Genomic DNA, 115,016 nt, shown 5'->3' on the forward strand with positions numbered 1-115,016 from the left:
GCGTGGTCGGCGACCTGTTCAAGGTCGTCCCGCAGGCCGCCGAGGAGATCCGCAAGCGCAAGTGAGCGTCGCGTGAAAGAAGGCCGCCGCCCGGTGCACCGGGCGGCGGCCTTTCCTCGTAGGGAGCTGATCGGCGGGCCGGGGAGCTGAGCCGGCCCGCCGATCAGCCCGTCAGGGTGCCCCTCAGCAGGCTGTCGCCGGAGTGGGCGGGCTTGTTGTCGTACTGCTCCGCGCTGACGTCGACCACGGTGTAGGTACGCAGGTCGACGTTCGGGGGGATCGGCAGGAGCGCGTCCCCTGATCCGTTGCTCAGCGTACCCACGGAGAACATCTTCATCGTGTTCGGATCGATCAGCCAGACCTCGTAGTACCCCGGAACGCTCGGGAGATTCGCCACGTGCAGATGCAACCGGTTGTCACCGAGCACCCGGGCGTCGCCGGAGGCGTCCTTCGGCGTCGAGCCGAACGCGGCGAGCGGCGCGCTGGCCACCACCGACGGCTGCGGATCGGCCGGCTCGCCGCCGCCACCGCCGAGCACCGCGGCCGTACCGGCCACGCCGATCACCGCGGCGGCGGTGGCGGTGACCGCCGTGGTCGCCCACCCCGGCCAGCGCCGGCTCCGCCGCGGACGACGTGCCACGACGGGTACGGCGGCCGGCTCCACCGGGTCGGCCGGGCGCGGCAGGCGCCGATCGGTCAACGCCGGCAGCTCCTCGGCGGCCCGGATCTCGGCCACGATGCTCTGCCAGATGTGCTCCGGCGGGTCGGGCAGCTCGGCCAGGCCCTGGGTGCCGGCGCCGAGCCCGGCGACGTGCTGGAGCGACTCCATCTCGCCCCGGCAGTGGTCGCAGGTGTCCAGATGGGTGGCCTCGCCGTCAGCCGCCTCGCTCTCACCGAGCGCCAGAAAGACCAGCCGGTCGTGGTCCAGGTGCTGCACCGTCCACCTCCCATCTGCGTTTCAGGCTCTGCATGCCGCGTCTGATGTGACTCTTGACGGTGCCGAGCGGCACTCCGGTCACCGCCGCGATCTGCTGGTGTGTCAGGTCGTCGTAGAACGCCAGCTCCAGCATCCGGCGTTGTTCGTCGGGGAGCCGGGCCAGCTCGTCGGCGACCACCAGCCGGTCGACCACCGTGTCCGGGTCGGGGCCGGTGGAGACCGGTTCCGGCAGTTGCTTCACCGTCTCGACCACCCGGGTCTCCCGGGCCGAGGCCCGGATCCGGTCGACCACCTTGCGCCGCCCGATTCCGAGCAGCCAGCCGACCAGTGAGCCTTTCGCCGGGTCGAACGTCTCCCGGCCGAGCCAGGCGGCGACGAACGTCGCCTGGGTCACGTCCTCGGCGTCACTGCGATTCACGAGCGTCGTGGTGGCCAGGTGCAGCACCGCTCGCCCGTACCTGTCGTACGCCTCTCGCAGGGCCGCCTCGTCGCCGTCGCGGAACCGGGTGGCGAGGTCGTCCTCGCCCGGCGGTTCGGGGCCCTGTCTGGCCGCCGTCACCGGGCGGCTCGCCTTCCGTGGGGCATGCCCGACTGTAACTCCCACAGCCCTCGCCCCACTCTCCCGGTGTGTCGGTCACGACCCTCGTCACCTCTCCTTCGTCGCCGGAGGGTCCGGCGGATGCGCCCGGAGACGGGAAAAAGAAATCGGATCCGGGCGCATCCGGGGGAGACGGAGCCGGCGTAACCCGTTCTGCAAGCCAGGCCTGACGAATCAGCACCAACCACCAGGAGGCAGACAATGCAGTACGCGATGTTCCGTCGGGTCGCCGCGGGCGGCGCGGTGGCCGCCCTCACCTTCGCCGGCGTCGGCGCCGCCACCATGAGCCCGGCCTACGCCGCCTCGTCGAAGGTCTCCGTGGTCCACGGCATCCCGGACACCCCGGTCGACGTGTACGTCAACGGCGAGAAGACGCTGAACAACTTCAAGCCCGGCGACGTGGCCGGCCCGCTCACCCTGCCCGAGGGGGAGTACGACATCGCCCTGACCAAGCCCGGTGAGGCGGTCGACAAGGCGATCCTGAAGGTGGACGACGCGAAGGTGCCGGGCGGGGCGAACATCAGCCTCGCCGCCCACCTGAGCGCCGCCGGCGAGCCGCAGATCACCCCGTTCGTCAACGACGTGTCCAAGGTGGGCGCCGGCAAGGCCCGGCTGATCGTCCGGCACACCGCCGCCGCCCCGGCCGTCGACGTGCGGGCCGGCGGCAAGCCGGTCTTCGAGGGCCTGACCAACCCGAAGGAGGCGAAGGCGGACGTGGCAGCCGGCTCGGTCAAGGCGGACGTGGTGCTCGCCGGCACCGACACCGTCGCCATCGGCCCGGCCGACCTGAACCTGAAGGAGGGCACCGCCACCATCGTCTACGCGATCGGCTCGGCCGAGGCGAAGAACCTGAGTGTGGTCGCCCAGACCATCAACGGCCTGCACTCGGCGCCGGGCGGCGTGCCCAGCGGCACCGGCGGCCAGGCCGGCACCGGCGTGGACACCTGGTGGTACGTGCTGGCCGGGGCCGGCGTGCTGCTCCTGGTCGGCGGCGGGGCGCGGGTGGCGGCAACCGCCCGGGCCGGTCGCCGGTGACGGTGCGCAACCGCGGGGCGCTGGCGGCGATGGCCGCCGGCGCCGCCGCGCTCATCCTGGCGACAGTGGTGGCGTGCGGATCCGAGCCCGCCGAGGACGTCGGCGGCGACGAGGTGACGGCCCTGGCCAGCGCCACGCCCACGCCGACACCGGCGGCGACCGGCGGCGGTTCGGTCCCGGTGAACCCGGGGACGCTGCCGGCCGGCAGCGAGATCGTGCCGCCGGTGAAGCTGAGCATCCCGCCGATCCGGGTCACCGCCACCGTGAACCCGGTGGGCGTCAACGAGCGCACCGACGAGTTCGAGGTGCCGCCCAGCGTGGACCAGGTCGGCTGGTACCGCTACGGCCCCGGCCTGGAGGCCGGCGCCGGCTCGGTGGTGATCGCCGGGCACGTGGACAGCGCCGAGCAGGGCAAGGGGGCGTTCTTCCGGTTGCGTGAGCTGGGCCAGGGGGACGAGCTGACCGCCACCGGCTCGGACGGCCGCGAGCGCGCCTACCGGGTGGTGGCCCGGGAGGAGTACCGGAAGTCGAAGATCCCGCTGGAGCGGTACTTCGCCCGCGACGGGAAGCCCCGTCTCACGCTGATCACCTGCGGCGGGCCGTTCGACGCGAAGACCCGCAGCTACCGGGACAACATCGTGATCACAGCCGTTCCCGCGTGATCACGGGCGTTCCGCGTGAGCGGCCGGACCGCCCCGGGTGGGACGGGGCGGTCCGGCCCCCGGCGCCGGGTACGCAGGCCGTTAGGCTGAACCGTGATGGCATACCTTGATCACGCGGCGACGACCCCGATGCTGGACGAGGCACTCGAGGCGTACGTCGCCGTCGCCCGCGAGGTGGGCAACGCGTCGTCGTTGCACGCGGCGGGTCGCCGGGCCCGGCGACGGGTGGAGGAGTCCCGCGAGCGGGTGGCCGCCGCGCTCGGTGCCCGCCCCTCCGAGGTGATCTTCACAGGCGGCGGCACGGAGAGCGACAACCTCGCCGTGAAGGGCGTCTTCTGGGCCCGCCGCGACGCCCGGGCCGAGCGGGTCCGGGTCGTCTCCAGCGCGGTCGAGCACCACGCCGTCCTCGACGCGGTGGACTGGCTGGTCGAGCACGAGGGCGCGGAGGCCGGCTGGCTCCCGGTCGACGCGGCCGGGCGGCTCGACCCGGAGCGCCTGCGCGCCGAGCTGGCCGAGCACGGCGAGCGCGTCGCGGTGGTCACCGCCATGTGGGCGAACAACGAGGTGGGCAGCGTCCAGCCGGTGGCCGAGCTGGCCGCCGTCGCCGCCGAGCACGGGGTGCCGTTCCACACCGACGCCATCCAGGCGGTCGGGCAGGTACCTGTCGACTTCGCCGCCAGCGGCGTGTCGGCGCTCACCGTGACCGGGCACAAGCTCGGCGGCCCGACCGGCGTGGGCGCGCTGCTGCTGGCCCGCGACGTCCCGGCCACCCCGCTGCTGCACGGCGGCGGCCAGGAACGCGACGTACGCTCCGGGACGCTCGACACCGCGGGCATCGTCGCGTTCGCGGTCGCCGTCGAGGCCGCGGTGAAGGGCCAGCAGGAGTACGCGGCCCGCGTCGCCGCGCTCCGCGACGAGCTGGTCGAGCGGGTCCGGCAGGCCGTCCCCGAGGTGATCTTCAACGGTGACCCGGCCGACCGGCTCCCCGGCAACGCGCACTTCTCCTTCCCCGGCTGCGAGGGAGACGCGCTGCTGCTGCTCCTGGACGCCCAGGGCATCGCCTGCTCGACCGGATCGGCCTGCTCGGCCGGCGTGGCCCAGCCCTCGCACGTCCTGCTGGCGATGGGCGCCGACGACGACCGGGCCCGGTCCTCGCTGCGCTTCACGCTCGGCCACACGAGCACCGGCGCGGACGTGGACGCGCTGATCGCCGCGCTCCCGGCGGCGGTGGAGCGGGCCCGCCGCGCGGCCGCCCTCCGTACGCCCCGCTGACCCGGATACCCTCGGTGAGGACGAGGGGAGTGGGCCGGTGAGGGTTCTGGCGGCGATGTCGGGCGGGGTGGACTCCGCCGTCGCGGCGGCGCGGGCGGTGGAGGCCGGGCACGACGTGACGGGCGTACACCTGGCGCTGGCCCGTAACCCGCAGACGTACCGCACCGGCGCCCGGGGCTGCTGCACGCTGGAGGACTCCCGGGACGCCCGGCGCGCCGCCGACGTACTCGGCATCCCGTTCTACGTGTGGGACATGGCCGACCGGTTCCACGACGACGTGGTGGACGACTTCGTGGCCGAGTACGCCGCCGGGCGTACCCCGAATCCCTGCCTGCGCTGCAACGAGAAGATCAAGTTCGCGGCGGTGCTGGACCGGGCCGTGGCCCTGGGCTTCGACGCGGTGGTGACCGGCCACCACGCCCGGCTCGGCGCCGACGGCCTGCTGCGGCGCAGCGTGGACGCGGCCAAGGACCAGTCGTACGTGCTGGCGGTGCTGACCCGCGCGCAGCTCGACCGGTCGATCTTCCCGCTCGGTGACTCGACGAAGGCCGAGGTGCGCGCGGAGGCCGCCCGGCGCGGCCTCGCCGTGGCCGACAAGCCGGACTCGCACGACATCTGCTTCATCGCCGACGGCGACACCCGCGGCTTCCTGGCCGAGCGGCTCGGTGAGGCGCCGGGCCAGGTGGTGGACGCGCTCACCGGCGCGGTGGTGGGCAGCCACAGCGGCGCTTACCAGTACACCGTCGGGCAGCGGCGCGGCCTGCACCTGGATCGGCCGGCGCCGGACGGCCGGCCCCGCTACGTGCTGTCCATCACCCCGACCACGAACACGGTGACAGTCGGCCCGGCCGAGGCGCTGGAGGTCTCCGACGTCCGCGCGACCCGCCCGGTGTGGACCGGCGGGCCGCGCCCGGACGGGCCGGTCGAGTGCGAGGTGCAGCTGCGGGCGCACGGCGACGTGGTGCCGGCCGCCGTCGAGGTGGACGCCGACGGCCTGCGCGCGTCGCTGCGCCGCCCGGTCCGGGGTGTCGCCGCCGGCCAGGCGATCGTGGCCTACCGGCCGGACCCGGCCGGCGACGTGGTCCTCGGCTCCGCCACCATCACCGCCGCCTGACCTCGAACCGGCAGCGGATAGGCTGCGGCCGTGACTGAGCAGGCGTGGCCCTGGCCCACCGGTGCGGCGACCGGCATCGGGTCGCTGCCCGGCACCGACATCGCCGAGGCGCAGCGGATCGTGCTCGGCGAACTTCCCGCCCTGCCGCACCTGCCCGAGCTGCCCGCCCGCGGACCGGGCGCGGACCTGGTCGGCCGCACCGCCGGCCTGCTCGTCGAACTGCCCGTCGAGCTGTACGCGGCCCGCTGGCGGATCGCCCCGCGCCCCGGCCGTGACCTGCGCCGCGCCCGCGACCTGATGGAACGCGACCTCGACCAGCTCGCCGAGCAGGCCGAGGAGTACGCCGGACCGGTAAAGGTCCAGGCGGCCGGCCCGTTCACCCTCGCCGCCGCGCTGGAGCTGCCGATCGGCGGCCGGATGCTGCGCGACCCGGGCGCGGTACGCGACCTCGCCGGCTCGCTCGGCGAAGGGCTGCGCGGGCACGTCGAGGCGGTGACCCGGCGGCTGCCCCGCGCCTCGGTGCTGCTCCAGCTCGACGAGCCCTCCCTGCCGACCGTGCTGGCCGGGCGGGTGCCCACCGAGAGCGGCTTCGGCACCCACCGTCCGGTGGAGACCGAGGTGGCGCGGGCGCTGCTGCGCGACGTGATCGAGGCGGCCGGCGTACCGGCGCTCGTGCACTGCTGCGCGCCGGACGTACCGCTGGAGCTGATCCGCTCCGCCGGCGCGGTGGGCGTCGCGCTCGACCTGTCGCTGGTCACCGACCTCGACCCGCTCGGCGAGGCGATCGACGCCGGGCTCGGGCTGCTGGCCGGCGCCGCGCCGACGCTGCCGCCGCCGTCCGGCCGGGCGCCGACGTCGGCCCAGGTCGCCGACCGGGTGCGGCGGGTCTGGGACCAGCTCGGCTTCCCCCGCCGCCGGCTGGCCGAGCAGGTGGTGGTCACTCCCGCGTGCGGCCTGGCCGGCGCCACCCCGGGGTACGCCCGCGCGGTGCTCACCGCCTGCCGCGACGCGGGCCGGCGGCTCGCCGAGGACTGACGTTTTTCCGTCGTACCCGCCGGGCACGATGACCGGCATGATTGGACGACTGCGTTCCACGGTGATCGACTGTCCCGATCCGCGCGCGCTCGCCGCCTTCTACTCCGAGCTGCTCGGCCTGCCCGTGGTGGAGGAGAACTCCGACGGCGACGAGTGGGTGGTGCTCGGCGGCCCACCCGGGCATCAGCCGCGGGTGGCCTTGCAACGGGCGCCCGGCCTGCGCACCCCCGACTGGCCCGATCCGGCCCGGCCGCAGCAGTTCCACCTCGACGTGAGCGTCGACGACATCGAGGCGGCCGAAAAGGCGGTGCTGGCGCTCGGCGCACGGCGGCTGCCGGGTGAGGGGGAGGGCTTCCGGGTCTACGCCGACCCGGTCGGCCACCCGTTCTGCCTCTGCTGGGACTGATCTTCCGCGGCTTGCGTGGTGGAGGCATGATCGCCACCGTGACCGCCTCCACCGCCACCGGCCGCGCCGCCGGTTCGCTGTTCGGCCTGGCCTACGGCGACGCCCTGGGCAAGCCGACCGAGTTCCTCACCGTCACCGAGATCGTCCGGCGCTACGGTCCAGCCGGTCCGCGCGAGCTGACCGGCGACCCGGCCCTGGTCACCGACGACACCCAGATGGCGCTCGCCGTGGCGTGGGCGCTGCACGACGCGCCCGAGTACACGGCCGAGGCGGTGGAGCCGCTGCTGCGGCAGCGCTTCGTCGACTGGTCGATCAGCCCGGAGAACAACCGCGCCCCCGGCATGACCTGCCTGCGGGCCTGCGCCGAGCTGGCCCGGGGCGCCCGCTGGCAGCAGGCCACGGTCGCCGGCTCGAAGGGCTGCGGCGCGAACATGCGCGTCACCCCGGTCGGGCTGCTCGACGTCGACCTGGACACGATGGCCGGGCTGGCCCAGCTCCAGGCCGGCCTGACCCACGGCCACCCGACCGGGCTGGCGGCGAGCGAGCTGACCGCGTACGCGGTGCGGCTGCTGCGCGACGGCGCGGCGCTGCCGGAACTGCCCGGCCTGCTCACCGAGCGGGCCCGGGAGCAGCGCACCGTCTACCGGGACGACTGGCTCGGTGACCTGTGGCAGCGGCCCGGCGAGAGCAGCGCGGCCGAGTTCGTCGCCCGGGGCTGGGACGACTGCCTGTACGTGCTCGGCCGGCTGGAGGCGGCGCTGGCCCGCCCGGACGACGGCGGCGACCCGTGCCGGTTCACCGGCGAGGGGTGGATCGCCGAGGAGGCGCTCGCCACCGCGCTGCTCTGCGCGCTGCGCCACCGCGACGACCCGGTCGGCGCGCTGGCCCGTGGTGCCACCACGGCCGGTGACTCGGACTCCATCGCCGCGCTGGCCGGCGCGTTCGTCGGCGCCGCGTACGGCACGGCCGCCTGGCCCGCCGGGTGGGCCGGCCGGATCGAGTACGCGGGCCAGCTCACCGCGCTCGCCGCCGCGTTCGACCGGGAGGCGCCGCGCTGAGGTGCGGACGCCGCCGGGGTCAGCCGGTGAGGTGGCTCAGCCGGCGGACGCCACGCCACAGGTCCGGGTCGCAGGTGCCGGCCCGGTCGGCGAACGCGCTCAGCGACACCGGGATCGGCTCGCTCACGTCGAGGTAGCTGTCGTGGTCGGCGCCCGGATCCCAGTCCCGGGTCGGGATCGGCAGGTGGTCGTCCCGGTCCGACTTGTCCTGGCTGGTGATCTTCAGTACCTCGGCGTCCCGGCCGTCGACGCGCAGCACCAGGCAGGGGCGCACCTTCGAACCGGTCCCGTCGGCGTAGGGCACGTCGGCCCACCAGATCTCCCCGGGCCGGGGCTCGTTCCGGTCCGCCCGCCCGGCGCCACGCGGCCTCGGCGGCGTCGCGGTGCGGTCACCCCGCGGCCCGGTGCCGGTCCGGTCACGCCTCCTGTCCGCCCGGTCGCGCGTCCCGGCGCGGTCGGCCGCGCGGCGGCGCCACTCGTTCCACAGCCAGCCGGCCGCGACGCAGGCCACGATCACCAGCGCCCAGACCACCCCGTCGCGCATCCGCCGCCCGCCTCCCGACCGTTGTCGCCCACTACCGCCGACGCGATCGTCGCACGGCCGGGGCGGACCCGCCGGGTGGCGCGGCGGGCACCGGTCCGCCCTGCTCGGCGCGGGTGACCGGACGACTGTCACAGCCGACCGCTACGGTTCTCGGGTAGCACCGACACGGGAGGTCGACAGCGGTGTCCGAAGGCGGCGGCGTGTCCGAAGAAGCGGTTCCCCCAGCGGTCGACGCCGCCCAGGACGCGGCGGCGGGTGCCGAGCCGACCCCGGCGGCCCGGGAGCGGCACGCCACGCTCAGCCAGGAGCTGACCGAACACCAGTACCGCTACTACGTCCTCGACGCGCCGACCGTCACCGACGCCGAGTTCGACAAGCAACTGCGGGAGCTCGAGGCGCTGGAGGCCGAATACCCGGCGCTGCGCACCCCCGACTCGCCCACCCAGCGGGTCGGCGGCACCTTCTCCACCGACTTCACCCCGGTCGCGCACGCCGAACGGATGCTCTCGCTCGACAACGCCTTCGCCGACGAGGAACTGGCCGCCTGGTCCGAGCGGGTCGAGCGGGACGCCGGCGGCCCGGTGCCCTACCTGTGCGAGCTGAAGGTCGACGGGCTCGCCATCAACCTGACCTACGAGAAGGGCCGGCTGGTGCGCGCCGCCACCCGGGGCGACGGCCGCACCGGCGAGGACGTCACCGCCAACGTGCGCAGCATCAAGGGCGTGCCGGCCCGGCTGACCCCGGCCGACGACTTCCCGGACGTGCCCGACCTCCTGGAGGTGCGCGGCGAGATCTACTTCCCGGTGGCCGCGTTCGCCGACCTGAACGCGAGCCTGGTCGAGCAGGGCAAGGCGCCGTTCGCCAACCCGCGCAACGCCGCCGCCGGCAGCCTGCGGCAGAAGGACCCCCGCGTGACCGCCTCCCGCCCGCTGCGCCTGGTGGTGCACGGCATCGGTGCGCGCACCGGGTTCCGGCCGGCCGCGCAGTCCGAGTCGTACGCCGCGCTCAAGGCGTGGGGGCTGCCCACCAGCGACCGGTGGCGGGTGGTGGACGACCTGGCCGGCGTCGCGGAATACATCGCCTACTACGGCAAGCACCGGCACGACGTCGAGCACGAGATCGACGGCGTGGTGGTCAAGGTCGACCCGGTCTCCATCCAGGGCCGCCTCGGCTCGACCAGCCGCGCGCCCCGCTGGGCGATCGCCTTCAAATACCCGCCGGAGGAGGTGAACACCAAGCTGCTCGACATCGAGGTGGAGGTCGGGCGCACCGGCCGGGTCACCCCGCGCGCCGTGCTCGAACCGGTCCGGGTGGCCGGCTCCACCGTCGCCTACGCCACCCTGCACAACGCCCGCGAGGTCGAGCGCAAGGGCGTGCTCATCGGCGACACGGTGGTGCTGCGCAAGGCCGGCGACGTGATCCCCGAGGTGCTCGGCCCGGTGGTCGAGCTGCGCCCGGCCGACGCCCGCCCGTTCGTCATGCCGACCACCTGCCCGGCCTGCGGCACTCCGCTCGCGCCGGCCAAGGAGAGCGACGTCGACATCCGCTGCCCCAACGGGCGGGCCTGCCCCGGTCAGATCCGCGAGCGGGTCTTCTACCTGGCCAGCCGCAAGGTGCTCGACATCGAGGTGCTCGGCGAGAGGGGCGCGGCGGCGCTGCTGGACGCCCAGATCATCACCAACGAGGGCGACCTGTTCCAGCTCGACGCCGAGCAGTTGAGCCGGTCGCCGTTCTTCGTCAACAAGGACGGCAGCCTGGGCAGCAACGCCACCAAGTTGCTCGACAACCTCGCCGAGGCCAAGGAACGCGACCTGTGGCGCGTGCTGGTGGCACTGTCCATCCGGCACGTCGGCCCGACCGCCGCCCAGGCGCTCGCCCGGCACTTCCGTTCGGTCGCCGCGATCGAGGCCGCCGGTGAGGAGGAGCTGTCCTCGGTGGACGGCGTCGGCCCGACCATCGCGGCGAGCGTGAAGGAGTGGTTCGCCGTCGACTGGCACCGCGACGTGGTGCGCAAATGGGCCGAGGCGGGCGTACGGATGGCCGAGGAGGCCGCCGACGAGGGGCCGCGACCGCTCGACGGCGTCACGGTGGTGGTCACCGGCACGCTGAGCGGGTTCAGCCGCGACCAGGCGGCCGAGGCGATCCAGGTCCGGGGCGGCAAGGTGACCGGCTCGGTCTCCAAGAAGACCGGTTTCGTGGTGGTCGGCGACAACCCCGGCTCCAAGGCCGACAAGGCCGCCACCCTGAAACTGCCGATCCTCGACGAGGACGGCTTCCGGGTGCTGCTCGACTCCGGCCCGGAGGCGGCCCGCGAGGTGGCCCGGGTGGAGGACTGACGGGGCTGGTCACGGCGATCGTTCGCGGATACCAAGTTAATTACGACTCCGACCGATTCGTGACTGTCGTGTCGGGGAAATCGCCTCGGAGGGCGTTTCATTGGCGTACGACGCGTGACGGCGCGCGCCAGGACATTCCCCGGGAGGTGCGATGGAGACCGGCGACCCGCGTAACTCCGTCCCGCCCGGGCGGAGCGGGCCGTTCTTCGGCTTCGTCGCCGCGATCGGCGCGGTCGCCCTGCTGGTCTCGGCCGGGCCGCTCGTCGCGCTCACCGACCGGCTGACCGAACTGCCGGCCGCGTTCTGGACCATGGCGGTGCTCGCCGTCGCCTGCGACGCCCGCCCGTTCGTCCCGCCCGGCCGCCGGCAGACGTCTGCGGTGTTCCCGTCGACCTGCTTCACCTTCGCGATCCTGCTCGGCTGGGGCTTCGGCCCGGCCGTCGCGGTGCAGGCCGTCGCCGTGGCGGTCAGCGGCTGGCGACTCGGGTACGCCCCCTGGCGCACCGGCTTCAACGCCGCGCAGTACGCGTGCGCGCTCGCCGCCGCGTACGCGGTCACCCGGCTCGGTCCGGGCGAGCTGTTCGGCGGCGGCCGGCTGCACTGGACCGACGTGGCGGCGGTGGGCGGCGCGACGCTCGCCTGGTTCGTGGTCAACTACGGGCTGGTCAGCTCCGCGGTCCGGCTGCGTTTCGGCGACAGGTGGTGGCCGAGCGTCCGCAGCGGCCTGGCGTACGAGCTGCTGTCCACCGGTTCGCTGCTGCTGCTCGCGCCGGTGCTGGTGGCCGCCGCCCGGGCCAGCGCGGCGCTGATCCCGCTGGTGCTGGTGCCGCTGTTCGCCGTCTACCGGATGGCCCGGCTCTCCGAGGAACGGGAACAGCTCGCCGACGTGGACCCGCTCACCGGGCTGCCCAACCGCAAGGCGCTGCTGACCGAGGTGGCCGAGCAGGTGCACCTGCACGGCGAGCGGGCCGCTCGGGGTGCGCCGGACGCGCACCTGGCGCTGCTGCTGCTCGACCTCGACCGGTTCAAGCACGTCAACGACGCGCTCGGGCACGCGGTGGGGGACCGCCTGCTGGTCGAGGTGAGCGCCCGGCTGATGGGCGCCGTGGGCGCCGGTGACATGGTGGCGCGGCTCGGCGGCGACGAGTTCGCCATCGTCGTACCCCGGCTCGCCGACATCGACCAGGCCCGCGAGCGGGCCGACCGGGTGGTCGCCGCGCTCGCCGAACCGGTGCCGCTGGACGGGCTGCCGCTGGACGTGGGCGGCGCCATCGGCATCGCGCTCTACCCCGACCACGGCGAGGACTTCGCCACCCTGATGCGTCACGCCGACGTGGCCATGTACGACGCGAAGCACCGCAACGACACGGTGGCGGTGTACGCGCCGGAGTCCGACCACAACTCGGCCGAGCGCCTCAGTCTGCTGGCCGACCTGCGCCGGGTGCTGGAGTCCGGCCCGTCCGCGCAGGGCGGGGAGACGGTGGGCGTACGCGGGGGTGACGGCGCGGCCCTGACCCCGGCGCTGCCGGTGCGGGCCGACCGCACGGCCCGCAACCAGCGCCCGGCGCGCGACGGCGGCCGGGGACGGTCCGGCGACGGGCCGAACCGGTGGCTGCGGCGACGCCGCGACCGCGCGGAGGAGCGGCACGACGACGACCTGATCGAGCAGATCCTCACCGGCGCCGACCCGATCCGCCGCCGGGCCGCCCGGGCCGGCGCCGGCCCGGGCGCGGGTCCGCTCGTGGTCGGCGACGCGGAGTTCGCGCCGGAGACCGCCGACGCCGACGTCACCCAGGACGCGGAGGCGGCCGTGAGCACCGGCGCGCCGGGCGTCATCGGGCCGACCGCCGACGGGAGCATCGTGGCCGAGGCGGACGAGCCGGCCGGGCACCCGGGTGAGATCACCATGTACTACCAGCCGCAGATCGCCATCGCCACCGGCGAGGTGGTGGGTGTCGAGGCGCTGCTGCGCTGGCGGCACCCGCGCCGGGGCATGGTCGACCCGGGCGAGCTGATCCAGGTCGCCGAGCAGAGCGCGGTGATGCGGCTGCTCACCCGCCGCGTGGTCGACGACGTGGTGGAGCAGCTCGCCAAGTGGTCCGCGGCCGGGCTCACGCTGCGGGCCGCGCTCAACGTCAGCGTCCGGGACCTGCACACCGGCGAGATCGCCGACCAGATCGCCGACCGGCTGACCCGGTACGGCGTGCCGCCCGAGCGCCTCCAGGTGGAGATCACCGAGGGGGCGCTGATGGCCGACCCGCGACGGGTGCTCGCCAGCATCACCCAACTGCACCGCATCGGCGTCGGCATCGCGCTCGACGACTTCGGCACCGGCTACTCGTCGCTGCAACACCTGCGCCGGCTCCCGCTGTCCGAGGTGAAGGTGGACAGGTCGTTCGTCCTCGGGATGGCCGAGGACCCGGACGACGCGGCGATCGTCCGCTCGATGATCGAGCTGGCCGGCGCGCTCGGGCTGCGGGTGGTGGCCGAGGGCGTGGAGGACGAGCGCACCTGGCGGCTGCTGCACGCCGCCGGGTGCGACGTGGCGCAGGGCTGGTTCCACGCCCGGCCGATGCCGGCCGAGGACCTGGTGGCCTGGCTGTCCCGCTACCGTCCGGTGCGCCCGGCGGAGGCGGTGAGCCGCGGCGGTCCGGCGCCGGAGGGGGAGTCGAAGGCGTCGTCGTGACGGCGGGACAATAGACTCGCTCCGGTCACCGCGCGTCATCGAGCACGCCTGCACGCGCGGCCGGTCCGTCGCAGACGTCTCAGGACAGCCACGAAGGGGGCACTGATGGCCGCCATCTCCCGCGAGGAGGTCGCGCACCTCGCGCGACTGTCGCGGCTCGCCGTCACGGATGAGGAACTGGACACCTTCGCCGGCCAGCTGGATGTGATCCTCCAGTCGGTCGCGCAGGTCGGCGAGGTCGCCGCGGCGGACATCCCGCCGACGTCCCACTCCGTGCCGCTGACGAACGTGCTCCGCGAGGACGTGGTGCGGCCGGGCCTGACCCCGCAGGAGGCGCTGTCGGGCGCCCCCGACGCCGAGGAGCAGCGGTTCCGCGTCCCGCGGATCCTGGACGAGGATGTGGCCTCATGAGCGAGCGCAGCGAGCGAATCATCAGGCTCAGCGTGGTTGTCGGTCGTGACGGCACGGAGCGAAGCGGAGTGCCGGCATGACCGACCTGACGAAGCTGAGTGCTGTTGAGATCGCCGGGCTGGTGGCGAGCGGCGAGACCTCCGCGGTCGAAGTCACCCAGGCGCACCTGGACCGCATCGCCGCCGTCGACGACCGGGTGCACGCGTTCCTGCACGTCGACACCGAGGGGGCGCTGGCGGCCGCGCGTGCCGTGGACGAGCGCCGCGCCGCCGGTGACGAGCTGGGCCCGCTCGCCGGTGTGCCGGTCGCGGTGAAGGACGTGCTCACCACCAAGGGCGTGCCGACCACTGTCGGGTCGAAGATCCTGGAGGGCTGGCGCCCGCCGTACGACGCGACGATCGTCGAGCGGCTGCGCGACGCCGGCACGGTGATGCTCGGCAAGACGAACATGGACGAGTTCGCGATGGGCTCCTCCACCGAATACTCCGCGTACGGGCCGACCCGTAACCCGTGGGACACCGACCGGATCCCGGGCGGCTCCGGCGGTGGCAGCGCGGCGGCGCTGGCCGCGTACGAGGCGCCGCTGTCGATCGGCTCGGACACCGGCGGCTCGATCCGCCAGCCCGGCGCGGTCACCGGCACCGTCGGCGCGAAGCCCACCTACGGCGGCACCTCCCGCTACGGCCTGGTCGCGTTCTCGTCGTCGCTGGACACGCCCGGCCCGTGCGCGCGTACCGTGCTCGACGCCGCGTTGCTGCACCAGGTGATCGGCGGTCACGACCCACGCGACTCCACCTCGATCCCGGCCCCGGTGCCGGACGTGGTGGCCGCGGCGCGGCTCGGCGCCACCGGCGACCTGACCGGCGTGAAGCTCGGCGTGGTCACCGAGTTCACCGGCGAGGGCGCGGAGCCGGGCGTGATGGCCGCGTTCCGCGAGTCGGTCGAGGCGCTGGCGAAGCTGGGCGCCGAGATCGTCGAGATCTCCTGCCCGCACTTCAAGTACGCGCTGCCGGCGTACTACCTGATCGCGCCCAGCGAGTGCTCCTCCAACCTGGCCCGGTTCGACGGCGTCCGGTTCGGCCTGCGGGTCGGCGACGACGGCAACCGGTCGCTGGAGGAGGTCATGTCGCTGACCCGCGAGGCCGGCTTCGGCCCCGAGGTCAAGCGGCGCATCATGATCGGCACGTACGCGCTCTCGTCGGGCTACTACGACGCCTACTACGGCCAGGCACAGAAGGTCCGCACGCTCATCACGCGGGACTTCACCAGCGCGTTCGAGCAGGTCGACGCGCTGATCTCGCCGACCACGCCGTTCGTGGCGTTCCCGATCGGGTCGCGTACCGCCGACCCGTACCAGATGTACCTGGCCGACCTGTTCACCATCCCGACGAACCTGTACGGCGGCCCGGCCATCTCGGTGCCGTGCGGCCTGTCCGAGGGGCTGCCGGTCGGCTTCCAGATCATGGCGCCGACCATGGCCGACGATCGGATGTACCGGGTCGCCGCCGCGCTGGAGGGCGCCGTCGGCACGCTCACCCCGCCGGCGCTCTGAACCACGGGTACGGAGGCGGCCGGGCCGCCTCCGTACCGACACGGTGATCACCGATCAGTGGATTGCCCGGGGTCACTGGCACTGGTCGAATAGACTCCGAGTCTGCTGGTTCGACTGGACTGCGGCCCGCTGGCGGACGCGAGCGGTTCCGACCGAGAGCTGGATGTGCGATGGGGACACTTCGCCCGGTCATGGCCCTGACGATGGTCGTCGCGCTGCTGCTGGGCGCCGGGCAACCGGCCGCCGCGCAACCGGCCACCGCCGCCACCGAGGCCGTCACCATCACCTCGGGCAAGCCCCGGTCGGTCATGGTCATCGGGCAGGTCTACGCGATCCACACCGTCGAGGCGACTGGTGGCACGGCGCCGTACCGGTTGTCGGTGGCCTCGGGCAGTCTGCCGCCGGGGATGCTCGTGGTCGGTACGTCCCTCGGTGGCGCGCCGACGACGCCCGGCACGTACACGTTCACGCTGCGGATGACCGACCAGAACGACCTGTTCGGCGAGCAGACGGCGACCATCGAGGTACGCGAGCAGAAGGTCGTCATCACGTCGGGCAAGCCCCGGTCGCCCATGTACCTCGGCCGGGTGTACGCGATCCACACGGTCGAGGCGACGGGTGGCACCGCGCCGTACCGGTTGTCGGTGGCCTCGGGCGGTCTGCCGCCGGGGATGCTCGTGGTGGGGACGTCGCTCGGTGGTGCGCCGACCACGCCCGGCACGTACACGTTCACGCTGCGGATGACCGACAAGAACGACCGCTTCGACGAGCAGAACGTCACAGTCGTCGTCGCCGAGGCGGCGACCGCGTTCACCTCCGGCGAACCGCCCGCCGCCACCGTCGGTAAGCCGTACTCCTTCCGGTTCACCGCCGACGGCGACTCGGACATCGCGTTCGCCCTGGCCGCCGGGGCCCTGCCGGACGGTCTCACCCTCGACGAGGCGGGCAAGCTCAGCGGCACCCCGGGCAGCGCCGGCACGTTCACCTTCACCGTCGCGGCGAAGGGATACAGCACCAGCGCCACGAAGCAGGTGTCGCTGACCGTCGCCGCGCGGCCCCAGAGCACCCCGACGGCGTCCCCGACCGGCTCGACGCCCGACCCGGCCGACCCGACTGCGACGCCGACGCCGAGCGACCCGGCCGCCACGCCGTCGGAGAGCAGCAGCACCCCGGCGCCCCAGCCGACGCCCTCGCCGTCGAAGGTGAGCGGCGCGTGGCTGCCGATCACCGGGCCGGGTTCGCCGCTCGTCCTGCTGCTGTTGAGCGTCGTGGCCTTCTCCGTCGGCGGCATCCTGCTCGTGCTCGCGTACAACCGGCGGCGGACCTTCACCACACCCGAGTGACACCCGGCCCGGGCCCGGTCGTCGTGGCGGGCCTGGTGCGGTGATCTCGAAGCCCGGCAGCGGGGTGGCTCGGCCAGCCGATTAGGCTGGAACGGTTCTGTCCGGATCGCGCCTGGAGCTCAGATGACGACGACACTGCCCGCGTACGACGAGGTCGTCGCGCGCTTCGAACCGGTGATCGGCCTGGAGACCCACGTCGAGCTGGGCACGAACACCAAGATGTGGTGCGGCTGCCCGACCGATTTCGGCGGCGAGCCGAACACCCGGGTCTGCCCGGTCTGCCTCGGCCTGCCCGGATCGCTGCCGGTGGCGAACAAGGCCGCCATCGAGGCGACCATCCGGATCGGGCTGGCGCTGAACTGCTCGATCGCCGAGTGGTGCCGGTTCGCCCGGAAGAACTACTTCTACCCGGACATGCCGAAGAACTTCCAGATCAGCCAGTACGACGAGCCGCTGTGCTTCGACGGCTACCTGGACGTCGAGGTCAACGGCGAGCTGGTGCGCATCGGCATCGAGCGGGTGCACCTGGAGGAGGACACCGGCAAGACGCTGCACGTCGGCGGCGCCACCGGTCGCATCCACGGCGCCACCGAGTCGCTCGTCGACTACAACCGGGCCGGCATCCCGCTCGTCGAGATCGTCACCAAGCCCATCCCCGGCACCGGCGCGCTCGCGCCCGAGGTCGCCCGCGCGTACGTCACCGAGCTGCGTGACGTGATCCGCTCCCTCGGCGTCTCCGACGTGCGGATGGAGGAGGGCTCGCTGCGCTGCGACGTCAACACCTCCCTGAACCGGCCGGGCGAGGAGTGGGGCACCCGCACCGAGACCAAGAACGTCAACTCGCTGCGCTCGGTCGAGCGGGCGGTGCGCTCGGAGATGCTGCGTCAGGCGTCCGTGCTGGAGGCCGGTGGCCGGATCACCCAGGAGACCCGGCACTTCCACGAGGACACCGGCGACACCACGTCGGGCCGGTCCAAGGAGACCGCCACCGACTACCGGTACTTCCCGGAGCCGGACCTGGTGCCGCTCGCCCCGGACACCGCGTGGGTGGCCGAGCTGAAGGCCGCCCTGCCGGAGCTGCCGCGGCTGCGCCGCAAGCGGATCCAGCAGGAGTGGGGCCTGTCCGACCTCGACATGCAGTCGGTGGTCAACGCCGGCGCGGTCGAGCTGATCGAGGCGACGGTGGCCGCCGGTGCCACCCCTGCCGCCGCCCGCAAGTGGTGGCTGGGCGAGCTGTCCCGCCGCGCCAACGAGACCGGCGTGGAACTGGCCGACGTGGGTGCCACTCCGGCGCAGGTCGCCGAGCTGCAGGGCCTCGTCGACGCCGGCAAGCTCAACGACAAGCTGGCTCGTACCGTGCTCGAGGGCGTGGTGGCCGGTGAGGGCTCGCCGACCGAGATCATGACCAACCGCAACCTGGAGGTCGTCTCGGACACCGGCGCGCTCACCGCCGCAGTGGACGAGGCGATCGCCGCCAACCCGGACGTCGCCGACAAGATCCGCAGCGGCAAGGTCGCGGCGGCCGGCGCGCTGGTCGGCGCGGTCATGAAGACCACCCGCGGCCAGGCGGACGCGAAGACCGTCCGCGAGCTGATCCTGGCGCGCCTCGGCGCCTGACGTGTTGTAAGGAAGGGCCCCTTCTTAACGCCTGGTGCATGGGAAGGGGCCCTTCCTAACGCCTCGCCACCCCTCCCCGGACAGGGCGTCAACGGCGACGCCCGGATGGAGTCACCGTGAACCAGCACGACCTCGACGTCCTCGACGAGATCCAGCGCCGGGTGCTCTGGCTCGCCACCCGCATCGTCGACGCGGCCAACCACGACCGCGACACCGGTGACGGGGTGAAGGTCGGCGGCCACCAGGCGTCAAGCGCCTCCCTGGTCACCGCGATGACAGCGCTCTGGTTCCACCACCTCGACGCCGAGGACCGGGTGGCGGTGAAGCCGCACGCCTCGCCGGTGTTCCACGCGATCCAGTACCTGCTCGGCAACCTCGACAAGTCGTACCTGCCGAAGCTGCGGGCACGCGGCGGGCTCCAGTCGTACCCGTCGCGTACCAAGGACCCGGACGAGGTGGACTTCTCCACCGGCTCGGTCGGCCTGGGCGCTGCCGCGCCGCTGTTCGCCGCCGTAACCCGCCGCTACGTCGACGCGCACTTCGGCCCGCGCCCGCACTCCCGGTTCGTCGCCATCATCGGTGACGCCGAGCTGGACGAGGGCAACATCTGGGAGGCGGTCGCCGACCCGGCCACCACCGGACTCGGCAACGTGATGTGGCTCGTCGACTTCAACCGCCAGTCACTGGACCGGGTCGTCCCCGGCATCCGCATCAACCAGTGGCGCGGTCAGTTCGAGGCGGCCGGCTGGCACGTCGTGGAGGTCAAGTACGGCCGTAGGCTCGCCGAGGCGTACGCCCGGCCGGGTGGCGCGGCGCTGCGCGACTGGATCGACCGGATGCCCAACGAGCAGTACCAGTCGCTGTTCGGGCTGGCCGGGCCGGCGCTGCGCAAGCAGTTCCTGGACGGCGCGCCGGCCGAGGTGGCCGCGTTCGTCGCCGACATCGGCGACGACGAGCTGGGCCCGCTCGTCACCGACCTGGGCGGGCACGACGCGCAGGCGATGCTCGACGCGTACGCCCAGTGCGACGCGGTCACCGACCGGCCCAGCGTCGTGTTCGCGTACACGGTGAAGGGCTGGGGTCTGCCGATCGCCGGCAACCCGCGCAACCACTCGGCGCTGCTCACCACCGAGCAGATCGACGCGCTGCGCGCCGCGCACGGCCTGACCGTCGAGACCGAGTGGGACCGCCTCGACCCGGCGACCCCGGCCGGCATCCGGGCCGGCGAGCGCCGGGAGGCGCTGTCCCGCCGGCCGCGCGAGCGTGCGCTGGGCGTCACCGTTCCGGAGACCACGAGGGTACGCGCGAACAAGCCCGTCTCCACCCAGGAGGTCTTCGGCCGGGTGCTGGTCGACCTGGCACGCGATCCGCAGGTGGCGCCCTACCTGGTGACCACCGCGCCGGACGTGGCCACCTCGACGAACCTGGCCGGGTTCATCAACAAGACGGGCGTGTTCGCCCCGACCGAGCAGCGTTCCTGGACCGAGGACCGGATGCTGCGCTGGACCGAGAGCCCCGCCGGGCAGCACATCGAGCTGGGCATCTCGGAGATGAACCTGTTCCTGCTGCTGGGCCAGCTCGGCCTGTCGTGGGACCTGTCCGGCCAGCCGCTGCTGCCGGTGGGCACCGTCTACGACCCGTTCGTGCTGCGCGGTCTCGACGCGTTCCTCTACGGCACGTACTCCGGTTCCCGGTTCGTGGTGGCCGGCACCCCGTCCGGCATCACGCTGGCCCCGGAGGGCGGCGCGCACCAGTCCACCATCACCGCGTCGGTCGGCCTGGAGCTGCCCGGGGTGACGTTCCTGGAGCCCGCGTACGCCGGCAGCCTCGACTGGCTGCTCTGCGACGCGCTCGGGCAGATCGCCGGCGGCGCCGCTCCGGCCGCCACCGCCGCGCCGGCCGAGGACGGGGCGTACTACTTCCGGCTCAGCACCCGGCCGATCGACCAGGCGCCGTTCGAGGCGGCCCGGGCGCGGCTCGGGGACGCGGTGCTGCGGCGGCAGGTGGTGGCCGGCGCGTACCGGCTCGTCGACGCGCACCAGGCGTACCCCGATCTGGCTGACGCCCCGGTCGTGCAGCTCGCCGCCTCCGGCGCGGTGCTGCCGGAGGTCCTGGCGGCCGCCGCGGAGCTGGCGGAGGAGGGCGTCGCCGCGCACGTGGTCGACGTGACCAGCCTGGACCGGCTCTACCGTGCGTGGCAGCGGACGCTGCGCCAGGGCGTGCGGACCGCGACCGTGCCGAGCGTGCCCGGCGCGCTGCGGTCGGCGTTCGCCGACCGGGTGCCGGTGGTCACCGTGCACGACGCCGCGTCGCACGCGATGGCCTGGCTCGGCTCGGCGGTCGGCGCCCCGGCGGTGCCGCTCGGCGTGGACGAGTTCGGCCAGTCCGGCAGCGTCCGGGAGCTGTACGAGCTGCACGACCTGCTGCCCGGCAGCATCGTCAACGCCGCGCTGGCCGCGATCGCGCTGCGCTGAGGCGCGCGTCCGTTGCGCTGACCGCACTCCGCCACGGGGCCGGCCGGACAGCCCGGGCGGTGGCTGGTTTTCCCTCACGGAACGTGACGGCTGGATTGGCTGCGGAGAGTAACCGCCTCTGGCGGCCTCGGGATCCACCTCTCGGCCACTTTGCTCTGCAGCCACATCCGCATCGCCGCCCTGAGCTGGGGCGGAGTGGGGTGCCCACCGCTCTGCATCCACCCAGGCGGCGACTCTCGGTGCCTGCTGCGCCGATGGGTGCAGAGCAAAGTCGGCGGCGGGGCACTCCCGTGCCGGACGGGCTTCGTGACGCCGAGTAACCGGGTGTCAGTGCGGCAGAGCGCCCGACTGAATGACCGCGAGGGGAGGCGGCGAGAAAGCGGGGCGGTCAGCTCGTGGGGGTGGGGCTCAGTGTGGTCGTACCCGGTGACGGCGACTCCGACGGGCCGCGGGTCGGGGTCGGGGTGACCGGGACCTGGTCGCCCTTGGCCGGGTCGCGGATGACGTGCCGCTCCAGGTTGACCTGCGACTGTCCGGTGCCGCCCACGGTGATGTCGTCGTACGCCTGGAGCAGCTTCTGCTGGTCGAAGTAGAGCACCGTCATGGTGAGCGGGGTCGGCTTCTCGCCCTCCAGGCCGCGCAGCCCGGCACCGCCGGTGGAGCCCTGCACCATCAGCGTGGTCGGCTGCTTGCCCTCGACCTGCGGCAGTTTCGACACCTGCCGGGAGTGGGTGTGCCCGGAGAGCACCAGCGGGCAGGTGCCGGAGAGCGGGCCGGCCGAGGCGGGGTCGTGGATGAGCGCGATGTCGACCTTGCGCGGCGACTTCCCGATCGTGGCGGCGAGCTGTTCACCGGCGCCGATCACCTGGTCGGCGACGGCCGAGGTGAGGCCGCTGCCGGCCGGTGAGGTCTCCTTGTCCGGCGTGAAGCGGGGGTCGCCGATGCCGGCGATGGTCAGCCCGCCCACCGTCGTGACCGAGTTGTTCAGCACGATCGCGTTCGGCTGCTGCGCCACCGCGGCGGCGGTACGCGGCGAGTCGTGGTTGCCGCGGATGAACACGTACGGCTTCTTGAGCAGGCCGATCGACCCGACGAACGACGCCTCCGGCTCGCTGCCCCAGTCGGTCATGTCGCCGGTGTCGACCACCACGTCGATGCCGAACTGCTCGACCACGGTACGGATCAGCTGCCAGCCGGTCGGGTTGAGGTGGATGTCCGACACGTGCAGCACCCGGGTGGTGCCGGGCGACGGCTGCACCACGGGCAGCGCCGAGACCGTGGTGTAGAGCTTGCTGACGTTGCCGACCAGCCGTTGGAGCTGCTCGGCGTACTTGGTGTAGTCGTTGGCGATCCGCCGCGCGTCACCGACGATCGCCGGCGCGTTGACGAGCAGGCCCTCGTACCGCGGCTCCTCGATCGCCTGCGGGCGCAGCGTGCTCGCGGCCACCCCCAGGCTGCCGGCGGTCACGACCAGCGCCAGACCGCCGGCCCACGCGGTGCGCCGGACGTCCCGGAAGACGAGCGCGGCCAGCAGCAGCGTGGCCAGCACGGCCGAGGCGAGCGTACGCAGCCCGAGCCGCATCACGCCGTCGCGGACGTCCTGGACGGCCGACTGGCTGGCCCGGCTGATGCTGGCCGGGTCGTCGATGAGCGCCTCGGTGCGCCCCTGGTCCAGCGAGCCCACCTCGACGGTGAGGTACGCCGGGCCGTCGTGACTGTCCAGCAGCAGCGCCCCCAGCGGCGGGATGTCGACTGTGGTGCCGCCGGACAGCGACGGGCTGAGCTTCAGCTCGGCCCGGAACGGGCCGATGTCGGTGCCGACGTGGCCGCCCGCGTACGTGCCGATCACGATGCCGCCCAGCGTGACCGCGAGCAGAGCCAGCACGACACCCAGCCGGCGCAGCCGGTGGCCGGGCCGCCACGCCGTCAGGCGGCGGGCGCGCCCGCGCTCCGGAGACGTCTCGTCCCCGGTGCGGTGCTGTTCGTTCTCGTGGCCGTCCATGCTGAGATTCTGACCTGCCCCCTGCGCGATCTTGACAAACCCGGCCGGCCGGATCAGCTCCGGCCGGCACCACCGTCGGCGAAGACGAGCCGCAGGAGGCGGTCGTCCTCGGCGGTGGGCGTACCCCGCCCGTCCCGGTTCGACGTGCTCACCCACAGCGAGCCGTCGGGCGCCGCCGCGACGGCCCGTAGCCGACCGTACCGGCCGTTGAGCAGGTCGCGCGGCTGACCGAGGACGGTGCCGTTACCGGCCAGCTCCACCAGCCAGAGCCGCTGGCCGCGCAGGCAGGCGGCGACGAGCAGACGGTCCGCTGCCGCCAGGCCGGAGCAGGAGGCGTCACCGGTGGGCCACTGCGTGATCGGGTTCACGTAGCGCCTGTCGTCGCCGCGCCCCTCGACCCGGGGCCACCCGTAGTTGCCGCCCTTGTCGATCTGGTTGATCTCGTCCCAGGTGTTCTGGCCGAACTCCACCGCGTACATCTTCTTGTCCGGCGTCCAGGCGAAGCCCTGGACGTTGCGGTGACCGGTCGACCAGACCGGCGACCCGGCGGTGGGGTTGCCCGGCGCCGGTCTGCCGTCCGGCGTGATCCGCAGGATCTTGCCGCCGAGGCTCTTGGCGTCCTGGGCGTTCTCGGTGCGCCCGGCGTCGCCGGTGCTCGCGTAGAGGTGACCGTCCGGGCCGAAGCCCAGCCCGCCGCCGTTGTGCGTACCGGACTTCGGGATGCCGGTCAGGATCGGCTTCGGCGCCTGCCCGAGCTGCATCTTCGCGATCCGGTTGTCGTCCTCGGCCGTGTAGTAGACGAAGACCGTGCGGTCCTTGGCGTACGCGGGGGAGACCGCGATGCCGAGCAGGCCGCCCTCGCCGCCGGCGGCGACGTCCGGCACGGTCTGCACCGGCCGTACGGCCAGCCCGTCCGGGCCGGACTCCGGGCCGACCTGGAGGATCCGCCCCTTGTCCCGCTCGGTGACCAGCGCGCCGCCGTCGGGGAGGAACGCGATGCCCCACGGCACCTCCAGGCCCTTGGCCAGCACGGTGGCGACCACCTGCTGGCCGGCCCCGCCGGGGCTCGCGGTGCCGGACGGTGTGGGCAGGTTGGGCGGGGCGCCGGCCGGGTCCGGCTCGGGCTCGCCGAGGGCGCAGCCGGCGGTGCCCAGCAGCAGCGCCGCGCAGGACGCCGCCAGCGCCGTCCGGAGGCGGCGGACACGGGGGTACGCAAGACGCGGGCTCACCCGCCCCAGCCTAGCCGGGCGGACCGGCGAACCGGGCGCGTCGCGCGCACCCCTGTCCGCCTCCGGCCGTTCGGGGGAGGGCCGGTTCAGCCGGCCCGCAGCGCGAGCATGGCGACGTCGTCCTCGCGCCGGTGCGCGGCGGCGAGCAGCCGGTCGCAGAGCAGGTCCAGCGGTACGCCCGGTCCGCCGGCCCGGAGGTGGGCGAGCAACTCGGCCTGGCCCTCGTCGATCGGCTGGTCCCGGCGCTCGATCAGCCCGTCGGTGTGCAGCAGCAGCGTGTCGCCCGGTGCCAGGGTCAGCGTCCGGCCGGTACGCCGGGGCGGCCGGGCCAGCCCGAGCAGCGGTCCGCGGCCGTCCGCCACCGAGACCGTGCCGTCGGCGCGGACCAGCAGCGGCGGCGGATGCCCCGCGTTGCACCAGGAGACCGTCAGCCCGCCGGCGGCCGGACGGACCCGGGCCAGCACGGCGGTCGCCACGGTGGGCACCCGCAGCCCGCCCATGGCCCGGTCCAGGTGGGCCACCAGATCCTCCACCGGGTCGTTACGCCCGTACGCGTTGCCACGCACCAGGTTGCGCAACTGGCCCATGGTGGCCGCCGCCTCGATGTCGTGCCCGGCGACGTCGCCGATCGCGGCGATCAACTCGCCGTCGGGCTGGACGAACGCGTCGTACCAGTCGCCGCCCACCTCCACCCGGTCGGCGGCCGGCAGGTAGCGGGCGGCCAGCTCGATCCCCGGCACGGCCGGCAGGGTCGGCAGCATGCTGTGCTGGAGCACCTCGGCGACGTGGCGCTGCTCGCCGTAGAGGCGGCTGTTGCCGACCGCCTGTCCGGCGCGTACCCCGATGTCCTGCGCGGTGCGCAGGTCGCTCGGGTCGAAACCGCGCCGCCCCGGACGGTTGACCAGCGTGACCGCCCCGATCACCCGGTCCCCGGCGGCGGTGATCGGCACGGTCAGGTGGGAACCGATGCCGAGCCGCTCGGCGAGCGGCACCAGCTCCGGGCGTGTCGTGCCGCGCGCCAGGTCGTCCAGGCCGGCCACGGCCCGCACCACCGGCCGCCCGGTACGCAGCACCGACCGGATCTGCGACTCCGCGCTGAGGCCTGTGGTCAGCAACTCGGCGAAGCGGGCCAGGTCGGCCTCACGCTCGGCGTCCCGGTGCACGCCGGTGACGGTGCGCGGCCGGCCCGCCGGGTCGACGAGCGTGATCAGGCACCAGTCGGCGAGCAGCGGCACCATCGCGTGCCCGAGCCGGTCCACAGCGGTGGCCACGTCGAGCGTGCCGCCGAGCATCTCGCTCATCCCGGCCAGCATGGCGAGCCGGTCGTGTGCCTCCTCCGTGCGGCGGCGGGCCTGCTCGGCGCCCCGGACCGCGATGCGCAACCGCAGCTCCGAGGAGCACGCGGCGGCCAGGTCGGCGAGCGTCCGCAACTGCTCCTTCGTCCAGGCCCGGGGCTTGCTGTCGATCGCGCAGAGCGAGCCGAGCACCCGCCCCTCCAGGTCGGTCAGCGGCATGCCCGCGTACGCCACCACGCCCAGATCCTCGATCGCCAGGTTGAGGCGTACGCGCGGGTAGAGGCGGGCGTCGGGCAGCACCAGCGGCCTCTCGATGTCGACGACGTGCTGGCAGAACGAGTGGGTCAGCGGCGTCTCCCGGCGGGCCGCCCACGGCTCCGGCAGCCCGGTCGCGCCGGGGAAGAACTGACGGTCCGCGTCCACCAGGGAGACGAGCGCGACGGGTACGTCCAGCAGGTCGCCGACCAGCCGCGCGAACCTGTCGAACGACTCGTCGGGTACGGCGTCGAGCCGCGTCTCGTCGAGTGAGCGCAACCGGTCGGGATCGGCGAGCGCCGGAATCGGCACGGACACCCGTCCCCGGCCGTCCTCGCTCATCGCCACCGCCCTCAGCAAGCGGAACACCCGACCGGCATCCCGTTCTCGGTTATACCCCGCCGGACCGCCACTCCATTCCCGGCGCGGTGTTCGTCACGGGTCACGCCGCGCCGGCCGGTCCGGGGCCGATATCGTCGGCGGTCGTGAAGGTATGGATCCCGCACCCCGAAGGCCGCCGGCTGCTCGGCGAGCCGCCGCCCGGCGTCACCGTGGAGGTGCTGGACGACCCGCACCGGCTCCCGTCGTCCCCGGCCGGGGTGCGGTTCTGGGTGCCGCCGTTCCTGTCCGGCCCGGACGCCGGCGCGCTCCTCGCCGAGCTGCCCGACGTCGAGGTGGTGCAACTGCTCTCCGCCGGAGCGGACGCCTGGGTGGGACGGATGCCCGGCGGCGTGACCCTCTGCGACGCCCGGGGCGTGCACGACTCGCCCACCGCCGAGTGGGTGGTCGCCGCGATCCTCGCCTCGCTGCGCGGGTTCGCGCCGCTGGCGCGGGCGCAGGCGCGGCGCGAGTGGGCGTACGACGAGGTGGCGCCCACCGACGAGCTGGCCGGCAAGCGGGTGCTCATCGTCGGCGCCGGCTCGATCGGCACCGCGGTCCGCGACCGGCTCGTCCCGTTCGAGGTGAGCTTCACGCTCGTGGCCCGTACGCCGCGCCCCGACCAGGGCGTGCACGGGGTCGACGAGCTGCCCGCGCTGCTGCCGGAGGCGGACGTGGTGGTGCTCCTGGTGCCGCTGACCGAGCAGACCCGGGGCATGGTCGACGAACGTTTCCTCGCCGCGATGCCGGACGGCGCGCTGCTCGTCAACGCCGCCCGCGGGCCGGTGGCCCGTACCTCGGCGCTGGTGGCCGAGCTGACCTCGGGCCGTCTGCGCGCCGCGATGGACGTCACCGACCCGGAACCGCTGCCCGCCGACCATCCCCTGTGGGAACTGCCGAACGTGCTGCTCACCCCGCACGTCGCCGGCTCGGTACGCGGGCTGCTGCCCCGCGCGTACCGCCTGGTGGGCGAGCAGTTGCGCCGGTACGTGGCAGGCGAGGAGCTGACGAACCGGGTGGTCGACGGCTACTGATCGCCGGCTTACTGATCGCCGTCGGCGTCCGGTAGTTCCTGCCCGGTGACGGCGATCAGCCGGGACAGTTCGGTGGCGCGTACCGCCGGCAGCATCACCACCTCGCCGTCGTCGAGCCGGGCCATCGCCCGGCCGCGGGAATCACCGGCGAGTTCGGCGACCCGGTTCCACGGCACCCGGCGCTGCCCGACGAGCGCCCGCAGCCGCAGCTCCCGGGCGTCGGCGTCGGTGCCGGCCCGCCACGCCCAGACCGCGACGGCGAGCGGTACGAGCAGCACCCAGAGCAGCCACCAGCGGGCGGAGGCCAGGGGCAGCGCGCCGATGAAGGCGACGATCGCGGCGACCAGGATGGCCTGGTTGTGACGGAAACGGACGGTATCGGCGCGGCTCACCTCCCGATGATCCCACCCGGCCGGTCCCCGCCACCCCGCGGGCGTCCCCACCCCCCGGTCAAGCGACCCGCCCTCGGCCTGGCCGCTGGAGATCTTGGAGGCGTTGGGCCCCTCCGCGGGCCGTTTCCTTCCAAGATCTCGGGCGGAGGGGGCGACGCGCGACCCGACGCGTCGATCTCGAGGGTGATCCGATCCAAGAAGACCGTTGATGTGACGGATGTCACTGGCTGGGTGACGTCACCGGGCGCTTCCGGGATCGTTTCTAGGCGTGGCCGCAGCGGTCCCCGCCGATGCGTTCCCGTACCGCCCCGACCCCGCACGTCGTACCGCGTACCGCAACCGCACCGCCCCCGTGCCCCCTCACGAAGGCGACCGCCGTGCCCGTCCCCCCTCCCGCCGTTCCCCGTCGGCGATCAGTCCTGCCTGATGTCGCCGTGTCGCTCACCGGCACGGCCTCTGTCCTCGCCGGCGTCGCCGGTGCCCTGCCCGGCCCCGCTGCCGCCGCGCTCGCCGTCGCGGGAGGCTTCGCCCTCGCCTGCGTCCGGCTCGCCTGGCTGGCCGGAGCCGCCACACCGCCCGACCGTCCCGCACTGCCCGACCATCCGGCACCGACCGGCCATTCCGAATCGACCGACCGTCCCGCGCCGACCGGCCACCGCGCGCCGACAGGCCGGCCCGCGCCGGCAGACGGGGCTCGGGGCCTCGCTGTGCCGCACGGCGCGACGGCGCTCGGCCCGAGGACCGGGCGGCGGGCTCGCCGGGCGGCCCTGTCCCGCCGGGTCGCCGCCATCCTGGACGGTGCCGTCCTGGTCGCCGGGCTCACCGTCGCGGTGCTGCCGCTGAGCGACGCCGCGCACCGGCTGCCGATCGCGCTGGCCGGGCTGTGCCTCGCCGGGGCACTGCACGTGACGGCGCTGCTGCGCCTGCCCGGCCGATCCCGGCTGTCCGGCCCGGAGCTGGTGCGCCGTACCGTCGACGTGCTCGCGCTCGGCGTGAGCCTGGTCTTCGCGGGCTGGACGCTGCTGCCGGGCGGCCCGGTCCCGGCCGTCGCCGCAATGGTGGCGGCGGGCGGCGCGGTGGTGCTCGCCGTGCTCGCGGTGGCCGCCGTCGCCGAACGCCGGCGCCGGCCCGGTGCCGCGCGCTGCCACGCCGGTTCCGCGCTGACGCTCGGCGGGCTGACGCTACTGGTGGTGCTGCTGGTCTACGGTGCGCCGGACCGGGCGCTGCCGCTCGTCGCGGCGCCGCTGGTGGCGGGGGCGCTGCTCACCGCCGCCGGCGCCCGGCGTACCTCCGGGGGTGAACGACCGGGCCGGGACGTGGCGCCTGCCGCGTGGCCGCGCCTCACCGCGCCGGCCGGGATCGCCGCGCTGGCCGCCGGGATCCACCTGATGACGGCGGGGGAGTTCAGCACCGCCGCGATGGCCCTGGGTCTGGCCGTCGTTCCGCCGATCATGGCGGGTGAGCTGCTCGCCGCCGCCGACCAGCGTCGCCGCGTGCAACGGCTCGCGGCTCGCGAGGCGTGGTTGCGGCGCCGGCTCGGACCGGACGCCCGGGCGGCCGAGCCCGTGCCGCTGACGCGCGCCGAACTGGTCCGGGCGATGGCGGAACGCAGTGGCGGCGCGCTGCTCGTCGTCGACCTGCACGGTACGGGTGGCGCGGTGCCGGAGGGACCGATGCTGACCGAGGCCGCACGCCGGTTGCGAGCGGGCGCCGAGACGCAGGATCTGGTCGCCCGGCTCGGCGACACCGAGTACGCGGTGCTCACCGACCGCGGGCCGGTGCTCGCGTACGCGCTCGGTCTGCGGCTGCTCGCGGCGCTGGCCGAGCCGTACCCCCGGCCCGGAGGTCTCGCCCGGTTGAGGGTGAGCGTCGGGCTGGCCGAGACCAGCGGCGGCGATCCGGAGGACGTGCTGCGCCAGGCGGACCTGGCCCGCCGCCGGGCGGTGCAGCTCGGCCGGGACCGGGTCGAGTGGTACGACGCCTACCTGGAGGAGCAGCTGGTCCGCCGCCTGGATCTGGAGCGGGAGCTGCCCGGCGCGGTGGCGCGCGGTGAGCTGGACCTGGTCTACCAGCCGGTGGTGGCGCTCGCCGACCGGATGCCCGTGGGCACCGAGGCGTTGCTGCGCTGGCGCAGCCCGGCGCTGGGCACCGTGCTGCCGGCCGAGCTGCTGCCGGTGGCGGCCGACCTCGACCTGACCGGCGAGATCGGGCGGTGGGTGCTGGACCGGGCCTGCCGCCAGCTCGCCGCGTGGTCGGAGGGCGGCCGCGATCTGTGGATGGCGGTGAACGTGACGCCGCGCGAGCTGGCCGCACCGGACTTCGTGGCGCGTACCGCTACCGCGCTGGCCGCGTACGACGTGGTGCCGGAACGGCTGGTGGTGGAGGTGGCCGAGCCGGTGGTGGGCGCGGAGCCGTCCACAGTGGTGGCCCGGCTGGCCGGTCTGCGGTCGATCGGCGTGCGGATCGCGCTGGACGACTTCCGGGCCGAGCACGCCTCGCTCGCGCAGCTCCGCCGGCTGCCGATCGACCTGCTCAAGGTGGGCCCGCACCTGGTCGGCCCGGGCGGGGACGGGCAGCGTCCGCTGATCGACGTGGTGGCGAACCTGGCCGACCGGCTCGGCGTGGAGCTGGTGGTCGAGGAACTGGAGTCGGAGGCCCAGGTGGCGGGCGCGCGGCGGGCCGGCTGCCGGTACGGTCAGGGCTTCGCGCTGGCCCGGCCGGCGACCGCCGAACGGGTCGAGGCGTGGTTCGAGGAGTACCCGTCCACCGCGCGGTGAGCTGAACCGGTTCAGCGGTTCGTCGTACGCGGTGGGGCGGTGCTGCCGCGCGGCGTCAGATGCGCGGTCTCGTCCTGCACGACGGCGGCCGGCTCGCCCGCGATCACGGCCAGGAGCTGGCGGGCGGCGTGCGCGCCGTACGCCGGGATGTCCCGGCCCAGCGCGGTGAGCGGCGGGTGCACCAGCCGGCAGAGCGGCGAGTCGTCCCAGGCCACGATGGACAGGTCGCCCGGCACGGTGAGGCCCATCTCCTGGGCCACCGAGAGCCCGGCGATCGCCATCACGTCGTTGTCGTAGATCACCGCGGTGGGGCGGCCGGCGGAGCTGAGCAGCCGCCGGGTGGCCCGCGCGCCCTCCTCGCCGGTGTAGTCGGACCAGACGGTGGTCGCCTCGTCCAGCCCGAGCCGCCGGCACACGCCGGTGAACGCCTCGGTGCGGATCTCGGTGTGCAGCAGCGACTGCAGCCCGCCGACCCGGGCGATGCGCCGGTGGCCGAGCGCGACCAGATACTCCACGGTTTCGACGAGGGCCGCCGCGTCGTCGGCCCAGACGCTCGCCAGGCCCCCGGTGTGCCCGGGTCCGCCGATCACCACCGCCGGCAGTTGCAGTTCCTCCAGCGCCGGCACGCGCCGGTCGTCGGTGCGCAGGTCGCAGACGAGCACGCCGTCCACCCGGCGTTCGGCCCACCACCGCCGGTAGACGGCGATCTCGGCCTCCTGGTCGCTGACTACCTGGAGCGTGAGCGCGTACGAGCGGGCCGACAGTTCGGCCTCGACGCCGCTGATCAGCTCCATGAAGAACGGCTCGATGCCGAGTATCCGGGCGGGGCGGCACAGCGCCAGCCCGACCGCCTTGGCGGTGGCGCCGGACAACGCGCGGGCGGCGCTGCTCGGGCGGAACCCGATCTCGGCGGCGATGGCGAGGATCCGCTGCCGGGTCGCCTCGGAGACACCGGGCTGGCCGTTCAGGGCGTACGACACCGCGCCCTTGGAGACCCCGGCGCGCCGGGCGACGTCGGCGATGGTCGGCCGCTTCACCGAAGCGTTCCTCCACTGTGTCCGGCCCTCGCGGGCGCTTCCGGTCGCCGGATCACCGGCGTCTGGTGACGCTACTGCACGCGCTGCCGGGCCCGGGTGCCGCCGGCGGCGCCGGTGGACCGCATCCGGCGGCAGTCGCTTGTGCGGTTCAGCTTAGAGCGCGGACCCGCCGACGACCGCCCGGAGCGTGGTCGTGAGCGGCGGCGAGGTTACCGGACCGGCACCTCGGTAACCGACCGTTGACAGTCATGAATGAGGACCGTACGGTGGCGTCACTTATCCGGTTCAGTCAACGTCTCTCGATATTCGGGAGCGTTCCCATACGGCGCGGAGGATGAGATGAGACGGTCCTGGACGCACCTGGCGCGGGTGGCCGCCGTCGGTGCCGTCAGCCTGGTCATGATCGCCGCCTGCAGCGGCAGGAGCACCACCGGCGGCTCGGACTCGGCCGGTGGTCAGGTCACGCTGAAAATCAACTTCTGGGGCGACTTCGGGCTTCAGGATCTGAAGGCCAAGTACGAGGCCGAGCACCCGAACGTCAAGATCCAGCTCAACTCGGGCGAGTACAACGCCCAGCACGAGGACCTGCAGAAGAAGCTCGTCGCCGGCAACGGCGCGCCCGACATCGCGGCGATCGACGAGGGCTTCATGGTCCAGTTCCGCAGCCAGTCCGACAAGTTCGTCAACCTGCTCGACAAGGGTGCCGGCTCGTACGAGAGCAAGTACCTGCCCTGGAAGTGGAAGCAGTCGCTGTCGGCGGACGGCAAGACGCAGATCGGCCTCGGCACCGACGTCGGCGGCCTGGCCATGTGCTACCGCACCGACCTGTTCAAGGCCGCCGGCCTGCCCACCGAACGCGACCAGGTGTCAGCGCTCTGGCCCACCTGGGACAGGTTCATCGAGGTCGGCCAGCAGTACACCGCCAAGACGAAGAAGAAGTTCATCGACGCCGGCACCAACCTGTTCAACCCGATCCTCGGCCAGCAGCCGGTCGGGTTCTACGACGAGCAGGACCAGCTCCGGATGGAGCAGGGCCCGAAGGTCGCGTTCGACTACACGGTCAAGGCGGTCGGCGCCGGGCTGTCGGCCAACCTGGTCAGCTTCCAGGCCGACTGGGACAAGGGCTTCACCAGCGGTGCGTTCGCGGTGCTCGCCTGCCCGGCCTGGATGCTCGGCCACATCAAGGACACCGCACCGGGCACCGAGGGCAAGTGGGACATCGCCGCGGTACCGGGTGGCGGCGGCAACTGGGGTGGCTCCTTCCTGACGCTGCCCAAGCAGGGCAAGAACGTCGACGAGGCGTACAAGCTGCTGACCTGGCTGGTCGCGCCGGAGCAGCAGATCGAGATCTTCAAGAAGGTCGGCAACCTGCCGTCGCAGCCGGCGCTCTACAGCGACCCGGCGATCGCCGACTTCAAGAACCCGTTCTTCAACGACGCCCCGGTCGGCCAGATCTTCCCGAAGATGGCGCAGGGCCTCACCCCGCAGTACCTGGGCCGCAAGAACGGCCCGACCCGGGTGGCGGTCGAGAACGTCATCCGGCGGGTGGAGAACAAGTCGCTCAAGTCCGACGCCGCCTGGAACGAGGCGGTCAAGGAGGCCGAGAAGGCCGCCAAGTCCTGACGTGTCACAGGTGACGGGGCGGCCCGGTCCGCCCCGTCACCGTCCGATCTCCCGGCTCTGGAGTGAACAGATGTCCAGCACCCGTGCCGCGCCCGCGCCACCAGGCCGTCCACCCGCGCGCAAGCCCGGCCGTACCGGCGCCGGCGACCGGCGGATGAGCTGGCGCGACCGGCTGTACCGCTTCGACATGCGCTACATGCCGTACCTGATGATCGCGCCGTTCTTCCTGCTCTTCCTCGTGTTCGGGCTGTTCCCGCTGCTGTTCAACGCGGTCGTGTCGCTGCGCAACTACCGCCTCGACGACCCGACGCTGCCGTACTGGGCGGGCACCGAGAACTTCAGCCGCCTGTTCGCCGACGAGGACTTCTGGAACGCCCTGGCAAACACGTTCGGCATCTTCCTGCTCTCCACCGTGCCGCAACTGCTGCTCGCGCTGCTCGTCGCGTCGCTGCTCAACCGCAGGCTGCGGGCGCAGACGTGGTGGCGGGTGGGCGTGCTGCTGCCGTACGTGACACCGATCGTGGCCTCGACGATGGTGTTCAGCGTCTTCTTCTCCCGCGACTTCGGCATGGCGAACTGGGCGCTGGGCCTGCTCGGCATCGGCGGCCCGGAGGACCCGATCGACTGGCGGGCGGACAAGCTGCACGCCTGGATCGCCATCGCCACCATGGTCAACTGGAAGTGGATCGGCTACAACGCGCTGCTCTACCTGGCCGCCATGCAGTCCATTCCGCGCGACGTCTACGAGGCCGCGGCGATCGACGGCGCCGGCCCGTGGAAGCAGCTCTGGCGGATCACCGTGCCGATGATCCAGCCGGTGGTCCTGTTCACCGTCATCCTGTCCACCATCGGCGGGTTGCAGCTGTTCACCGAGCCGATGTTGTTCGACCCGAACGCGCAGGCCGCGACCGGCGGGCCGGACGGGGAGTGGCAGACCATCGCCCAGCTCATCTACAAGGTCGGCTGGAAGGACCTCAACCTCGGGTACGCGGCCGCCATGTCGTGGGCGCTGTTCCTGATCATCCTGATCGTGGCCGGCGTCAACTACCTGCTGACCAACCGACTCTCCGGAGGCCGCCGGTGACGACGCGACGCGTGGTGGCCCGGGCGCCACAGGACACCCCGGCCGGGCTCTGGACCTACCTGCTGCTCGCGGTGAGCATGCTGTTCGCCGCGTTCCCGCTCTACTGGATGTTCGTCATCGCCACCAGCGACGACGAGGCGCTGGCGAAGCTGCCACCCGCTGTGGTCCCCGGCGACCGCTTCCTCACGAACGTCGACGAGGTCTTCTCCCTCCAGGACGTCTACTTCGCCGCGTCACTGGTCAACAGCGTCATCGTCTCCGCCGTCGTGACCGCCTCGGTGCTGTTCTTCTGCTCGCTGGCCGGCTTCGCGTTCGCCAAGCTGCGCTTCAAAGGCAGCCGCGCGCTGATGCTGTTCGTGGTGCTCACCCTGACCGTGCCCAACCAGCTCGGCATCGTCGCGCTCTACATCGTGATGGGCAAGCTCGGCTGGAACGGCACGCTGCTCGCCGTCATCGCGCCCGGCCTGGTCACCGCGTTCGGCGTGTTCTACATGCGGCAGTTCATCGTGAACACCGTCCCGGACGAGCTGATCGAGTCGGCCCGGGTCGACGGCGCCACGACCATGCGGGTGTACGCGACGATCGTGCTCCCGGCGATCCGCCCGGCGCTGGCGGTGCTCGGCCTGCTCACGTTCGTGGCGACCTGGAACGACTTCCAGTGGCCGCTGATCACGCTCAGCGGCACCGACTACCCGACGTCGATGGTGGCGGTCTCCGACCTCGCAAGCGGCAACTACGTGATCTACCGGCGGGTGCTCGCTGGTGCGTTCATCGCCACCGTCCCCCTGCTGGTCATGCTGTTCATCGGTGGACGTCAGATCGTCCGCGGAATCATGGAAGGCGCGGTGAAGTCGTGAGCCGTCGAACGCTGCTGCACGAGGGATGGACGCTGCGGGCCGAGCCCGGTCCGGCGGTGCCGCCGGAGATCGCCGGGACGGCCGTGCCGGCCACGGTCCCGGGTTGCGTGCACACCGACCTGCTGGCGGCGGGCCTCATCCCCGACCCGTACCTGGACGACAACGAGAACCGCCTCACCTGGATCGGCCGCACCGACTGGGTCTACGAGACCACGTTCGCCGGGCGACCCGGTGACGACGACCGGGTCGACCTGGTCTGCGCCGGGCTCGACACCGTCGCCACCGTGACGCTCAACGGCGTCGAGGTCGGCCGCACCGAGAACCAGCACCGCTCGTACCGCTTCGACGTCCGCGCGCTGCTGCGCCCGGACGGCAACACCCTGGCCGTACGCTTCGCCTCCCCGTACCGGTATGCCGAGGCGCACCGGGACCGGCTCGGCGATCGGCCCAACGCGTACCCGGAGCCGTTCCACTTCATCCGCAAGACCGCCTGCAACTTCGGCTGGGACTGGGGGCCGACGCTCGTCACCGCCGGCATCTGGCGCGACATCGGCCTGCACACCTGGTCCACCGCCCGGCTCGCGTCGGTCCGGCCGCTCGTGACGGTGGCCGACGGAGTCGGCCGGGTCGAGCTGCACGTGCAGGTCGAGCGGGCCGGCGACGAGCCGCTGACCGTCCGCGCCGCCGTCGCCGGGGTCAGCGGCGAGGTCGCCGTACCGGCGGGGGAGCGGACCGCCGTCGTGACGCTCACCGTCGCGGACCCCGCGCTGTGGTGGCCGATCGGGTACGGCGACCAGCCGCGCTACGACCTCGACGTCACCCTGCACGGCGCCGACGGCCGGGAGCTGGACGCCGCCGCCCGGCGGATCGGGTTCCGCTCGGTCCGGCTCGACACCACACCCGACGCGCACGGCACCCCGTTCACGCTGCACGTCAACGACGTGCCGGTGTTCGTCAAGGGCGTCAACTGGATCCCCGACGACGCGTTCGGAAACCGGGTCACCCGGGAGCGCCTGGCGCATCGGTTCGGCCAAGCGGCCGGCGCAAACGTCAACCTGCTGCGCGTCTGGGGCGGCGGCCGGTACGAGTCGGACGACTTCTACGACCTCGCCGACGAGATCGGGTTGCTGGTGCAGCAGGACTTCCTGTTCGCCTGCGCGGCGTACCCGGAGGAGGAGCCGTTCCGCACCGAGGTCGAGGCGGAGGCGCGCGAGCAGGTGACCCGCCTCGCCGGGCACCCGTCGCTGGTGCTCTGGACCGGCAACAACGAGAACATCTGGGGCTGGCACGACTGGGACTGGCAGGAGCCCCTGGACGGGCGTACCTGGGGGCGCGGCTACTACCTTGACCTGCTGCCGGGGATCGTCGGCGAGCTGGACCCGACGGTCCCGTACTGGCCGGGGAGCCCCTGGTCCGGCAGCGAGGACGTGCATCCCAACGACCCGGCGCACGGCACCACGCACATCTGGGACGTGTGGAACACCGACGACTACACGCGCTACCGGGAGTACGTGCCCCGGTTCGTGGCCGAGTTCGGCTACCAGGCGCCGCCCGCGTACGCGACGCTGCGCCGGTCCCTCTCCGACGATCCGCTCGCGCACGACTCGCCGGGCATGGCACACCATCAGAAGGCCGCGGACGGGGACGGCAAGCTCCGGCGCGGGCTCGACGCCCACCTGCCGCCACCCGCCGACTTCGACGACTGGCACTACCTCACCCAGCTCAACCAGGCCCGCGCCATCCAGCTCGGCGTCGAGCACTTCCGCTCGCACCGGCCGGTCTGTACCGGCACCGTCGTGTGGCAGCTGAACGACTGCTGGCCGGTCACGTCGTGGTCGGCGATCGACGGCGACGGCCGCCGCAAACCCCTCTGGTACGCGCTGCGCCGCGCCTACGCCGACCGGCTGCTGACGGTGCAGCCGCGCGACGGCGGGCTGGCGCTGGTGGCGGTGAACGAGACCGCCCAGTCGTGGAGCGGGCCGGCCACCGTCACCCGGCTGGCCCTCACCGGGGAGCCGAGGGCGAAGACCTCGGTCGACCTCGACGTCCCGGCGTACTCCTCGGTCGTGGTGGAACTCCCGGCGGAGCTGGCGCGGCCGGACGACGGCCGCGCGGAACTGCTCGTCGCGGACGCCGGGGACGCCGCGGAGCGCGCGCTGTGGTTCTTCGCCGAGGACCGCGACGTGCGGTGGCCGGCGGCGCAGTGGGACGCGACCGCCGAGCCGGTCGACGGCGGCCGGCGGATCAGGGTGACCGCCCGGACCGTGCTGCGCGACCTGACGCTGTTCCCGGATCGCCTCGATCCGGCCGCGCAGGTGGACCGGGCCCTGGTGACGCTGCTGCCGGGGGAGAGCGCGACGTTCACCGTGTACGCGCCGGGCCCGCTCGACGCCGACGCGCTCACCCGCCGCCCGGTGCTGCGCTGCGTCAACGACCTCGTCTGAGGGGTCACACCCCATCTCCGTCGATTTGAAGATTTCTGCAAGTGCTAAAGTCTTCAGAGTCGTCGGAGGGGTGAGTCATGTCGGTGCCGCTGTACCAGGCCAAGGCGGAGCTGTTCCGCACCCTCGGGCACCCGGTGCGCATCCGGGTGCTCGAACTGCTCCAGGACGGGCCGAAGCCGGTACGCGACCTGCTGGCCGCCATCGACGTGGAGGCGTCGAACCTCTCCCAGCAGCTCGCCGTGCTGCGCCGCGCCGGCATGGTCACCTCGTACCGGGACGGCCCGCTGGTCATGTACGCGCTCAGCACCCCCGACGTGGCCGACCTGCTCGCCGCCGGACGACGCATCCTCGGCGCGGTCCTCACCGACCGGGACGCGCTGCTGGACGAGCTGCGGGCCTCCGGGACGGACCGGTGAGTGCGGCGGCCCTTCGCGCCGGTGACGCCGTCCGGCAGGCGGGCCGGCTGTTCCGCGGGCTGCTGCCCGGCCGGGCCGACTGGGCGGCAGCGCGCCGCTCACCCCGGCGCGACCTGCTCGCCGGGCTCACCGTCGCCGTGGTGGCGCTGCCCCTGGCGCTCGCCTTCGGCGTCACCTCCGGGCTCGGCGCGCAGGCCGGCCTGGTCACCGCCGTCGTCGCCGGAGCCGTCGCGGCGGTCTTCGGCGGCTCCAACCTCCAGGTCTCCGGTCCCACCGGGGCCATGACTGTGGTGCTGGTGCCCGTGGTGCAGCAGTTCGGCGCCGGTGGCGTGCTGATGGTCGGCGCGCTGGCCGGGCTGATCCTGATCGCGCTCGCAGTGGCCCGCCTCGGCCGGTACGTCCGCTACCTGCCGTCCCCGGTGATCGAGGGCTTCACCGCCGGCATCGCCGTGGTCATCGCGCTGCAACAGGTGCCGGCCGCGCTCGGCGTCACCGGCGCGCACGGCGAGAAGGTGTGGGCGGTCGCAGCCGACGCGGTCGCCCGGTTCGCCGCGCAGCCCCGGCCCGCCGCGATCGCTGTGGCGCTCGGTGTGGCGGCGCTGATGCTGCTCGGCGGCCGGTGGCGGCCCGCCGTGCCGTTCTCCCTGGTCGGAGTGGCCGCTGCGACGCTGCTCGCCGAGCTGACCCCGATCGAGCTGGCCCGGATCGGCGAGCTGCCGCAGGGGCTGCCCGCGCCGTCGCTGGACTTCGTGGACCTCGGTGCGCTGGGCGTACTGCTGCCGAGCGCCCTCGCCGTGGCCGCGCTCGCCGCCCTGGAGAGCCTGCTCTCCGCCACGGTGGCCGACGGCATGACGGTCGGCGAGCGGCACGACCCGGACCGGGAACTGTTCGGCCAGGGCCTGGCCAACCTCGCCTCCCCGGTCTTCGGCGGCATCCCGGCGACCGCCGCCATCGCCCGTACCGCGGTGAACGTCCGCGCCGGGGCGTCCTCGAAGCTCGCCGCGCTCACCCATGCGGTGGCCCTCGCCGCGATCGTGCTCGCCGCGGCCCCGCTCGTCGGCCGCATCCCGCTGGCCGCCCTGGCCGGGGTGCTGCTCGCCACCACGGTACGGATGGTGGAGGCGGCCTCCCTGCTCGCGCTGATGCGGGCCACCCGCGCCGACGCGGTGGTGCTGGTGCTGACGTTCGCCGTCACTGTCATCTGGGACCTGGTGACCGCGGTGGTCGTCGGGCTCGCCGTCGCGGCGGTCCTGGCGCTGCGCGCGGTGGCCCGCAGCGCCAAGCTGGAACAGGTGCCGCTGGACACCGGCGAGCACAGCGCCGAGGAGCACGCGCTGCTCGCCGAGCACATCGTCGCGTACCGGCTGGACGGGCCGCTGTTCTTCGCCGCCGCGCACACCTTCCTGCTGGAACTGGCCGAGGTGGCCGACGTGCGGGTGGTGATCCTGCGCATGTCCCGCGTCTCCACCGTCGACGCGACGGGCGCGCAGGTGCTCGGCGACGCCATCGCCCGGTTGCGCGCCCGGGGGATCACGGTGCTGCTCTCCGGCATCACGCCGGGCCACGACCAGGTGCTCAGCACGCTCGGCGTCGCCGACGAGCTGCGCCGCGAGGGCCTGGTGTTCGCGGACACCCCGGCCGCCATCGCGTACGCCCGGGGTGTCGCCCTCGCCGCGAGCCCGGCCTAGGCTGCGGTCCCTTCGAGTGCCGCCCGCGCCGTGAGTGGAACGTCATGGGTGTCTACGGCATCGTTTGACACCCATGACGTTCCACCGGACGCGGCTGTGCAGGCCGAGAGCGCTAGTTGGGCAGGGCGGCGAGGCCGGCCAGCAGTTCCCACCGCTCCGCCTCGGTGAGGACCGCGTACGCCGGCTCGTCGCGGCGGTCGGTGTCCGCCTCGATCGCCGCGCGCTCCGGCCCGTCCGGCAGCGTACGGATCTCGTCGGCGGTCAGCCCGGCGGCCCGCCACGCGGCCCGGTGCGCGTCGGCGCGATGATGGCGCAGCGAGCCCAGCCGGGTGACGAGCAGCAGCGCCGGGGAGGCGCCCTCCGGCTCGTACGGCGGGGACATCGCCCGGAACACCGGCCCGCCGGTGGCCTGCGCGTGCGTCAGCACCCGGCCGACCAGGTCGGCGAGGCGGGGCACGATGCTCAGGCCGGGCAGCACGCCGGGCAGCGTCGACCACAGTTCCTCGGCTGCCTCACCGCTGGCCCGCTGGGCGAACAGCGTCAGCTCGCGGCCCAGGTCGGTGAGGTGCCAGGCGCCGTCGGCGTCCCGGACGACGATGCCCTGCTCCAGTTCCTCGTCCATGCTGCCGGACGTGTAGATCAGGCCGTCGGCCAGCGCCTCGGCGGGCATCGGCCGGGCCAGCACACCGGAGAAGAAGCTGTTCTCCGCGCCGAGTGTGCAGCCCCGCTCGGCGTAGAAGGCCTCCATCCGGGCGCGGGCTCCCCAGCGGGCGCCCACGTACACCCGGTCGATCGCGGGCCGGACCAGTCGCGCGTAGCTCACCGTCGTCTCCACGCCGCCGGACCCTACCGGCGGCGGGCGTCGCGCGGGGCCCTGCCGCAGAGCCCCGCGTTGCTCACTCCGGGACGCGACGGTAGGCGCCGTCGCTGGCCGAGGTCGCCATCGACGCGTACGCGCGCAGCGCCGCCGACACCGGGCGCTGCCGGTCGACCGGCGTGTACGGGCGGTCCCGCTTCTCCTCGGCCACCCGGCGTGCCTCCAGCTCGTCGGCGGGCACGTTCAGCTCGATCGACCGGCCCGGGATGTCGATGACGATCTCGTCGCCGTCGCGGACCAGCGCGATCAGGCCGCCGGACGCCGCCTCCGGGGAGACGTGCCCGATGGACAGGCCGGAGGTGCCGCCGGAGAACCGGCCGTCGGTGAGCAGCGCGCAGGAACGGCCCAGCCCACGGCCCTTGAGGAACGAGGTGGGGTAGAGCATCTCCTGCATGCCGGGGCCGCCCTTCGGGCCCTCGTACCGGATCACCACCACGTCCCCGGCGACGATCTCCTTGGCGAGGATCGCGGTCACCGCGTCGTCCTGCGACTCGTAGACCTTGGCCGGGCCGCGGAACGTCAGGCACTCCTCGGGCACACCGGCGGTCTTCACCACGCAGCCGGCCGGCGCGAGGTTGCCGTGCAGGATGGCCAGGCCGCCGTCCGCGCTGTACGCGTGCTCCCGGTCCCTGATGCAGCCGCCGGCCGCGTCGGTGTCCAGCGACGACCAGCGGTTGGTGGTGGAGAACGGCTCGGTGGTGCGCACGCCGCCCGGGGCGGCGTGGAACAGCTCGATCGCCTCCGGCCGGGCCGCGCCGCCGCGCACGTCCCAGTCGGCCAGCCACTTGTCGAGGCTGGGGGAGTGCACCGACCGCACGTCGCGGTGCAGCAGCCCGGCGCGGTCCAGCTCACCGAGGATGGCCGGGATGCCGCCGGCCCGGTGCACGTCCTCCATGTGGTAGTTCGGGGAGTTCGGCGCGACCTTGGCCAGGCACGGCACGCGGCGGGAGATCGCGTCGATGTCGGCGACGCCGAAGTCCAGTTCCGCCTCGCGGGCGGCGGCGAGCAGGTGCAGCACGGTGTTCGTGGAGCCGCCCATCGCCACGTCGAGGGCGATCGCGTTCTCGAACGCCTCCCGGCCGGCGATCGAGCGCGGCAGCACCGAGGCGTCGTCGTTCTCGTACCACTGCTTGGCGATCTCGACGACGGTGCGCCCGGCCTCGACGAACAGCGACCGCCGCGCGGCGTGGGTGGCGAGCGTGGATCCGTTGCCGGGCAGCGCCAGGCCGATGGCCTCGGTGAGGCAGTTCATCGAGTTGGCGGTGAACATGCCGGAGCAGGAGCCGCAGGTCGGGCACGCGGAGCGCTCGATCTCGCCGAGCTGGTCGTCGGTGACCGCCTCGTTGGAGGAGGCGATCATCGCGTCGATCAGGTCGATCTTGGAGTGCACCACGCCCTCGATCGCCACCGTCTTGCCGGCCTCCATCGGGCCGCCGGAGACGAAGACGGTGGGGATGTTGAGCCGCAGCGCGGCGAGCAGCATCCCCGGCGTGATCTTGTCGCAGTTGGAGATGCAGACCAGGGCGTCCGCGCAGTGCGCGTTGACCATGTACTCCACCGCGTCGGCGATCAGCTCCCGGCTGGGCAGCGAGTAGAGCATGCCGCCGTGGCCCATGGCGATGCCGTCGTCCACGGCGATCGTGTTGAACTCCCGGCCGACGCCGCCGGCCTCGGCCACCGCGTCGGCGACCAGGCCGCCGAGGTCCTTGAGGTGGACGTGACCGGGTACGAACTGGGTGAAACTGTTCGCGATGGCGACGATCGGCTTGCCGAAGTCGTCGTCGGTCATCCCGGTGGCCCGCCAGAGGGCCCGGGCGCCGGCCATCGTCCGACCGTGGGTGGAGGTCCTCGACCGCAGCTCAGGCATGACAACCAGTCTGACACCATCCGCGCGGCGACCCCGCCGCGCGCACCCTGTGTCCCAACAGTTGCACACCCGGTGCCCCACGGGAGGCGCTCATCCGGCAGAGTTGACGCGTGCAGTCGTCCCCGGGGATGGTCACCGTCGCGGTGTTGAGCGGGATCGCCGCGGCCGGCGCCGCCGTGCTGCTCGCCGCCTCGGTGCGGCGCCGCACCGGCCCCCGCCGACCGGCTCACCTGCTGCTCGCGGTCGCCGCCGGGGCCGCCCTGTTCAGCCTCCTGGTCGGCCTCGGCGGTCTGCTGGCCGCCGGTGACCACTGGGCGCACCGGCAGGGCCAGCGGACCGGATGGGCGATCCTGGTCGCCGTCGGCACGACGCTCGCCGCGCTCGGTCTCGGTGCCGCCGTACTGCGGCTGCCCGGCGCCGCCGCGTCCCGGGCGGCCACCGCCCGGCTGCTGCTCGACGGCCTGATCATGGGCAGCGCGCTCTGGTTCGTCGGCTGGGTGGCGATCAGCGAGCCGACCCGGCTGCTCGGCGACGCCACCCCGGTCGCCTGCCTGCCGATCGTGCTGGCCACCGTCAGCGCGGCGCTCACCACCGGGCTCACCGTGATCGTCGTGCTGCGGGTCGCGCCGCCGCGCGGGTGGCTCACGCTGCTCGCGGCCGGCGCGACAGCGGTGACGGCCGGCGGGCTGGCCGTGTCCGCCGGGCTCTGCCAGGCCGGCCCGGGCATGGTGCTCACCGGCGCGGTGCTGACCGCCGCCGGGCTGATGGCCACGGCCGTGGCCGGGCGCCGCGCCGACCTGACGCAGCTCGACGTCGACTTCATCCGCCGCGACGGCGAGTACGCCTTCGTGCCGATGTTCGCCATGGCGGCCTCCGCGATGTACCACCTGGTGCAGGGCGGCGGGTTCGACGGGTACGCGATCGTGGCCGGCACGGTCGAGGGGTTCGCGCTGGTGACCCGGCAATATCTGGCCCTGAACGACGTCCGCGGCTACGCGATCCGGCTCGCCGAGCGCGAGGCGCACTTCCGCGAGCTGGCGCACACCGACCCGCTGACCGGGCTGGCGAACCGGCGCGGACTGCTGCGTGCCCTGCACCGCAGCGCCGAGGCGGGCGTGCCGTGCGTGCTGCTCGGGCTCGACCTGGACGGCTTCAAGAACGTTAACGACATGCGCGGGCACGACGTCGGCGACGCGGTGCTGGTCGAGGTGGGGCGGCGGCTGCGGGGCAACCTGCGCCCGGGCGACCTGGCCGCCCGGCTCGGCGGTGACGAGTTCGCGGTGCTGATGCACGGTGCGGCCGACCCCGGCCCGGTCGCCGACCGCCTGCTCGGGGTGCTCGGCCGCCCGTACGAGCAGGGGGACGGGCCGGTCTTCCTGTCGGTGAGCATCGGGGTGGCCGCCGGGCAGCGGGAGCAGGACGTCGAGTTGCTGCTGCGCAACGCCGACCTGGCGCTGCGCTACGCCAAGCAGCGGGGCAAGAACCGGATCGAGCGCTACGACGCCACGTACGACCAGTTGCTGAGCCGGCGCACCCGGATGGAGCACGAGCTGCGCGGCGCGATCGAGCGCGACGAGCTGCGGCTGGTCTTCCAGCCGGTGGCCTCGCTGCCGTCGGTGCGGCCGGTCGGCGCGGAGGCGCTGCTGCGCTGGCGGCACCCGGAGCTGGGCAACGTCCGGCCGGACGAGTTCATCCCGCTCGCCGAGGAGTGCGGGATGATCGCCAAGCTCGGCGCGTGGGTGCTGCACCAGGCCTGCTTCCAGCTCTCCCGCTGGCTGGCCGACGGGCACGACGTCTGGGTGTCGGTGAACGTGTCGCCGCGCGAGCTGCACGCCCCGGAGTACGTGGTCCAGGTCGCCGACGCGCTGCGCGCGCACCACGTGCCGCCGCAGCGGCTGGTGCTGGAGGTGACCGAGCACGCGGTCGCCACCGACCTGGACGAGCTGATCCGGCGGCTCACCGCGCTGCGGCTGACCGGGGTGCGGATCGCGCTGGACGACTTCGGCGCCGGCTATTCGTCGCTCGGCCAGCTGCGGCGGCTGCCGATCGACATCCTGAAGATCGACCACAGTCTGGTCGCCGAGCACGAGCCGGTCCGGCCGGTCGGGCGGGACGGCCCGGCGTTCGCCCCGATGGTCGACATCGTCATGCGCCTGGGTCACCAGCTAGGGCTGGAGGTGATCGCCGAGGGCGTCACCAACCCGACCGAGCTGGCCGCGGTGGTGGCCGCCGGGTGCCGGTTCGGCCAGGGCGCGCTGTTCGGCTGGGGCGTACCGGCCGAGCACCTGGAGGCGATGCTGGAGGCGGCCACCGCGCCGGGCAACCGGTATACCGCGATGCCGCCGGCGCCGCCGCCCGCGCCGGCGCGCGCCCCGTCGCCGCTGCTGCCGAGGCTGCGCAACAATCCGCCCGCCGCGGTGCCCGCGCAGCGTCCCCCGATGGAGGGATCTTCGCAGGTGGCACCGGTCGTGGAGGGGCTGTCGGTGACCGACACGCCCACGTCCGTGAACCAAAATGTGGGATCAGTTGACTCATCGCGTGAGATGCGTCAGGCTTAGCCGCATGTCGTCGAACCGGTCGCCGCGAGTACTTACCTGAGCGCACTCTCCCACCGAGAGTGCGCTGGCCCCGTGCATCCTGCACGTGGGCTTTTTTGTTGCCGTCGGACCATCGCCGGGACCTCGCCGTCCCATCCTGAGAAGCGCGTCACCCACTCACTTCCGAAGGCTTGAACCGCCATGACGAGACCCACGCCAGAGACCCTCGCCCACTCCGCCCGCCGTGCCCGCTCCGGCACCGGCGCGGCCGGTGACTCCGACCCCGCCGCCCGCCCCGGCCGTACCGTCCCGGCGGCCGCCACCACCGAGACGCCCGTACGGGAGCCCGCCACCGCGCAGGTCTCGGGCGCCGGTTCGCTCGTGCGGTCGCTGGAGGCGCTCGGCGTCGACGTGGTCTTCGGCATTCCGGGCGGCGCGATCCTGCCCGCCTACGACCCGCTCTACGACTCCACGGTCCGGCACATCCTGGTCCGCCACGAGCAGGGCGCCGGGCACGCGGCCACCGGCTACGCGCAGGCCACCGGCCGGGTCGGCGTGTGCATCGCCACCTCCGGTCCGGGCGCGACGAACCTGGTGACGCCGATCGCGGACGCGTACATGGACTCGGTCCCGATGGTGGCGATCACCGGGCAGGTGGCCCGGCCGTCGATCGGCACCGACGCCTTCCAGGAGGCGGACATCCAGGGCATCACGCTGCCGATCACCAAGCACAACTTCCTGGTGCAGACCGCCGACGAGATCCCCCGCGTGCTGGCCGAGGCGTTCCACCTGGCCGCGACCGGCCGCCCCGGCCCGGTGCTCGTCGACATCCCCAAGGACGTGCTCCAGGCGCCGGCGACCTTCTCCTGGCCGCCCACGCTCGACCTGCCCGGCTACCGGCCGACGCTGCACCCGCACGGCAAGCAGATCCGCGAGGCGGCCCGGCTGATGACCGGCGCCCGCCGCCCGGTCCTCTACGTCGGCGGCGGCGTGCTCAAGGCCGGCGCCACCGAGGGGCTGCGCAAGCTGGCCGAGCAGACCGGCATCCCGGTGGTCACCACGCTGATGGCGCTGGGCGCGTTCCCCGACTCGCACCGTCAGCACCTGGGCATGCCCGGCATGCACGGCACCGTCGCCGCGGTCTACGGCTTGCAGAAGGCCGACCTGATCGTGGCGCTGGGTGCCCGCTTCGACGACCGGGTGACCGGCAAGCTGGACTCGTTCGCGCCGGACGCGACCGTCGTGCACGCCGACATCGACCCGGCCGAGATCGGCAAGAACCGGCACGCCGACGTCCCGATCGTGGGCGACGCGCGGCACGTGATCGACGAGCTGATCGCCGCCGTGACCGCCGAGCAGGCCGCGCACCCGCCGGCCGACCTGACCGACTGGTGGGCCCAGCTCGACGACCTGCGCGAGCGCTACCCGCTCGGCTTCGAGGAGCCGGCCGACGGCACGCTCTCCCCGCAGTACGTGATCAAGCGGCTGGGCGAGATCGCCGGCCCGGACGCGGTCTACGTGGCGGGCGTCGGCCAGCACCAGATGTGGGCCAGCCAGTTCATCTCGTACGAGAAGCCGCACACCTGGCTCAACTCCGGTGGCCTGGGCACGATGGGCTACGCCGTCCCGGCCGCGATGGGCGCCAAGGTCGGCAAGCCGGACACCACGGTGTGGGCGGTCGACGGCGACGGCTGCTTCCAGATGACCAACCAGGAGCTGGCGACCTGCGCGCTGGAGGGCATCCCGATCAAGGTCGCCGTGATCAACAACGGCAACCTGGGCATGGTGCGGCAGTGGCAGACCCTGTTCTACGGGGAGCGCTACTCCAACACCGAGCTGGGCACCCACAAGCACCGCATCCCGGACTTCGTCAAGCTCGCCGAGGCGCTCGGCTGCGTCGGTCTGCGCTGCGAGAACGCCGCCGACGTGGACAAGACCATCGAGGCGGCCATGGCGATCAACGACGCGCCGGTGGTCATCGACTTCGTGGTCGGCAAGGACGCGATGGTCTGGCCGATGGTCGCCGCCGGCACCAGCAACGACGAGATCATGTTCGCCAGGGGTGTGCGCCCCGCGTTCGACGAGGACGAACTCTAAATGACTATGCACACGCTGTCCGTGCTGGTGGAGAACAAGCCGGGTGTCCTGGCCCGGGTCTCCGGGCTGTTCTCCCGGCGCGGGTTCAACATCGACAGCCTCGCCGTGGGCGAGACCGAGAACCCGGACGTCTCCCGCATCACCATCGTGGTCAACGCCGAGTCCTCGCCGCTGGAGCAGGTGACCAAGCAGCTCAACAAGCTGGTGAACGTCCTCAAGATCGTGGAGCTGGACCCGCAGGTGTCGGTGGCACGCGAGCTGCTGCTGGTCAAGGTCCGCGCGGACCGCGCGGCCCGGGCCCAGGTGCTGGAGACGGTCGGCCTGTTCCGCGCCCGGGTTGTCGACGTCGCGCCGGACACGCTGACCATCGAGGCGACCGGCACGCCGGACAAGCTCGACGCGCTGCTGCGCGACCTGGAGCCGTTCGGCATCAAGGAGATGGTCCAGTCCGGCACCGTGGCGATCGGGCGGGGTTCGCGGGCCATCACCGCCGGCCCGGCCCTGCGCGCCGCCTGATCCGTACCCACAAGTTTTTCGACGGGCCGACGGGCACCGCCGTACGAAAGGGAAGTCAATGAGCGTTGAGGTGTTCTACGACGACGACGCCGACCTGGGCCTGATCCAGGGCCGCAAGGTCGCCGTGATCGGGTACGGCAGCCAGGGCCACGCGCACGCGCTGTCGCTGCGCGACTCCGGCGTCGACGTGGTGATCGGCCTGCCCGCCGGGTCGAAGAGCCGGCCGAAGGCGGAGGAGCAGGGCCTGCGGGTGCTCACCCCGGCCGAGGCGGCGGCCGAGGCCGACGTGATCATGATCCTGGCGCCGGACACCGCCCAGCGGCACATCTACGCCGAGTCCATCGCGCCGAACCTGGCCGCGGGCAAGGCGCTGTTCTTCGGGCACGGCTTCAACATCCGGTACGGCCTGATCAAGCCCCCGGCCGACGTGGACGTGGCGATGGTCGCCCCGAAGGGCCCCGGTCACCTGGTCCGCCGCCAGTACGTCGACGGCAAGGGCGTGCCCTGCCTGGTCGCGGTCGAGCAGGACGCCAGCGGCAACGCGTTCGGCCTGGCCCTGGCGTACGCCAAGGCGATCGGCGGCACCCGGGCCGGCGCGATCCGGACCACGTTCACCGAGGAGACCGAGACCGACCTGTTCGGCGAGCAGGCGGTGCTGTGCGGTGGCGCGGCGGCGCTGGTGCAGACCGGTTTCGAGGTGCTCACCGAGGCCGGCTACGCGCCCGAGGTGGCCTACTTCGAGTGCCTGCACGAGCTGAAGCTCATCGTCGACCTGATGTACGAGGGCGGCATCGCCCGGATGCGCTACAGCATCTCCGACACCGCCGAGTACGGCGACCTGTCCCGCGGCCCGCGCGTCATCGACTCCCGGGTCAAGGACGAGATGCGCAAGATCCTCGGCGAGATCCAGTCCGGCGAGTTCGCCCGCGAGTGGGTGGCCGAGGACGAGGCCGGCCGGCCGAACTTCGCCAAGTGGCGGGCCGAGGGCGCGGCGCACCCGATCGAGGAGACCGGGCAGAAGCTGCGGGCCATGATGAGCTGGGTCGACCGGCCGATCACCGAGACCGCCTGATCTCTTCCTCGTGCGGCCCGCGGCCCGACGCTCTCCCCGGCGTCGGGCCGCGGGCCGTCACGACGGATCGGAGCGACCGGCGCCGACCGTCTCCTGAACGGCCGCGATCTCGTCCCGGACCCGCTCCGCCTCGGCCCTGCGGTCCAGACGCGACAGCGTGAGCCCGAGGTTGCGCAGCGGGGTGAGCAGCTCCGCCCGGTCGATCCGGTCCGGGTCGGCGCGCAGCAGGTCGAGGCACTCCCGGTAGATCCCCACCGCCTCCTCCAGCCGGTCGAGGGCGTGCACCCGGTTGCCCAGGTTGCACAGGGCTTCCGCCAACCCGAGCCGGGTCGCCACCGGGTCGACGCCGAACAGCTCGCGGCGCACGGTCACGCACTCGCGCAGCAGATCGGCCGACCCGCGCGGGTCACCGGCCAGGTTCACCGCGCCCGCGAGCGTGAAGAGGCACCGCCCGAGCAGGTCCCGGTACGCCGGGTCGCCGCCGGCCAGCAACCGGGCCAGCTCGACCGCCTTCCGTCCGGCCGCCAGGCCGTCTCCGTCCCGCCCGGTGCTCGTCGCGCCTCCGCCTGCCAGGCCGTCCTCGGCCGGTCCGTCCGGCGGCGCTGTCCCGCGCCGGCCTGGTGCCTCCGCCGGCGAACCGCCGGAGCCCGTCGTCAATTCGTCCACTGTCAGCGCGCAGCGGATCAGCAGGGCGCGGGCCAGCCGGGGACGCCAGACCTCCGGCAGCCGCCCGGCGTTCTCCCGGCAGAGCGGAAGTAACTCGGCCAGCAGGATGTCGACCGCAGCCCGGTCTTCGGCCGCGGCCCGCAGCTCGAGCCTGTCCAACAGGGCCTGGGCCAGCACGTCGTCGTGGCCGTTGCGGGCGAGCGCCGCCGCCTCGGTCAGGTGCGCGGCCGCGTCGTCCGGCCGGCCGGCCCGCGCGGTGAGGTCGCCGAGGACGAGCAGCCCGTGGGCCAGTGCGGCCCCGGCGCGCGGCGTTCCGGCCGTCACCATCGCCCGCTGCCGGCCGACGGCCTGCTCCGCGAGCCGCACGGCCGCCTCCGGGTCGTCCAGCTGCGCCCGGCACTCCGCTTCGATCAGCATGGCCCGGGCCAGCAGCTGTCGCCCCGACCGGGGCTGGATCCCGCTCCACAGCTCCACGTCGACGCGGGATTCCTTGATCAACTCGAGGGCCTCGCGTGCCGCACCGGTGGCCGCCAGGCCCTGGGCGAGGTCCGTCGCGGCGGACGCGCCGATGCCTGTCCACTGGATCCGCCGATAGGCGGAAAGACCGCGATGCAGCTCCAGCGCCTCTCGCCGGACCGTGTTCGCCTCCTCCGTCCGGCCCAGCGACTCCTTGCCCTCACCGATCGTCAGCAGGGCCCGCGCCAACCGCATCCGCTCCGGCGGCCGCAATGCCCCGCAGGCGCGCCAGGTCGCTCGGGCCCGCAGCGCCAGACTGAGCGCCTCCCGCACCTCCCCGCACAGGTGGAGGTTCAGCGCGAGGAGCCCGCGGGCGGTGGCGAGCACCACCAGTTCCGGCCGGTCGTCGGTGTCCTCGACGTACCCGATGGCCTCCCGGAGCTGGCCGATCGCCTCGGCGACGGGAACGGTGTCGGGCGCGGCGGCCCGGGCCACCAGCGCCCGGGCCAGGGCGACCCGGTGCTGGTCCGGCCGCTCGGCGGCCAGCCGCCGGCAGAGCGTCACCGCCTCCTCGGCGGCCGCCGTGCGCCGGGCGGTCGAACCCGGCAGCCCGCTCACCATCTGAGACCGGGTGATCAGGACCTCGGCCAACCGTGGCCCCCACCGGTGCGGGCCCAGTCGGGCCATCGGCCGTAACAGCGCGATCCGGACCATTACCGACATCTGCGGCTCCCTCCCCGTGCGGGTGCTGCCTCCGTTGTACGGGGAGCCCGCCAGTCGCCGCGTCCGGTGAACGGGGGATGACAGGCGTGCGACGGGGCTGTGTGAGGGCCCTCACCCCGCAGTCCGGGACACGCCGGGCGGGCGGCCCCCTACCATCCTTGGTGTGGTGCCCGAGCGCACCCGACGGCCGTGGCACGGATCGGCGCAGGGCGCAGCGCGGCGTCCCGGCGCCCCAGGCCGAACCATTACCGAGCGTCTACGAGGACCGATGAATCCTGTCGTACTGATCGCCGAAGAACTCGCCCCCGCCGCCATCGAGGTGCTCGCGCACGACTTCGACGTGCGCCACGTGGACGGCACCGACCGCCCCGCTCTGCTCTCCGCCCTCTCCGAGGCCGACGCGGTGATCGTACGCAGCGCCACCCAGATCGACGCCGAGGCGATCGCCGCCGCGCCGCGGCTGAAGGTGGTCGCCCGGGCCGGCGTCGGCCTGGACAACGTCGAGGTGCCGGCCGCCACCGCCCGCGGCGTCATGGTCGTCAACGCGCCCACCTCGAACATCGTCTCCGCCGCCGAGCAGGCCGTCGCGCTGCTGCTCGCGGTCGCCCGCAACACCGCCAGCGCCAGTGCCGCGCTCAAGGCGGGGGAGTGGAAGCGGTCCAAGTACACCGGCGTCGAGATCCAGGGCAAGACCGTGGGCGTGGTCGGCCTCGGCCGCATCGGCGTGCTCTTCGCGCAGCGCATCGCCGCATTCGGCACCCGGCTGATCGCGTACGACCCGTACATCCAGCCGGCCCGCGCCGCCCAGCTCGGCGTCCGCCTGGTCGGGCTGGAGGAGCTGCTGCGGGAGAGCGACTTCATCTCGATCCACCTGCCGAAGACGCCGGAGACGGTCGGCCTGATCGGCGAGAAGGAGCTGGCGATCGTCAAGCCGGGCGTCCGGATCGTCAACGCCGCCCGCGGCGGCCTGGTCGACGAGCAGGCGCTCGCCGACGCGATCGCGGAGGGCCGGGTCGCCGGCGCCGGTGTCGACGTGTACGCCAAGGAGCCGTGCACCTCCTCGCCGCTGTTCGCCTTCGACAACGTGGTGGCCACCCCGCACCTGGGCGCCTCCACGAACGAGGCGCAGGACAAGGCCGGTCTCGCGGTGGCCAAGAGCGTCAAGCTCGCGCTGCAGGGCGAGTTCGTCCCGGACGCGGTGAACGTGCAGGCCGGCGGCGTGGTCGCCGAGGACGTCCGCCCGCTGCTGCCGCTGGCCGAGCGGCTGGGCCGGGCGTTCACCGCCCTGGCCGGCGGGGTGGCCGCCAGCGTCACCGTCGAGGTGCGCGGCGAGATCGCCGCCCACGACGTGTCGGTGCTCAAGCTCGCCGCGACCAAGGGCCTGTTCAGCTCCGTGGTGGAGGAGCAGGTCACCTACGTCAACGCGCCGCACCTGGCCGCCGAGCGGGGCGTCGAGGTCACGCTCGCCACGCCGGGCGAGACCGTCGACCACCCGAACCTGGTGACCGTACGCGGGGCGCTGCCGGACGGGCGTACCGTCCGCGTCTCCGGCACCGTGGCGCACACCGGCACCCGGGACGTGTTCAAGCTGACCGAGGTGGACGGTTTCGACGTGGAGATCGGCGCGGAGGGCATCCTGGTCTTCCTGCGCTACGCCGACCGGCCCGGCGTGGTCGGCACCGTCGGCACGCTGCTCGGCGAGGCCGGCGTCAACATCGCCGCCATGCAGGTGGCCCGCCGCGAGGCCGGTGGCGAGACGCTGATGACGCTCACCGTCGACCAGGCGCTCGGCGCCGACCTGCTCACCTCCGCGGCCGACTCGATCGGCGCGGTCGCGGCCAGCGCGGCCGACCTGCGCGACGTGTAGTCCGGACAGGACACATCGGGGCCCGGCCGGATCGGCCGGGCCCTTCGTCGTCCCGGTGGGTCAGGAACGGACGCGGGCCGGTGGCGGGTAGACCGAGCCGTCCTGCGCGTCGAAGAGCATCAGGTCGTGCTCGCCGGCCAGCCGCTCGATGTCCAGCAGCACCTGGTCCGGGCAGGTCGGATACAGGTTCATCTCGATGTGGTCGGCGGCCGTGTGCAGCGGCGCCACCTCCCACGGCGTACCGGGCCGGGCCGGGCGGTCCGGATAGCTCGCCGTGATCGCCCGGTAGAAGGCGACGAGTCGCGGGTCGGGGTGCTGCTCGCCGTGCCAGCCCTCGCGGCACTGCTGCACCGCCGCCCGCACCTGCTCCGGTGTCGCCCCGTCCGGCAGGGCCCACACGCTCAGATCGAAACTCACGGCGGACAGCGTGCCATCCCGCGCCGGGCCCGTCACCTCTGCCCCACCGTGCGTTCACCGCTGATTGCCGACATCGTCCACCCGGCGTCCGCTGTGGAGACTCTTGCGTCGAGTTGCGTCGATTCGCTAGCGTACCGATGCGGTTTCCGCTGAGTCGATCCCCGGCCCGTCTTCGGGTGGCGCGGTCGGGCGCCCGGCCCCTCGGCCCGCACCCCTCGATTGCGCGAGCCACGCGCACTCGTCGCTGACCGGCCCTCACGGTCGTTGCCGAGACCGTGGGGGCCGATCGCGCTCCGCAACAGGCAGCAGATCAGCGCCGGTGGTGCGCGAACAGCGGGCGGTAGTCCGTGTCGTGGCGGAACCAGGCCAGCCCGGCCGGTCCGGCGGCGTACAGGGCGGTGGCGTAGGCGTCGGCGACGGCGAGGTTCGGTCCGAGCACGGTGGCGGCCACCAGCCGGTCGGTCGGCTCGCCGGTGTGCGGGTCGACGACGTGCCCGCGCCGGCCGGTGACGCCGGAGGTGCCGACCGCGCCCGTCGTCATCTCCAGCACGACGGGTGTCCGGCGGGTGTCGGTGGGGTGGTGCACGGCGACGCGCCACGGTCCGCCGTGGGCGGCGTGTCCGCGTACCGTCAGGTCGGCGCCGCTGAGCACGGCGTAGTCGTGGATGCCGGCGGCGCGCAACCGCGCCGCGGCCCGCTCCACCGCCCAGCCGCCGAGCAGGCCGCCCGGGTCGAAGCCGCCGGGCACGGCCCAGGCGTCGAACCAGCCGTCGGTGGCCGCCCGCATGGCGGCGCAGAGGTCGATCAGGTCGGCCAGCGGAGGGTACGAGTCGGGGCTGATCTCGTCGCGGCGCAGCCGGGAGACGAGGCTGTCCGGCCGGTTCGGGCCGTAGGTGAGGTCGACGGCGCGCAGCTCGGCGACGGCGTCGCGCAGCGCCTCGCTGACCGCCCGGTGGCCGAACCACTCCGGCGCGTTGAGCAGCATCGTGTAGTCGGCGGTCGAGGTGGTGACTGTGTGCCGGACGCTGATCCGCCCGGACGCGGAGGTGCCGGCCCGCTCGACGCGGTGCTTCGTGGCACCCAGGTGCAGGTCCGGCCGGAGCGGGCGGAACGCGGACTGGTCGACCCAGCGGGTACGTGGTTGTTCGTCCGCCCAGTGGGCCCGCCGGTGCTCGATCCGCATGACACCTGCCCCCTCGGTGGTCGCCGCCGCGTCGCGGCGGTGCCGGATTCCGGGCCCCCGTCGACCCGGTGAATCCGACCCTAAGCAGTGGAGATGACCGCAGCATGAGTGCCGGCTGGGAGCCTCCTGTGATTCGCCGTCCCGGATGATGGAAGATTCGTACCGGGGGCCGGGACGGCGACGTACGGTTGCGCCTAACGACGAGACGAGGAGCGCCAGGTGGCACACATCGCGGTGGTGGCCGGCGACGGCATCGGACCCGAGGTGGTCGCGCAGGCCCGCAAGGTCCTCGACGCGGTGGTGCCCGGGATCGAGGCCACCGAGTACGACCTGGGCGCGGCACGTTACCACCGCACCGGCGAGGTGCTGCCCGACTCCGTCCTCGACGAGCTGGCCGGCCACGACGCCATCCTGCTCGGCGCGGTGGGCGACCCCACCGTGCCGCCGGGAGTGCTGGAGCGCGGTCTGCTGCTCAAGCTCCGGTTCGCCTTCGACCAGTACGTCAACCTGCGCCCGTCCCGGCTCTGGCCCGGTGTGGCCGGTCCGCTGGCCGCGGTCAAGCCCGGCGAGGTCGACCTCGTGGTGGTCCGCGAGGGCACCGAGGGGCTGTACGCGGGCGCCGGCGGCGCGCTGCACCGGGACACCCCGGCCGAGGTGGCCACCGAGGAGAGCCTGAACACCCGGCACGGCGTCGAGCGGGTGATCCGCGACGCGTTCGCCCGGGCCGGCCGCCGGGAGCGGCGCAAGGTCACGCTCGTGCACAAGACGAACGTGCTCACCCACGCCGGGTCGCTGTGGGCGCGCGCCTTCGCCGCGGTGGCCGCCGAGCACCCGGACGTGACCACCGAATACCAGCACATCGACGCCGCCGCGATGTTCCTGGTGACGAACCCGTCGCGGTACGACGTGGTGGTCACCGACAACCTGTTCGGCGACATCCTCACCGACATCGCCGCCGCCGTGACCGGTGGCATCGGGCTCGCGGCCAGCGGCTGCATCAACCCCGAAGGGCGCTACCCGTCGATGTTCGAGCCGGTGCACGGCTCGGCGCCGGACATCGCCGGCCAGGGCGTCGCCGACCCGGTCGCAGCGGTGCTGTCCGCCGCGCTGCTGCTCGACCAGCTCGGCCACCCCGACGCCGCCGCCCGGGTCACCGCCGCGGTCGGCGCCGAGCTGGCCGCGCGCACGCCGGGGACGCCGCTGCGCACCGAGGAGGTCGGCGACCGGCTCGCCGCGTACGCCGTAGCCTGACCGGGCCGACCCTGCCGGCGGCCCGGTACCGGGCCGCCAGACCCGTCACCGGGCCACCCCGACCGTCCGGCGCGTCGTCTCCGCCGGGGCGGAGCTATCCGCTGAACGACCGTTCGGGGTAAGTTTTCTGGCACCAGTGACGTCGGCGTGCGATCCCGCATGCCGTCAACCCGCAGGGAGGTCAGCGCGATGAGCGGTGGTGACATGCTCGATTTCGAGATCCGTCCGAATCCCGCGCCGGTATCCGCCGCCGACCGGGCCGCCCTGCTGGCGAACCCCGGCTTCGGCCGGGTCTTCACCGATCACATGGTCACGATCCGCTACGCCGAGGGCAAGGGCTGGTACGACGCCCGTCTGGAGGCGCGGGCGCCGATCCCGATGGACCCGGCCGCGGCGGTGCTGCACTACGCGCAGGAGATCTTCGAGGGGCTGAAGGCGTACCGCACCGGTGACGCGGTGACGATGTTCCGTCCCGAGGCCAACGCGGCCCGGTTCGCCGCGTCGGCCCGCCGGCTGGCCATGCCGGAGCTGCCGGAGGCGACGTTCGTGGAGTCGCTGCGCCGCCTGGTCGAGATCGACCAGGCGTGGATCCCGGAGCACGAGGACGCCAGCCTCTACCTGCGGCCGTTCATGTTCGCCAGCGAGGTCTTCCTCGGCGTCCGCCCGGCCAACGAATACCTCTACTGCGTGATCGCCTCGCCGGCCGGCGCGTACTTCGCCGGTGGCGTGAAGCCGGTGACGGTCTGGGTGTCGCCGGACTACACCCGGGCCGCGCCCGGCGGCACCGGCGCGGCCAAGTGCGGCGGCAACTACGCCGCCTCGCTCGCCGCGCAGGCCGAGGCGATCGAGGCCGGCTGCGACCAGGTGGTGTTCCTGGACGCGGTCGAACGGCGGTACGTCGACGAACTGGGCGGCATGAACGTCTTCTTCGTCTACGACGACGGCAGCATCGTCACCCCGCCGCTGGGCGGCACGATCCTGCCGGGCATCACCCGCGACGCGATCCTCACCCTCGCCGCCGAGGCCGGGCACGAGGTGCGGGAGGCGCCGGTCAGCTTCGACGACTGGCGGGCCGACGCGGCGAGCGGCCGGCTGCGCGAGGTGTTCGCCTGCGGCACCGCCGCCGTGATCACCCCGATCGGTGGCGTGCGCTTCCCCGACGGCGAGTTCCTCATCGGCGGCGGCGAGCCGGGCCGGGCCACGATGGCGTTGCGGCAGAAGCTCGTCGACATCCAGCGCGGCCGCGCCGCCGACCCGCACGGCTGGGTCACCCGGGTCCTCTGACGGCCCTTCGCGGTGATCGAGGGGTTCGCTCCTCGATCACCGCGGGGCAGGTCAGTCCAGCAGGTGGGTGCGCAGGGACTCCAGCTGCGCGTCGGTGACGCCGGCGTGGGTCAGGTAGCCCTCGACGGAGCCGTAGCCGGTGCGCAACTCCGTGAGGAACAGCTCCATCGTCTCGGCCGGTGACTCCAGGAACGGCGGCGGTGGTTCCTCCGCGTCCGGCAGCGTGGCCCGGACCCACTCGGTGAAGCGCCGCGACGCGGCGGTGCTGAGCGCGTAGTCGGCTACCACGTCGTCGTCGGGCACCCCGAGCACGGAGAGCGTGAGCGTGCAGACGATGCCGGTGCGGTCCTTGCCGGCGACGCAGTGCACCACCACCGGGGCGTTGGCGCTGTCCGCGATCAACCCGACCGCCTCGGCGAGCCCGGCGGTGCCGGTACGCGCCAGGTCGGCGTACCGGTCGGCCAGGTAGCGGGCCAGGCTCACGCCGGAGGCGTCGAACCGGTTCGCGCCCCAGTCGGCGTGCTCGGGGTGGATGTGCCGGTAGGTCAGCCCGTCGTAGTCGGGCACCCGCCCGTCGCGTTCCACCTCGGACGGCCGGCGCAGGTCGATGACGGTACGGATGCCGAGCGCGGTGAACGCGCTCCGGTCGGTCTCGTCGATGCGGTGCAGCGAGTCGGAGCGGTAGAGCCGGCCGCGGCGGACGGTGCGCCCGTCCCGAGCGGCGTATCCGCCGACGTCGCGGAAGTTGAACAGGGTGGGGAAGGGGCTCTGCGGGGCGTCCACATCCGACACGGTACGGCCGGCGGGGCGTTCGCGCGTCCCCGCCGGCCGTCGCCGAGTTGTCAGGCGCGCGGCGGCACGTCCGGCGGCAGTGCCGAGTGGCTCTCGCCGTAGTAGCCGCCCAGCCGGTCCCGGTAGCCGGGGTCGGCGTGGCTGGACTCGTCGTACTCCGGGGCGGCCTTGATCTGGTCCTTCTCCCGGTCGACGTGCACGGTGCGGGCGTCGTGGTCGACGTGGTTCACGGTCCCGGCCGGGAGCATCACCTTCTTGCCGAAGATCCACGGCCCGGTGTCCACAACCAGGTAGCTGTCGTCCACCTCGTGGCTCGCCCGGTCGATCTTGCCGATGGCGCCGTCGGTGGCCTCGACCTTGTAGCCGGTCAGGTCGGCGCTCGCCACACCCGCCTCGTCGCGGTAGCGCCACGGGTCGAAGGCGCCCGCCGGGGCGCCCCCGGCGACCGTGCCCCGGCCGTCGTCGAGGATCGGCTCGGTGCCGCCGTGCGTGGCGCGCGGGTCCAGTCCGTCCATGTGCCGCCTCCCGTCCCAGGGCCGCGGCCGTCGCGGCGCCGTCGTCAGTCGGGAGGGTTACCCACCCTGTCCGGGCACCAACCCGCCGGCGGCCGGCCCGCCGACGCCGAGGGGCCGGCGCCACGGTGGTGACGCCGGCCCCTCGGGTCGTCGGCCCGCGCGGTGCCGGTCGGGCACGTGCGGGCCGGTGGATCAGGCCAGTGCGGCCTCCGCGTCCAGGGTCACCGCGGCGGCGTGGACGACGGCGGCGATCCGCAGCCCCTCGTGCACCTGCTCACGGCTGAACCCGGCGGCGCGCAGCGTCTTCTCGTGCGACTCCAGGCAGACACCGCAGCCGGTGATCGCCGAGACGGCGAGGCACCACAGCTCGAAGTCGGTCTTCTCCACGCCGGGGCGGGCGATGATCTGCATCCGCAGCCGGGCCGGCAGCGACGCGTACTGCTCGTCGCCGATCAGGTGCTTGGCCCGGTAGTAGACGTTGTTCATCGCCATGACCGCCGCCGCGCCCTTGGCCGCCGCGACCGCCTCGGGCGTGAGGTGACCGGCCGCCTCGGCGGCGATCTCCCGCAGCACCACCGGGTTGCGGGCCGCCACCGCGCAGGCCAGGGCGGTGCCCCACGCCTGCTCCGGCTTCAGCGTCGAGGTGGTGATGGTGGAGCCGAGGTTGAGCCGGATGTCCTTGGCGTACTCGGGCAGGCCCGCCTTGATCGCGTCCAGACCCATGGTCAGGCCCCGGCGCCGGCGAGGAGGGCGTTGGCGTCGAGCGTCGCGCCGCCGGAGGTCCAGTTGCACGGGCACAGCTCGTCGGTCTGGAGCGCGTCGAGCACCCGCAGCACCTCGGAGACGTTGCGGCCGACCGAACCGGCGGTCACCATGACGAACTGGATCTCGTTGTTCGGGTCCACGATGAAGGTGGCCCGCTGCGCGACACCGTCGGCGCCGAGCACGCCGCAGGCGGAGGTCAGCTCACGCTTGATGTCGCTGAGCATCGGGAACGGCAGCTCGCGCAGGTCCGGGTGGTCCTTGCGCCAGGCGTAGTGGACGAACTCGTTGTCGACGGAGACGCCGAGCACCTGGGCGTCGCGGTCGGCGAACTCGCCGTTGAGGCGACCGAACTCGGCGATCTCGGTGGGGCAGACGAAGGTGAAGTCCTTCGGCCAGAAGAACACGACGCGCCACTGGCCCTCGTGGGACTTGTGGTTGATCGTCTCGAACGCCTTGTCGGCGTCGAGCGACACGCAGGCGGTGAGTTCGTACTCGGGGAAGTGGTCACCGACAGTGAGCACGGGTCCTCCTTGGGCGTGGCTCGGCAGCACCGCCGGGCCAGTAACTGGATCAGTTCAAGATTCTTCCGCAGCTCCGTTTGTGCTCGTGGCGGGCGGTGGCCCGGTGTGAAGGCGATCACCAGGGTGGTCCTCGTCCCGGAATATGGGTTTCGCCTCCCAAAACCGGGGGCGGGGTGGCAGAGTACGGGTCGTGACCAGCTTCGTCCTGATCATTAGCAGCTAGCGCGCCGGCCCTTCCCCCGCCGAGCGCGCAGACCTCCCGCATCCGCGGGGGGTCTTTTTGTTTGCTCCCCAGGGCACGAGAAGAGGACTCCGATGACGTTCCAGGTGTACGACACGACGCTGCGCGACGGCGCGCAGCGCGAAGGGCTCACGTACTCGGTGGTCGACAAGCTGGCGGTGGCCCGCCTGCTCGACGACCTCGGAGTCGGCTTCATCGAGGGCGGCTGGCCGGGCGCGGTGCCCAAGGACACCGAGTTCTTCCGCCGCGCCCGCACCGAGCTGGAGCTGCGGCACGCGATCCTGGTCGCCTTCGGGGCCACCCGCAAGGCCGGCCTCGCGGTCGAGGACGACCCGCAGGTGCGCGGCCTGCTCGACGCACAGACCCCGGCCGTGGCCCTGGTCGCCAAGGCGGACCTGCGGCACGTGGAGCGCGCGCTGCGCACCACCGCCGAGGAGAACCTCGCCATGATCCGCGACACCGTGTCGTACCTGGTGGCGCAGGGGCGGCGCGTCTTCGTCGACGGGGAGCACTGCTTCGACGGGTTCCGGTTCGATCCGGGCTACACCTCGGCCGTGGCGGAGACCGCGCTGGCCGCCGGCGCCGAGCGGTTCGTGCTCTGCGACACCAACGGCGGCATGCTGCCCTCCCAGGTCACCGCCGTGGTCGAGCAACTGGTGGCGCGGACCGGGATCGCGCCGGAACGGCTCGGCATGCACGCGCAGAACGACACCGCCTGCGCGGTCGCCAACACGATCGCCGCGGTCGAGGCGGGCGTCCGGCACGTGCAGGGCACCGCCAACGGGTACGGCGAGCGCCCCGGCAACGCCGACATCTTCGCGATCGTCGCCAACCTCCAGCTCAAGCTGGGCATGCCCGTCCTACCGGAGGGCTGCCTGGAACAGATGGTGCGGGTCTCGCACGCCATCTCCGAGATCGCCAACATCGCCCCCGACACCCACCAGGCCTACGTCGGGGCCGCTGCCTTCGCTCACAAGGCGGGGCTGCACGCGAGCGCGATCAAGGTCGACCCGTTGCTCTACAACCACGTGGAACCCGCCGTGGTGGGCAACGACATGCGGATCCTGGTGACCGAGATGGCCGGCCGGGCCAGCATCGAGCTCAAGAGCCGCGAGCTCGGTCTGGACCTGGCCGGCCATCCGGACGCCCTGTCCCGGGTCACCGGGCGGGTCAAGGAGCTGGAGGCCGACGGCTGGTCGTTCGAGGCCGCCGACGCCTCGTTCGAGCTGCTGGTCCGCTCCGAGCTGCCGGACGCCGCGCCGGCCCGGCCGTTCGCGCTGGAGTCGTACCGGGTGATCGTCGAGCACCGCGAGGACGGTGCCGTGGTCTCCGAGGCGACGGTGAAGATCCGGGTACGCGGCGAGCGGGTGATCGCCACCGCGGAGGGCAACGGCCCGGTGAACGCGCTGGACGAGGCGCTGCGGGTGGGACTGGCCCGGCACTACCCGGAGCTGCGCGACTTCGAGCTGGCCGACTACAAGGTGCGCATCCTGGAGGGCAGCCACGGCACCGGCGCTGTCACGCGTGTCCTCGTGGAGACCGCCGGCGCCGGCCGCGACTGGACCACTGTGGGCGTGCACCCGAACGTGGTCGAGGCGAGCTGGCACGCGCTGGTCGACGCGCTCACCTACGGCCTGGACCGGGCCCGGGTGCCGGGCGGGAGCCCGGCCTGACTCAGCCGGCCGGCAGGCGCAGCTCGGCCAGCAGAGCGCGGTGGTCGCTGCCCGGCACCGAATGGGTGCCGGCGGCGCGCACCGCGATGCGCCTGTCGACGAGGACGTGGTCGATGGTGACCGGCGGGATCGGGTCGCCGTCGTAGGGCCCCCAGGTGCCGCCGAACCCGGCTCCGGCCGCGTCCGCCGCGTCGGTGTAGCCGGTGGCGATCAGGCCCCGCAGCGCCGCGTGGTCGAGCGTGGCGTTGAAGTCCCCGGCCAGCACGCTCAGCCCGCCGTCCGGGGTGGCAGGCGGCTGGGCGCGCTGGTCGGTCCACCAGTCCGGCACGACGTGCGGGGCGTACGGCGCGGCCGGATGAGCCGACTCCACCCGCACCGGTGGCGCCCCCGGCACGGTCACCGTCGCGTACGCCTGGGTGAAGAAGAAGCCCTTGTTGCGCCGGTGACCGGTGTCGCGCAGCGGGTGCCGGGCGTACACGCCGGAGCCGGTCGAGCCGACCTCGGGCGTCAGCGACCGGTGCGGCAGCAGGGTGGCCAGCCCGAGCCGGTCCAGCTCGGCCGCCAGCGGCGGGGTGAGTTCCTGCACCGTGAGCACGTCGACCCGCCGCGTCCGGACCAGGTCCACCAGCGCCGCCGGGTCGGCCGAGCCGAGGCGCAGGTTGGCGGTGAGCAGCCGCAGCGTCGGCCCGTCGGCGGCGGGCCGGTCGCCGGGGATCGCGCGGGGCGCCACCGCGCCGATCAGCGTCAGCGCGGCCAGGACCGCGATCACCGCCGGGGCGCGGCGCCGCAGGGCGAGCGCGGCCACCGCCACGACCGGGGCCACGGCGGCGGCGTACGGCGTGAACGCGACCGCCTGTACCAGCGGGCCGCGTTCCAGCCCGGTCAGGCGTACCAGTGCCCACGCGGCGACCGGCGCGACGGCGAGCCAGCACGCGACGGTGGCCGGGCGGCCGCCCCGAGTGCCGGCAGGGGGCAGTCGCGGCAGGGTGATCATGGCGGTCAGGCTACCCGGATCAGGGCCGGCGCGATGCCCTCCGAAACAATTTCGTGAATTGTTCCTCGCAATTTCCGAGCACTTTGCGGGTTGGCTGGACACGCAATAGTGCTATTGACCGCCCGCATTTTCCGGTGCTAGGTTCCACCTGGTTGAGACGTCGTGACTCTCTGTAGTAAGGCCAGCTCACGAGCGGTGCGCTCCCGGGCGGATACCCGATGATCCGCAATTTGACGCGCGCAGTCGCCGTATCACCACGGTCTACCAAGGGAGAACTCATGGCCACATTCTTGAAGCGAAAGGCGACGGTGGTGGCGCTCGCCGCGCTGTCGCTCAGCCTGGCCGGCGGCGGGATCGCCGCAGCCGCCCAGTCGGAGGCGAAGCCGCAGCCCGGTGCCCGGCACTCCACGGCCCAGCCGCCGGTGACCGCCGCCGAGCGGCAGGCCGCCCGCACCGCCATGCGGGCCACCCTGGCCCCACCGGCGGCCGGCCAGGTCGCCTGGGCCGTCGTGGCGGCAAACGGCACGCTGCTGCAGCACTCCGGCAACGTGGTGTCCTCGTTCCGGTTCACCCCCGGCGTCGGGGTCACCGTCGGGCAGTACCAGGTGCTGTTCGACTACAACGTCTCCGCCAAGGGGTACCACGTGTCGATCGGCACGAACGACTCGGCGAACGTCCCGCCGGGCGGCGAGATCTCGGCCGCGCCCCGCACGCTGACCCCGAACGCGGTCTTCGTGCAGACCCGCAACTCCACCGGCGGCGCCTCGGACCGGCCGTTCCACATCCTGGTCGCCAACTGACCCGTACGGCCCCGCACCGGCCCCCGCTCCGGCGGGGGCCGGTGTCGTGTTCCGTACCGGTCCGGCGGGTGCCGAGCCGCTTCGTGCCGTTCCCGCCCGGCTGGGGAGAAGCTGCCGGTCCGGCCCGCCGACCACCGCCCAGGGGCCGATAATCCGACGTTTGTCGCCGGTCCGGCACGGGAAGCAAGCACCGTGACGGACATCTCGGACACCCCGGCCAGCGTGCTCAGCCCGGTCGACGCCGACGCGAGCGGCGTCGAGCTGGAACAGACCCTCGTCGAGGTCAAACGCGTGATCGTCGGGCAGGATCGACTCGTCGACCGCCTGCTCACCGCCCTGATCGCCGACGGCCACTGCCTGCTGGAGGGCGTACCGGGGGTGGCCAAGACGCTGGCGGCGCAGACGCTCGCCACAGTGGTCGGTGGCACGTTCTCCCGCATCCAGTTCACCCCCGACCTGGTCCCCTCCGACATCGTCGGCACCCGCATCTACCGCGCCTCCACCGAACAGTTCGACGTGGAGCTGGGGCCGATCATGGCGAACCTGGTGCTCGCCGACGAGATCAACCGGGCCCCGGCCAAGGTGCAGTCGGCGCTGCTCGAGGCGATGGCCGAGCGGCAGGTCTCCATCGCCGGCCGGAGCTGGCCGGTGCCGGACCCGTTCCTGGTCCTGGCCACCCAGAACCCGATCGAGTCCGAGGGCGTCTACCAACTACCCGAGGCGCAGCGCGACCGCTTCCTGATGAAGGTCGTGGTCGACTACCCGAGCGACGCCGACGAACTGGCCATCCTCTACCGGATGAGCACCGAGCGGCCCACCGCGAGTACCGTGCTCGACCCGGTCCGGCTGCGCGATCTGCAGCGCCGCGCGACAGACGTCTTCGTCCACCACGCGCTCGCCGAGTACGTGGTCCGCCTCATCCTCGCCACCCGCGACCCGGAACGCTTCGGTCTGCCCGACGTCGCGCCCCTGCTGGCGTACGGGGCCAGCCCCCGGGCCACGCTCGGCCTGGTGGCCGCCGCCCGCGCGCAGGCGCTGATCCACGGACGGGACTACGTGCTCCCCGAGGACATCCGGGAACTCGCGGTGGACGTGCTGGCGCACCGGCTCGTGCTCTCCTTCGACGCGATCGCCGACGGCATCTCCGGCGAGGACGTGGTACGCCGCGTGATCGAGGCGGTGCCGCCGCCCCGGCTGGTGAACGGGCCCACCGAGACGGTGAACGACCTGGCGGCGGCATGACCGGCGAGGCCGGACCCGGGCTCGCCGATCTCGCCCCGGACCAGCGGCTGCGCCGGCTGGAGCTGACGGTGACCCGGCGGCTCGACGGCCTGCTGCACGGCCGGTACCGCGGCCTGCTCCCAGGTCCCGGCAGCGAGGCGGCCGGCAGCCGCGAGTACCGGCCCGGCGAGGACGAGGTGCGCCGGATGGACTGGGCGGTCACCGCCCGGACCACCGTCCCGCACGTCCGCGAGGTCGACGCGGACCGGGAGCTGACCACCTGGCTGCTCGTCGACGCCAGCCCCAGCATGGAGTACGGGACGTCCACGCTGGACAAACGGGAACTGGCGGTGGCCGCCGTGGCGGCGATCGGCTTCCTCACCGCCGGCGTCGGCAACCGGCTCGGCGCCCAGGTACTCACCCCGGACGGGTTGCGCCGGTTCCCGGCCCGCAGCGGGCGTATCCATCTGCTCGGGCTGCTGCGCGCGCTGCTCGGCGCCCCGCGTACCGGCGACCTGCCGGACTCCGACGGCGCGGGCGCGGCCGGCGCGGGCCGGCGCGACGCGGCGCCGGGCCTGGTCGACGGGCTGGACGGCCTTCAGCGCGTCGCCACCCGGCGCGGGCTCGTGGTGATCGTCTCCGACTTCCTCGACGAACTGCCCGACGACCCGGACGCCGCGCCGCCGCCGTGGGCCGCCACGCTGCGCCGCCTCGCGGTACGGCACCAGGTGCTCGCGGTCGAGGTGACCGACCCGCGCGAGCTGGAACTGCCGGACGTCGGCCTGATCACGCTGGTCGACCCGGAGAGCGGCCGGCACCGCGAGGTGTGGACCGGCGACCCGGGCCTGCGCGAGCGGTACGCGCGCGCCGCCGCCGAGCAGCGCGACCAGGTACGCCGCACCCTGCGCCGGGCCGGCGCGACCCACCTGGCGCTGCGCACCGACCGGGACTGGTGCGCGGACGTCGTCCGGTACGTGCACGAGCAGCGCCGGCTGGCCACCGTGCCGGCCGCGGCCCGCGGAGGTGTCGCATGACCTGGCAGTCCCCCGCCCGCCTCTGGCTGCTGCTCGCCGTCGTCGCGCTGGTCGCCGGCTACCTGGTGCTGCAACGGCGGCAGAGCCGGTACGCGGTGCGCTTCACCAACCTGCGCCTGCTCGACCGGGTCGCCCCGCGCCGCCCGGCCTGGCGGCGGCACGTCCCGGCGGGCCTGTTCCTCGCCATGCTGGCGCTGCTCGTGGTCGGGTTCGCCCGGCCCGAGGCGGAGGTGCGGGTGCCACGGGAGCGGGCCACGGTGATGGTCGCGGTGGACGTGTCCACCTCGATGCTCGCCGGTGACGTGGACCCGGACCGGCTGACCGCGGCCAAGGAGGCGGGCCGGCGGTTCGTCGACGGGCTGCCCGACGAGTTCAACGTCGGTCTCGTCGCCTTCGCCGGCAGCGCGGCCGTGCTGGTGCCGCCGAGCACCGACCGGGAGGCGCTGCACGACGGCATCGGGCGGCTGGCCGAGGGCATCACCGGCGTGCAGGGCACCGCCATCGGCGAGGCGATCAGCACCTCGCTCGGCGCGGTCAAGAGCCTGGACGCCACCGCCGCCAAGGACCCGCCGCCGGCCCGGATCATCATCCTCTCCGACGGCGCGAACACGTCCGGCATGGACCCGATGGAGGCCGCCGACCAGGCGGTCGCCGCGAAGGTGCCGGTGCACACCATCTCCTTCGGCACGCCCGGCGGCTCGGTCGACCGGGGCGGCCGCGCGATCCAGGTGCCGGTGGACGGGCAGACGCTGCGGGCGGTCGCCGAGCAGACCGGCGGCGGCTTCCACGAGGCGTCCACCACCGCCGAACTGAAGGACGTCTACGAGGACATCGGCACCTCGGTCGGCTACCGCACCGAGCGGCAGGACGTCTCGGCCCGCTTCATCGGCCTCGGGCTGGTCCTGGCGATGGGCGCCGCGGCCGGCTCGCTGCGGTGGTTCTCCCGGCTGCCCTGACCCGCACACCACTACCGCACGACATGTGAGGAGCCAGGCATGGCAGTGCAGACCGGACTCGGCGAGCCACGCGGACCGTGGTTCGTCTCGCCGGAGCTGGACCCGGACGGGCGCGGCCACCGGGAGGTACCCGGGGGCGGGCCGGACGCGGGGCGGCGGAGCATGCGGCACCGGCTGCTGAGCGTGGCGGCGGTGGTGGCGCTCTCCACCGTCTCCGGCGCGGCGGCCGGCACCTGGGCGGCCGATCAGGACTCGCCGGGACCGACCGCGGCGTCCGCCGCTCCGGTGCCCGCGGAGCTGGTCACCGCCGCCGGCAAGACGGTGCCCGGCGTGGTCTCGGTGATGGTCGGGGGCCGCTCCGGCGCGTCCGCGTCCGGCTCCGGCTTCGCCATCGACAACGAGCAGCACATCGTCACCAACGACCACATCCTGGCCCGCGGCGGTGCCGGCGCGGTGACTGTGGAGACCTCGGACGGGCGGCGCTTCCCGGCCGAGGTGGTGGGCCGGGAACCGGCGAGCGACCTGGCCGTGCTGAAGGTGCCCGCGTCGGCCGGGTTGCCGCCGTTGCCGCTCGCCAAGGCGAACTCGACGCGGGTGGGGGAGCCGGTGCTCGCCGTCGGGTCGCCGCTCGGGCTCGCCGGGACGGTCACCGCCGGCATCGTCAGCGCGCTGAACCGGCAGGTACGGATCGGCAACGGCCGGCACACGGCGGTGCAGACCGACGCCTCGATCAATCCGGGTAACTCCGGTGGTCCGCTGGTGAACGCGCGCGGTGAGGTGGTCGGCGTGAACACCGCGATCGCCACCATCGACGGCAACGGCTCCATCGGCATCGGCTTCGCCATCCCGATCGACCAGGTCCAACAGACCGCCGACACCATCATCGGCCGGGGCGGCTGAGTCAAACGGGCGCGGTCTCCCGCGTGGGGTTGCTCCGGCCCCCGCGCGGCGCTGACCTGCACAAGCATCGCAAGATCGGTGCGAACTGTCGGATATCCGGCGTGGGATCATCGGGGCATAGAAATATTACGCTGAGTATGGATACTGGCGGAGGTGGAGCAAGCTGTCATTGCGGCCCTCCTCGTGGTGGGCCTGATCATCGGCGCCGGTGTCGGCGCGTCCTACGCGCGTGCGAAACGTGGCTGGACGGATTACCAGACGATCCGGACGAGCGTCCCCGGTGCCCGGCGCAACGCCTGGCTCGCGATCCGGGGCGTCGTCGTCAAGCTCGCCGTGATCGCCCTGCTGCTCGTCGGCGCGGCCGCGTACGCGGCGTCCGGCGGCGGCGAGGAACGGGCCGGTCCCACGCCGAGCGCCACCCCCACCCCGAGTCATCGCGCCGGGCGCTAGCCTCGGGGGGTGGACGACGGACTGCGGGTCACCGATCGGCTCACGGTGCCCGCCGCCGAGCTGCGGGAACGGTTCTCCCGCTCGTCCGGCCCGGGTGGGCAGGGAGTCAACACCACCGACTCCCGGGTGGAGCTGAGCTTCGACCTGGCCGGCTCGCCGAGCGTGCCGGAGACGCTGCGGGAACGGGCGCTGGCCCGGCTCGCCGGCCGCCTGGTCGGCGGCGTGCTCACGGTGACCGCCAGCGAGCACCGCGCCCAGCTGGCCAACCGCGAGGCGGCCCGCGAGCGGATGGCCGCGCTGCTGCGCGAGGCCGTCGCCCCGCCGCCGAAGCCGCGCCGGCCGACCCGCCCCTCGCGTGGCGCCAAGGAACGCCGCCTGGCCGAGAAGAAGCGCCAGTCCCAGCGCAAACGCGACCGCCGGGTGGACGGCGACTGACCGAAAAACGGTTGAGCCGCCCGGTACGCCGGCCGGAGAATTCCGCCACGTGATCGACTTCTCCGTCAAGCCCACGCTCACCGGCGAGCGGGTGATGCTGCGCCCGTTCCACGACGACGACCTGCCGGCGCTCGCCGAGATCCTGGCCGACCCGGAGGTGGTCCGGCTGACCGGCAGCCCGGCCGGCGAGACGTTCGAGCCGTCCCGTCTGCGCGCCTGGTACGGCACCCGCAACAGCCAGGACGACCGGCTCGACCTCGCGGTGGTGGACCGGGCGAGCGGCACCTGCGTCGGCGAGGTGGTCCTCAACGAGTGGGACCGGGCCAACGCGAGCTGCAACTTCCGCACCCTGATCGGCCCCGGCGGCCGCGACCGCGGCCTCGGCACCGAGGCGGTCCGGCTGATCGTCGGGTACGGCTTCGAGCGGCTCGGCCTGCACCGCATCGGCCTGGAGGTGTTCGCGTTCAACCCGCGTGCCCGGCGCGCCTACGAGAAGGTGGGCTTCGTCGCCGAGGGGACGCTGCGACAGGTGCTGCGCGACGGCGACGACTGGGTGGACGCCACTGTCATGTCGATCCTCGCTCCGGAGTGGAACCGGCACCGGGGGCACCCGGAGGGTTGAGCCGAAGGCGTCGAAGCGCTTCAATGCGTACGGGAGCTTCAGGGCCGTCACCGACCACCACGTCACAGTGACAGGAGTCCCTTCCGCATGTCCCGAAACCCCCTGCGCGCCGCGCTGACCGCGCTCGCCGCGCTGCTGCCGGTCCTCGCTCTCGGCCTCGCCCTCACCGCCACCACGCCCCCGGCCGCCGCAGCGGCCACCCCGGTCCGCGTCATGCCGCTGGGCGACTCCATCACCGGGTCACCCGGCTGCTGGCGGGCACTGCTCTGGAACCGCCTCCAGTCCACCGGCCACACCGACGTCGACTTCGTCGGCACGCTCGGGCCGCAGGGCTGCGGCGTGCCGTACGACGGCGACAACGAGGGTCACGGCGGCTACCTCGCGACGAACGTGGCGAACCAGAACCTGCTGCCCGGCTGGCTTGCCGCCACCCGCCCGGACGTCGTGCTCATGCACTTCGGCACCAACGACGTGTGGAGCAACATCGCGCCCGCCACGATCCTGGCCGCGTACTCCAAGCTGGTGGACCAGATGCGGGCCGCCAACCCGGCCACCACGGTGCTGGTCGCGAAGATCATCCCGATGAACCCGGCGAGCTGCCCGGAGTGCGGCCAGCGGACCGTGGCGCTCAACGCGCTGATCGACGGCTGGGCGGCCGGGAAGACCACAGCCGCCTCCCCGATCGTGGTGGTCGACCAGTGGACCGGGTTCAGCACCGCCACCGACACGTACGACGGCGTGCACCCGAACGCCGCCGGCGACCAGAAGATGTCCGACAGGTGGTACCCGGCGCTGGCCGCCGCGCTGGCCCGCACCACGCCCGGCCCGACCACGTCCCCGACCGGCGGCCCCACCTCGTCGCCCACCGTCAGCCCTTCGCCCACGACCAGCCCTTCACCCACGACCAGTCCGTCGCCCACGACCGGCCCGACGTCGGTGCCCGGCGGCTGCACCGCCACCTGGCGGATCGCCGGTCAGTGGCCGGGCGGCTTCCAGGGGGAGGTGACAGTCCGCAACGACGGCGCCGCGCCGATCGCCGGCTGGACCGTGCGCTTCCCGCTCACCGCGGGCCAGCGGATCAGCCAGGCGTGGAGCGCCGACGTGACGCAGAGCGGAACCACAGTGACCGGCCGGAACGCGAGCTGGAACGGCGCCCTGGCCCCGGCCGCCCAGACCACGTTCGGGTTCCTCGCAGACGGTGCCGTCCCGAGCCCGGCACCGGCAGTGACCTGCGCCGCGAACTGATCCCCGCGCCGGCCGGCCCCGCGCTCAGCGGCGGTCGGCCGGCACGGCCCGGTCCAGCGCTGCCAGCAGCCGGGCCCGCAACCCGGCGGCCCGCTCGGCGAACCCGCGCTGTGCGGCGGCGTACTCGGCCCGGCCCTCCGGCGTCTCCACAGGCACCGGCGGGTAACCCAGGTCGGCCAGGTCGTACGGGCTGGCCCGCATGTCCAGCGCCCGGATCTCCCGGGCCAGCGCGAAACAGTCCGCCACCAGCTCCGACGGCACCAGCGGCGACAGCTTGTACGCCCACTTGTACAGATCCATGTTGGCGTGTAGGCAGCCTGGCTGCTCCAGCGCGTGCTGGCCCTCCCGGGTCGGCTGGAGCACGTTCAGCGGCCGGGCCGGCGCGGTGAAGAACCGGAACGCGTCGAAGTGGCTGCACCGCACGCCGCGCTCGGAGACCACAGCCGCCGTCTCCGCCGGGCTCAGCCGCAGCGGCCAGGCGTTGTGGCGCACCTGCTCCTGGGTCTGCCGGTAGACCATCGCCCACTCGTGCATGCCGAAACAGCCGAACTGCGCCGGGCGTCCGGCGGTCGCCGCGAGCAGCGTACGGATCCAGGCGATCGACTCGGCGCGCCGCGCGCGTACCCGATCGGTGTCGAGGGTGAGCCCGGCGGCGCCCGCCGTGTAGTCCGGGCCGAAACCGGCCGGGTCGGCGTCGCGCAGCACCACGCCCGCACCCGGGTGCCAGCGGCGCAACTGCGCCGGGCGGTGCGAGTAGTAGGTGAACAGGAAGTCCTCCACCGGGTGCTTCACCCCGGTGCGGCGGCGCTCCAGGTGCGGCGTCAGCCAGGCGTCCACCCGCGCCTCGTGGGCGTGCCGGCGCGCCTGCCAGTCGGCCAGGTCGAGCGCGGGGGCGAGGGCGGCGGTCACACACCCCAGGGTACGACCGCCGCCCGTGCCCGGATCACGCCACGTCCACCCGCACGCCCGCCGAGAAGACGCCGCTGCGCAGCTCCAGCCGTTTCGGCGGCTCGTCGCCGCGCATGGTGAACACCAGCGGCAGCAGCACCCGCCGCCCGGCGGCCACCGGCTGGGAGAAGACGTCCCGGCCCAGGTTCGCCACCCGGGTCGCGTCCTCGTCCGCCGCCACCCAGTTGCCGCTGGGCAGGTACGCCCGCTGCAACTGCCCGTGCCAGGTCTGGTCCTCGGTCGTGAGGTTGCGCACCCCGACCGTGGCCAGGCACGGCCGGCCGCCGCCCGGCGCCGGCGGCAGGACGTCGGCACCGCAGCTCACCCGGTAGACGGTGAACTCGAACGCGGTCTCGCGCAGCGGCTGGCCCAGCCCGCCGGTGACGCTGCTGCCGACCCACGCGCCGCTCGTCGGCTGCTTGGTGGTGTCCATCGCGGCCACCCGCTGCGTGGCCGACCAGGCCGCCGCGCCGACCACACCGGCCAGCACGGCCGCCGCCACGCCGACCACGAGCCACACCGGCGGGCGGCGACGACGGCTCGCGGGCGACGGCACCGCCGTACGCGGATAGACGGTGCCGCGCTCGGCCGCCCCTCGGTCCGGCACGCTGTGACCAGGGCCGCCCTGGCCGGGCCCGGCTCCGCCCGGCACGCCCGGGCCGGGCACGCCGCTTCCCGGGGCGCCGGTGTGCATGGCGCCGCCTCCGGGCGTACCGGTGGGAGTCGCGGCGCGTCCCGCCGCGGTGCGCCGGCGGCGGCGCCGGAGCGCCCACCACACCACACCGGCGGTCACCACCAGCAGCGCGGTGAACGCGGCGAGCAGCACCGGCGGCCGCCGCCAGGCCGGGGCGGCGGTGACCTGCGCCGCCGGAGCCGTCGCGGCGCCCACCCACGTGGCCGTGGCGCAGTCGAACGGGCGCGTGCCGTCCGAGCCGTAGACGCAGGTGGGGGCCGTCACCGAGCGGCCCGGACCGGGGACCGACAGCGCGGTGTGCAGCGTGGTGGTGCTCTTCGCCGGCAGCCGCAGCCGCCAGGTCACCTCACCGGCGCTCATCCCGGCGGGTCGGCTGGTCCGCCCACCGCCGGTCACCGTGGTGGCCCGCGACCCGTTCGGCAGTTCCTGCCGGACCATCGTGTCGACGGGCGAGGTGCCGGCGTTGCGGACCTCGATCCGGTAGCCCGGCGCCGGGGTGCCCGACGCGCCCACCGCCACGCTGACCGGGGGCATCGACGGCCGGACCGGTGCCGGGCCGGTGGTCGGCACCGCAGGGGGCACCGCCGGCACGCCGGTCGGGATCGGGGTGGCCGCGGCACCGTGGATGACAGCCGGTGCCGGGGCCGGACGGGCGGGGGCGGCGGCCGCGCCGGGCGTCGCCGGGGACAGCGCCGGTACGGCGGCGATGACGCCGAGGCAGTTCACGAACACTGCCAGGGCCCTGTGGTGTCGTCTCGATGCAGGCATACCAACGAACCTCCGGACCCGAAGCTATGGGCCGGGGACCGCCGGGCGGGTACGAAGCCGCCATTCCCGCCCCGTCCGGCGCGATCGCGCGTACCCTGTCCGGCCCTTGCCGATCCGGTGCCGCCGGCGGCCGGTGAGGGTGTGGCGCGCGGCGGCCGGGGCGTGCCGCCTGCCGGTGTCCGCCGGGCGGCCCGCGGGCGGGGATAGATTGGCCGGGTGCGTATCGCTCGTTTCGCTCATGCCAAGGGAATGTCGTTCGGGGTCGTCGAGGGCGAGTCGGAGGCCGGGCCGCAGGGCCTGACCATCGCCGAGATCGAAGGCCACCCGTTCGGGCAGATCCAGTTCTCCGGCGCCCGCTGGGCGCTCTCCGACGTCCGGCTGCTGTCGCCGATCCTGCCCAGCAAGGTGGTGTGTGTCGGCCGTAACTACGCCGAACACGCCGCCGAGCACGGCAGCGAGGTGCCGAAGGAGCCGCTGCTGTTTCTCAAGCCGTCCACCTCGGTGATCGGCCCCCGCGATGCCATCCGGTTGCCGATCTTCTCCAAGCAGGTCGAGCACGAGGCGGAACTCGCCGTGGTGATCGGCGCCCCCGGCGCCCGCCGCGCCGACCGGGCCGCCGCCGAACGGGCCATCTTCGGCTACACCTGCGCCAACGACGTCACCGCGCGGGACCTCCAGCGCTCCGACGGGCAGTGGACCCGCGCCAAGGGCTTCGACTCGTTCTGCCCGATCGGGCCGTGGATCACCACCGGGCTCGACGTGAGCGACCTGGAGATCCGGTGTGAGGTGGGCCGCAACCCGGAGGAGATGGAGGTACGTCAGCTCGGCCGGACCAAGGACATGGTGTTCGACGTACCGGGCCTGGTGTCGTACATCTCGCACGTGATGACGCTGCTGCCCGGCGACGTGGTCCTCACCGGCACGCCGGCGGGGGTTAGTCCGCTCACCGAGGGGGATACGGTCACCGTGCGGATCCAGGGGATCGGGGAGCTGAGCAACCCGGTGGTCCCTGTCGCCTGATCCGCTCCGATGCCTCGTTTCCGCTGGTCAGGTGGGTTTCGAGGGGTTGGATTTGGCCTGTCGGCACCGGGAGGGTAAAGTTCATTCCCGGCGCCGCAAGGGGCCAATGGGGTATGGGGTAATTGGCAGCCCGACTGATTCTGGTTCAGTTAGTCTAGGTTCGAGTCCTGGTACCCCAGCGCAACCGAGGGTTCGTGAGAGCCCTCGGACGCTGGATTCCGGCAGTTCACGCTGGCGGAGTGCAATGAAGGTTCTGGCCCCGTCGTCTAGCGGCCCAGGACGCCGCCCTCTCAAGGCGGTAGCGCCGGTTCGAATCCGGTCGGGGCTACAGCACCGACAGCCCGTCCCGTTTTCCGGGGCGGGCTTTCTGCTGTCCGGCCCACGCGCGCAGGGGGTGCCCCCCGGCGGTGGTGCCGCGCGGGATGCCGCTAGACTACTGCCACACCGCCCGGCAGGGTGGTGAAGCACGAAAAGTGCCTGGCCCCGTCGTCTAGCGGCCCAGGACGCCGCCCTCTCAAGGCGGTAGCGCCGGTTCGAATCCGGTCGGGGCTACACCCACGAACGGCCCGTCTCGCTCCGCGAGGCGGGCCGTTCGCATTCCCCGCCCCTCCCCGCCCCGTTGATCATGAAGTTAGCGGCAGCCGGGGAGATCAAAAATGCCGCCAACTTCATGATCAACGCGAAGGGGGTGGGTGGGTCAGAGGCCGGAGAGGCGCTGGCCGGCTCGGACCACGGCTATGGCGTGGCGTTCGCCGGGGCGGCGGCCGAGGCGCTCGATCGGGCCGGAGATGCTGATCGCGGCGATCACCCGGCCGGTGCGGTCGCGGATCGGCGCCGAGACGCTCGCCACACCCGCCTCCCGCTCGGCGACGCTCTGCGCCCACCCGCGCCGCCGCACCTCGGCCAGCGTGCGGCCGGTGAACTTGGAGCGGGGGAGCAGCGGCATGACCGCCTCCGGGGGCTCCCAGGCGAGCAGGATCTGCGCCGCCGAGCCGGCGGTCATCGGCAGCACCGAGCCGACCGGGACGGTGTCCCGCAGGCCGCTGGCGCGCTCGGCGGCGGCCACACAGATCCGCTCGTCGGCGCGGCGCAGGTAGAGCTGGGCGCTTTCGCCGGTGGCGTCCCGTAGCGCGGCGAGCAGCGGCTCGGCGGCGGTCAGGAGCACGTCCGGGGCCGCGTTCGCCAACTCGCCCAGGCGTGGACCCGGGCGCCAGCGCCCCTGGGTGTCCCGGACGAGCATCCGGTGGATCTCCAGCGCCTGTGCCAGCCGGTGCGCGGTGGCCCGGGGCAGCTTGGTGCGTTCAACGAGTTCGGCCAGGCTGGCGCCGTCGACACAGGCGGCCAGGATGACCACCGCCTTGTCGAGAACGCCGACACCGCTCATACTGTGTCCCACAAGCCGAAATTTACCTCCCAGAATTTAGGATGTCCAGATGGTGGGAGTCACTCAACCGAGGACCCTGGCCGAGAAGGTCTGGGACGCACACGTGGTCCGCTCCGCCGCCGGCGAGCCGGACCTGCTCTTCATCGACCTGCACCTGCTGCACGAGGTGACCAGCCCGCAGGCGTTCGACGGGCTGCGTCTGGCCGGGCGCGGGGTCCGCCGTACCGACCTGACGATCGCGACCGAGGACCACAACACCCCGACCGGGTACGACGACCCGGCGTTCCGTTCCCGGCGCGGCGACCTGCTCACGATCGCGGACCCCACCTCCCGCACCCAGATCGAGACGCTGCGCCGCAACTGCGCCGAGTTCGGCGTCCGCCTGCACCCGCTGGGCGACGAGAACCAGGGCATCGTGCACGTCATCGGCCCGCAGCTGGGCCTCACCCAGCCCGGCATGACGATCGTGTGCGGCGACTCGCACACCGCCACCCACGGCGCGTTCGGCGCGCTGGCGTTCGGCATCGGCACCAGTGAGGTCGAACACGTGCTGGCCACGCAGACGCTGCCGCAGGCCCGCCCGAAGACCATGGCCGTGAACGTGGTCGGCGAGCTGGCGCCCGGCGTCACCGCCAAGGACCTGGTGCTCGCGCTGATCGCGCAGGTCGGCACCGGCGGCGGGCGTGGGCACATCGTCGAGTACCGGGGCGAGGCGATCCGCGACCTCTCGATGGAGGGGCGGATGACGATCGCGAACATGTCCATCGAGTGGGGCGCCAAGGCCGGCATGATCGCGCCGGACGAGACCACGTTCGCGTACCTGAAGGGGCGGCCCAACGCGCCCCAGGGCGACGACTGGGACGCGGCGCTGGAGTACTGGCGGACGCTGCCCACCGACGAGGGGGCGACCTTCGACACCGAGGTCACGCTCGACGCGAGCCGGATCACGCCGTTCGTCACCTGGGGCACCAACCCCGGGCAGGGCGTGCCGCTGGGCGCCACCGTGCCGGACCCGGAGGACTTCGTCACCGAGCCGGAGCGGGTCGCCGCCCGTCGCGCGCTGGAGTACATGGACCTCACCCCGGGCACCCCGATGCGCGACCTCGCGGTGGACGTGGTGTTCGTCGGCTCCTGCACCAACGGCCGCCTGGAGGACCTGCGGGCCGCCGCCGAGGTGCTGCGCGGGCGCCGGGTCGCCGACGGCGTACGCATGCTCGTGGTCCCCGGCTCCGCCGCGGTCCGCGAGGCGGCCGAGATCGAGGGGCTGGACAAGGTCTTCACCGAAGCCGGCGCCGAGTGGCGCTTCGCCGGCTGCTCCATGTGCCTGGGCATGAACCCGGACACGCTGAAGCCGGGTGAGCGCTCCGCCTCGACCTCCAACCGCAACTTCGAGGGCCGCCAGGGCCGGGGCGGGCGTACCCACCTGGTGTCCCCGCCGGTCGCCGCCGCCACCGCCGTGGTCGGCCGGCTGGCCGCCCCCGCCGATCTGTAGAAGGGCAGCCGACTGATGGACAAGTTCACCACCCACACCGGCACGGCCGTGCCGCTGCGCCGATCCAACGTGGACACCGACCAGATCATCCCCGCCGTGTACCTCAAGCGGGTGACCCGGACCGGATTCGCCGACGGTCTGTTCAACGCGTGGCGGGAGGACCCGTCATTCGTCCTCAACGATCCCGCCCATTCAGGTGCGTCGATTCTGATCGCCGGCCCCGAGTTCGGCACCGGATCCTCCCGGGAGCACGCCGTCTGGGCGCTGCGGGACTGGGGCTTCCGGGCCGTCATCTCGCCTCGCTTCGGCGACATCTTCCGCGGCAACGCGCTCAAGGAAGGCCTCCTTCCGGTCGAGCTGGAATTGAAAGCCGTGGAAGAACTGTGGGATCTCGTGGAATCCGAGCCGACCACGCCGATCACTGTCGACCTCGCCGCCCGTCAGGTCCACGCCGGTGACGCCACCTGGGCGTTCCCGCTGGACGACCACAGCCGTTGGCGGCTGATGGAGGGCTTGGACGACATTGGACTCACTCTCCGGCACGAGTCCGAGATCAGCACGTACGAGGCGGCCCGGCCGGCGTTCCTGCCCTCGATCGCCTGACCTCAAGCGCTATTCGCCCCCACCGGTGCATCCGGTGGGGGCGAATCCGTTACGACACAAGGGCTTTTTTCCACCGAATGTTTGTGTCCAGGCAGCACAGGGCATACCGTGCGCGCAGAATGGCTCGCGTCGAGTCAGTTGCACAATCGGGAGGAAGTCGTGAACAAGGCCGAGCTCATCGAGGCGCTCGCCGTTCGCCTGGGGGACCGGAAGACGGCGACGGCCGCGCTCGACGCGGTTCTCGCTGAGGTCCAGGCGGCGGTCACCAAGGGCGAGAAGGTGGCGATCACCGGTTTCGGAGCGTTCGAGAAGCGCGTCCGGGGAGCCCGAACAGCGCGCAATCCGCGGACCGGCGAGGCGGTGAAGGTCAAGAAGACCTCCGTCCCGACGTTCCGGGCGGGCGCGGGCTTCAAGGAGATGGTGGCCAGCGGCAAGGTGCCGAAGGACACCGCCGCCGCGAAGAAGACCACCGGTGCCGCCAAGGCCACCGGCGGCCGGACCACCGCTGCCGCCAAGAAGACCACGGCGGCGAAGGCCACCAAGGCCACCAAGACCACCGCTACCAAGAAGGCCGCGCCGGCGAAGAAGGCCGCCGCGACCAAGACCACGGCGGCGAAGAAGACGACCGCGGCGAAGTCCACCGCGGCGAAGAAGACCGCCACCGCCAAGAAGACGACCGCGGCGAAGTCCGCCACGGCGAAGAAGACCACGGCGGCCAAGAAGGCGCCCGCGAAGAAGGCACCGGCCAAGAAGGCCGCCACCCGGCGCTGACCGGACGGCCCACGAAAGGGCGCCCACCGTTCGCGGTGGGCGCCCTTTCGCATGGGTACGCCGTTGACCGCCCGCCGTCGCGCCCCGCAGAATCGCCGTGCCGAAAACCCCCGTCGGTCACGAGAAGAGGCGCCCCGTGCGGCACCGTCACCTCTCCACCCTCACGCTCGCGCTCGGTATCGCGGTCCTGCTGGACGTGCTCCGCGTCTGGCTCCCGTCGGTCATCACCCTGTTCGGCCAGGCCGCCGAGACACCCGCCGAGCTGCTCGGCGCGTTCGCGCTCGGCTGGTTCGTGCTGGCGCTCGCCGCGCCCACACTCGTACGCCGCATCGGCGCCGCCCCGGTCGGACTCGCCGCGGCGGGCGTGCTGGCGGCGGCCCGGCTGGCGCTGACCGCGCAACCCGGCGGCCCGGCCCAGCTCTGGCTGGCCTGCGCCGGACTGCTCGCCGGCCTGATCTGGCTCGCCGCGATCGCCGCGTCGGTGCCAAGGCCGGTCGCCGGGCTGGCGCTCGGGCTGGCCGGGAACGCGGTCGGGCATGCCCTGCTCGGCACCGAGGACCTGGTGTGGCGCGGCGGTGTGCTCGCCTGGAGCCTGAGCGCCCTGCTGGTGCCGGCGTTCCTGGCCGCCTCGGTGGCGGTACTGCGGGACCGGGCCGCCGCTCCGGTACGCGGCGACGCGGCGCGGACGGCCGCCCCGGCGACGGATGTGGCGGACGGCGACGCCGGGCGGCGCGTGCCCACCCCGGGCCGCCGGGCCTGGTTGCTGTGCGGTCCGGCGCTGTTGCTGGCCGGGCAGGTGGCGCTCGCCCCGGCGCTCTGGAGCGCCGCCGCCGGCACCGGATCGCCTGATTTCCCCGGCCTCGTCCGCCCCGGAAACGGTGCCCTGCCGGGCGCGCTCGCGGTGCTGCTGTTCCTCGCGGCGGCGTTGTTCCGGGCACCGGCGCGCGTGGCGCGGGTGCTGTGGCCGCTCGCGCTGCTCGCCGGGTCGGTGCTGTTCGTGACCGGGCTGCTCGTCCCGGCGTACCTGCTCACCGCCGCCGGCCTCGGCGGCTGCCTGGCCCGCACCGACACGGCCGCCGACGACGGCCCGGCCGGCGCCACTGACGAACGAGGCGCGGACGACGGGCGGGCGGGGACGCGGCGCGGTCGGGCGGCGACGCTCGGGATGCTGGTGTTCGCGGTGGCCACGGTCGCCTACTACGCCGCCTACGACCTGGGGTACCCCAACGGCTGGGCGCCGGTCGCCGCGGCCGTCCTGGTGGCTCTGGTGGCGGCTACCGCGCCCGTCCAGCCCGGCGCGGCCGCACCTGGCCCGGTGCTGCCCGCAACGGTCCGGGTCGCGGCCCTGGCCGGGCTCACCGTGCTGGCCGGGCTCGGCGCCGCGCTGCACGTACCGCCCGCACCGGCCCGGGCCACGACGGCGCCGGCGGCGGTACGGGTGGCGGCGTACAACATCCGGATGGGGTTCGGCCTGGACGGGCGGCTGGACCTGGACGCGGTGGCCCGGGAGTTGCGCGGCGCCGACGTGGTGCTGCTCAGCGAGGTCGACCGGGGCTGGTGGCTCAACGGCGGCCACGACACGCTGGCGCTGCTGGCCGGGCGGCTGGGGATGCCGTACGTCTTCGGGCCCGCCGCCGACCCGGTCTGGGGCGACGCGGTGCTCAGCCGTTTCCCGATGCGGTCCGGGCAGACGCGGCGGCTGACCGCGCACGGCGCGCCGACCGGGGCGCAGGCCCTCGGCGTCACGCTCGAACTCGGCGGGCGGGAACTGGCGGTGGTGGCCACGCACCTGCAACCGCCGCCCGGCCGGGATCCGGTCGAGCAGGCGGGCGAGGTGGCCGAATTCGCCGGCCGGTACGCGAACGGCCGCCCACTGGTGCTCGGCGGTGACCTGAACACCGAGCCGGACGACCCGGCGTTCGCCGAGTTCACCCGCGCGGGGCTGGTGGACGCGCTGGCCGCGGCCCGGCCGCTGCGGACCAGCCCGGCCGACGATCCGCGCACCCAGATCGACCATGTCTTCACCTCGCCGGGGCTGACCGCCACCGAGGTACGCGCGCCGCGCACCGAGGCCAGCGACCACCTCCCGGTGACGCTCACCGTCACGCTGTCCTGAACCGCCTCACAGACGGTCGGGGAGGACCAGCCGGTCACCGGCGAACGGCAGCAGCCAGCCGCCGCCCTTGTCGGTGGTGAAGTCCTCGTCCACCCGGCCGGTGAGCCGTTCCAGCGCGCCCGGGATCACCTTGCCCTGGCTGCATACCGCCACCGTCCCGGCGGCCTGCGCCAGCGCGACGAGCCGGGCCGCGGTGGCGAGCGCGCACTCCTCGACCTGCTGGCCCGGCGCCGGCTCGTCGAAGTCGCCGCAGACCTCGATCGGCAGGTCCAGCCGGGCCGCCGCCGGGTCGAGCGTCTGCACGCAACGCCGGGCCGAGGCGGAGAACAGGCGGGCCGGGCGGACCAGCGCGACGAGCGGGACCAGCGCCCGCGCCTGCGTCCATCCCTTGTCGTCGAGCGGGCGGCCGTGGTCCGGGCCGGTCCAGGTGCCGCGCTTGCCGGCGTGCGCGTGCCGGACCAGCAGCACCGTCGCGGTGACCGGCGGCAGCGCCGCGAACGCGGCGATCACCTCGGCGTCGTGCGGGTAGCTGACCCGGCGTACCGCGTCGTCGACCGGGAACCAGGCCACGTCGTCGACCTCGGTGCCGGGCTGGAAACCGCCGGTGCCGGCCGCCCGCATGGACCAGTAGTCGACCGCCTTGGCGAGACCCTCGCTGCGGTAGCGGACGGTGGGCAGGCGGACCTGCGGCACGGCGCGGACGTCTGATTCCTCGGCCACCTCGCGGACGGCGGCCACGAGCGGGTGCTCGCCGCGGTCCAGCTTGCCCTTCGGCAGCGACCAGTCGCCGTATCGGGGGCGGTGCACGAGGCAGACCTCGACGCCGGCCGGACCCGGGCGCCACACCACCCCACCGGCGGCCCGGATCCGTACCGGTTCGTCGTCGCTCACCCGCTCACCGTATGCCCGCCCGGCACGCGCCACGGCCCGGTCAGTCCGCCCGGCCGCCGACCCGGCGCAGCAACAGATCCTGGAGGTGGGTCAGCCGCACGTCGCCGTCCCCGGTACGCCGGTGCCAGGTGCCGTCGGCGGCCAGCTCGAACGCGTCCACGTCCGGATCGAACGCGGCGGTGAGGACGTGGTCCAGTTCGGCCCGGGCCACCGGGTCGCTCACCTGCACCAGCGCCTCGACCCGGCGGTCCAGGTTGCGGTGCATCAGGTCGGCCGAGCCCATCCAGAACTCGGCGTCGCCGTTGTTGCCGAACCGGAAGATCCGGGAGTGTTCCAGGAACCGGCCGAGGATCGAGCGGACCCGGATGTTCTCCGACAGCCCCGGCACGCCCGGCCGCAGCGTGCACATGCCGCGGATCAGCAGGTCCACGTGCACGCCGGCCCGCGACGCCCGGTAGAGCGCGTCGGTGATCTCCTCGTCCACCAGGGAGTTCACCTTGAACTGCACGAGCCCCGGCATGCCCAGCCGGACGTGTTCGATCTCCCTGTCGATGCGTTCGATCAGGCCGCTGCGGATGCCCTGCGGCGCCACCAGCAGCCGCCGGAACGCGGTCTGCCGGCTGTAACCGGTGAGCACGTTGAACAGGTCGGTCAGGTCGGCGCCGATCTCCGGGTCGGCGGTGAGCATGCCGAAGTCCTCGTAGAGCCGGGCCGTCTTCGGGTGGTAGTTGCCGGTGCCGATGTGGCAGTAGCGGCGGATCTGGTTGCCCTCCTGGCGTACCACCAGCGCGGTCTTGCAGTGCGTCTTGAGCCCCACCAGGCCGTACACGACGTGGCAGCCGGCCCGTTCCAGCGTGCGGGCCCAGCCGATGTTCGCCACCTCGTCGAAGCGCGCCTTCAGCTCCACCAGCACCACCACCTGCTTGCCGGCGGCGGCCGCGTCGACGAGCGCGTCCACGATCGGGGAGTCGCCGCTGGTGCGGTAGAGCGTCTGCTTGATGGCGAGCACGTTCGGGTCGGCCGCCGCCTGCTCGACGAAGCGCTGCACGCTCGTCGCGAACGAGTGGTACGGGTGGTGCACCAGCACGTCGCCGTCGCGCAGCGTGGCGAAGACGCTGCGCGGCACCTCACCCTCGGCCAGCCGCGGATGGGTGGCCGGCACGAACGACGGGTCCTTCAGGTCGGGCCGGTCCGCCTCGCCGTACACCTGCCACAGCGCGGACAGGTCGAGCAGGCCGCGGACCCGCAGCACGTCGTGGCCGTCCATGTCCAGCTCACGGACCAGCAGCTCCAGCATGTGGTCGGAGATGGACGCGGCGACCTCCAGGCGTACCGGCGGGCCGAACCGGCGCCGGGCCAGCTCCCGTTCCAGCGCCTGGAGCAGGTCCTCGTCGCGGTCCTCGTCCACCTCCACCTCGGCGTTGCGGGTCACCCGGAACAGGTGGCACTCGACCACCTGCATGCCGGAGAACAGCTGGCCGAGGTGCACCGAGATGAGGTCCTCGACCGGCAGGAACCGCACGCCCGGCTGGTCGCGGTGCACCCGGACGAACCGGGGCACGTTGTTCGGCACCTTGACCCGGGCGAACAGCTCCGAGCCGCCGTCCGGGTCGCGCACCGACACGGCCAGGTTCAGCGACCGGCCGGAGATGTACGGGAACGGGTGCGCCGGGTCGACCGCCAGCGGGGTGAGCACCGGGAAGATGTGCTCCCGGAACCAGGTGCGCAGCCGCTCCCGCTCCGCGTCGTCCAGGTCGCTCCAGCGCAGTATGCGGATGTCCTCGGCGGCGAGCTTCGGCAGCACGTCGTCGACCAGGCAGGCGGCGTGCCGGGCGACCAGGCCCGCGGCCTTCTCGGTGATCAGGTCGAGCTGGGTGCGCAGCGGCAGCCGGTCGCCGCCGCGTACCGGCAGGCCGGCGGAGAGCCGCCGCTTCAACCCGGCCACCCGGACCATGTAGAACTCGTCCAGGTTGCTGGCGAAGATGGCCAGGAACTTCGCCCGTTCCAGCAGCGGGGTGCGCGGATCCTCGGCGAGCGCCAGCACCCGGGCGTTGAAGTCGAGCCAGGACAGCTCCCGGTTGAGGAAACGGTCCTCCGGCAGCGGCGGTACGGCCGGCGGGGCGGCGTCCGCGGCGGTCTCGCCGGCCGGGCCGGGGCCCTCCACCGGGTCGAGCGGCTCGTCCAGGCCGGTCGCGCCGGCCGCGTCCGGGTCGGCGCCGAGGCGCTCCTCCGGGGGCCGGGTCTGGCGGAACCGCCCGTCCGGGCCGCGGGTGGGGCGGCCGTTGCGGGGCGTGCCGGGGTCGAGGATCGGCGGCGGGCCGTCGGGGTGCTCGCGAGGGGTGCTCACCACCTCATGATTCCCCGATAAGGGTGAACGGAAAATGAACTCGGGCCAGGTTGTTCACGCCATCGTCGGCAAGGTCACCCGGACCACCTCGCCGTCGGCGTCCCGCTCGATCCGGACACGCTGCCCCAAACGGAGCAGCCGCAGCCCGGAGGCGTCGAACGCGCGGGCCGGGAACGCCAGCTCGGTGCCGTCGTCGAGCAGCAGCACGCCGCTGCGGGTCGACGCGTCGTAGGTGGCCACCGTCCCCTGCATGCCAGCACCGTACCGGACCGCCCCGGCGACCCGGGCCAGCAGCGCGGCGGTGCGCGGCCCCACGCCCAGCCCGGCGGCGTCGGCCAGGTCCGCCGGGGTGTCCACGTCCCGGCGCAGGCTGGGCCACTCCCCGGCGAGCGGCAGCGCCCCGCTCGCCGCGTGCGCCGCGGCCGAGCCGGGCCCGAACCGCGGCGACAGCGCCGCGCCGGCCGGCGCGGCGAGCAGCACCGTGCCTCCGCCCGGGGCGTCAGCCACGAACCCGCGTACCCCCTGGCCGGCCCGCAGCGCGGCGGCCAGGTCGGCCGGTCGCAGCGCGGGCAGGTCGGCGGTCAGGCCGGCCACCGCGGCGCGCGGACCGGCAACCGCCGCACCGTGCCGGAACGCCGCGTTGAGGCCGCCGCCAGGGTCGCCGGCGACGTCGGCGCCGACCGCGCCGGCCGCCGCCGCCACCAGCGGGTCGTCGGTGACCACGAGCACCCCGGCCACCGCCGGGCACGCCCGCACCGCGCGCAGCGTGTCGGCCGCCAGGGCCAGTGCCAGCTCCTCATGGGGTACGCCGGGCAGCGCGCCCCGCAGACGGCTCTTCGCCGCCGGCAGGCGCTTCACCGGCATCACCACGGTCCAGCGGGCCTCAGACACGCCGACCATCCTGCCAGCGAGGCCGCCGGTACCCGCACTGGCCGCAGCGGGGGCGAACAGGCATGATTCTGTGCCGGGGCGCGAGGGCGGATCGAGGAGGCACTGTGGCACGGCGCAGGCTGGGGTTCTGGCGACGGCTCGCCGTGGTGCTGGTGAAGCCGCTGATGACGGTCTGGACCCGGCGCACCTGGCGGGGCATGGATCACCTGCGCGGCGACGGCGGCGTGATCCTCGTGCCGAACCACATCTCGCACGCCGACCCGCTCGTGGTCGCGCACTACGTCTACGACGCCGGGCGCTGGCCGCGCTTCCTCGGCAAGGCCAGCGTGTTCCGGGTGCCGGTGGTCGGCGCGATCCTGCACCGCTGCCAGCAGATCCCGGTCGAGCGGGGCACCGTCGAGGCGGTCAAGTCGCTGGACAAGCTGGTCGCCGCGCTGGCCGAGGGGGGCGCGGTGGTGATCTACCCGGAGGGCACCACCACCCGGGAGCCGGACCTGTGGCCGATGAAGGGCAAGACCGGCGCGGCCCGGCTGGCGCTGGCCACCGGCGCCCCGGTGGTCCCGATCGCGATGGTCGGCCCGGAACGGATGTTCGACCCGCGTACGGCCCGGTTCGGGCTGCGCCCGCGTACCCCGGTGACGGTGATCGCCGGGCCGCCGGTGGACCTGAGCCGCTGGGCCGGCGCCACGCCGACCCGGCCGATCCTGGAGGAGATGACGGACACCATCATGCTGCGCATCCGGGATCTGGTCGCGGAGATCCGCGGCGGCACACCACCGCCGCTCTGGCAGCGGCCCGCCCGCACCGGCACCCGGGAGGTCACCGAATGAGCGGGCACGTCGCCGTGCTGGGCGCCGGTTCCTGGGGGACCGCGTTCGCCAAGATCCTCGCCGACGCCGGGCGGGACGTGACCGTCCTGGCCCGCCGGGCCGCCGTGGCCGAGGCGATCCGGACCGGGCGGCACAACCCGGAGTACCTGCCGGGGATCCGCCTGCCCGAGCGGGTGACCGCCACCGGCGACGCCGCCGAGGCGATCGAGGGGGCCGAGGTGGTGGTGCTCTCGGTGCCCTCGCAGACGCTGCGCGGCAACCTCGCCGACTGGACGCCGTACCTGGCGCCGGACGCCACGCTCGTGTCGCTGATGAAGGGCATCGAGCTGGGCACCACCAAGCGGATGAGCCAGGTGATCACGGAGACCGCCGGGGTGCCCGCCGACCGGGTGGTGGTCGTCTCCGGGCCCAACCTGGCCCCGGAGATCGCCGCCGAACAGCCGGCCGCCACAGTGGTCGCGGGCACCGACAGCCGGCGTACCGCGCTGGTGCAGGCGTCCATCCGGACGCCGTACTTCCGCCCGTACACGAACGACGACGTGATCGGCTGCGAGCTGGGCGGCGCGGTGAAGAACGTGATCGCGCTGGCGTACGGCATCGCCACCGCGATGGGCTTCGGCGACAACACCCGGGCCATGCTGATGACCCGCGGCCTGGCCGAGACCGCCCGGCTGGGCGTGGCGCTCGGCGCCGACCCGATCACGTTCGCCGGGCTGGCCGGCATGGGTGACCTGGTCGCCTCCTGCTCGTCGCCGATGGCCCGCAACCGCACCTTCGGCGAGCACCTGGGCCGGGGCGAGACGCTGGAACAGGCCCAGGCGGCCACCCGGCAGACCGCCGAGGGCGTCAAGAGCTGCCTGGCCATCCGCGACCTGGCCCGCGCGCACGGCGTCGAGATGCCGATCACCGAGCAGATCGAGCGGATCTGCCACGAGGGGATGGATCCGCGCCTGGCGGTGGACGCGCTGATGAGCCGCACCGCCAAGCCCGAGTCGTACGAGTGAGCGGAGCGGGGATGAGCAGCGAGCACTGGGGTGACGGCACGCGCAGCGTGCACGCCGGCCTGCCGGACGCGGTACCCGGGCAGCCGTTGCTGCCCGGCCCGGTCTTCGCCGCGCCGTACCACCTGGACCCCGAGCGCGGCCCGTCGGCGGCGGTGGACGGGTACGGGCGGCCCGACAACCCCACCCGGCGGCTGCTGGAGACGGCGATCGGCGAGCTGGAGGGCGGCGACTGCCGGGTCTTCGCCAGTGGCCAGGCCGCCATCACCGGGCTGCTGCTGACAGTGCTGCGCCCCGGCGACACCGTGCTGCTGCCCGCCGACGGCTACTACTCGGTGCGCTCCTTCGCCTCCGGCGCGCTGGAGCAGCTCGGGGTACGCGTGGTGCTCGTGCCCACGGCCGGGCCGTACCCGTCGTTCGACGGTGTCCGGCTGGTGCTGCTGGAGACCCCGGCGAACCCCGGCCTGGACGTCGTCGACGTGGCGGCGGTGGCCGCCGCCGCGCATGCCGCGGGAGCGCTGGTGGCGGTGGACAACACCACCGCCACGCCGCTCGGCCAGCGCCCGCTGGAGCTCGGCGCGGACGTGGTGGTCGCTTCCGGCACGAAGGCGCTGACCGGCCACTCGGACCTGCTGCTCGGCTACCTGGCGACACGGGACGCCGGGCTGCGGGACGCGACGACCACCTGGCGCAACACCACCGGCGGCGTGCCCGGCGCGTTCGACTGCTGGCTGGCCCACCGGTCGCTGGCCACGCTCGACCTGCGGCTGGCCCGGCAGACCGCGAATGCGCGGGCGCTGGCCGACCTGCTCGCGGACCGCCCGGACGTCACCGGCCTGCGCTGGCCCGGACGGCCGGACGATCCGGCGTACCCGGTCGCGTCGGCCCAGATGCGGCGCGTACCGGGTGTGCTCTCGTTCGACCTGGGTGACGAGCGCCGGGTGGCCCGGTTCCTCGCCGCCTCCCGCCTGGTGGCCGCCGCCACCTCGTTCGGTGGCCTGCACAGCACCGCCGACCGGCGGGCCCAGTGGGGCGACGACACGACGCCGGGCTTCGTGCGGTTCTCCTGCGGCGTCGAGGACACCGCCGACCTGCTCGCCGACGTGACGGCGGCGCTGGACGCGGCGGGCTGACGGCGTATCGGCCGCTGGGCTAAGGTGACGGGCAGCCACGGCCCGTGCGGCCCCGACCCGAGGAGGTGAGTCCGATCCACAAGCAGAGGACCGGCGCTCCCTCCGAGTCCGCGTCGCTTCGGGGCTGAGGCGACGCCGGGGGCGCCGACGAGCGCTTCCCGAAAGGCTTGCCATGGCATCCACCGTGTTCACCCCCGACCGTCCGGCCCTCGTCCGGCGGCTGCGCGCCGCCGGTTGCGTCTTCGCCGAGGACGAGGCGGACCTGCTGATCGCCGCCGCCGACTCGGCGCAGTCGCTGACCCGGCTGGCCGACCGTCGCGTCGCCGGCCTGCCGCTGGAGCATCTGCTCGGCTGGGCCGAGTTCTGCGGCCGCCGCATCGCCGTACACCCGGGGGTCTTCGTGCCGCGCGGTCGTACCGCCCTGCTCGTCGACACCGCGACGGCGCTGGCCGGGCCGGCACCCGCGGTGCTCGACCTGTGCTGCGGCTGCGGCGCCGCCGCCGTGGTGCTGCACGAGCGGCTGACGCCGCGCTGGCTGGCCGCCGCCGACATCGACCCGGTGGCGGTGGCCTGCGCCCGGCGCAACCTCGAACCACTGGGCGTCCCGGTCTACCAGGGCGACCTGTTCGACGCGCTGCCGGCCGGCCGGCGCGGGACGCTGGACCTGGTGGTGGCGAACGCGCCGTACGTGCCGACCGCCGCGGTGGCCTCGCTGCCGGCCGAGGCACGCCTGTACGAGGCGCCGGTGGCGCTGGACGGCGGCACCGACGGCCTGGCCGTGCTGCGCCGGGTCGCCTCCGGCGCGGCCGAGTGGCTCGCCCCGGGCGGGCACGTCGTGGTCGAGGTGAGCGTCGCGCAGGCCCCGGAGCTGTGCGCCGTGTTCACCGCCGCCGGGCTGGAGCCGGCGGTGGTCCGCGACGAGGAACGCGAGGCGACAGCGGTGACCGCCCGCCGTCCCGGCTGATCGCGGCGGGGGAGTCCCGCCGGGGGGCGTGGCGGGTGGCCCGGACGGGAACTAGCCTCGGGGCAGGCGCGGCGGGAGGCGGTGGCGGTGGGCAGCGCAGGTGTGCCGGTGGTGGTGGGGCTGGACAACGGGGGCACTAGTGACAACGCCACGGTGCTGACCGTCGACGGCCGGTTCCTGGTGGACGGGCTGCTGGAGATCCCGAGCGACGTCGGCGCCGGCCCGGAGGCGGCGGTGGAGGCGCTGGCGCGGGCGTTCGACGGCGTCCTGGCCCACACCGGCGTACCGCGTGACCTGGTCCGTGCGGTCGGGCTGGACACGCCCGGCCCGGCCAGCGCCACCGGTGTGATCTCGTCCCGCGGCTCGACGAACTTCTCCCAGCCCGCCTGGCGGGGCTTCGACGTGCGCACCGCGCTGGAACGGCGGCTGGGCCTGCCTGTGGTGTACGCCAACGACGGCAACGCCGCAGCCCTCTACGCCCACCACGTCTACTTCGGCGCCGGGGCGATGGCCCGGTCGTCGGTGTCCGCGATCGTCGGCACCGGGCTCGGTGGTGGCGTGGTGGAGTCCGGCCGGGTGGTCGGCGGCGCGGCCGGCATGGCCGGCGAGTTCGGGCACGTGCACATCCCGCTGGACGGCCTGATCGAGCCGGACCAGGCGGCGCCGGTCTGCGCCTGCGGTTTCACCGGGGACGCGGAGAGCGTCGCCTCGCTCACCGCGATCCGGCGCAACCTGCTGCCGTACTGGCTGGCCCGGCATCCGGAGCATCCGCTCGCGGCGGAGGAGCCGGACCGGGCGGCGAAGCTGCTGCGCGGCTACGGCGAACGCGGCGACCCGCTGGCCCGCCTGGTCTTCACCCAGCAGGCCAAGGCACTGGGCCGGCTGTTCACCATCGCGGCCAACTTCACCGATCCGCACGCGTACTTCGTCGGCGGGGGCGTGGTGGAGGCGGCGCCGGAGTTCCGGGACTGGTTCCTCGCCGCGGTCGCCGAGCACACGGTGCTCCGGGAGGAGCAGCGGGCGGTGGCCACCTTCGCGCTGGTGCCGGACCGGGACATGGCCGGCGCGCGGGGGGTGGCCATCGCGGCGCTGGAGGCGGTACGCGGTGCCGCCACCGCCGCCGCCCCACTCGGCTGACGCCGCCCGCCGGACGGGCCGCCCAGGCGGTCGGCGTCACGCCCAGGCGGGCGGCGGCGGGCCGCTCAGGCGCTCGGCGGCGCGGCGGTGAACGCGGCCCAGGCGTGCGGCGGGAACACCAGCACCGGGCCGGCCGGGTCCTTCGAGTCGCGGACAGCCACCGCGCCGGGCAGCGGCGCCATCTCCACGCAGGCGCCCTCGTCGCCGCTGTGGCTGCTCTTGCGCCAGCGGGCCGGTGTGGGATTCGTGCCGTTCATCTGGTCACCTCTCGTTCAGCAGGCGGAGGAGCTGGTCCCGACTGGCCGCCGGGCTCAGCGCCACGGTCCGCAGGTGCTCCATGATCTTGGCGCAGGTACGCAGGTCACCCGGCCGGTCGAGGACCATCTGCCCGGCGACTGTCTCCACCGAGGCGATGATCGGGTCCTCCGGGTCGGCGAACTCCAGGATGTGCAGCGAGCCCCGGGTGCCCCGGTGGTAGCCGGCGGCGAGCGGGATCACCTGCACCGTGACGTTCGGCAGTTCGGCCATCTTCAGCAGGTGCTGGAGCTGGCCGGACATGACCGAGCGGTCACCGACCGGGCGCAGCAGCGCGCCCTCGTCGATGATGGCGTCGAGGATCGGCGGCTCGGACCCGGAGAGCCGCTGCTGGCGGTCCAGCCGTAGCTGGACCCGTTGCTCCACCTGCTCGTCGGTGAGCGTGTGCGGCCCGCCGCGCATCACCCCGCGGATGTAGTCGGCGGTCTGGAGCAGACCGGGCACCACCGACGGTTCGAAGTTCGCGATGCCGGTGGCCTCGGCCTCCAGCGCGATGAAGTCGATGGTGCGCTGGTCCAGCAGGTACGAATAGGACACCCACCAGCCCGGCTTGCGGGCGTCCTTCGCCAGCTGCACCGCCGCGGCGATGTCGGCCGGGTCCACGCCGTAGCTGGTCAGCAGCGCGCGCACGGTGGCGGGGCTGACGAGCGTCTGCGCGTTCTCGTAGCGGGACAGCGTGCTCCGGGTGCTGTTGATCTCGTCGGCCGCGGCCTCCAGGGTGAGGCCGACGGCCTCCCGGTGGGTCCGCAGGGCGATGCCGAGCCGTCGGGCCCGGGCGGTCTTCGGCGCCATGTATCGATGGTCGCACATCTCGCGGGAAAGCGGGCATGAGAGAAAGTCGATGAGAGTTGCATTCATGCCGGTGAACCTGTCAATGTGTGACGGCGTCCTCACCGCCGGTTGTCGTGGCGACGGTGGTGGTGAGCGACCGGAGGGGATGGGGCGCGCGGTGGTCGGATTCTTCACTCCCCCACGATCCGACCGCCGCGTGCCCCTGCCGGTCCACGAGACGGGGAGGGGTTGCGCGGTGACCAGGTTCCTGGTGGTCCTGACCGACGTGCGTCCGCCGGACGGCAGCCGGCGTGACGAACGGACCAGCCCGGAACGCCGCCGCCAGGTGGTCGGCGCGAGCAGTCGGGAGGCGGCCGACCGGATCGCCGGCGCGTTCATGGCGCTGGGCATGGTGCGGGCCGGCCGGCAGCGCGTGAAGGTCATCGCGGTCGGCCGCCGGCCCCGGCACCCGGCCTTCTGAGACACACCACTCCGTTACTCCCCGTATATGTCACCTTGACCGTTTGCCACGCGACTCCGCGTCTCCCCGGGTAACGACCACCGCTTGCGGCAACGCACAGTAAGGTCAGTCGGGTGAGCGCCACCGGCGAGCACGGCCAGCCGCAGTCGCGAACGATGAGGTGACCATGACCACCCCAGGCAAGACCCGTGTGGCGATCGTCTTCGGCGGCCGCAGCCCCGAGCACGGCATCTCGTGCGTCAGCGCCGGCAGCGTGCTGGCCGCGCTCGACCCGGACGAGTTCGAGGTGGTCCCGGTCGGCATCACCCGGCAGGGCCAGTGGGTGCTCGCCAGCGGCGACCCGAGCCGGCTCGCCATCGCCGACCGCAAACTCCCCGAGGTCACCGCCGGCTCCGGCGCCGAACTGGTGCTGCGCGCCGACCCCGCCGTCGGCGGCCTGATGGTGCTCGACCCCGCCCAGGGGCCGGTCGCGCTGGCCGACGTGGACGTGGTCTTCCCGGTGCTGCACGGCGCGTACGGGGAGGACGGCACCATCCAGGGCATGCTGGAGATGGCCGACATCCCCTACGTCGGCGCGAACGTCTTCGCGTCCGCCGCGGCCATGGACAAGGAGTTCACCAAGAAGCTCTGCGCCGCCGAGGGCATCCCGGTCGGCCCGTACGCGGTGCTGCGCGCCGGGATGTCGCTGAGCGACGAGGACAAGGAGCGCCTCGGGCTGCCCGTCTTCGTCAAGCCGTCCCGCGCCGGCTCCTCGTTCGGCATCACCAAGGTCGACGACTGGGCGGACCTGGACGCCGCGCTCGTCACCGCGCGGGAGATCGACAGCAAGGTGCTCGTCGAGGGCGCCGTGGTCGGCCGCGAGATCGAGTGCGGCGTGCTGGAGGGCGAGGCCGGTGGCGCGCCGGAAGCCTCAGTGCTCGCCGAGGTGCGGATGATCGGCGACCAGGACTGGTACGACTTCGAGGCCAAGTACATCTTCGCCGACCAGGTCTGCGAGTACGACGTACCGGCCGACCTGCCCGAGCCGGTCGCCCGGCAGGTGCGCGACTACGCCACCCGGGCCTTCACCGCGCTCGACTGCTCCGGCCTGGCCCGGGTCGACTTCTTCGTGACCCCGCAGATGGACGTCTACCTCAACGAGATCAACACGATGCCGGGCTTCACCCCGACGTCGATGTTCCCGCGGATGTGGTCGGCCAGCGGGCTGGAGTACCCGAAGCTGGTCAACCGGCTGATCCGTACCGCTCTGCACCGCCGCGCCGGCCGCTGACGGCCGGCACCGCCCGCCGGCCGCTGGGCCGGCGGGCGTCAGGCGGAGCAGCCCGAGGGGGCCTGCTTCGCCGAGGGGACCGAGCTGACGATCGTGTCGGAGATCGAGGTCACCCACTGCAGCGGCGGCTCGTACGACTTCGGCACCCGCACCCGGATCGGGGTCTCCCGGTCGACGGTGGTCAGCACCGTGGCGTCGGCCTCCTGCGCCGCGTGCCAGCAGACCTGGTTGACCTTCCACACCTCGTCGGTGGGCGGGAACTCCGCCGGGCTGCCGCCGCAGGCAACAGTCAGCGCCGGGTCGCCGTACGCGGCGTTCTGCTCCGGGCCCGCGGTGACCGGGCGCTGCGGCAGGTCACGCACGCTGTCCGGGAGCTGCGACATCAGAGCCCGGCAGAGGATGGTCGGGCGCTCGGCCAGGGCCGGGGCGGGCATCTCGACCGGCGCGCTGGACTGCGCCCGGGGACTCGCCGACGCGCTCGGCTCGGCGTCCGGCGACTCCGGGGCCAGCTTGGCGAACGTGAACCCGGCCACCGCCAGGGTCACCGGCACCGCGACGAGCGTCGCCCAGAGCGCGGCACGGCGGGTGGCGCCGTCCCGGCGGGGGGAGGTGTCCTTCTCGTCCACTTACAGCCGCACCACCGAACACGTGAGGGTGCGGGTGATGCCGGGCACCATCTGCACCTTGCTGACGATGAGTTTGCCGAGCTCGTCGACGGTGTTCGCCTCGGTGAGCACCACCACGTCGTACGGCCCGGTGACGGCGTCGACCCGCACCACGCCGGCCAGGTCCGCGATCAGACCGGCCACGTCACGCGCCCGGCCGACCTCGGTCTGGATGAGGATGTACGCCTGTACCACGACTCGACCTCCGTCCGTCGCCTCCGGGCGACCCGAAGGGTGAAACTACCGTACTGAGCGGCCGTGATCCCTATCGGTTGCCGGTCGGACGCGGTGAGCGAGCACACGCCGGTACGGACAGGGGTGGGACGTGCGGAACGACGCAGCGGAGCGAGGGGACGGAATGACTGTCACTGATGTCGGCGAGTTCGGCCTGATCGGCCGGGTGACGGCCCGGCTGCCGCAGGGACGGCACTGCCTGCTCGGCCCCGGCGACGACGGCGCGGTGGTGGCCGCGCCGGACCGGCGGGTGGTCGCCTCGACCGACGTGCTGGTGGAGGGGCGGCACTTCCGCCGCGACTGGTCGTCGGCGCGGGACGTGGGACACCGGGCGGCGGCGGCGAACCTCGCCGACATCGCCGCCATGGGCGCCACCCCGACCGCGCTGCTCGTCGCGCTCTGCATGCCGGCCGAGCTGGACCCGGCCTGGGCCGAGGAACTGGCCGACGGGCTGGGCGCGGAGGCGGCGCTGGTCGGCGCGAGCGTGGTCGGCGGGGACATGTCCGGCAGCCCGACGCTCACCGTCGCGGTGACGGCGCTCGGCGACCTGGCCGGCCGCGACCCGGTGGTGCGTTCCGGCGCCCGCCCCGGCGACGTGGTGGCGCTGGCCGGGCGCACCGGCTGGTCGGCGGCCGGCTACACCGTGCTGTCCCGGGGTTTCCGCACGCCCCGGCTGCTGGTCGAGGCGTTCCGCCGCCCCGAGGTGCCGTACGCCGCCGGACCCGCTGCCGCCGCCGCAGGGGCCACCGCCATGATCGACGTGTCGGACGGGCTGCTGGCCGACCTCGGGCACGTGGCGACCGCCAGCGGCGTCGCGATCGACGTGAGCCGCGACGCGTTCGAGGTGCCCCGGCAGATGCGGGACGCGGCGCAGGCGCTCGGCGTCGACCCGTACACCTGGATCCTGGCCGGCGGCGAGGACCACGCGCTGGCGGCGACGTTCCCGGCGGACGCCGCGCTCCCGGACGGCTGGCGGCCGGTCGGGCGGGTGGCGGCCGGCGCCGGGGTCACCGTCGACGGCGCCGCCTACAGCGGCCCGCGCGGCTGGGACCACTTCCGCCGGACGGCGGAGTGATCTGCGTCCGACCGCGGGCCGCCGGACCGGGGCCGGGCCGGAGGCGGTCGTAACCTGGCACGGTGAGCGAGATCGAGATCCGGGAGCGGCGCTTCGACGCGCCCGAGTCGCAGGCGCTGATCCGGGCGGCGCTGGCCGACCTCGGCGCCCGGTACGGCGGCAGCGGCGACGAGACCCCCGTCGACGCGGCCGAGTTCACCCCGCCGGACGGCACGTTCCTCGTCGCCTACCTGGACGGGCGGCCGGTCGGCTGCGGCGGCTGGCGCAGCCACGGCGAGGACGGCGACACGGCCGAGCTGAAGCGGATGTACACCGACCCGGCGGCCCGGGGCCGGGGCGTGGCCCGCGCGGTGCTCGGCGCGGTCGAGCGGTCCGCCCGCGACCACGGCCGCAAGCGGATCGTGCTGGAGTGCGGCGACAAGCAGCCCGAGGCGATCGCCATGTACACCTCGGCCGGCTACGAGCGGATCCCGAACTTCGGCTTCTACAAGGACGCCCCGGGCTGCCTGTCGTACGGCCGCACGCTCTAGCCGACGGTGATGCGGATCTGGCTCGCGGCGCGGCGCGCGGCGTCCGCGGCCTCGTCCGGGGTGGTGCCCCAGGTCATCAGGTGCCCGCTGCGGTGCGCCGAGGAGAGCAGCTCCGGCACGGTCTGACCGACCTTCGTCTCCACCTGCACGTCGAGCACGCCCGGCACGCGCAGCGCGTCGCGCCTGCCGTCCACGGCGGTGACCCGGCCGGGCGGCGCGATCAGGAACTCGATCGCCGCCGCGCCGGTCGCCCGCGCCGGCAGCTCCGGCCGTTCGCCGCGCAGGATCCGCAGGTACGCCTCGATGACGTCCCGCTCGTAGGCGATCGAGATGAGCGCGGTGATCATGTCGCCGGGCATCCGGGCCGCGCACTCCACCAGCGTCGGCACGCCGTCGGCGAGGATCCACTCGCTGTGCAGCATGCCGCTGCGGAAGCCGGCCGCCTCGGCGAGGCGTACCGCGGCGGCGCGCAGCGCGTCGTTCGCGTCGGCGGGCAGCGCGGACGGCACGGTGTGGCCGGTCTCGACCGGGTAGCGGCCACCGGCGATCCGCTTGTCGGTGACGTTGGCGAAGACCACCTCGCCCTCGGCCACGAGCAGCTCCACGCTGTGCTCGGAACCGACCAGCAGCTCCTCGACCAGCACGCCGGTGGGCAGGCCGCGCTCGGTGGCCTCGGCCGGGTCGGGCGGCGCGGCGCTGGCCGCCCAGCGGGCCGGCACCTCGGCCGCGTCGGTGATCAGCTGCACGCCCAGGCTGCCCGAGCGCCGGGTGGGCTTGAGCACGCACCGGCCGCCGTGCGCCTGCGCGAACTCCACCGCCCGCGCCGGGTCGTCGACCAGCTCGTACGCCGGGTTGGCGAGCCCGATCCGGTCGGCGAGCAGCCGCATCCGGTGCTTGTCGGAGAAGACGTCGGCGGCCTCGACGCCGGCGCCGGGCAGGCCGAGCCGTTCGGCGAGCCGGGCGGTGGCGCCGACCGCGTACTCCAGGCCGGGCAGGACCAGCCGGGCGTCGGCGAGGCCGGGCTCGCGGGCGAGCAGGGCGTCCGGGTCGAAGCCGGTCTGGTACTCGGCCGCGACGAGACGCCCGATCATCGGCAGCCGCTCGGCGAACCGGGCCAGGTCGCGGCGGGCGATCACGTCCGGCTCCTCGACCAGCACCACGCTGCCCGGCGGCAGTTCCTGGTCGAACCAGCTCAGCGAGCCGAACGACGCGCCCACCACCACCAGTTGCTCGCGACCCAGATCGAGGTCCACCGGTCATCCTCCCCACGGCTCGCGCCGGAACCGGACGGCCGGCGCAGCAGCACCCTAACCGGCCGGATCGAGGCGGTCGCCGTACGGTCGGTCAGGGGTGCGGGGGCGGGTCGGCCGATACCGGGCCGGTGGGCACGGCGGGTCGCCGGACACGACAGAAGCCGGCGGACCCCGAAGGGATCCGCCGGCGACCGACGATGTTCCGGTGGCGCTACCGCGTCAGGCGCGGGTGACCTTGCCGGCCTTGATGCACGAGGTGCAGACCTTCAACTTCTTGGTGTTGCCGCCACCGGCCGGGGTGCGCACCGACTGGATGTTCGGGTTCCAGCGGCGGTTGGTCCGCCGGTGCGAGTGGGACACGTTGTGGCCGAAGCCCGGCCCCTTGCCACAGACGTCGCACACGCTAGCCACGGGATACTCCTGGGATTGAAACGTTCATGAGGTCGCCGCCAGGCGCTGCCCGGGCAACCTGGTCAGGTTACCCGATGACAGTCGGTACGCCCAACCGGCCCTTTCGCGAGCCCACCCAGCGTACCGGCGTCCCGGCCGGGCCGTCCGCCGGGGCGGACACGCGGCGACGACCCCGGCGCGTGTCGGTGTGCGCCAGTAGGCTTCCCGACGTGCTGGAGACCCTCGACGCCGCAGCGGTACGCCGCTGGTGCGCGAGCGGGCTGGCCGCCCTCCGGGCCCACCAGGGCGAGATCGACGACCTGAACGTCTACCCGGTGCCCGACGGCGACACCGGCACCAACCTGGTGCTCACGTTCACCTCCGCCCAGCAGGCCCTGGCGATGGACCTCGGCACGCTCCCCGACGACGGGCACACCCCGCACGGGCATGCGCTGCGGCTGATGGCCCGGGGCGCGCTGCTCGGGGCGCGCGGCAACTCCGGGGTGATCCTCTCGCAGATCCTGCGCGGTCTCGCCGACACGCTCGCCGCCGTGCCCGCGGTGCGCGGGCGGCAGCTCGCCGAGGCGCTGGCCGACGCCACCACCGCCGCCTACGCCGCTGTCGCCCGGCCGGTCGAGGGCACGCTGCTGAGCGTGGTCGCCGCCGCGGCGCACGCGGCTCGCCGGGCGGACAGCGACGACCTGCGCGCCGTGGCCAGGGCCGCGAGCGAGGCGGCGGCGCACGCGCTGGCGCGTACCCCCGAGCAGTTGCCGGAGCTGGCCTGCGCGGGCGTGGTCGACGCCGGCGGGCGCGGCCTGTGCCTGCTGCTGGACGCGCTGGTCGAGGTGATCACGGGGGAGAGCCCGGGCCAGCCGGCGCCCGCGCCGCCCGCGCCGCCCGCCCGCCGCGCGCCGGTCACCGCCGTGCGGGAGAGCGGCTCCGACGCGTACGCCTACGAGGTGCAGTACCTGCTCGACGCAGGCGACGAGGCGGTGACCCGGCTGCGCGCCGAGCTGGACGCGCTCGGCGACTCCCTCGCGATCGTCGGCGACGGCGCCGGCACCTGGAACGTGCACGTGCACGTCAACGACATCGGGGCGGCGGTCGAGGCGGGCGTGGTCGCCGGCCGCCCGCACCGGATCAGCGTGAGCCGCTTCGCCGACCAGACCGCCCCGGCGCCGGGGCCGCAGGTGCCGCTGCCGGAGGGGCGGGCCGCCGTGGTGGTCGCCACCGGCGCGGGCATCGCGGAGCTGTTCGCCGCCGAGGGCGCCGTGGTGGTGCCCGCCAACCCGTCCACCGGTGAGCTGCTCGACGCGATCCGGGCCACCGGCGCCGCCCGGGTGGTGGTGCTGCCGAACGACCCGAACACCCAGTCGGTGGCGAGCGCGGCGGCCAAGGAGGCGCACGGCCTCGGCATCAAGGTGAGCGTGGTGCCCACCCGCTCGCCGGTGCAGGCGCTCGCGGCGCTCGCCGTCCGCGATCCGAAGCGGCGGTTCGAGGACGACGTGATCGCGATGGCCGAGGCGGCCGGCGCCTGCCGGTACGCGGAGGTCTGCCACGCCGCCCGGGAAGCGCTCACCGTCGCCGGCCCGGCCCGCCCGGGTGACGTGCTGGCCCTGGTCGAGGGCGAGGTGCACCTGATCGGGCAGGATCTGGTCGACACCTGCACCGCAGTGGTGGACCGGATGCTCGGCGGTGGCGGTGAGCTGGTCACACTGCTCTGCGGCGCCGACGCGCCGGCCGGGCTGGCCGACCGGGTCCGCGCGCACGTCGAGGGGGCCTGGCCGTTCGTCGAGGTGCAGGCGTACGAGGGCGGGCAGCCGCACTATCCGCTCCTGGTGGGGGTCGAATGACTGGTGAAGCGGCCACTGTGGACACGCCGCTGAAGAAGCTGGTCGGTGAGCGCACCGCGAAGGCGCTGGCCGGGCATCTCGACCTGCACACCGCGGGCGACCTGATCTACCACTTCCCGCGCCGGTACGACGAGCGCGGCGAGCACACCGACATCCGCTCGCTCGACGTGGGGGAGCAGGTCACGGTGCTCGCCCAGGTGCAGCGCACCGCGGTGCGCCCGATGCGCCAGCGGCGCGGCAACCTGCTGGAGGTGACCGTCGGCGACGGCTCCGGCGGCGTGCTCACCTGCACGTTCTTCGGCAACCAGGCGTGGCGCGAGCGGGAGCTGCGGCCCGGCCGGTGGGGGCTGTTCGCGGGCAAGGTGACCGAGTTCCGGGGCAAGCGGCAGCTCAACGGCCCGGAGTACGTCCTGCTCGGCGAGGGCGGCGAAGGCGAGGCGGCCGCAAACGAGGAGGTCGAGGAGTTCGCCGGGGCGCTGATCCCGGTCTACCCGGCCGCGGCGGCGGTGCCGACCTGGGTGATCGCCCGCTGCGTCCGCGTCGTGCTCGACACGTTCACCCCGCCGGAGGACCCGCTGCCGGCCACCGTGCGGGCCACCCGCAACCTCGTCGACATCGGCACCGCGCTGCATGAGATCCACCGTCCGACCAGCAAGGAGGCGCTCTACCGGGCCCGCCGCAGGCTGAAGTGGGATGAGGCGTTCGCCGTGCAGCTCACGCTGGTGCAGCGCAAGCAGCGGGCGGCGGCGTCCCCGGGACGGGCCCGGCCGGCGAAGGCGGGCGGTCTGCTCGACGCGTTCGACGCGCGGCTGCCGTACGAGCTGACCTCCGGCCAGCAGGTCGTCGGGCGGGAGATCGCCGCCGACCTGGCCCGGCCGCACCCGATGCACCGGCTGCTCCAGGGCGAGGTGGGCTCCGGCAAGACGGTGGTGGCGCTGCGCGCCATGCTCCAGGTGGTCGACGCCGGTGGGCAGGCCGCGCTGCTGGCCCCGACCGAGGTGCTCGCCGCTCAGCACCACCGGGGCATCCTCGACCTGCTCGGCCCGCTCGGCCGGGCCGGTGAGCTGGGCGCCGCCGACGACGCCACGCGGGTGGAACTGATCACCGGTTCGCTCGGCGCGGCGGCCCGGCGCCGGGCACTGGCCGAGGTGGCCGAGGGCCGCGCCGGGATCGTGCTCGGCACGCACGCCCTGCTCTACGAGGGCGTCGACTTCCACGACCTCGGCCTGGTGGTGGTGGACGAGCAGCACCGCTTCGGCGTGGAGCAGCGCGACGCGCTGCGCGCCAAGGCCGAGCAGCCGCCGCACGTGCTGGTGATGACCGCCACCCCGATCCCGCGCACCGTGGCCATGACCGTCTACGGCGACCTGGAGACCTCCACGCTGTCCCAGCTTCCGCAGGGCCGCTCGCCGATCGCCTCGCACGTGGTTCCGGCCGCCGAGAAGCCGGCGTTCCTCGACCGGGCCTGGCGCCGGTTGCGCGAGGAGGTCACGAAGGGCCACCAGGCGTACGTGGTGTGCCCGCGTATCGGTGAGGGGCCGGTGTCGGACGAGGAGCCGCCGCGGGAGGACGACAACGGCCGGCGTCCGCCGCTGGCGGTGACCGAGGTGGCCCCGCTGCTGGCCGAGGGGCCGCTGCACGGCCTGCGGATCGGGGTGCTGCACGGGCGGCTGCCGGCGGACGAGAAGGACGCGGTGATGCGCGCGTACGCCGACGGCGAGCTGGACGTGCTGGTCGCGACCACAGTGGTCGAGGTCGGCGTGAACGTGCCGAACGCGACGGTGATGATCGTGCTGGACGCCGACCGGTTCGGTGTCTCCCAGCTGCACCAGTTGCGCGGCCGGGTGGGCCGGGGCTCGGCAGCCGGTCTGTGCCTGCTGGTCACCGAGGCGGCCGAGGGCTCGTCCGCGCGGGAGCGGCTGGACGCGGTCGCCTCCACCACCGACGGGTTCAAGCTCGCCGAACTCGACCTGGAACAGCGCCGCGAGGGCGACGTGCTGGGCGCCACCCAGTCCGGCCGGCGCTCGCACCTTCGGCTGCTGTCGCTGCTGCGGGACACCGAGCTGATCCGCGACGCGCGGGCCGAGGCGACCGAACTGGTCGAGGACGACCCGGATCTGGCCCGGCATCCGGCGCTGGCCGCGTCGGTCGCCGCGCTCGTCGACGAGGAGCGCGCCGAATACCTGGAGAAGGGCTGACGGCGGCTGGTGCGGTCGCGGGGCTGCGGCACGCGCGTGGCGTGCCTAGGCTCGCGCAGATGTCGACACCATCACTCGAACGCGGCGTGCTGCTGCTGACCCGGGGCGACGAAGTCGTGGTGGACCGGGTGGCCGGAGTCGCCGACGAGGCGTCCGGCCGGCGCTGCACCGCGGCGACGCGGTTCCAGATCGCCTCGATCAGCAAGCAGATGGCCGCCGTGGCGGTGCTGCTGCTCGCCGAGCGGGGAGCGCTGAGCCTGTCCGATCCGGTGGTACGCCGGCTGCCCGGCACGCCGCCGCCACAGTGGTCCGGCATCACGCTGCACCACCTGCTCACCCACACGTCCGGCCTCGGCCACTGGGAGGACTACCCGGCGATCGACCTGCACGGGCCGGCCGAGCCGGACGAACTGCTGGACCGGTTCGCGGCGCTGCCGCCGCTGTTCCGGCCCGGAGCCGGGTGGCACTACAGCAGCCCCGGCTACGTGCTGCTGGCCCGGACCGTCGAGCGCGTGACCGACCGGCCGTACGCCGAGTTCCTCGCCGAGGAGGTCTTCGCGCCGCTGGGCATGACTGGCAGCTTCGCCGGTTCGGGCGAGGGGCGGCCGGACGTGGCGACCGGACACGAGGGCGGCCGTCCGGTTCCGTCGTGGGACCTGACAACGGTCAGCCTGGGCGCTGGCGACGTCTGGTGCACCGGGGCGGACCTGCTCACCTGGCTCGACGTGCCGCGCCGGGGCCGGCTGCTCGCCCCGGACTCGGTGGCGGCGATGACCGCGCCGCACGCGCCCACCGGGCGGCCCGAGGAGGCGTACGGCTACGGCTTCTTCGTCGGCCCGCTGGCCGGCCGGCGGGCGCTGCACCACTCCGGGGACAACGGCGGCTACAAGGCGTTCGCCGCCTGGCTGCCCGACTCCGACCAGCGGCTCGTGCTGCTGACCAACCGGGCCGAGGTCGATCCGAGAACGATCACGTCGGTGCTCGACGCGGCCTGACCGCCGTATCCACGGCGAGGGCGCGCCGGCCGGGTGGTCGGCGCGCCCTCGGTGCGGATCAGCGGATCAGCGGATCAGCGAGATCGGCGGATCGGCGGGGTCTGGCGGTGAAGCGGATCAGGCGGTGAAGCGGATCCGGCGGCGACGGGCCACCACGAACAGCACCGCGCCGGCGGCCAGCAGCAGCGTCGCGCCACCGGCGATGGCGCCCGCCGCCGGGCCGGTCACCGGCAGGCCGCCGCCCTGCCCGGAGCAGTCCCGCGGCGCGGTGTACGGGATGGTCTCGGACCCCTCGGCCACGTCGTACTTGACGGTGACGGTGAGGCCCCGGTACGCCTCGAACTCGACCGAGCCGGCCTTGCCCGGTTCGGAGACGAGCTTCCTGCTCTCGCCCTTCTCGGTGGTGAACGTGGCGGTGAAGGGAATGCCGTCGGCCGGGTTCTCCACGATGAAGGTCATCGAGTCGCAGTCCTGGTCCAGCTTGAAGACCGGTTCACCGGGCTCGGCCGGCGGGGCGGACGGCGTCGGCGGGGTGGACGGGCTCGGCGGGAGGGACGCCGACGGCGTCGGGGTCGGCGAGGCGGGCGTGCTCGGCGTGGGCGTGGGGCTCGGCGGCGTGCTGGGCGACGGCGACGGGCTCTGCGTCGCGCAGTCCCGCCCCGGACGGGCCACCACCGTGCGCTCGCCGTCGTGCGACTTGCGGCCCCGCTCCCAGTGCGCGGCGACGGTCAGCTTCAGCTCCGGGATCGGGCCGGTGAACGTGTGGGTCTGGGTGCCGGTCAGCGGGCCCTGGCCGGCCGGCTTCAGTTCCGCGCCGACCGCCAGCCCGCCGCTGACCGCGCCGGGCACCGTGGATTCGACTTTGGTGATGCGGCCGGAGATGTCGGTCTCGCTGCTGATCACCGACCAGGTCACGGTGACGGTGCCGTTCTCGGCGGCGCAGTAGCTGCCGGACGGCTCGGGGTGGTGGGCGGCGGCCGGGCCGGCGACGGTGGCGACGCCCGCGAGGCCGAGCAGCGCGCCGGCGGTGAGGACGGCGGCACGCCGGAGGTGGAGACGGTTCACGCCTACTCCTGACGAGGGGAGGATGGGAGAGACCGGGCGGAGGGACCGAAGCCACGCGTCCGCTCGGCAATCGGGCCAGACCCTAGCGAGATCGACAGTGCGGGCGTCACCGTGATCGAAGGGTCGTAAAGGGTCTGTTATGTATTCGAGATCATTGATGTACGTCGAGTCACGGATCGTCGCGCCGGGTACGTCGTGCCCGCCTCGCGGCGTCGCGTAGCGTCGGGGCATGCGCAGGGAGCGACGGTGACCCGGATCGTGGCCGGCACGCTCGGCGGCCGGCGGATCGCCGCGCCACCGGGTGCCGGAACCCGGCCCACGTCCGATCGGGTCCGTGAGGCGCTGTTCAGCGCCGTGCACTCGCACGTCGACCTGGACGGCGCACGCTTCGCCGACCTGTACGCCGGTTCCGGCGCGGTCGGTCTGGAGGCGCTGTCCCGGGGCGCGGCCCACGTGCTGCTCGTCGAGTCCGACGCGCGGGCCGCCCGGGTGATCCGGGAGAACATCGCCACGCTGCGGGCCGCGCCGGCCGCCCGCCTGGTCACCGGCAAGGTCGCCGGCGTGCTGGCGGCGGGACCGGACGGCGGGCCGTACGACGTGGTCTTCGCCGATCCGCCGTATGCGGTGCCGGACGCGGAGATCACCGCGATGCTGGCGGCGCTGGTCGACGGCGGCTGGCTCGCACCGGACGCCCTGGTGATCGTCGAGCGGTCCAGCCGTACCGGACCGGTCACGTGGGTGGAAGGTGTCACTCCGGAGCGCAGCAGACGTTACGGCGAGACCACTCTTTGGTACGGTCGCCGATCATGAGACGTGCGGTCTGCCCGGGCTCGTTCGACCCGGTCACCAACGGACACCTCGACATCATCGGCCGGGCCAGCCGGCTGTTCGACGAGGTGATCGTCGGAGTGCTGGTCAACCAGTCCAAGCAGGGCCTGTTCACAGTCGAGGAGCGCATCGGGATGCTCCGCGAGGTGACCGCCTCGTACGACAACGTGCGGGTGGAGTCGTTCCGCGGCCTGCTCGTCGACTTCTGCCGGGCGCAGCAGGCGAGTGTGCTGATCAAGGGCCTGCGGGCGGTGAGTGACTTCGACTACGAGCTGCAGATGGCCCAGATGAACATCGGCCTGGCCGGCGTGGAGACGCTCTTCATGCCGACCAACCCGCTCTACTCGTTCATCTCGTCCAGCCTGATCAAGGACGTGGCGAAGTGGGGCGGCGACATCTCCGCCCACGTCCCCGACTTGGTCCGCGCCCAGCTGACCACCCGCCTCCGCCCCTGACCCCGCCCGCCCCTCCGCCCACCCCACCACCCCCGCGATCTTGCAGTTTCGGCCCGGACATTCCTCCCGCAAGGGACGAGCGCCGGGCCGCAAGTGCAAGATCGCCGGGGAGAGGGGCGGGGGAGGGCGAGGGAGCGCGGGGGCGACGCGCCGGGTGGGGCGGGTGGGGCGGTTGTGGCTCGGGCGCGACATGATGTCTGCAGCGCCGAGAACGGGCGCGAGGCCGCATGATGGAGAGCGGCCGACGAAGACAGGAGTGAGGTACCGGTGGACCCGCTCGATCGCATCGACGAACTGATCGCCATGGTGGAGCAGGCCCGCTCCGTCCCGATGTCGCGCAACAACTGCATGGTCGACCGGGGTGAGATGATCGCCGTGCTCGACGAGTTGCGCGCGGAGCTGCCCGCCGACCTGCGCCGCGCCGCCGCGCTGCTGGAGGAGCGGGACAAGATCATGGAGGCCGGCAAGCGCGAGGCCGACCGGATCATCAGCGAGGGTGAGGCGGAACACGCCCGGCTCGTCTCGGTCAACGAGATCACCGTCTCGGCCGAGCACGAGGGCGCGCGGATCATCGCCGAGGCGCGGGCCGAGGCGCAGCGCCTCCGCGAGGAGGTGGACGACTACGTCGACACCGCGCTGGCGAACTTCGAGCAGTTCCTCACCCGGGCGCTGGCCTCGATAGAGCGCGGCCGGGACAAGATGCACGCGCTGCGCGAGATCGGGACCTTCGGCGGGGACGAGGCGGACCGCCCGCTACCCTTCTGAGCGGCGCGCGGGCCGGTCGCCGACAGCCGGCTCCCGCCGGGCCGGAGGCGAGCCCCCGGTTCGACGGTCCGCCCGTCTGGCAGGTAACCTTCTTTGTCGGCCTCTCAACGGCCGGAGTCTGACTATGCCCAAACACTCGCCAAGCACACTCAACCCCAGGTCGCCGCTGGTCCTCGACACGAGGGAACTGCCGCGCCGACCTGGCGCGTTGCGTACGCACAAGCGGGTCGTGCCGGCACCGGCGGACCTCGGCGTGGAGTTGATCGGCGTGCCGGAGGGCGCGGACCTCGACCTCGACCTGAGGTTGGAGTCGGTGTCCGAGGGCGTACTCGTCTCCGGGACCGTCACCGGTCCCGTCAAGGGCGAGTGCGGCCGCTGCCTGCGCGAGATCGACGACTCGTTGGCCGTGACGATCCAGGAGCTGTACGCGTACGAGAACAGCACCACGGACGACACGACCGAGGAGGACGAGGTGGGCCGGATGCAGGGCGATCTGATCGACCTGGAACCGGCGTTGCGGGACGCGGTGGTGCTGGCGCTGCCGACGAACCCGCTCTGCCGGGAGGACTGCCCAGGCCTGTGCCCCGAGTGTGGGGTGCACTGGGACGATCTGCCGGCCGACCACAGCCATCAGCAGGTCGACCCGCGTTGGGCGAGCCTGACGCAACTGACCCGTACAGAGGAGTAAGAACCGTGGCCGTCCCCAAGCGCAAGATGTCGCGCAGCAACACCCGCGCCCGCCGGGCGAACTGGAAGGCCTCGGCGGTGGCGACCGTGGCCTGCCCGCAGTGCAAGTCGGCCAAGCTGCCGCACGCCGCCTGCTCCGTCTGCGGCACCTACAACGGCCGTCAGGTCCTCGAGGTCTGACCCGGCTGCCGAGTGACGTCCCCGACCACCGGTCGGGTGACGCGCGCACCAAGGCTCTCGCCCGGTGCCCCGGCTCCCGCCACCGCCGACCGGTTCCCGGCCGGCGGATCATCGGAGCCGGGCACCGCGCGGATCGCCGTCGACCTCCTCGGCGGGGACGATGCTCCCGCCGTCGTGGTTGACGGCGCTCTGCGAGCGGTACGCACGGATCCCGCCCTGCACCTGATGCTCGTCGGCCCGATCGAGGTGGCCGACGAGCTGATCGGTGCGCTCGACCCGGCCCAGCGCGCCCGGGTCACGGTCCGCCCGGTGCGGACCGCCGTCGGCATGGCCGACCATCCCACCGCCGCTCGCGGCGAGAGCACTGTACGCACCGCCGTGCAGGCCGTCCGCGACGGACTCGCCGACGCGGTCGTCTCCGCCGGCTCGACCGGCGCCACGGTCACCGCCGCCGCGCTCGGCCTCGGCCGCTGGACCGGGATACGCCGTCCCGCGCTCGCCGCCACGCTGCCCGCCGTCGAGGGGCCGGTGGTGCTGCTCGACGTGGGCGGCACGCTCGAACCCGGCCCGGCCACGCTGGCCCGGCACGCCCTCCTCGGCGCCGCCTACGCGTCGGTGGCCCACGCCGTCACCGCACCCCGCGTCGGGTTGCTCTCCGTCGGCCTCGAGACGGGCAAGGGCGACCGGCTGCGCCGCGTCGCCGCGCCCGCGCTCGCCGCCGCGCCGCTGCCCTGCGACGGCCGCTACGTCGGCCTGGTCGAGGGGTACGACATCTCGCTCGGCGCCCGCGCCGACGTCGTGGTGACCGACGGCTTCACCGGAAACGTCCTGCTCAAGGCCATCGAAGGCGCGTACGCCATGGCCGGCGGCCCGCCGTCACGCGGCGGTGCCCCGCGTGCCGCGGCGCTGCTCGGGGTGGGCGGCACCGTGGTGGTGTGCCACGGCGCGGCCGGCTCCGAGGACGTCGCCTCCGGTATCGCGCTCGCGGCCCACCTGTGGCGCCGCGACGCCGCCGCGACGGTCCGCTCCCTGCTCGCCGGCATCCCGCACGATCTCGCACCTGACCGACACGACACCGAGGTAGCACCATGACCAACGACAAGCGGCGGCGTGCTCCCGTCGGCCACCTGGAGGCGGCCTTCGGGGTGTCGCTCGACCCGGAACTGCTGGAACGCGCGCTGACCCACCGCTCGTACGCGTACGAGAACGGCGGCCTGCCCACGAACGAGCGGCTGGAGTTCCTGGGCGACTCGGTGCTCGGCGTGGTGATCACCACAGCCCTGTTCCACAACCACCCCGACCTGCCCGAGGGGCAGCTGGCGAAGCTGCGCGCCAGCGTGGTCAACATGCGGGCGCTCGCCGACGTGGCGCGTGGCCTCGGCCCGGACGGGCTCGGGGCGTACCTGCTGCTCGGCAAGGGCGAGGAGGCCACCGGCGGGCGGGACAAGGCGAGCATCCTGGCCGACACGCTGGAGGCGCTGCTGGGCGCGATCTACCTCCAGTACGGCCTGGACACCGCCGCCATCGTCATCCACCGGCTGTTCGACCCGCTGATGGCCGAGTCGGCGGGCCGGGGCGCGGCGCTGGACTGGAAGACCAGCCTCCAGGAGCTGACCGCCGCGCTCGGGCTCGGCGTGCCCGAGTACCGGATCGAGGGCACCGGACCGGATCACCTGAAGACGTTCACCGCCTGGGTGGTGGTGGCCGGCAACCGCTACGGCGGCGCGGAGGGGCGCAGCAAGAAGGAGGCCGAGCAGCGCGCGGCCGAGTCCGCCTGGCGGATGCTCACCGAGCAGGCCGAGGCCGAGGCGGCGGCGCGGGCGGAGGCGGCGGCGCGGGCCGAGGCGGAGACGAGCCCGCAGGACGACACCTCCGACGTGGAGGCGGGCGCCGGCCGTGCCTGAGCTGCCCGAGGTTGAGACCGTCCGGGTGGGACTCGCCCAGTGGGTGATCGGCCGGCGGATCGCCGCCGTCGAGGTGCGCCACCCCCGGGCGGTACGCCGGCACGCGCCCGGCGGCGCGCACTTCGCCGACGTGCTCGCCGGCCGCACGATCACCGGGGTACGCCGCCGCGGCAAGTACCTCTGGCTGCCGCTGGACAGCGGCGACGCGGTGATCGGCCACCTCGGCATGTCCGGCCAGTTGCTGTTGCAGCCGGTCGGCGCGGCCGACGAACTGCACCTGCGGGTCCGGTTCCGGTTCGCCGACGACGGGCCGGAGCTGCGCTTCGTCGACCAGCGCACGTTCGGCGGGCTGTCCGTGTCCGAAGGTGGCGCGGAGCTGCCCGCCGAGATCGCCCACATCGCCCGCGACCCGATGGACCCGGAGTTCTCCGACGAGGCGTTCGTGGCGGCGCTGCGGCGCAAGCGTACGGAGATCAAACGCGCGCTGCTCGACCAGACGCTGATCTCCGGGGTGGGCAACATCTACGCCGATGAGGCACTGTGGCGGGCGAAGCTGCACGGCACCCGCCCGGCCGACGCGCTCACCCGTCCGGCCGCGCTGCGGCTGCTCGGGCACGTGCGGGACGTGCTCGCCGAGGCGATCAAGCAGGGCGGCACCAGCTTCGACGAGCTGTACGTCAACGTCAACGGCGAGAGCGGCTACTTCGACCGGTCGCTGAACGCGTACGGCCGGGAGGGCGAGCCCTGCCCGCGCTGCGGCGCTCCGATCCGGCGGGAGGCGTTCATGAACCGGTCCTCCTACAGCTGCCCGCGATGCCAGCCGCGGCCCCGGGGCACCCTCCGGGGATGACCCCGAGCCGATTCGGGGTTGCGCCGGTGTGCATCGCCCGGCGGTCCCCGGAGACGCGCCGGAGCGTACCCGGAGATGCCCTTTTCCGCCCGGTGCGCGCGGCCGGAACCGGCCGCGCGGACCTCGCCCGGCGGATCGGGGACGAGCGGGGGCCGTTCCCCGATGTCGGGGCCCCGCCCGCTGCCTAGCGTCATCTGGGGTCGGCACAGGGCCGGCATCAGGAGGGTGGAACCCGGGACATGGGCAGGCGACCGGTGACCGTGCGGCTGGCACGGTGGAGTGCGGAGCATCCGTGGCGCGCGATCGCGTTGTGGGTGGTCTTCGTGGCGGTGTGTTTCGTGGGCGGCAGCGCCGCCGGGCTGAACGAGGCGACCGACGAGGATCAGGCGATCGGCGAGTTCGGACGGGCACAGCTGATCGTCGACAGTGGCGGGTTCGACCGGCCGGCGACCGAGAACGTGCTGATCACCGCCCGTTCGGGTTCGCTCGACCAAGCGGCGGCGAAGGCCGCCGCGCAGGACGCGGCGGACCGTCTGCGGCAGGTCGACGGCGTGGCCTCGATCGGTACGCCGATGCCGTCGCGCGACGGCAGCGCGCTGCTGGTGCCGATCACCATGTCGGGCGACCCGGGCACCGCCGGGGACCGGGTGCAGCCGCTGCGGGACACCACCGCGAAGGTGCAGGACGCGCACCCGCAGCTGCGGGTGGAGCAGGTCGGCGGCCCGTCGATCGACAAGGCGCTCGACGACACGCTCGGCAAGGACTTCAAGCGCGCCGAGCTGCTCAGCCTTCCGGTGACGCTGGCCATCCTGATCATCGCGTTCGGCGCGCTGATCGCCGCCGGGGTGCCGGTGCTGCTGGCGCTGTCCTCGGTGGCCGCCGCGATGGGTCTCTCCACACTCGCCTCGCACCTGGTGCCGGCCACCGACACCACCGCCAGCGTCATCCTGCTGATCGGCATGGCGGTCGGCGTGGACTACTCGCTGTTCTACGTGCGGCGGGAGCGGGAGGAACGGGCGAAGGGCCGATCCGGCCTGGACGCGGTGGAGATCGCGGCGGAGACCTCCGGGCACGCCGTGGTGGTCTCCGGCACCGCCGTGATCATCTCGATGGGCGGTCTGCTGCTCGCCCAGGACGCGATCTTCTCGTCGCTGGCGGTCGGCTCGATCCTGGTGGTGGCGGTCGCGGTGATCGGCTCGCTCACAGTGCTGCCGGCGCTGCTGGCGAAGCTGGGTCGCTGGGTGGACCGGCCGCGGGTGCCGCTGCTGTGGCGCCTCACCGCCCCGCGCAACGGGCAGCCGGCCCGGCCGCGGTTCTGGCCGGCGGTGCTCAAGCCGGCGCTGCGCGCACCGGTGGCCACGCTGCTGATCTCGGTCGCGCTGCTGCTCGCGCTCGCCGCGCCCGCGCTCGGCATGAAGCTGAAGTTCCCCGGCCCGGAGGACGTGCCGCGCACCACCGCCGCCATGCAGGCGTACGACCGGCTCACCGCGGCCTACCCGAGCAACGGCACCAGCCACACGGTCGCCGTGCGGGCGCCCGCCGAGCAGGCCGACCGGGTGCGGGCCGCGCTCACCGACCTGGCCGGCCGTACCGCCGCCGACCCGCTCTTCGCGCCGGCCGAGGGGGACGGCCCGGAGATCCAGGTGTCGGCGGACCGGCAGGTGTCGGTGCTGGAGGTGGCCACGCCGCACGCCAGCCGTTCCGACGAGGCGTCCCGGTCGCTGCACGAGCTGCGCGAGGACCTGGTCCCGGCCACGCTCGGCGGCATCCCGGGCGTGGAGTACGCGGTCGGCGGCGGCGTGGCCGCCAGTGAGGACTACGCCGCCCACATCTGGGCGAAGCTGCCGATCGTCGCCGCGTTCGTGCTGGCGCTGACGTTCCTGGTGATGGCGTGGACGTTCCGGTCGATCGTGGTGGCGCTGACCTCGATCGTGCTGAACCTGCTCTCCGCGGGCGCCGCGTACGGGCTGCTGGTGCTGGTCTTCCAGAGCACCTGGGCGGAAGGGCTGCTCGGCTTCACCTCGATGGACGCGATCGTCACCTGGCTGCCGCTGTTCCTGTTCGTGGTGCTGTTCGGACTGTCGATGGACTACCACGTGTTCGTGGTCAGCCGGATCCGTGAGGCGGTCGACCGGGGCATGCCCACCCGGGAGGCGGTGGCGTACGGCATCACCTCCTCGGCCGGTGTGGTGACCAGCGCGGCGGTGGTGATGGTGGCGGTGTTCTCCATCTTCGCCACGCTCAGCATGATCGACTTCAAGCAGCTCGGCATCGGCCTGGCGGCGGCGATCCTGCTGGACGCCACGATCATCCGGGCGGTCGTGCTGCCCTCGGTGATGACGCTGCTGGGCGACGCGAACTGGTGGGCGCCCCGCTTCATGCGCCGCCGGCGGCCCGTCCCGGCGGTCGAGCCGCCGCCCGCCCCGGCACCGGAGCTGGTCGGCGCTCGCTGAGCCCGAGCGGACCCGCCCCGGTCGGCTCGGTCCGGCGCCCAACCGATGGTCCCGACCAGCTTGACATCGGTTCCGGCTCGTGCCGGCCGCTGAGAAGGCAGTCGTGTTCGCGCGGTATACCTGAGAGTCATATTCATGACTCTCAGGTATACCGCCTTCCGTGCATCTGTTCGCCGGTGAGGTCACGGAGAGTGTCGGCAGCTTCCGTGCTGGATGACCGTCGTCGGCACCCCGCTCCCCGGCGGGAGGGGCGGCGGGATGTCACGGCAGGGCGCACGGCTCCCGCCAGGCGTCCAACCGGCGGTCCTTGCGGATCGAGGCGAAGCCGTAGCCGACCGAGGTGACGCAGAAGTCCGCCGGCTCGCCGGTGTACTCGACGTGGAAGACCGGCTTTCCGGCATCGACGAACGGCAGCAGCTTCGCGCACTCGCGGCGGCGTACGCACTCCTGGTTGACCGCGAAGTCGAAGTCGGGGGCCAGCGCCGCCACCTGCGGCACGTCGTCGACCAGGCCGGGGGAGAGGTCCAGCTTGCGGGCCAGCCCGGCCAGCCGGCGGTGGAACAGCAACTGGTCGTCGAAGTCCAGCGGGAAGCCGGAGCGGTGCCGGTAGCCGTCCGCGTCGGCGAGCGCCACCGCGCCGAAGCCCTTGCCCCGGCACAGCCGGAACCGGTCGGCCAGCACCGGCGCGAGCGCGTCCCAGGCCCGTACGTCCAGGAAACGGCTCCCCGGCCGCCCCGGCACCGCCGCGCCGCGTACGGCGGTGGGGAAGCGGGTGGCGTCCGGGTCGTCGGCGGCGTACGTGCCGACCCGGACGTGGCAGACCAGCCGGCGGCCCCGCTCGCGCAGCGCGGCGGTCTCGGCCGAGGTGGTCGCCACCGGGTCGAGGAGGAAGACGTCGGCGTCGACAGTCACGTCCACCGGGGAGGTGAGCTGCCACTGCCACCGCCAGCCGGCGGCCTGCGCGGCCGGCCAGGGCGTGGGCGCGCCGGGCGGCGTGATCGGCCGGCGGCAGGCCGGCACCGGGGCGAGCAGCAGCGCGGTCAGCGCGAGCGCCACGCCCCGGCGCGGGCCACGTCGGCGGACGCGGGCCGGCCGGGAGCGCGGCACGGCCCACACCGGCCGGATCCGCATCGACAGCTCCCCGGACGCGGGCGGCCCGACGCCGCCCCCGACCGGTCAACGAGCGCCGGGCCGGTCACGACGCGCGGTCAGCTCGGGGTGGCGAAGACCTGCGTCCAGTACGGCCCGTTGCTGCGCGCCACACCCACCCCGATCTGGGTGTACGAGCAGTTGAGGATGTTCTTCCGGTGGCCCTCGGAGTTCATCCAGCCCTCCATGACCGCCGCCGGGGTCTGGTAGTTCCAGGCCACGTTCTCGCCCACCATGCGGTAGCTGTAGCCGGCGGCCTTGACCCGGTCCCAGGGCTGGCTGCCGTCGCTGCCCGTGTGGTCCATCTTCTGGTGGTCGGCCTGGTCCTGGCTGTGCCGCTGGGCGGCCAGGTTCAGCTTGGCGTTGACGGTGAGCGCCTTGCAGCCGGCCTTCGCCCGCTCCTGGTTCACGATCGTGACGACCTTCTGGAGCTCGGCGCTCAGCCCGGTCGTGGCGGTGGCCTTGGTGCTCGTGGAGCCGCCGCTGGACCCGCCACTGCTCGACCCGCCGCCGCCCGGGGCGCTGCTGCGCTCCTGCTGCCGCGACGGGGCGGTGCTGCGGCTCGGCTTCGGGGTGGCCTTCTTCGTCGGGCTCGGCGCGGCGGTGGTCGGTACGGCGGACGGGCTCGCCGACTCCGGCGCGGCGGCGTCATCGGTCCCGTCGGGCGCCTGCGGCGCGGCGGCCACCGGCGGGCCGGCGGAGGTGCGCTTCGTGCCCTGGTCGTCGCCGGGCAGCAGGACGGCGCCCACGCCGAGGCTCACCACGAGCGTCGCCGCGGCGGCGGCCCCGCCGATCACGAGTGGCCGGGACAGGCGCCGCTTCGGGCGCCGCCGGTCGTCGGCCGGGGTGTCGGTCGCCGGCTGCCAGGTCGTGGTGGGCTGCTCCCAGCCACCGGCCGGCTGCTCGTGGCCCTGCCACGCGCCGTGCTGTTCCCGGCCCTGCCACGCGGGCTCCTGGCCGTGCCATGCGGTGGTCGGCTGCTCCTCGCCGTTCCACCGGTCCCGGGGGGCCGGGGGCGCGTTCTCCGGGCCGTAGCCCGCAGGGGCCGGGCCGACGGGCGGCCGCTGCGCGGCGTCCCCGAACAGGTACGACGACCGCGGCTCGGGCCGGTCGCTGAGCCACGCCGGACCCTCGTCGGTCGGCGGCTCGGGACGCCGGCGGGCGTCCTCCGGTTCGATCGGGTCGTTCCAGCGGTACACGCCTGTCCCCTCCACGGGTCGGTTGCGGGCCCGGGTGACGCTACGGGCGCGCTCCGAGCTGCGGCAACGTGGCTAAGAAAGAGTTAAGGCGAAGCCGGCGCCGGGGATGAGTCGTTCACGCATTTCCGGCGTACAGTAAAGGCGTCCGGACAGAGCGTGTCCGCGCCTTCTGGCAGCCCTCCGGCGAGTGGACCGGCCGACGTGGAGATGATCTACGGCCTTGGTCAACTTGACGAAGGAGGGGTTTTCGGCTCAATATGTAGGTGTCGCCAGTCGCGCCCAGCCATGCCCCGATGCAGTGGGAATGGCAGCCGCGAACATCATGGGCGCGCGTTGGCCGGCCTTTCCGGCAGCGCACATCAAGGAGTCAGCATGGCGAAGGCCCTCTACGGCCACGTAAGTGCAGCGCCCGACCGGCGTCTGCTCGACGAGGTCACCCGACTGCGTGCCAGGGTTCAGGCACTGGAGTTCGAGATCACGCGTCTGCGCGCCGACAACGATCGGCTTGCGGCGGCAGCGGCGGAGGCCGATGACCTCCTCCGTCTGGCCGAGCCCGCACTGACCTGATCTCCAGTTGTCGGAAAACTGAATCGCACCACACCGAAAAGCGCGCCGACACTCAAGTGCCGGCGCGCAGCCATGTGCGGACCCCTTTTCGTCGCAGCCGTCGCAATTCTCGATCTTGCGGAAGCGCCCGGAATTGCGCCCGGTAATTGTGATCATGCATTTCCGTCCCGTCCACGACGGCCGGGCGGAAAGCGGACAGCCGGGGCGGCGGGTGGGTCGCGTGGCGGCGGCGCCCCGGTCCCGGGTTAGTCTGCGGGTTCACCAGGTCCGCGCAGCCGGCGACGGTACGGCGGCCACCGGACGAGGATCGAGAAGGTGCATCTCAAGAGCCTGACGGTGAAGGGCTTCAAATCCTTCGCCTCCGCCACGACGTTGAAGCTGGAGCCCGGGATCACCTGCGTGGTGGGCCCGAACGGCTCCGGCAAGTCCAACGTCGTCGACGCCATCGCCTGGGTGCTCGGCGAGCAGGGCGCCAAGGCGCTGCGCGGCGGCAAGATGGAGGACGTCATCTTCGCCGGCACCGCCGGGCGGGCGCCGCTGGGCCGGGCCGAGGTCACCCTCACCATCGACAACACCGACGGCGCGCTGCCGATCGAGTACACCGAGGTCTCCATCACCCGCCGGATGTTCCGCTCCGGCGAGAGCGAGTACGAGATCAACGGCGACTCCTGCCGCCTGCTCGACATCCAGGAGCTGCTGTCCGACTCGGGCATCGGCCGGGAGATGCACATCATCGTCGGGCAGGGCCGGCTCGACGGCATGCTGCACGCCAAGCCGGAGGACCGGCGCGCGTTCATCGAGGAGGCGGCGGGCGTCCTCAAGCACCGCAAGCGCAAGGAGAAGGCGCTGCGGAAGCTCGACGCGATGCAGACCAACCTCAACCGCCTGACCGACCTCACCGCCGAGCTGCGCCGCCAGCTCAAGCCGCTGGGCCGGCAGGCCGAGGTGGCCCGCCGCGCCGCCGGCATCCAGGCCAACCTGCGCGACGCCCGGCTGCGGCTGCTCGCCGACGACCTGCACACGTTGCGGACCACACTGGACAAGGAGATCGCCGACGAGACCGCGCTGCGCGAGCGGCGCGAGCTGATCGAGGCCGAGCACGGCGAGGTGCAGGGCCGCCTCGGCGAGCTGGAGGCGGCGCTGGCCGAGGACGCGCCGCTGCTCGCGGCGGCGCAGGACACCTGGTACCGCCTCTCCGCGCTCCAGGAGCGGTTCCGCTCGATCGAGCAGCTGGCCCGGGAGCGGCTGCGTCACCTCAGCGCCGCCGGCGACGACGAGCGCCCCGGCCGCGACCCGGAGCAGCTGGAGGCGGAGTCGCGGCGGGTCCGCGAGCAGGAGGAGGAGCTGCGGGCCGCGCTCACCGACGACCAGATCCGGCTGGCCGAGGCGGTCGAGCACCGCCAGGAACTGGAACGCCAGCTCGCCGCCGCCGAACGGGAACTGGTCGCCGCGGCCAAGGCGATCGCCGACCGGCGGGAAGGGCTGGCCCGCCTCACCGGGCAGGTCAACTCCGCCCGAGCGCGGACCACGAGCGCCGGCGAGGAGATCGAACGGCTCGCCGCCGCGCACACCGACGCCATGGGCCGGGCCGAGAAGGCGCAGGCCGACCTGGACGCGGTCGCCGAACAGTCGACCGAGGCGGACCGGGACAACGCCGACCTGGACGCCCGGCACGACGAGGCGGTGGCCGTACACGAGCGGGCCCAGGCCGCGGTGCGCAGCCTCGCCGACGGAGAACGCGCCGCCGAGAAGGACGCCGCCACCTGGAAGGCCCGCGAGGAGGCGCTCGCCATGGGCCTGCGCCGCAAGGACGGCGCCGGGGAACTGCTGGCCCGCGCCGACCAGGTGCCCGGCCTGCTCGGCAGCCTCGCCGGGCTGCTCACCGTCGCGCCCGGTGACGAGGCGGCGCTCGCCGCCGCGCTGGGCGGCCTGGCCGACGCGGTGGCGGTCAGCGGCGTGGACGAGGCGGTCGAGGCGATGCGGCTGCTCAAGATCTCCGACGCCGGCCGGGCCGGGCTGCTGGTCGGCAGCCCCGCCGGACCGGGCATGGACGGGCCCGCCGACGCGCTGCGCCCGAAGCTGCCCGAGGGCGCCCGCTGGGCCCCGGACCTGGTGGAGTGCTCGCCCGCGATCCGTCCCGCCGTGCACCGGGCGCTGCGCGACGTGGCGCTCGTCGACGACCTGGCCGCCGCGTCCGCGCTCGTCGCCGCGAACCCGGAGCTGCGCGCGGTCACCCCCGACGGCGACGTGGTAGGTGCGTACGCGGCGGCGGGCGGGTCGGCCAAGGCGCCCAGCTTCATCGAGGTGCAGGCCGCCGTCGAGGAGG

General features: G+C 73.8%; 100 protein-coding genes, 3 tRNA genes and 1 pseudogene (1 of these 104 running past the window's edge). 70 read left to right on the forward strand and 34 right to left on the reverse strand.

What is annotated here, in order from left to right; all coding sequences use genetic code 11:
- Positions 1-163: 163 nt before the first annotated feature.
- A complete protein-coding gene (locus tag OC439_RS19700; protein WP_262014699.1) occupies positions 164-937 on the reverse strand; it encodes an anti-sigma factor in 774 nt (257 codons plus the stop codon).
- The gene (locus OC439_RS19705; protein ID WP_013284457.1) at positions 891-1,496 is read right to left on the reverse strand and encodes an RNA polymerase sigma factor; all 606 of its coding nucleotides are present in this window, start codon (positions 1,494-1,496) and stop codon (positions 891-893) included. Before OC439_RS19705 ends, OC439_RS19700 begins: the two co-directional genes overlap by 47 nt.
- A 240-nt stretch (positions 1,497-1,736) precedes the next feature.
- Between OC439_RS19705 and OC439_RS19710 the strand changes: the two genes are divergently transcribed.
- The 7 genes from OC439_RS19710 to OC439_RS19740 all read left to right on the forward strand — a co-directional run bounded on the left by OC439_RS19710 (position 1,737) and on the right by OC439_RS19740 (position 8,117).
- Positions 1,737-2,570: a DUF4397 domain-containing protein gene (locus OC439_RS19710; RefSeq protein WP_262014700.1), complete on the forward strand. Its 834-nt coding sequence runs from the start codon at positions 1,737-1,739 to the stop codon at positions 2,568-2,570.
- Positions 2,567-3,232 carry a class F sortase gene (locus tag OC439_RS19715; RefSeq protein ID WP_262014701.1) on the forward strand — a complete coding sequence of 222 codons (666 nt, stop codon included), beginning with the start codon at positions 2,567-2,569 and terminating at the stop codon, positions 3,230-3,232. The genes OC439_RS19710 and OC439_RS19715 overlap by 4 nt, the downstream gene beginning before the upstream one ends.
- Before the next feature lie 96 nt (positions 3,233-3,328).
- Entirely contained in the window at positions 3,329-4,504 is a 1,176-nt protein-coding gene (locus OC439_RS19720) for a cysteine desulfurase family protein (RefSeq protein WP_262014702.1), read from the forward strand.
- Between the two features lie 37 nt (positions 4,505-4,541).
- Complete coding sequence (gene mnmA / locus OC439_RS19725; RefSeq protein WP_013284461.1) at positions 4,542-5,618, forward strand: tRNA 2-thiouridine(34) synthase MnmA; 1,077 nt, start codon at positions 4,542-4,544, stop codon at positions 5,616-5,618.
- A gap of 30 nt (positions 5,619-5,648) precedes the next feature.
- A complete protein-coding gene (locus OC439_RS19730) occupies positions 5,649-6,653 on the forward strand; it encodes a methionine synthase (protein WP_262014703.1) in 1,005 nt (334 codons plus the stop codon).
- Between the two features lie 37 nt (positions 6,654-6,690).
- Positions 6,691-7,059 (forward strand): VOC family protein, encoded by a 369-nt coding sequence (locus tag OC439_RS19735; RefSeq protein ID WP_030270144.1) that lies wholly within the window; start codon positions 6,691-6,693, stop codon positions 7,057-7,059.
- 26 nt (positions 7,060-7,085) lie between these two features.
- Positions 7,086-8,117 (forward strand): ADP-ribosylglycohydrolase family protein, encoded by a 1,032-nt coding sequence (locus OC439_RS19740; RefSeq protein WP_262014704.1) that lies wholly within the window; start codon positions 7,086-7,088, stop codon positions 8,115-8,117.
- 19 nt (positions 8,118-8,136) lie between these two features.
- On the opposite strand, the gene OC439_RS19745 is transcribed toward OC439_RS19740, so the two are convergent.
- The gene (locus tag OC439_RS19745; RefSeq protein WP_262014705.1) at positions 8,137-8,661 is read right to left on the reverse strand and encodes a type II toxin-antitoxin system PemK/MazF family toxin; all 525 of its coding nucleotides are present in this window, start codon (positions 8,659-8,661) and stop codon (positions 8,137-8,139) included.
- 182 nt (positions 8,662-8,843) lie between these two features.
- On the opposite strand from OC439_RS19745, the gene ligA reads away from it, so the two are divergent.
- From ligA to OC439_RS19780, 7 genes are all read left to right on the forward strand, one after another.
- On the forward strand, positions 8,844-10,997 hold the full coding sequence (gene ligA, locus OC439_RS19750) for an NAD-dependent DNA ligase LigA (protein WP_410054939.1): 2,154 nt from the start codon (positions 8,844-8,846) through the stop codon (positions 10,995-10,997).
- Between the two features lie 151 nt (positions 10,998-11,148).
- Complete coding sequence (locus OC439_RS19755; RefSeq protein ID WP_262014707.1) at positions 11,149-13,683, forward strand: putative bifunctional diguanylate cyclase/phosphodiesterase; 2,535 nt, start codon at positions 11,149-11,151, stop codon at positions 13,681-13,683.
- Positions 13,684-13,788: 105 nt separating this feature from the next.
- Entirely contained in the window at positions 13,789-14,094 is a 306-nt protein-coding gene (gene gatC, locus OC439_RS19760; RefSeq protein ID WP_135243672.1) for an Asp-tRNA(Asn)/Glu-tRNA(Gln) amidotransferase subunit GatC, read from the forward strand.
- Between the two features lie 76 nt (positions 14,095-14,170).
- Positions 14,171-15,646, forward strand: a complete 1,476-nt coding sequence (gatA, locus tag OC439_RS19765; RefSeq protein WP_262014708.1) for an Asp-tRNA(Asn)/Glu-tRNA(Gln) amidotransferase subunit GatA — start codon at positions 14,171-14,173, stop codon at positions 15,644-15,646.
- A 191-nt stretch (positions 15,647-15,837) separates the two neighbouring features.
- Positions 15,838-16,989, forward strand: coding sequence for a putative Ig domain-containing protein (locus OC439_RS19770; protein ID WP_262014709.1), 1,152 nt, complete (start codon positions 15,838-15,840; stop codon positions 16,987-16,989).
- 123 nt (positions 16,990-17,112) lie between these two features.
- Positions 17,113-18,606, forward strand: coding sequence for an Asp-tRNA(Asn)/Glu-tRNA(Gln) amidotransferase subunit GatB (gatB, locus tag OC439_RS19775; RefSeq protein ID WP_018786240.1), 1,494 nt, complete (start codon positions 17,113-17,115; stop codon positions 18,604-18,606).
- Between the two features lie 116 nt (positions 18,607-18,722).
- Positions 18,723-21,080, forward strand: a complete 2,358-nt coding sequence (locus OC439_RS19780) for a transketolase-like TK C-terminal-containing protein (RefSeq protein ID WP_262014710.1) — start codon at positions 18,723-18,725, stop codon at positions 21,078-21,080.
- Between the two features lie 388 nt (positions 21,081-21,468).
- On the opposite strand, the gene OC439_RS19785 is transcribed toward OC439_RS19780, so the two are convergent.
- The 3 genes from OC439_RS19785 to OC439_RS19795 all read right to left on the reverse strand — a co-directional run bounded on the left by OC439_RS19785 (position 21,469) and on the right by OC439_RS19795 (position 26,203).
- Entirely contained in the window at positions 21,469-23,082 is a 1,614-nt protein-coding gene (locus tag OC439_RS19785; protein ID WP_135243676.1) for a metallophosphoesterase, read from the reverse strand.
- A gap of 53 nt (positions 23,083-23,135) precedes the next feature.
- A complete protein-coding gene (locus OC439_RS19790) occupies positions 23,136-24,311 on the reverse strand; it encodes a PQQ-dependent sugar dehydrogenase (RefSeq protein WP_262014711.1) in 1,176 nt (391 codons plus the stop codon).
- Positions 24,312-24,397: 86 nt separating this feature from the next.
- The gene (locus OC439_RS19795) at positions 24,398-26,203 is read right to left on the reverse strand and encodes a SpoIIE family protein phosphatase (protein WP_262014712.1); all 1,806 of its coding nucleotides are present in this window, start codon (positions 26,201-26,203) and stop codon (positions 24,398-24,400) included.
- Positions 26,204-26,346: 143 nt separating this feature from the next.
- On the opposite strand from OC439_RS19795, the gene OC439_RS19800 reads away from it, so the two are divergent.
- Entirely contained in the window at positions 26,347-27,273 is a 927-nt protein-coding gene (locus OC439_RS19800; protein ID WP_262014713.1) for a 2-hydroxyacid dehydrogenase, read from the forward strand.
- Between the two features lie 8 nt (positions 27,274-27,281).
- Here the strand turns inward: OC439_RS19800 and OC439_RS19805 are convergent, their stop codons facing one another.
- Entirely contained in the window at positions 27,282-27,665 is a 384-nt protein-coding gene (locus OC439_RS19805; RefSeq protein ID WP_262014714.1) for a PH domain-containing protein, read from the reverse strand.
- A gap of 434 nt (positions 27,666-28,099) precedes the next feature.
- Here OC439_RS19805 and OC439_RS19810 point away from each other — a divergent pair, with 434 nt between their 5' ends.
- Entirely contained in the window at positions 28,100-30,442 is a 2,343-nt protein-coding gene (locus OC439_RS19810; protein WP_262014715.1) for a GGDEF domain-containing protein, read from the forward strand.
- 11 nt (positions 30,443-30,453) lie between these two features.
- Here the strand turns inward: OC439_RS19810 and OC439_RS19815 are convergent, their stop codons facing one another.
- A complete protein-coding gene (locus OC439_RS19815; protein WP_262014716.1) occupies positions 30,454-31,479 on the reverse strand; it encodes a LacI family DNA-binding transcriptional regulator in 1,026 nt (341 codons plus the stop codon).
- A gap of 339 nt (positions 31,480-31,818) precedes the next feature.
- On the opposite strand from OC439_RS19815, the gene OC439_RS19820 reads away from it, so the two are divergent.
- From OC439_RS19820 to OC439_RS19845, 6 genes are all read left to right on the forward strand, one after another.
- A complete protein-coding gene (locus tag OC439_RS19820; protein WP_262014717.1) occupies positions 31,819-33,102 on the forward strand; it encodes an ABC transporter substrate-binding protein in 1,284 nt (427 codons plus the stop codon).
- A 70-nt stretch (positions 33,103-33,172) separates the two neighbouring features.
- Positions 33,173-34,186: a carbohydrate ABC transporter permease gene (locus OC439_RS19825; protein WP_262014718.1), complete on the forward strand. Its 1,014-nt coding sequence runs from the start codon at positions 33,173-33,175 to the stop codon at positions 34,184-34,186.
- Complete coding sequence (locus tag OC439_RS19830) at positions 34,183-35,043, forward strand: carbohydrate ABC transporter permease (RefSeq protein ID WP_262014719.1); 861 nt, start codon at positions 34,183-34,185, stop codon at positions 35,041-35,043. The genes OC439_RS19825 and OC439_RS19830 overlap by 4 nt, the downstream gene beginning before the upstream one ends.
- The gene (locus OC439_RS19835) at positions 35,040-37,487 is read left to right on the forward strand and encodes a glycoside hydrolase family 2 protein (RefSeq protein ID WP_262014720.1); all 2,448 of its coding nucleotides are present in this window, start codon (positions 35,040-35,042) and stop codon (positions 37,485-37,487) included. Before OC439_RS19830 ends, OC439_RS19835 begins: the two co-directional genes overlap by 4 nt.
- A 77-nt stretch (positions 37,488-37,564) precedes the next feature.
- Positions 37,565-37,903, forward strand: a complete 339-nt coding sequence (locus OC439_RS19840; protein ID WP_013284484.1) for an ArsR/SmtB family transcription factor — start codon at positions 37,565-37,567, stop codon at positions 37,901-37,903.
- Positions 37,900-39,591, forward strand: a complete 1,692-nt coding sequence (locus OC439_RS19845; protein WP_262014721.1) for a SulP family inorganic anion transporter — start codon at positions 37,900-37,902, stop codon at positions 39,589-39,591. The genes OC439_RS19840 and OC439_RS19845 overlap by 4 nt, the downstream gene beginning before the upstream one ends.
- Positions 39,592-39,703: 112 nt before the next feature.
- On the opposite strand, the gene OC439_RS19850 is transcribed toward OC439_RS19845, so the two are convergent.
- Together OC439_RS19850 and ilvD are read right to left on the reverse strand one after the other, a co-directional pair.
- Complete coding sequence (locus OC439_RS19850) at positions 39,704-40,426, reverse strand: hypothetical protein (RefSeq protein WP_262014722.1); 723 nt, start codon at positions 40,424-40,426, stop codon at positions 39,704-39,706.
- A 61-nt stretch (positions 40,427-40,487) separates the two neighbouring features.
- Positions 40,488-42,335, reverse strand: a complete 1,848-nt coding sequence (gene ilvD, locus OC439_RS19855; protein ID WP_262014723.1) for a dihydroxy-acid dehydratase — start codon at positions 42,333-42,335, stop codon at positions 40,488-40,490.
- 110 nt (positions 42,336-42,445) lie between these two features.
- On the opposite strand from ilvD, the gene OC439_RS19860 reads away from it, so the two are divergent.
- The 4 genes from OC439_RS19860 (at position 42,446) to ilvC (ending at position 48,557) form a co-directional block, all read left to right on the forward strand.
- A complete protein-coding gene (locus OC439_RS19860) occupies positions 42,446-44,893 on the forward strand; it encodes a putative bifunctional diguanylate cyclase/phosphodiesterase (protein WP_262014724.1) in 2,448 nt (815 codons plus the stop codon).
- A gap of 180 nt (positions 44,894-45,073) precedes the next feature.
- Complete coding sequence (locus OC439_RS19865) at positions 45,074-46,969, forward strand: acetolactate synthase large subunit (RefSeq protein ID WP_262014725.1); 1,896 nt, start codon at positions 45,074-45,076, stop codon at positions 46,967-46,969.
- Positions 46,970-47,485: an acetolactate synthase small subunit gene (gene ilvN / locus OC439_RS19870; RefSeq protein ID WP_013284504.1), complete on the forward strand. Its 516-nt coding sequence runs from the start codon at positions 46,970-46,972 to the stop codon at positions 47,483-47,485.
- Between the two features lie 58 nt (positions 47,486-47,543).
- Complete coding sequence (ilvC, locus tag OC439_RS19875) at positions 47,544-48,557, forward strand: ketol-acid reductoisomerase (protein ID WP_120571299.1); 1,014 nt, start codon at positions 47,544-47,546, stop codon at positions 48,555-48,557.
- Between the two features lie 57 nt (positions 48,558-48,614).
- Here ilvC and OC439_RS19880 read toward each other — a convergent pair whose 3' ends face one another.
- Complete coding sequence (locus OC439_RS19880; protein ID WP_262014726.1) at positions 48,615-50,300, reverse strand: tetratricopeptide repeat protein; 1,686 nt, start codon at positions 50,298-50,300, stop codon at positions 48,615-48,617.
- A gap of 370 nt (positions 50,301-50,670) precedes the next feature.
- Between OC439_RS19880 and serA the strand changes: the two genes are divergently transcribed.
- Complete coding sequence (gene serA, locus OC439_RS19885; RefSeq protein WP_120571297.1) at positions 50,671-52,269, forward strand: phosphoglycerate dehydrogenase; 1,599 nt, start codon at positions 50,671-50,673, stop codon at positions 52,267-52,269.
- Positions 52,270-52,329: 60 nt separating this feature from the next.
- Here serA and OC439_RS19890 read toward each other — a convergent pair whose 3' ends face one another.
- Both OC439_RS19890 and OC439_RS19895 read right to left on the reverse strand, forming a co-directional pair.
- A complete protein-coding gene (locus tag OC439_RS19890; protein WP_262014727.1) occupies positions 52,330-52,686 on the reverse strand; it encodes a hypothetical protein in 357 nt (118 codons plus the stop codon).
- 310 nt (positions 52,687-52,996) lie between these two features.
- Positions 52,997-53,869 (reverse strand): FAD:protein FMN transferase, encoded by an 873-nt coding sequence (locus OC439_RS19895; protein WP_135243696.1) that lies wholly within the window; start codon positions 53,867-53,869, stop codon positions 52,997-52,999.
- A 219-nt stretch (positions 53,870-54,088) separates the two neighbouring features.
- Between OC439_RS19895 and OC439_RS19900 the strand changes: the two genes are divergently transcribed.
- Positions 54,089-55,120 (forward strand): 3-isopropylmalate dehydrogenase, encoded by a 1,032-nt coding sequence (locus OC439_RS19900; protein ID WP_262014728.1) that lies wholly within the window; start codon positions 54,089-54,091, stop codon positions 55,118-55,120.
- Positions 55,121-55,309: 189 nt separating this feature from the next.
- Positions 55,310-56,404, forward strand: a complete 1,095-nt coding sequence (locus OC439_RS19905) for a branched-chain amino acid aminotransferase (protein ID WP_262014729.1) — start codon at positions 55,310-55,312, stop codon at positions 56,402-56,404.
- A gap of 51 nt (positions 56,405-56,455) precedes the next feature.
- Here the strand turns inward: OC439_RS19905 and OC439_RS19910 are convergent, their stop codons facing one another.
- From OC439_RS19910 to OC439_RS19925, 4 genes are all read right to left on the reverse strand, one after another.
- Positions 56,456-57,196, reverse strand: coding sequence for a tyrosine-protein phosphatase (locus OC439_RS19910; protein WP_262014730.1), 741 nt, complete (start codon positions 57,194-57,196; stop codon positions 56,456-56,458).
- 50 nt (positions 57,197-57,246) lie between these two features.
- The gene (locus OC439_RS19915) at positions 57,247-57,711 is read right to left on the reverse strand and encodes a PRC-barrel domain containing protein (protein ID WP_262014731.1); all 465 of its coding nucleotides are present in this window, start codon (positions 57,709-57,711) and stop codon (positions 57,247-57,249) included.
- Positions 57,712-57,903: 192 nt separating this feature from the next.
- A complete protein-coding gene (locus OC439_RS19920; protein ID WP_104113885.1) occupies positions 57,904-58,434 on the reverse strand; it encodes a carboxymuconolactone decarboxylase family protein in 531 nt (176 codons plus the stop codon).
- Positions 58,435-58,436: 2 nt separating this feature from the next.
- Positions 58,437-58,997 (reverse strand): peroxiredoxin, encoded by a 561-nt coding sequence (locus OC439_RS19925; protein ID WP_262014732.1) that lies wholly within the window; start codon positions 58,995-58,997, stop codon positions 58,437-58,439.
- Between the two features lie 315 nt (positions 58,998-59,312).
- On the opposite strand from OC439_RS19925, the gene cimA reads away from it, so the two are divergent.
- Positions 59,313-60,911 (forward strand): citramalate synthase, encoded by a 1,599-nt coding sequence (gene cimA, locus OC439_RS19930; protein ID WP_262014733.1) that lies wholly within the window; start codon positions 59,313-59,315, stop codon positions 60,909-60,911.
- 1 nt (position 60,912) lies between these two features.
- Here cimA and OC439_RS19935 read toward each other — a convergent pair whose 3' ends face one another.
- Positions 60,913-61,905: an endonuclease/exonuclease/phosphatase family protein gene (locus tag OC439_RS19935; protein WP_262014734.1), complete on the reverse strand. Its 993-nt coding sequence runs from the start codon at positions 61,903-61,905 to the stop codon at positions 60,913-60,915.
- A gap of 278 nt (positions 61,906-62,183) precedes the next feature.
- On the opposite strand from OC439_RS19935, the gene OC439_RS19940 reads away from it, so the two are divergent.
- The 9 genes from OC439_RS19940 to OC439_RS19980 all read left to right on the forward strand — a co-directional run bounded on the left by OC439_RS19940 (position 62,184) and on the right by OC439_RS19980 (position 69,568).
- Positions 62,184-62,705, forward strand: coding sequence for a hypothetical protein (locus OC439_RS19940; RefSeq protein WP_262014735.1), 522 nt, complete (start codon positions 62,184-62,186; stop codon positions 62,703-62,705).
- A gap of 192 nt (positions 62,706-62,897) precedes the next feature.
- Positions 62,898-63,947 (forward strand): AAA family ATPase, encoded by a 1,050-nt coding sequence (locus OC439_RS19945; RefSeq protein WP_262014736.1) that lies wholly within the window; start codon positions 62,898-62,900, stop codon positions 63,945-63,947.
- Complete coding sequence (locus tag OC439_RS19950) at positions 63,944-64,960, forward strand: DUF58 domain-containing protein (protein WP_262014737.1); 1,017 nt, start codon at positions 63,944-63,946, stop codon at positions 64,958-64,960. Before OC439_RS19945 ends, OC439_RS19950 begins: the two co-directional genes overlap by 4 nt.
- Positions 64,957-65,916 (forward strand): VWA domain-containing protein, encoded by a 960-nt coding sequence (locus OC439_RS19955; protein WP_262014738.1) that lies wholly within the window; start codon positions 64,957-64,959, stop codon positions 65,914-65,916. The genes OC439_RS19950 and OC439_RS19955 overlap by 4 nt, the downstream gene beginning before the upstream one ends.
- 39 nt (positions 65,917-65,955) lie before the next feature.
- Entirely contained in the window at positions 65,956-66,816 is an 861-nt protein-coding gene (locus OC439_RS19960; protein WP_262014739.1) for a S1C family serine protease, read from the forward strand.
- 153 nt (positions 66,817-66,969) lie between these two features.
- Positions 66,970-67,266, forward strand: coding sequence for a hypothetical protein (locus tag OC439_RS19965; RefSeq protein ID WP_013284522.1), 297 nt, complete (start codon positions 66,970-66,972; stop codon positions 67,264-67,266).
- 9 nt (positions 67,267-67,275) lie between these two features.
- A complete protein-coding gene (gene arfB, locus OC439_RS19970) occupies positions 67,276-67,701 on the forward strand; it encodes an alternative ribosome rescue aminoacyl-tRNA hydrolase ArfB (protein WP_262014740.1) in 426 nt (141 codons plus the stop codon).
- Positions 67,702-67,750: 49 nt separating this feature from the next.
- The gene (locus tag OC439_RS19975) at positions 67,751-68,323 is read left to right on the forward strand and encodes a GNAT family N-acetyltransferase (protein WP_262014741.1); all 573 of its coding nucleotides are present in this window, start codon (positions 67,751-67,753) and stop codon (positions 68,321-68,323) included.
- An 87-nt stretch (positions 68,324-68,410) separates the two neighbouring features.
- Complete coding sequence (locus OC439_RS19980) at positions 68,411-69,568, forward strand: cellulose binding domain-containing protein (protein ID WP_262014742.1); 1,158 nt, start codon at positions 68,411-68,413, stop codon at positions 69,566-69,568.
- Positions 69,569-69,592: 24 nt separating this feature from the next.
- Here the strand turns inward: OC439_RS19980 and OC439_RS19985 are convergent, their stop codons facing one another.
- Positions 69,593-70,477 (reverse strand): 3-methyladenine DNA glycosylase, encoded by an 885-nt coding sequence (locus tag OC439_RS19985; protein ID WP_262014743.1) that lies wholly within the window; start codon positions 70,475-70,477, stop codon positions 69,593-69,595.
- Positions 70,478-70,511: 34 nt separating this feature from the next.
- Complete coding sequence (locus tag OC439_RS19990; RefSeq protein WP_262014744.1) at positions 70,512-71,978, reverse strand: hypothetical protein; 1,467 nt, start codon at positions 71,976-71,978, stop codon at positions 70,512-70,514.
- A 216-nt stretch (positions 71,979-72,194) separates the two neighbouring features.
- Here OC439_RS19990 and OC439_RS19995 point away from each other — a divergent pair, with 216 nt between their 5' ends.
- From OC439_RS19995 to OC439_RS20010, 4 genes are all read left to right on the forward strand, one after another.
- A complete protein-coding gene (locus tag OC439_RS19995) occupies positions 72,195-72,998 on the forward strand; it encodes a fumarylacetoacetate hydrolase family protein (RefSeq protein ID WP_262014745.1) in 804 nt (267 codons plus the stop codon).
- Positions 72,999-73,105: 107 nt separating this feature from the next.
- Positions 73,106-73,177 (forward strand) — tRNA-Gln (locus OC439_RS20000).
- A 76-nt stretch (positions 73,178-73,253) separates the two neighbouring features.
- Positions 73,254-73,326 (forward strand) — tRNA-Glu (locus OC439_RS20005).
- A gap of 151 nt (positions 73,327-73,477) precedes the next feature.
- Positions 73,478-73,550 (forward strand) — tRNA-Glu (locus OC439_RS20010).
- A gap of 145 nt (positions 73,551-73,695) precedes the next feature.
- On the opposite strand, the gene OC439_RS20015 is transcribed toward OC439_RS20010, so the two are convergent.
- Positions 73,696-74,382: an IclR family transcriptional regulator gene (locus OC439_RS20015; protein WP_262014746.1), complete on the reverse strand. Its 687-nt coding sequence runs from the start codon at positions 74,380-74,382 to the stop codon at positions 73,696-73,698.
- 49 nt (positions 74,383-74,431) lie between these two features.
- Between OC439_RS20015 and leuC the strand changes: the two genes are divergently transcribed.
- The 4 genes from leuC to OC439_RS20035 all read left to right on the forward strand — a co-directional run bounded on the left by leuC (position 74,432) and on the right by OC439_RS20035 (position 79,364).
- Complete coding sequence (leuC, locus tag OC439_RS20020) at positions 74,432-75,874, forward strand: 3-isopropylmalate dehydratase large subunit (protein WP_262014747.1); 1,443 nt, start codon at positions 74,432-74,434, stop codon at positions 75,872-75,874.
- Positions 75,875-75,889: 15 nt separating this feature from the next.
- A complete protein-coding gene (leuD, locus tag OC439_RS20025) occupies positions 75,890-76,477 on the forward strand; it encodes a 3-isopropylmalate dehydratase small subunit (protein WP_262014748.1) in 588 nt (195 codons plus the stop codon).
- A gap of 159 nt (positions 76,478-76,636) precedes the next feature.
- Positions 76,637-77,248, forward strand: a complete 612-nt coding sequence (locus OC439_RS20030; protein WP_262014749.1) for an HU family DNA-binding protein — start codon at positions 76,637-76,639, stop codon at positions 77,246-77,248.
- Positions 77,249-77,384: 136 nt separating this feature from the next.
- Entirely contained in the window at positions 77,385-79,364 is a 1,980-nt protein-coding gene (locus OC439_RS20035) for an endonuclease/exonuclease/phosphatase family protein (protein WP_262014750.1), read from the forward strand.
- Positions 79,365-79,370: 6 nt separating this feature from the next.
- Here OC439_RS20035 and OC439_RS20040 read toward each other — a convergent pair whose 3' ends face one another.
- The 4 genes and pseudogenes from OC439_RS20040 to cofC form a co-directional block, all read right to left on the reverse strand.
- Positions 79,371-80,288 carry an NUDIX hydrolase gene (locus tag OC439_RS20040; RefSeq protein ID WP_262014751.1) on the reverse strand — a complete coding sequence of 306 codons (918 nt, stop codon included), beginning with the start codon at positions 80,286-80,288 and terminating at the stop codon, positions 79,371-79,373.
- A 7-nt stretch (positions 80,289-80,295) separates the two neighbouring features.
- Positions 80,296-82,602 carry an RNA degradosome polyphosphate kinase gene (locus tag OC439_RS20045; protein WP_402811892.1) on the reverse strand — a complete coding sequence of 769 codons (2,307 nt, stop codon included), beginning with the start codon at positions 82,600-82,602 and terminating at the stop codon, positions 80,296-80,298.
- Between the two features lie 54 nt (positions 82,603-82,656).
- Positions 82,657-82,854 carry a cold-shock protein gene (locus OC439_RS20050; RefSeq protein WP_043330566.1) on the reverse strand — a complete coding sequence of 66 codons (198 nt, stop codon included), beginning with the start codon at positions 82,852-82,854 and terminating at the stop codon, positions 82,657-82,659.
- A 24-nt stretch (positions 82,855-82,878) separates the two neighbouring features.
- A pseudogene (gene cofC / locus OC439_RS20055) lies at positions 82,879-83,502 on the reverse strand (2-phospho-L-lactate guanylyltransferase); the annotation flags it as partial.
- Positions 83,503-83,597: 95 nt separating this feature from the next.
- Here cofC and OC439_RS20060 point away from each other — a divergent pair.
- From OC439_RS20060 to OC439_RS20080, 5 genes are all read left to right on the forward strand, one after another.
- Positions 83,598-84,323: a lysophospholipid acyltransferase family protein gene (locus OC439_RS20060; RefSeq protein WP_262014752.1), complete on the forward strand. Its 726-nt coding sequence runs from the start codon at positions 83,598-83,600 to the stop codon at positions 84,321-84,323.
- Complete coding sequence (locus OC439_RS20065) at positions 84,320-85,327, forward strand: NAD(P)H-dependent glycerol-3-phosphate dehydrogenase (protein WP_013284538.1); 1,008 nt, start codon at positions 84,320-84,322, stop codon at positions 85,325-85,327. Before OC439_RS20060 ends, OC439_RS20065 begins: the two co-directional genes overlap by 4 nt.
- Before the next feature lie 11 nt (positions 85,328-85,338).
- Positions 85,339-86,457 (forward strand): cystathionine gamma-lyase, encoded by a 1,119-nt coding sequence (locus OC439_RS20070; RefSeq protein WP_262014753.1) that lies wholly within the window; start codon positions 85,339-85,341, stop codon positions 86,455-86,457.
- A 172-nt stretch (positions 86,458-86,629) separates the two neighbouring features.
- Entirely contained in the window at positions 86,630-87,421 is a 792-nt protein-coding gene (locus tag OC439_RS20075; RefSeq protein WP_262014754.1) for a putative protein N(5)-glutamine methyltransferase, read from the forward strand.
- 87 nt (positions 87,422-87,508) lie between these two features.
- Positions 87,509-88,558, forward strand: a complete 1,050-nt coding sequence (locus OC439_RS20080) for an ROK family protein (RefSeq protein WP_262014755.1) — start codon at positions 87,509-87,511, stop codon at positions 88,556-88,558.
- A gap of 65 nt (positions 88,559-88,623) precedes the next feature.
- Here the strand turns inward: OC439_RS20080 and OC439_RS20085 are convergent, their stop codons facing one another.
- Both OC439_RS20085 and OC439_RS20090 read right to left on the reverse strand, forming a co-directional pair.
- Positions 88,624-88,815, reverse strand: coding sequence for a DUF397 domain-containing protein (locus OC439_RS20085; protein ID WP_262014756.1), 192 nt, complete (start codon positions 88,813-88,815; stop codon positions 88,624-88,626).
- Positions 88,816-88,819: 4 nt separating this feature from the next.
- The gene (locus OC439_RS20090) at positions 88,820-89,665 is read right to left on the reverse strand and encodes a helix-turn-helix domain-containing protein (protein ID WP_262014757.1); all 846 of its coding nucleotides are present in this window, start codon (positions 89,663-89,665) and stop codon (positions 88,820-88,822) included.
- A 235-nt stretch (positions 89,666-89,900) separates the two neighbouring features.
- Here OC439_RS20090 and OC439_RS20095 point away from each other — a divergent pair, with 235 nt between their 5' ends.
- Positions 89,901-90,125 carry a hypothetical protein gene (locus OC439_RS20095; protein WP_194799685.1) on the forward strand — a complete coding sequence of 75 codons (225 nt, stop codon included), beginning with the start codon at positions 89,901-89,903 and terminating at the stop codon, positions 90,123-90,125.
- Positions 90,126-90,291: 166 nt separating this feature from the next.
- Positions 90,292-91,395, forward strand: coding sequence for a D-alanine--D-alanine ligase family protein (locus OC439_RS20100; RefSeq protein ID WP_194799686.1), 1,104 nt, complete (start codon positions 90,292-90,294; stop codon positions 91,393-91,395).
- A gap of 38 nt (positions 91,396-91,433) precedes the next feature.
- On the opposite strand, the gene OC439_RS20105 is transcribed toward OC439_RS20100, so the two are convergent.
- Both OC439_RS20105 and OC439_RS20110 read right to left on the reverse strand, forming a co-directional pair.
- Positions 91,434-92,021 carry a DUF3515 domain-containing protein gene (locus OC439_RS20105; protein ID WP_262014758.1) on the reverse strand — a complete coding sequence of 196 codons (588 nt, stop codon included), beginning with the start codon at positions 92,019-92,021 and terminating at the stop codon, positions 91,434-91,436.
- Positions 92,022-92,255 (reverse strand): Lrp/AsnC ligand binding domain-containing protein, encoded by a 234-nt coding sequence (locus OC439_RS20110; RefSeq protein WP_013284547.1) that lies wholly within the window; start codon positions 92,253-92,255, stop codon positions 92,022-92,024.
- Positions 92,256-92,418: 163 nt separating this feature from the next.
- On the opposite strand from OC439_RS20110, the gene OC439_RS20115 reads away from it, so the two are divergent.
- Positions 92,419-93,369 carry a thiamine-phosphate kinase gene (locus OC439_RS20115; RefSeq protein ID WP_262014759.1) on the forward strand — a complete coding sequence of 317 codons (951 nt, stop codon included), beginning with the start codon at positions 92,419-92,421 and terminating at the stop codon, positions 93,367-93,369.
- A gap of 62 nt (positions 93,370-93,431) precedes the next feature.
- Entirely contained in the window at positions 93,432-93,899 is a 468-nt protein-coding gene (locus OC439_RS20120; RefSeq protein ID WP_135243728.1) for a GNAT family N-acetyltransferase, read from the forward strand.
- On the opposite strand, the gene OC439_RS20125 is transcribed toward OC439_RS20120, so the two are convergent.
- Positions 93,896-95,152, reverse strand: a complete 1,257-nt coding sequence (locus OC439_RS20125) for an ATP-grasp domain-containing protein (RefSeq protein WP_262014760.1) — start codon at positions 95,150-95,152, stop codon at positions 93,896-93,898. The genes OC439_RS20120 and OC439_RS20125 overlap by 4 nt on opposite strands.
- 219 nt (positions 95,153-95,371) lie before the next feature.
- Positions 95,372-95,563, reverse strand: coding sequence for a 50S ribosomal protein L28 (gene rpmB / locus OC439_RS20130; protein ID WP_011905179.1), 192 nt, complete (start codon positions 95,561-95,563; stop codon positions 95,372-95,374).
- Between the two features lie 209 nt (positions 95,564-95,772).
- On the opposite strand from rpmB, the gene OC439_RS20135 reads away from it, so the two are divergent.
- The 3 genes from OC439_RS20135 to OC439_RS20145 are packed head-to-tail and all read left to right on the forward strand — an operon-like array spanning position 95,773 to position 100,588.
- The gene (locus OC439_RS20135; protein WP_262014761.1) at positions 95,773-97,395 is read left to right on the forward strand and encodes a DAK2 domain-containing protein; all 1,623 of its coding nucleotides are present in this window, start codon (positions 95,773-95,775) and stop codon (positions 97,393-97,395) included.
- A complete protein-coding gene (recG, locus tag OC439_RS20140) occupies positions 97,392-99,593 on the forward strand; it encodes an ATP-dependent DNA helicase RecG (RefSeq protein ID WP_262014762.1) in 2,202 nt (733 codons plus the stop codon). Before OC439_RS20135 ends, recG begins: the two co-directional genes overlap by 4 nt.
- Before the next feature lie 59 nt (positions 99,594-99,652).
- Entirely contained in the window at positions 99,653-100,588 is a 936-nt protein-coding gene (locus tag OC439_RS20145; protein ID WP_262014763.1) for a serine hydrolase domain-containing protein, read from the forward strand.
- A 117-nt stretch (positions 100,589-100,705) separates the two neighbouring features.
- On the opposite strand, the gene OC439_RS20150 is transcribed toward OC439_RS20145, so the two are convergent.
- Positions 100,706-101,653, reverse strand: coding sequence for a cell wall anchor protein (locus OC439_RS20150; RefSeq protein ID WP_262014764.1), 948 nt, complete (start codon positions 101,651-101,653; stop codon positions 100,706-100,708).
- Positions 101,654-101,899: 246 nt separating this feature from the next.
- On the opposite strand from OC439_RS20150, the gene rsmD reads away from it, so the two are divergent.
- From rsmD to OC439_RS20195, 9 genes are all read left to right on the forward strand, one after another.
- A complete protein-coding gene (gene rsmD / locus OC439_RS20155; RefSeq protein WP_262014765.1) occupies positions 101,900-102,463 on the forward strand; it encodes a 16S rRNA (guanine(966)-N(2))-methyltransferase RsmD in 564 nt (187 codons plus the stop codon).
- Positions 102,460-102,936, forward strand: coding sequence for a pantetheine-phosphate adenylyltransferase (gene coaD / locus OC439_RS20160; protein ID WP_262014766.1), 477 nt, complete (start codon positions 102,460-102,462; stop codon positions 102,934-102,936). Before rsmD ends, coaD begins: the two co-directional genes overlap by 4 nt.
- Before the next feature lie 267 nt (positions 102,937-103,203).
- Entirely contained in the window at positions 103,204-103,701 is a 498-nt protein-coding gene (locus tag OC439_RS20165) for a hypothetical protein (protein WP_262014767.1), read from the forward strand.
- Between the two features lie 124 nt (positions 103,702-103,825).
- Positions 103,826-104,389: a YceD family protein gene (locus OC439_RS20170; RefSeq protein WP_135243737.1), complete on the forward strand. Its 564-nt coding sequence runs from the start codon at positions 103,826-103,828 to the stop codon at positions 104,387-104,389.
- A 5-nt stretch (positions 104,390-104,394) separates the two neighbouring features.
- Positions 104,395-104,568: a 50S ribosomal protein L32 gene (gene rpmF / locus OC439_RS20175; protein ID WP_030500827.1), complete on the forward strand. Its 174-nt coding sequence runs from the start codon at positions 104,395-104,397 to the stop codon at positions 104,566-104,568.
- Positions 104,569-104,700: 132 nt separating this feature from the next.
- Positions 104,701-105,660 (forward strand): phosphate acyltransferase PlsX, encoded by a 960-nt coding sequence (locus OC439_RS20180; protein ID WP_262014827.1) that lies wholly within the window; start codon positions 104,701-104,703, stop codon positions 105,658-105,660.
- Positions 105,657-106,472: a ribonuclease III gene (gene rnc / locus OC439_RS20185; RefSeq protein WP_262014768.1), complete on the forward strand. Its 816-nt coding sequence runs from the start codon at positions 105,657-105,659 to the stop codon at positions 106,470-106,472. Before OC439_RS20180 ends, rnc begins: the two co-directional genes overlap by 4 nt.
- Positions 106,465-107,322 (forward strand): bifunctional DNA-formamidopyrimidine glycosylase/DNA-(apurinic or apyrimidinic site) lyase, encoded by an 858-nt coding sequence (gene mutM, locus OC439_RS20190; protein WP_262014769.1) that lies wholly within the window; start codon positions 106,465-106,467, stop codon positions 107,320-107,322. The genes rnc and mutM overlap by 8 nt, the downstream gene beginning before the upstream one ends.
- A 239-nt stretch (positions 107,323-107,561) precedes the next feature.
- Complete coding sequence (locus OC439_RS20195) at positions 107,562-109,775, forward strand: MMPL family transporter (protein WP_262014770.1); 2,214 nt, start codon at positions 107,562-107,564, stop codon at positions 109,773-109,775.
- A 261-nt stretch (positions 109,776-110,036) separates the two neighbouring features.
- Here OC439_RS20195 and OC439_RS20200 read toward each other — a convergent pair whose 3' ends face one another.
- The gene (locus OC439_RS20200; RefSeq protein WP_262014771.1) at positions 110,037-110,906 is read right to left on the reverse strand and encodes an endo alpha-1,4 polygalactosaminidase; all 870 of its coding nucleotides are present in this window, start codon (positions 110,904-110,906) and stop codon (positions 110,037-110,039) included.
- A gap of 77 nt (positions 110,907-110,983) precedes the next feature.
- The gene (locus OC439_RS20205; protein WP_262014772.1) at positions 110,984-112,123 is read right to left on the reverse strand and encodes a CAP domain-containing protein; all 1,140 of its coding nucleotides are present in this window, start codon (positions 112,121-112,123) and stop codon (positions 110,984-110,986) included.
- Between the two features lie 372 nt (positions 112,124-112,495).
- Here OC439_RS20205 and OC439_RS20210 point away from each other — a divergent pair, with 372 nt between their 5' ends.
- Entirely contained in the window at positions 112,496-112,690 is a 195-nt protein-coding gene (locus OC439_RS20210) for a hypothetical protein (RefSeq protein WP_013284566.1), read from the forward strand.
- 315 nt (positions 112,691-113,005) lie between these two features.
- On the forward strand, positions 113,006-115,016 hold the 5' portion of the coding sequence (smc, locus tag OC439_RS20215; protein WP_262014773.1) for a chromosome segregation protein SMC. The gene runs 1,589 nt beyond the window's last position; only the first 2,011 of its 3,600 coding nucleotides appear in the window; its start codon is at positions 113,006-113,008; the stop codon falls past the right edge of the window.

The organism is Micromonospora sp. Mcm103 (genome assembly GCF_024519755.1).
Lineage (GTDB): Bacteria > Actinomycetota > Actinomycetes > Mycobacteriales > Micromonosporaceae > Micromonospora > Micromonospora aurantiaca.

Excerpts from the sequence above, each read along its gene's own strand:
- rnc (WP_262014768.1), top strand. The coding sequence starts at position 105,657 with ATGACCAACGACAAGCGGCGGCGTGCTCCCGTCGGCCACCTGGAGGCG.
- OC439_RS19825 (WP_262014718.1), top strand. The coding sequence starts at position 33,173 with ATGTCCAGCACCCGTGCCGCGCCCGCGCCACCAGGCCGTCCACCCGCG.
- OC439_RS20070 (WP_262014753.1), top strand. The coding sequence starts at position 85,339 with ATGAGCAGCGAGCACTGGGGTGACGGCACGCGCAGCGTGCACGCCGGC.
- OC439_RS19735 (WP_030270144.1), top strand. The coding sequence starts at position 6,691 with ATGATTGGACGACTGCGTTCCACGGTGATCGACTGTCCCGATCCGCGC.
- OC439_RS20200 (WP_262014771.1), bottom strand. The coding sequence starts at position 110,906 with ATGCGGATCCGGCCGGTGTGGGCCGTGCCGCGCTCCCGGCCGGCCCGC.
- OC439_RS20145 (WP_262014763.1), top strand. The coding sequence starts at position 99,653 with ATGTCGACACCATCACTCGAACGCGGCGTGCTGCTGCTGACCCGGGGC.
- OC439_RS20170 (WP_135243737.1), top strand. The coding sequence starts at position 103,826 with ATGCCCAAACACTCGCCAAGCACACTCAACCCCAGGTCGCCGCTGGTC.
- OC439_RS19940 (WP_262014735.1), top strand. The coding sequence starts at position 62,184 with ATGGCCACATTCTTGAAGCGAAAGGCGACGGTGGTGGCGCTCGCCGCG.
- recG (WP_262014762.1), top strand. The coding sequence starts at position 97,392 with ATGACTGGTGAAGCGGCCACTGTGGACACGCCGCTGAAGAAGCTGGTC.
- OC439_RS19820 (WP_262014717.1), top strand. The coding sequence starts at position 31,819 with ATGAGACGGTCCTGGACGCACCTGGCGCGGGTGGCCGCCGTCGGTGCC.
- OC439_RS19895 (WP_135243696.1), bottom strand. The coding sequence starts at position 53,869 with ATGCGGATCGAGCACCGGCGGGCCCACTGGGCGGACGAACAACCACGT.
- OC439_RS19710 (WP_262014700.1), top strand. The coding sequence starts at position 1,737 with ATGCAGTACGCGATGTTCCGTCGGGTCGCCGCGGGCGGCGCGGTGGCC.
- leuD (WP_262014748.1), top strand. The coding sequence starts at position 75,890 with ATGGACAAGTTCACCACCCACACCGGCACGGCCGTGCCGCTGCGCCGA.
- OC439_RS19785 (WP_135243676.1), bottom strand. The coding sequence starts at position 23,082 with ATGGACGGCCACGAGAACGAACAGCACCGCACCGGGGACGAGACGTCT.
- OC439_RS19865 (WP_262014725.1), top strand. The coding sequence starts at position 45,074 with ATGACGAGACCCACGCCAGAGACCCTCGCCCACTCCGCCCGCCGTGCC.
- OC439_RS19740 (WP_262014704.1), top strand. The coding sequence starts at position 7,086 with ATGATCGCCACCGTGACCGCCTCCACCGCCACCGGCCGCGCCGCCGGT.
- OC439_RS20075 (WP_262014754.1), top strand. The coding sequence starts at position 86,630 with ATGGCATCCACCGTGTTCACCCCCGACCGTCCGGCCCTCGTCCGGCGG.
- ilvC (WP_120571299.1), top strand. The coding sequence starts at position 47,544 with ATGAGCGTTGAGGTGTTCTACGACGACGACGCCGACCTGGGCCTGATC.
- OC439_RS19770 (WP_262014709.1), top strand. The coding sequence starts at position 15,838 with ATGGCCCTGACGATGGTCGTCGCGCTGCTGCTGGGCGCCGGGCAACCG.
- OC439_RS19990 (WP_262014744.1), bottom strand. The coding sequence starts at position 71,978 with ATGCCTGCATCGAGACGACACCACAGGGCCCTGGCAGTGTTCGTGAAC.
- ilvN (WP_013284504.1), top strand. The coding sequence starts at position 46,970 with ATGACTATGCACACGCTGTCCGTGCTGGTGGAGAACAAGCCGGGTGTC.
- OC439_RS19880 (WP_262014726.1), bottom strand. The coding sequence starts at position 50,300 with ATGGTGAGCGGGCTGCCGGGTTCGACCGCCCGGCGCACGGCGGCCGCC.
- OC439_RS19755 (WP_262014707.1), top strand. The coding sequence starts at position 11,149 with ATGGAGACCGGCGACCCGCGTAACTCCGTCCCGCCCGGGCGGAGCGGG.
- OC439_RS20210 (WP_013284566.1), top strand. The coding sequence starts at position 112,496 with ATGGCGAAGGCCCTCTACGGCCACGTAAGTGCAGCGCCCGACCGGCGT.
- OC439_RS19720 (WP_262014702.1), top strand. The coding sequence starts at position 3,329 with ATGGCATACCTTGATCACGCGGCGACGACCCCGATGCTGGACGAGGCA.
- coaD (WP_262014766.1), top strand. The coding sequence starts at position 102,460 with ATGAGACGTGCGGTCTGCCCGGGCTCGTTCGACCCGGTCACCAACGGA.
- gatC (WP_135243672.1), top strand. The coding sequence starts at position 13,789 with ATGGCCGCCATCTCCCGCGAGGAGGTCGCGCACCTCGCGCGACTGTCG.
- OC439_RS20195 (WP_262014770.1), top strand. The coding sequence starts at position 107,562 with ATGGGCAGGCGACCGGTGACCGTGCGGCTGGCACGGTGGAGTGCGGAG.
- OC439_RS20050 (WP_043330566.1), bottom strand. The coding sequence starts at position 82,854 with ATGCAGGGGACGGTGGCCACCTACGACGCGTCGACCCGCAGCGGCGTG.
- OC439_RS20090 (WP_262014757.1), bottom strand. The coding sequence starts at position 89,665 with ATGGCGCCGAAGACCGCCCGGGCCCGACGGCTCGGCATCGCCCTGCGG.
- leuC (WP_262014747.1), top strand. The coding sequence starts at position 74,432 with ATGGTGGGAGTCACTCAACCGAGGACCCTGGCCGAGAAGGTCTGGGAC.
- gatB (WP_018786240.1), top strand. The coding sequence starts at position 17,113 with ATGACGACGACACTGCCCGCGTACGACGAGGTCGTCGCGCGCTTCGAA.
- OC439_RS19935 (WP_262014734.1), bottom strand. The coding sequence starts at position 61,905 with ATGATCACCCTGCCGCGACTGCCCCCTGCCGGCACTCGGGGCGGCCGC.
- OC439_RS19840 (WP_013284484.1), top strand. The coding sequence starts at position 37,565 with ATGTCGGTGCCGCTGTACCAGGCCAAGGCGGAGCTGTTCCGCACCCTC.
- OC439_RS19920 (WP_104113885.1), bottom strand. The coding sequence starts at position 58,434 with ATGGGTCTGGACGCGATCAAGGCGGGCCTGCCCGAGTACGCCAAGGAC.
- serA (WP_120571297.1), top strand. The coding sequence starts at position 50,671 with ATGAATCCTGTCGTACTGATCGCCGAAGAACTCGCCCCCGCCGCCATC.
- OC439_RS19950 (WP_262014737.1), top strand. The coding sequence starts at position 63,944 with ATGACCGGCGAGGCCGGACCCGGGCTCGCCGATCTCGCCCCGGACCAG.
- OC439_RS19905 (WP_262014729.1), top strand. The coding sequence starts at position 55,310 with ATGAGCGGTGGTGACATGCTCGATTTCGAGATCCGTCCGAATCCCGCG.
- OC439_RS20085 (WP_262014756.1), bottom strand. The coding sequence starts at position 88,815 with ATGAACGGCACGAATCCCACACCGGCCCGCTGGCGCAAGAGCAGCCAC.
- OC439_RS19915 (WP_262014731.1), bottom strand. The coding sequence starts at position 57,711 with ATGGACGGACTGGACCCGCGCGCCACGCACGGCGGCACCGAGCCGATC.
- OC439_RS20015 (WP_262014746.1), bottom strand. The coding sequence starts at position 74,382 with ATGAGCGGTGTCGGCGTTCTCGACAAGGCGGTGGTCATCCTGGCCGCC.
- ilvD (WP_262014723.1), bottom strand. The coding sequence starts at position 42,335 with ATGCCTGAGCTGCGGTCGAGGACCTCCACCCACGGTCGGACGATGGCC.
- OC439_RS19795 (WP_262014712.1), bottom strand. The coding sequence starts at position 26,203 with ATGAGCGAGGACGGCCGGGGACGGGTGTCCGTGCCGATTCCGGCGCTC.
- OC439_RS19955 (WP_262014738.1), top strand. The coding sequence starts at position 64,957 with ATGACCTGGCAGTCCCCCGCCCGCCTCTGGCTGCTGCTCGCCGTCGTC.
- OC439_RS19745 (WP_262014705.1), bottom strand. The coding sequence starts at position 8,661 with ATGCGCGACGGGGTGGTCTGGGCGCTGGTGATCGTGGCCTGCGTCGCG.
- OC439_RS20115 (WP_262014759.1), top strand. The coding sequence starts at position 92,419 with ATGACTGTCACTGATGTCGGCGAGTTCGGCCTGATCGGCCGGGTGACG.
- OC439_RS20065 (WP_013284538.1), top strand. The coding sequence starts at position 84,320 with ATGAGCGGGCACGTCGCCGTGCTGGGCGCCGGTTCCTGGGGGACCGCG.
- OC439_RS19960 (WP_262014739.1), top strand. The coding sequence starts at position 65,956 with ATGGCAGTGCAGACCGGACTCGGCGAGCCACGCGGACCGTGGTTCGTC.
- gatA (WP_262014708.1), top strand. The coding sequence starts at position 14,171 with ATGACCGACCTGACGAAGCTGAGTGCTGTTGAGATCGCCGGGCTGGTG.
- OC439_RS19980 (WP_262014742.1), top strand. The coding sequence starts at position 68,411 with ATGTCCCGAAACCCCCTGCGCGCCGCGCTGACCGCGCTCGCCGCGCTG.
- OC439_RS20100 (WP_194799686.1), top strand. The coding sequence starts at position 90,292 with ATGACCACCCCAGGCAAGACCCGTGTGGCGATCGTCTTCGGCGGCCGC.
- cimA (WP_262014733.1), top strand. The coding sequence starts at position 59,313 with ATGACGTTCCAGGTGTACGACACGACGCTGCGCGACGGCGCGCAGCGC.